Raw genomic sequence first — 115343 nt, 5'->3', positions numbered from 1 at the left:
TGGTGCCGGCACCGTTCGCCCGTTTGGCGATTTTGATGCCTCTTATGGTGGATGGGAACTGGAAGGTGAGCCTTATACGCAAAAAAACAAAACGGAATTCGAGTGGTTCAGGTCGCGGATGCTCGGTGGCAGAACCAACCATTGGGGAAGAATTTCGCTACGCATGGGACCGCAGGATTTTAAACCAACAGACGGTTTAACCGCCGATTGGCCAATTACCTATGATGACGTTAAACCATTTTACGATAAGGTAGACCGCATGATTGGGATATACGGCACCGTTGAAGGTATAGAAAGTGAGCCCGACGGTATCTTTATGAAACCACCAAAGCCTAGGTTAAATGAACTCTTTATTAAAAAAGGTGCTGAGAAAGCTGGCGTTAAAGTTATTACCGGCCGCGGAGCAGTAATGACGGAAGCTATTAAGGGAAATAATGACCGTGCACCTTGTTTTTACTGCGGCCAATGTGGCAGAAGCTGTAAGGTTTATGGTGATTTCTCTGCATCGTCTTGTCTGGTTATTCCGGCCGTAAAAACAGGCAACTTAACGGTAATTACCGATGCCATGGTTCGTGAAGTAATTACAGATAAAGATGGAACGGCGAAAGGCGTTTCTTATGTAAACAGAAAGGATTTACAGGAATATCAGGTAAATGGTAAGCTTGTTATTTTAGGCGCAAGTGCCTGCGAATCGGCTCGTATCCTTTTAAACTCAAAATCTTCGGCGCATCCAGGCGGACTGGCAAACAGTAGTGGTGTTGTAGGTAAATATCTTCACGATTCTACTGGTGCAGGCGTATATGGCTTTCTCCCTCAGTTAATGGATAGGAAACGATATAACGAAGATGGCTTGGGTAGTGTACACATCTATTCGCCATGGTGGCTGGATAATAAAAAATTGAATTTTCCACGCGGTTACCACATCGAGTACGGTGGCGGTATGGGCATGCCTTCTTACGGTTTCGGTGGTGGCGTTGCCTCAATTAACGGCATGGTTCCAGATAAGAACGGGAATAAGAAAGAGGCAGGCGGCTACGGGAAATCATTAAAAGAAGATTACCGACGTTTTTACGGAACAAGTGTTGGAATGGCTGGCCGCGGAACTGCGATTGCAAGAGAAGATAACTATTGCGAAATCGATCCAAATATGGTAGATAAGTACGGCATTCCGGTACTCAGATTTAATTACACCTGGGCAAAGGAAGAAATCCTTCAGGCTAAACACATGCAGGAAACTTTTCTATCAATTATGAAGGAAATGGGTGCGGTGGTAACGTCGGAAATACATGGAGCAGATACCAATTATGGATTGTTGAACCCTGGAAAAATTATTCATGAAGTTGGAACTATCCGTATGGGAGATGATCCAAAAAAATCGGCGCTGAATAAATATTGCCAGGCACACGATTGTAAAAACTTATTTGTGGTTGATGCTGGCCCTTTCGTTCAGCAGGGCGATAAAAATGCAACCTGGACAATACTTGCCTTATCCATGAGAACTGCAGAATACATATTGGCACAAAAGAAAAAACAAAATATTTAACATGAACAGACGAGAATCCATAAAGGCGCTTGGTATAACCGCCCTAAGTACAACAGTACTGGTTGAAGCCTGTAAACAACCTCAAAACACAAGCGATAAACCAATCCCTGAAGAAGTAAAGGCTGAAACTGGCCGTGAGCAATGGGAAATTGACCGAGATAAACAGCTGAAAGCAGAAAAGTTCTTCAACGAGCATGAGATGGCAACCATTACAGTTTTGGCTGATATCATTATTCCAAAGGATGAGGTTTCTGGCAGTGCATCGGATGCGAAAGTGCCTGAATTTATAGAATTTATTGTAAAAGATCTGCCGGAGCATAAAGTACCTATGCGTGGCGGCTTGAAGTGGCTTGATATTTACAGCTTCAATAAGTTTCAGAAACCTTTCGTAGATATTTCGAAAAGTGACCAGTTATCAATTGTTGATGAAATTGCTTATCCTAAAAAAGCACGACCAGAGATGCAGGCGGGCGTAGCCTTTTTTAACAGAATGAGAGACTTAACCGCTTCGGGATTTTACACCACTGAAATTGGTGTAAAAGACATTGGCTATGTTGGAAATTCGCCTAATCAATGGGCCGGCGTGCCTGATGATGTTCTGAAACAATATGGCATGCAAAATGTGAAAATATAAAAAAAGCATTCCAGACCATTTTACTAATGAAGCCATCTTTTTCGAAGAAAGATGGCTTCGTTGTTTCCCGCTACACCAAATTTTGCTTAAAGACTATTCCAAAATTAACAGCAAACCTTTCCCTTTTTCAACTAGAATCGATTTCCCATCTGGATAACTTCCTGCAACCTGAAACTTTTCGATGGATGGAGCGGATATTTTGACGCTTTCGGCATTTAAACCTAATCTTTTCCAGTCGATGGTTAAGTTAACTTTAGTATTTTCCTCGTTCCAACTTGCAAGGGCAATCATTGTTTTGTTTTTCTGTTTATAAACCGTTGCCAAAATGTTCGGATTGTCCGTCCTTACCGCACAATTTTCACTCCAGTAACCAATCATTTCCGAACCTTTAATTCCAAAATCATCCCAGGCTTTCCATAACGGTTTTGGATCACTTTTATCAGACCAGCCCAAACGGCTCGTCATTCCATATATCATACCACGCCATGGGTTTCCATCATCCTGAAGCATTTCGCCCATTAAACCAAATGGAATGCCACTCACTTCGGTTAAAAAGAAGTCAGGATTATTTTTTTGGTAGTCGAAATATTCGCCAAACCATAAACGGTTAAGGTATGGAAAATGTTCCATGTATAAAATGGCGCTGTTGTTAAATCCATCACTTTTGTTAAACTGATTTGCAGAATGTAAATCGATAATTCCAGGATGATTATTTTGTGTTAAAACTCGCTTTATACGCTTCATCGTTACCCTGTCAAACGCAACATCATCCAGATAAACGCCATCAATGCCAACATTGTTAACCAACCAATTCATGCCCTCCACATAGTAATTGTGCCAGCGGTTCATGCCGCTGTTTATAACTGCCGCATCTTTAATTTCGGGCACAAACCATGCTGCTATGTAGTTAGAATCTAAATGTTCTTGCAACCAGCTGAAACCGCCACCCTTTCCAGGCGAGTAAACTTCAGTACCCAAACTCCTAAGTGCCGGCAACTCATACGCATGATTGGAAAGCTCGCGGACTGTATTATAAATTTTAACTTTTAACCCTTTTCCATGAGCCTCATCGATGTACTCCTTCATTTTTTTCGATTCAATAAAAGGATAATTTATCCACGGATTTATAGGCGTAGCATGATGAATATTTACAACTGTTGCACCGGTAGCCTTGATGGAATCCAGGTCACCGTATTTATGATAAAAGCGGTTGTTCCATTGAAAATCAGTATCCAACAAATGGAAAGGCGTAATCAGTAAATTAAAATTGTAATAGAGCACGTCGCCCTCTTTCATTGAATGTGGTCCAGTAAAGTTATCAGCCAACATCGAACTGCCTTTTACATTGATCTGAATTCCCCCTTTATTATCATTTCCCCACGATTTAGGGAGCAATAATGGTTTCTGCAGATAAAAATTGGTATTAAGCGGTCGAACATAATGCTCATCCCGCAAATTGTAATACAGGCCGGCATTTACGTTACCAATCCAAGCTGCATCCTGGTTTTTATTAGCTACGTCCCACTTCCATTTTACGGTATCGGGTCTTATCCCGCCTTTTTGGCCCAAGCCCATTAAGTATTTTGTAGAATTTTTTTCGAAAGGAATGTGAAAATCCACATTTGAAAAATCGACATCTTTTAATGCGGTAACTTTTACAACGTAATGAACATAGCCATCAAATTCCAATGCACCATCAACATCCATTTTGATATTTTCAGATGTATTTGAGGCTGTCCATTGTACCGTTCCATCCTCTATCTTAGTAAACTGGAAATTGCCGCTAACCAGTTTCTCCTGAGTTTTGGGCGTATTGTAAAAATGAAAGTGAATTGGCTCGTATAAAATGCGGTTTGGTTTTTTTGCATAACCGGTCATTTCTGCATTGAAGAACGTTTGAATTTGCTTCGGGAAACCGTCGGCATTAATTTCAAATGTCCTGCCTAACAACGAAATCGTGCTACCATCAACTTTCAGCCCTGTATATGGCTTAATAACTGTATTTGCCTGCGCCATGGTAGAATTAAGCCAGGTTAAGCGTGTTTGGTTAACTGGTGTTCCAACACCGGCATCTGCCAACATTTCTTTTCCAACAGTCAATTTCACATCGATTACCTTAAATTTCCCGTTAGATTTTACGGTGAATTTGCCACTGTACATCCCTGCAGCAGTTGTTTTCGGCACATCTACTGTGATCCACATGGCTTGTACGGTTCCTTTGGCAACATTTATTGTGTTCACCAGCGGCTTATTGTCGTAACTAGTGCCATTTGTATTTAAGCAGTTAATGTATTTTGTAGAAATTGTCTTTCCTGCCGATGATTTTAAGTCGCCAAAAGTAACTTTCAGATCATTCAATTCTTTTAAAGCATAAACACCAAGTTGAAAAGCGTAATGCTCACCTTTTGCAGCTGAGCCAGCGAAAGAACTGGAAATTCCTTTTTCTATCCATCTGTATGGTAAATCATTCTGCATTTTTATCGGGAAACGTCTATCCTCCCGAAAAACGATAAAGTCATCAGTTTTATGCTTCGCCCTAAGCGAGCGGGTTTCCATGGCAGTCGCAATAACTTCCATTGGATAGAAAGAGTTGAAAGCATCGATAGATTGAATTTCCAAAGCACTCGCGTTTGGGGCAACCTTATTTGTCTTTTCTAAAGGAGCACTATTGGCTTTTAAATACACGCCTTTGGGGTAATTGCTTCTCCCCTCATTTTTGTAAGGCAAATAATAAATAAAATATCGTCCTTTTCCTGGCGCTTCAAAATAGATATCGGCACTTTCGCGATTAAAATTTTCTACACCCAAAAGCGCAGCAGACTTTCCATCAGCATCCTGGATGATTAACCTTTTCAGTTCCGGATGTTCATCCCTTCTGCGCCAGTTTACCTTAACATGCGCAACCTTACCTGGCCCATTAAACAGCACAACTACCCGATGGTTACCCAACGAGTCGGGATTCCAGCCGTTTTTGCCGTCGGTATACCTAAGAATTTGAGCATCTGCAGTTAAGTGGAAACATACTGCAAAGAGCAGGAAAAGCTTAAATTTCATTACATTTTATTTTAAGCTAATTTATAGATACGTTGTCGTAAAACTGCTATGTAATGAAAATATGAGGCAAACGTTTGTTATCGTGTTTGCCTGATTGAATATTCTTGGTTAAGAATGGAAAATGATATCGTGAAATTGCCGAATGCTAATTAAAATGGGTGCATAAAAAAAGTCTTGTTCTTTCGAACAAGACTTCTAAATTTTTAATAAGCTTAATCCTCTTACGAAGATTTGGTATCAACTTACTCTCCTTTTGGAGCTTCAGTAGCAGGAGCTTCTTCAGTAGCAACTTCCGGTGCAGTTTCTTCAGCAACTTCTGCTTTCGCTTCTGCAGCTTTTGGAGCAGCAGTAGCTTTACTTCTACCACGACGAGTTGTTTTCTTCTCTTCTTTAGCTTCTACGTCTTTACCGTAAACTGTATTGTAATCTACCAATTCAATTAAAGCCATTTCAGCGTTATCACCTAAACGGTTGTTTAATTTAATGATACGAGTATAACCACCCGGACGATTTGCAACTTTCTCAGCAATTTCGCGGAATAAGATTGTTACTACTTCTTTATCTTGCAAATAAGCAAATACAGTACGACGTGAGTGTGTTGTATCACTTTTAGATTTAGTGATAATTGGCTCAACATAAGTACGTAAAGCTTTTGCTTTAGCTAAAGTTGTTGTAATTCTTTTGTGCAAAATAAGTGATGAAGCCATGTTAGCTAACATCGCCTTTCTGTGGCTTGCGGTTCTACCTAAGTGGTTTACTTTTTTACCGTGTCTCATTGTTTTTTAATTGAGTGCATACCGTCTCGTTGCAATTAAGCTGAGGGAATTATACACTATGAAAAATTAATTTATTTAAAGCATTAAGCTATAAGTTATACGCAATACGCGCAACTTAAAACTTAAACCCTTACTCTTCGTCTAATTTAAATTTAGACAGGTTCATACCAAATGACAAACCTTTTGACTTTACAAGTTCTTGAATCTCCGTTAATGATTTTTTACCGAAGTTTCTGAACTTTAACATATCAGCAACATCATAAGAAACCAAATCAGCTAAAGTGCGGATATCTGCAGCTTTTAAGCAATTTAATGCTCTAACTGATAAATCCATATCTACTAATTCAGTTTTAAGGATTTTACGCATGTGTAAAATTTCCTCATCAACTTCTTTAGTTTCTTCTTTTGCCTGCGATTCTAATACTAAGTTCTCATCAGAGAAAAGCATAAAGTGTTGGATAAGAATTTTAGCCGCTTCTTTTAATGCTTCTTCTGGGTGAATTGAACCATCAGTAGAAATATCTAATACCAATTTCTCATAATCCGTTTTCTGTTCAACACGGAAATTTTCAATTGTGTATTTTACGTTTTTCATTGGCGTGTAGATCGAATCGATAGCGATAACACCTACAACAGCATCAGCAACTTTATTTTCTTCAGCAGGTACATAACCACGTCCTTTATTGATGGTTAACTCCACCTCTAAAGTAACAGATTTATCCATGTTGCAAATAACATGCTCAGGATTTAAAACTGTAAAGTTGTTAGAGAATTTAGTGATATCACCAGCTTTGAACTGATCCTGACCGTTAACAATGATGAATACTTTTTCAGCATCACCAGAATCACCGGTTTTCTTAAAGCGAACTTGTTTTAAGTTTAAGATGATATCAGTTAAATCTTCTACAACACCTTTCATGGTAGAAAACTCATGCGAAACGCCTGAAAAACGAATAGTAGTAATAGCATAACCTTCTAATGAAGAAAGTAAAATTCTTCTTAAGGCATTACCAATTGTTACACCGAAACCGGGTTCTAAAGGACGAAATTCAAATATGCCATCGAAATCTGTTGATTTCTGCATGATCACTTTGTCTGGTTTCTGAAATGCTAAAATTGCCATTTATATTTTTTTAAATTCGTTATTGAATATATAGTAATATGAAAAAAGTTAATTACCCTTTTGAGGTAATTAACTGTATTATTTATTACTTAGAGTATAACTCGATGATTAAGTTTTCCTTAATGTTTTCAGGAATCTCGTCGCGTTGAGGATAAGTTAAAAACTTACCTGTTAACTCGCCAGCATTCCACTCTAACCAGGCAAATTTATTAATTGTTCTGCCTGCAACTGAGTTACTAATTGATTCTAAAGACTTTGACTTCTCACGAACCGCAACAACATCACCAGCCTTTAACTGATATGAAGGGATATTTACAACTTCACCATTCACGGTTACGTGTTTATGGCTAACTAACTGGCGTGCACCAGAACGGGTTGTTGCAATACCTAAACGGTAAACTGTATTATCTAAACGTGCTTCTAATAATTGAAGTAAGTTATCACCTGTGATACCTGCACGTGAAGATGCTTTTTTAAACAAGTTACTGAACTGCTTTTCTAATACACCATAAGTATATTTTACTTTTTGTTTCTCCATTAACTGGATAGCATACTCAGATTGTTTTCCTCTTCTTTTTGATGAGCCATGTTGCCCAGGAGGATAATTTTTTCTGTCTAACACCTTATCAGGACCGAAGATTGGTTCTCTGAATTTACGGGCGATTTTTGATTTTGGGCCTGTATATCTTGCCATTTTTTTTTCTGTTTTAAAGTATCATCCAACCTGTAGCTGGAGATTCTTAGCTTTAAAATTAATTAAACTCTTCTCTTTTTAGGAGGACGACATCCGTTGTGAGGAAGTGGTGTAATATCTTTAATAGATGTTACCTCGATACCTGCTACTTGCAAAGTTCTGATAGCAGATTCACGACCTGAACCCGGACCTTTTACAAATACTTCAACTTTACGTAAACCTAAATCAAACGCAACTTTACCGCAATCTGAAGCCGCTTGACCAGCTGCATAAGGCGTGTTCTTTTTAGAACCTTTAAAGCCCATTTTACCGGCAGAAGACCAAGAAATAGTCTGTCCGTTGTTGTTTGTTAAGGTAACGATAATGTTGTTGAAGGTAGCATTGATATGCGCCTGACCAACAGACTCAATTACAACGATACGTTTTTTTGTTACTTTTTTACTCTTAGCCATTTTCTTATTTATCGATTTTTGATTTACGATTTTAGATTTGGGAACTAACAATCGTAATTCGTAAATCTAACATCTGAAATCTACTTTCTATTTAGTAGCTTTTTTCTTGTTAGCAACTGTTTTTCTCTTACCCTTACGAGTACGTGAGTTGTTTTTTGTACGCTGACCACGAGAAGGTAAACCTTTTCTGTGACGTAAGCCGCGGTAACAACCAATATCCATTAAACGTTTAATGTTTAACTGAACCTCCGAGCGTAAAGCACCTTCTACTTTAATCTCATCATTAATCATTGTACGGATTGCTGATAACTCATCATCAGACCAGTCTTGTACTTTTTTGTTAAGATCGATACCTGCAGTAGTTAAAATACGTTGCGCAGTTGTTTTACCTATACCGTAGATATAAGTTAAACCAATCTCTCCTCTTTTGTTTCTTGGTAAATCAATACCTGAAATCCTTGCCATATTTATTTATGTTTTTGAGTAACTCCGAACGGCGGGCCACCGTTGTACGGTTCATTACAATATTCTTAATTACCCTTGACGTTGCTTGTATTTAGGATTTTTCTTGTTGATAACGTAAAGTTTACCTTTACGGCGAATAATCTTGCAATCAGCGCTACGCTTTTTAATTGATGATCTAACTTTCATTTTATTTGTATCTATAAGTGATGCGACCTTTTGTTAAATCATAGGGCGACATCTCCAGTTTTACTTTGTCACCAGGAAGGATTTTGATGTAGTGCATCCGCATCTTTCCTGAAATATGCGCAATAATCTCATGCCCGTTCTCGAGTTCTACTCTGAACATTGCATTTGATAATGCTTCTCTTATTACGCCGTCTTGTTCAATTGAGGCTTGTTTAGCCATATTTTGTTGATTGTTACTTAATTAGCTGCTTCTAAACAGGGTTGCAAAATTAAATAAAAAATTTTAATTATTTATTTTTTTTGTTGTAAAACTTTTTCTATTAATGAAAAGGTTGATAAAACGTCTGCTTCACCCTTTTTTATCGCCACTGTATGTTCAAAATGTGCTGAAGGTTTATTATCCTTACTCGTCACCGTCCAACCATCACTATGGAAATTTACACCGGCAACGCCTGCATTTATCATTGGCTCAATTGCGATAACCATTCCTTCTTCAAGCTTTGGGCCGCTGCCGCGTTTGCCATAATTCGGAACTTCTGGTTTTTCATGAAGCTTTACACCCACACCATGTCCTACCAATTCTCTTACCACGCCAAACCCGTTTAATTCTGCATACTGTTGAATGGCAAAGCCGATATCGCCAATACGCATTCCTGCAACTGCTTTCTCAATGCCTAAGTCCAGGCATTTTCTGGTAACTTCAACCAACCTTCGCTTTTCGTCATCCACAACGCCTATTGAAAAGGTATATGCAGAATCTCCGAAAAAGTTGTTTTTAATGACACCACAGTCAACAGATATTAAATCGCCTTCTTTAATAACATAATCACTTGGAAAACCATGAACAACCTGCTCGTTTGGCGATATGCATAAAGAGTTTGGAAAACCATTGTAGTTTAAGAATGCCGGGATCGCCCCATTATCACTTATAAACTCGTAAGCCAGTTTATCCAATTGATTTGTTGTAACCCCGGGGCCGATAATTTTAGCAACTTCAGCCAACGTTTCCGACACCAATAGAGAACTTGCTCTTATTAACTCAACCTCTTCGAGAGATTTGTAATAAATCTTAGACATTCGCTTTTAGCTTCGAACGGGTAAATTTAGATGAGTGACCACAATAAAGTAATCACTCATCCTATAATTTAAAATTCAGTAATCTAAAATTACAATGCTGCATTACTACTCGCAGCCGGTACGCCCGTTCTGCCAGTAACACGGCCGGTTTTCATTAATCCATCATAATGACGCATTAACAGATAACTTTCAATTTGCTGAAGTGTATCTAAAACAACACCCACCAAAATCAGTAAAGATGTACCTCCAAAGAAGTGTGCAAATTCTTGCTTAATGCCGAACTTAACAGCTATCGATGGCAAAACAGCAATAATTGCTAAAAATACTGCACCTGGAAAAGTGATTTTTGAAATTACATCATCTATGAAAGTTGATGTAGCTAAACCAGGTTTAACGCCCGGAATGAAACCACCGTTTTTCTTCATATCGTCACTCATTTGAGTTGGATTCACAGTAATTGCTGTATAGAAGAAAGTAAATGCAATAATTAGAAACGCAAAAGTTAAACTGTATGCTAACGATGTTGTATTACTGAACTGAATTAACCATGAACCTTGTAAAGAAGGCACAAATTGAATTAAAGCCCCTGGAATAAACATTAATGCCTGGGCAAAAATGATTGGCATTACACCAGCCGCATTTACCTTCAAAGGAATGTATTGACGTACACCACCGAATTGGCGGTTACCAACAATCTTCTTTGCATATTGAACAGGTACTTTACGTACACCTTGTACAATTAAGATGGTAAACATTACAATCGCGAATAAAGCAACAACCTCAAGTACTAATGCAACCGGACCACCACCTGTACTGGCAGCACCAACTTTATCAGAAAACTCTTGACTAATAGCTTGTGGTAAACGAGCAATAATACCAGTCATGATAATTAAAGACGTACCGTTACCAATACCTTTGTCTGTAATTTTTTCACCAAGCCACATTACGAATAGTGTACCTGCAGTTAATACAAACGTAGATACAACATAAAACATCGTTTGACTCATTACTGGCAGAATTGCCTCCTGCGGAACTTGAGTTTTAACATAGCCAACCGACTGAACAATCGTTATGGCCACCGTTAAATATCTGGTAATCTGGTTCAGTTTTTTTCTACCACTTTCACCTTCTTTCTGCATTTTTTGGAAAGTCGGAACAGCAATACCCAATAATTGCACCACAATTGATGCAGAGATATAAGGCATTACCCCTAAAGCCAAAATGGAAACACGAGAGAAAGAACCTCCGGCAAACATATCAAGCAAGCCTAAGATACCTGACTTTTCGTTAGCCCCCAAAGCGGATGGATCTACACCTGGTAAAACCACGTGAGATACGAAACGGTATACCAAAAGAATCATGACCGTAAATAATATACGCTCTTTTAATTCCTGAATTTTCCAGATATTACTTAAAGTAGTAAATAGCTTCTTCATTTAACAATTACAATTTTACAATTGAACCACCTGCTGCTTCAATAGCTTTTTGTGCGGTTGCAGAAAACGCATGTGCTGTAACTTCTAACTTTGCTTTTACTTCACCACGACCTAAAACTTTTACTAAGTCGTTTTTAGAAGCTAAACCATGCTCTTGTAAAGCAGCGAAATCAATCGTTGTTAAATTGAATTTTTCTGCTAAACCTTGTAAAACATCCAGGTTTACACCAACATATTCTGTACGGTTAATTGGTTTGAAACCAACTTTAGGCACACGACGTTGTAAAGGCATTTGACCACCTTCGAAACCAATTTTAGTAGAGTGACCAGAACGTGAACCAGCACCTTTGTGACCACGTGTTGACGTACCACCACGGCCTGAACCTGTACCACGACCAATTCTCTTACTGTTTTTTGTAGAACCTTTTGCAGGTTTTAATGTATTTAAATTCATTTTTTTGAATTTGTGCTGCCCTTCGCTTTCACTAAACAGGTACAGCGATAAATAAATAACAATTGAATTTTGAATGTTCGAATGTTAGCAATATGCGCATCCGTTCACTCAAAACTCATTTGTTCAATAATTCTCTTAAATTGCTTCGATAGCTACCAAGTGGTTCACTTTGCGAACCATACCGATAATTTGTGGTGTAGCTTCTACCTCAACACTTTGGTTCATTTTCGATAAACCTAAAGCCTGAACGGTTCTTTTTTGGCGCTCGCTTCTGTCGATAACGCTTTTTACTTGTGTTATTTTGATCTTAGCCATGATATTATCCGTTAAAAACTTTGTTTAAATCGATACCACGAGTTTGAGCTACTGTATAAGCATCACGCATTTTTGTTAATGCATCAACAGTTGCTTTCACCACGTTGTGAGGATTTGATGAACCTTTAGATTTTGCTAATACGTTATGAACGCCAGCACTCTCTAATACAGCACGCATTGCACCACCTGCAATTACACCTGTACCTACTGCAGCTGGTTTAATTAAAACAAAACCACCTGAGAATTTACCGATTTGCTCGTGAGGAACAGTACCGTTTAAAATTGGAACTTTAACTAAGTTCTTTTTAGCATCATCCACACCTTTTGCAATCGCTTCAGTTACCTCTTTCGCTTTACCTAAACCGAAACCAACAACACCGTTTTCATCTCCTACAACAACAATTGCTGAGAAGCTGAAAGTACGACCACCTTTGGTTACTTTGGCAACACGTTGTATACTAACCAAACGATCCTTTAATTCGATATCGGTGGTTTTTACTCTTTTTATATTGATAGTTGACATCTTACTTTTTCTTCAGATTAAAATACTAAACCAGCCTCGCGAGCACCTTCTGCTAACGATTTCACACGACCGTGATATAAGTAGCCATTTCTATCGAAAACAACTTCTTTAACACCAGCAGCAATTGCTTTTTCAGCAACTAGTTTACCTACTGCAACTGATTGGTCACTTTTGTTACCTGTTCCAGAAAAATCTTTTGATAAAGATGATGCTGAAGCTATTGTTGTACCGGTTACATCGTTAATTACCTGCGCATAAATCCCTTTATTGCTTCTATATACAGATAACCTTGGACGTTCTTCTGAACCGGTAAGTCTTTTTCTGATCCCTTTTTTAATACGATCTCTTCTTGATAATTTTTTACCTGCCATGATTACTATTTTTTAGATGCTGATTTACCTGCTTTTCTTCTTAACACTTCACCTACAAACTTGATACCTTTACCTTTATATGGCTCTGGTGCACGTAACGAACGGATTTTCGCTGCTACCTGTCCAATCAATTGCTTGTCAATACTTTCGAAAATAATTTTAGGTGTTTGACCTTTTTCTGATGAAGTGGTTACTTTAATCTCTTCTGGTAATTGAAATACGTAATGGTGAGAGTAACCCAAAACTAAATCTAATGTATTACCTGTGTTTGTAGCACGGTAACCAACACCTACTAATTCTTGAGTTAATTTGTAACCTTCTGTTACGCCAATAACCATATTGTTAAGCAATGAACGGTATAAACCATGTAATGCTTTGTGTTTCTTTTGCTCTGAAGGACGTTGAACTGTTAAAGTTCCGTCTTCCTGGCTTACAGTGATATCTGAATCTACTGTTTGTGTTAATTCACCTTTAGGGCCTTTTACAGTTACCACGTTATCTTTCGATACGGTAATTGTAACACCTGCAGGGATTGTAATTGGGGCTTTTCCTATTCTTGACATTGTGCTGTTCTCCTAATAATTAATAAACGTGACACAATACCTCACCACCAATATTTAATTTGGCTGCTTCTTTATCAGTCATTACACCTTTAGAAGTAGATAAGATTGCGATACCTAAACCGTTTAATACTCTTGGCATATTTTCAACACCAGCATAGTTTCTCAAACCTGGTTTACTAATTCGCATCAAAGTACGAATAGCAGGAACTTTAGTAATCGGATTGTATTTCAAAGCAATTTTAATAGTGCCTTGAACTGTAGTATCTTCAAACTTATAGTTCGCGATGTAACCTTTGTCGAAAAGAACTTTAGTAATTTCTTTTTTAAGGTTTGATGCAGGAATTTCTACAACACGGTGGTTGGCCTTAATGGCATTCCTTACTCTTGTTAAATAATCTGCTATTGGATCTGTATTCATTTTTTATTGTTTTTGATAGTGGTTTCCTTCTGCTACCCAGCTGTGGGACCTGCTACCGGTTAAAATTCTTTTAAAGCAAAAAGACTAAAGCACAAAGACCAAAGCGAAATATATCCGCTTTAGACTTTGAGCTTTACGCTTTAAACTATATTACCAAGATGCTTTTTTAATACCTGGTATTTTACCGTCTAGTGCCATTTGGCGGAACGTAACCCTTGAGATACCAAAGGTACGCATGTAACCACGTGGACGACCAGTTAACTTACAACGGTTGTGTAAACGTACCGGAGATGAGTTTTTAGGTAATTTATCTAAACCTTCGAAATCTCCTGCAGCTTTTAAAGCTGCACGTTTTTCAGCGTATCTAGCCACCAATTTTTGGCGCTTAACTTCGCGTGCTTTTACACCTTCTTTTGCCATTATTCTGCTGTTTTTTGATTTTTAAATGGTAATCCGAATTGCTTCAATAACTCTAAAGCTTCAACGTCAGATTTTGCCGAAGTTACGAAAGTTATATCCATACCTAAAATTTTATTGATTTTATCGATATTAATCTCAGGAAAGATGATTTGCTCAGTTACACCTAAAGTGTAGTTTCCTTTACCATCAAAACCTTTATCATTGATACCTTTGAAATCACGAATACGTGGTAACGCAACAGAAATCAAACGATCTAAGAACTCATACATGTTATTATCACGTAAAGTAACACGTACACCAACCGGCATACCTTTACGTAATTTAAAGTTTGAGATATCTTTTTTAGATTGTGCCGGAACCGCCTGCTGACCAGTAATGGTAGTCAACTCAACGATTGTGGTATCCATAATCTTTTTATCTGTTACAGAAAAACGACCAACACCCTGATTGATACAGATTTTTTCCAATTTAGGAACCTGCATTACAGTTTTGTACTGAAATTTTTCTTTAAGTGCACTTACAACTTCTTCTTTGTACTTGCTTTTTAATCTTGGTGTAGTAGCCATTATTTAATCTCCTCTCCTGATATTTTAGCAACTCTAACCAATTTACCATCTGCGTTAAGTTTACGACCTACGCGGCTAGCTTTACCAGATTTTGGATCAACCAACATCAGGTTAGAAATGTGAAGAGCAGCTTCTTTTTTAATAATACCACCGTTAGGATTTGCAGCATTTGGTTTAGTATGTTTCGATACTAAGTTAATGCCTTCTACAATGGCTCTGTTTTTATCTATTTGTACTGAAAGTACTTTTCCTTGCTGGCCTTTTGAATCGCCTGCAATTACTTTAACTAAATCTCCAGTGCGGATTTTAAGTTTTGATGGTGTATTTATTACTTTGTTTCCCATTTTACAATACCTCCGGTGCTAATGACACAATTTTCATGAATTGTTTTTCACGTAGTTCTCTCGCAACCGGGCCAAAGATACGTGTACCTCTTGGCTCATCCTGTGCGTTCAATAATACAGCAGCATTATCGTCAAAACGGATATAAGAACCATCTTTACGACGGATTTCTTTTTTAGTTCTTACAACAACTGCTTTAGAAACTGTACCTTTTTTAATATTACCTGACGGTAAAGCGCTTTTTACAGTAACAACCACTTTATCACCAATTGAAGCATAACGTTTGCCGGTTCCACCTAGCACACGAATTACTAATACTTCTTTAGCGCCACTGTTATCAGCAACGTTTAATCTCGATTCCTGTTGTACCATCTTATTTAGCTCTTTCTAAAATTTGTACCAATCTCCAGTTCTTGTTTTTACTCAACGGACGAGTTTCCATAATCAATACTGTATCTCCGATACCGCATTCGTTTTTCTCGTCGTGAGCCATAAATTTGGTAGTTTTCTTTACGAACTTACCATAAATCGGGTGTTTTACTTTACGTTCCACGCTCACCACAACAGATTTATCCATCTTGTTGCTTACCACTAACCCGGTTCTTGTTTTTCTTAATTGTCTTTCCATTTCGACTCTCAAATTAATTAGTTTCAGTAGCTGACTCAGCGTTTTTCACTTTAGTCAGTTCAGTGTTTAAACGGGCTATGTCTTTCCTTACTTTTGCAATGCGTGAAGGATTTTCGATAGCTGAAATAGTATGAGCGAACTTTAATTTTGACAAGTTCTCTTTTTCTTCCGCAATCTTAGCTACTAATTCTTCTTTTGAAAGCCCTGTGATTTCTGAATTTTTCATTTTTATTTTTCTTTACGGTTGAGTGTAGCGGTTATAATAAACAAGTATTTACAACATTCATCTCAACAACTTTACTATGCTTCTACGTAATCTCTACGTACTACAAATTTTGTTTGGATTGGTAATTTCTGTGCGGCTAAACGTAATGCTTCTTTAGCTACTTCTAAAGGCACACCTTCAGCTTCGAAAATTACACGTCCTGGTCTTACTACTGCAACCCAGTATTCAGGAGCACCCTTACCTTTACCCATACGTACTTCAGCAGGTTTTTTAGTTACCGGTTTATCCGGGAAAATCCTGATCCATACTTGGCCTTCACGTTTCATGAAACGAGTTACGGCGATACGGGCAGCCTCTATCTGGCGACTTGTAATCCAAGTTGCTTCTAAAGATTTGATACCGAAAGATCCGAATGCTAATTCAGCTCCACGTGAAGCTAAACCCTTCATTCTGCCTTTTTGCATCTTCCTGAACTTCGTTCTTTTTGGCTGTAACATTTTATTTTGTTCTAATCGTTAAACGATGTTAATAAATCAATTATTTACGAGGACCTCTGTTAGCGCCTGCGCCACCACCTCTATTTGCACCAGGGCCGCCTTGACCAGGGCCACGGCCACCACCTTGGTTTCCACCACGTCTGTCGTTACCACCACGTCTGTCGTTTCCGCCACGGTTATCTCTTCCACCGAAAGCTGGTTTATCTGACTGGCCTTTTGGACCGTTATTTGTTGCACCAATGTTTGGAGACAAATCACGTTTTCCATAAACCTCACCTTTACAAATCCAAACTTTAACACCTATTTTACCATAAGTTGTTAATGCTTCTGCTAAGGCATAATCAATATCAGCACGGAATGTATGCAAAGGCACTCTTCCTTCTTTGTACTGCTCAGAACGTGCCATCTCAGCACCACCTAAACGACCAGAAGTCATGATTTTAATACCTTCAGCACCCATACGCATTGTTGATGCGATAGAAGATTTCATTGCTCTACGGAATGAGATCCTTGCTTCTAATTGTTTTGCAACACCTTCTGCAACTAATTGTGCATCAAGTTCCGGGCGTTTAATTTCGAAGATGTTAATTTGAATTTCCTTTTTAGTCAATTTCTTTAACTCTTCTTTAATTTTATCAACCTCAGCACCTGCTTTACCGATTACAATACCTGGGCGGGCTGTGTGGATGGTTACCGTGATGCGTTTTAAAGTACGCTCGATAACAACTTTAGCAACACCACCTTTAGCGATACGAGCAGAAAGGTATTTTCTTATTTTCTCATCTTCAACTAATTTATCGGAGTAGTTGTTGCCACCGAACCAGTTAGAATCCCATCCTTTGATGATACCTAACCTGTTTCCTATTGGATTTGCTTTTTGTCCCATTTCCTAAAATTAGTTTTGAGTTGTTTCTGTATTTTTACTATCTACAATCAGCGTTACGTGGTTAGAACGTTTACGAATTCTATATCCACGGCCTTGAGGAGCTGGACGTAAGCGTTTAAGCTGACGGCCACCATCTACCATAATTGTTTTTACAAACAGTTGGTTTTCTTCAGGGCGAGCACCTTCATTTTTAGATTCCCAGTTTTTGATAGCAGATAATAATAATTTCTCAACTCTTATTGCTGCTTCTTTATTGGTAAACTTTAAAATGCTTAATGCTTTCTCTACACGTTCACCTCTGATAAGATCTACAACCAAACGCATCTTACGCGGTGAGGTTGGACAATTGTTTAATTTTGCTATTGCTTCCATTGTCTAATTATTTTTTCTTTTCAGCGTGTCCTCTGAATGTTCTGGTTGGAGCAAATTCTCCCAACTTGTGACCAACCATGTTTTCTGTTACGTACACAGGAATAAATTTATTACCGTTGTGTACTGCAAATGTATGATTAACGAAATCTGGTGAAATCATTGATCTACGAGACCAAGTTTTGATTACAGACTTTTTGCCTGAATCATTCATAGAGTTTACTTTTTTCTCTACGTTATGGTCAATATAAGGTCCTTTTTTTATCGAACGAGCCATTATTTCTTCCTTCTCTCTATGATGTAACGATTAGAATATTTTTTAAGTTCTCTGGTTTTGTAGCCTTTAGCTAAAACGCCATTTCTTGAACGAGGGTGACCACCTGATGATCTACCTTCACCACCACCCATTGGGTGATCGACAGGGTTCATCGCTACCGGTCTAGTTCTCGGACGACGGCCCAACCAACGTTTACGACCTGCTTTACCTAATACTTCGTTTGCGTGATCTGAGTTAGATACAGCACCGATAGTAGCAAGACAAGTAGTCAGGATTAAACGGGTTTCGCCAGAAGGCATTTTTAAAGTAGCATATTTACCATCGCGGGCAGCTAATTGTGCGTAAGCACCTGCACTACGAGCTAATTGTGCTCCTTTTCCAGGGTGAATCTCCACGTTGTGGATAATAGAACCTAATGGAATGTTCGATAATTTTAAAGTGTTACCTACTTCTGGAGCTGCAGTATCGCCCGATAATAATACCGAACCTACTTGCAATCCTTCAGGAGCAATAATGTAACGCTTCTCGCCATCTGCATAGTTTAATAATGCAATGCGGGCAGTACGGTTTGGATCGTATTCTACAGAAGCTACTGTAGCAGGAATATCGAATTTATCGCGTTTGAAGTCGATTAAACGATATGATTTTTTATGACCACCACCCATGTAGCGCATAGTCATTTTACCTGTGTTGTTACGTCCACCAGACTTTTTTGATGATACAACCAATGATTTTTCGGGCTTGGTTGCTGTAATCTCCGTAAAGCTGGCACCAACTCTAAAGCGGGTTCCCGGAGTAACTGGTTTAAATTTTCTTAAGCCCATAGTTATAATTAATAATTAAATTAAAGATTTGCGTAATAATCTATTGTTTCACCGTCTTTTAACGTTACAATTGCTTTTTTGTATTTCGGGCTACGGCCTGAAACAAAACCTGCTTTTGTGTAACGTGATTTAGCTTTACCATCTACAACCATAGTGTTGATTGAAGTAATGGTTACACCATAAAGTTTTTCGATTGCAGATTTGATTTGCAATTTATTTGCTTTGTGGTTTACGCTGAACGTAAAAACGTTTAATTTTTCAGTTAAAGCTGAAGCTTTTTCGGTTAATATTGGTTTTTTTAAAATTTCCATATTACTTGGCAAATGCCTCCTCCAAAGTTTTAACAGAATCTGCAGTTAACACAAGTACACCAGCGTTTAATACATCGTAAGTATTTAAATCTGCCGCAGTAATTACTTTAGTTTTCTCAACGTTTCTGCTTGATAAATAGATATTATTATTTTGTGAAGGTAAAACCAACAAAGTTTTTTGAGTACCTACGTTTAACGCAGCTAATAAACTTGTATAGTTTTTAGTTTTAATTGTATCGAAGTTGAAATCTTCTAAAACGACTACGCTGTTATCTTTCGCTTTATAAGCTAAAGCAGATTTACGTGCTAATGATTTTAATTTCTTGTTCAGTTTAAAACTGTAATCACGTGGTTGAGGACCGAAAACACGACCACCACCGTTAAATAACGGAGATTTAATGCTACCAGCACGTGCACCACCTGTACCTTTTTGTTTGTATAGTTTACGGGTTGAACCTGCAATCTCATTACGTTGTTTAGATTTGTGAGTACCTTGACGTTGGTTAGCCAAATACTGTTTAACATCTAAATAAATCGCGTGGTCGTTAGGCTCGATACCGAATACCGATTCAGGAAGTTGCACCTTGGCACCTGTTTCTTTACCTGAAATGTTTAATACTTTAACTTCCATCTGATTACTTGTCTAAGATTACGTAAGAACCTTTAGCTCCTGGAATGGAACCACTAACTACTAATAGGTTTTGCTCAGCATAAACTTTCAAAACCTGTAAGTTCTGAACTTTTACCCTGTCTCCACCTGTTCTTCCAGCCATGCGCATTCCTTTGAATACACGTGAAGGAAATGATGACGCTCCCAATGAACCCGGGGCACGTAAACGGTTATGCTGACCGTGAGTCTGCATACCAACACCGGCAAATCCGTGGCGTTTTACAACACCTTGAAAACCTTTACCTTTTGAGGTACCTACAACATCAACAAAATCGCCTTCTGCGAAAGAATCAACAGTTACAACATCACCTAAATTAAGTGCAGTTGTAAACGAATCAAATTCTACCAGCTTGCGTTTTGGAGTTGTGTTTGCTTTCGCGAAATGGCCTTTTAACGGTTGAGTTGTGTTTTTCTCTTTTTTCTCATCGTATCCTAACTGAATAGATGAATACCCGTCTTTTTCTTCGGTCTTCACTTGTGTAACTACACAAGGCCCAGCCTCGATTACAGTACATGGAATGTTTTTTCCGTCTGCATCGAAGATACTGGTCATTCCTACTTTTTTTCCAATAATTCCTGACATTTTATCTTTTAATTTAACACCCATCGAAGCAGTAGGGCTTCGTTCAAGGTGGTTGTTCATCCCCCGAAAGGGACGGCAAAGATAGGCAAGAATTATTAATTTTCAAATAGTTAGCTAAATATTTTTTCAAATAATTTGCTGATAGATGGGCAGTTAGCTAAAAAAGATAAACTAATGTGCTAAACCACCATTTAAACTGATGGTTATGATGGTCAATATGATAAAACCAATGAGCACATAGAGGTAATCACGCTCAATTAAAAAGCTGAAAATGGCAAAAACGATTCGGGCAATAGGCGTAAAAATCAACATTAAAATTCCAAACTGTACAATTGCATCTCCGTGGAAAGTTAAAACGCCTTTAAAAATTTCGGCGATTGATGAAAACTTCGCCAGTTCTGGTTTGAAAACTTTGTAATCTGTTGTACCGCCTTTATTGTGGATTAGAAATAGGGCACCGCCGATGAGTACAATGCTCATCGAGATAATTACACCGGCACGGAGCAAAGTTCCAAGTATAACCTGAATGTCTTTGTCGTTTAAATTTTCCTGTTTATTGGTATCCATTATAATCCACTTATACCTTTATAAATCATTTGCAAAGCCAAAAATGTTACCACTATAGCAAATACTATTTTAAGCTTGTCGGTTTTGGTTCTTAATAAAACTTTAGATCCTAGTGATGCGCCTGTTAAAACGCCTATACAAACCGGCATTGCAATACCCGGGTCTATTTGTCCGCGGTGCAAATAAACAACAGCGCTTGCGGCCGCGGTAACCCCCATCATAAAGTTACTGGTGGTTGTAGAAACCTTAAAAGGCAAACGCATTATATTATCCATCGCAATAACTTTCAAAGCGCCGCTGCCAATGCCTAGTAAGCCCGACAAGGTTCCGGCAAAAAGCATCATCAAAAAACCCCCAGGAACATTTCGAACTGCGTATTTGTGCTCTACGCCCTTATCGGGGTATGAACCGTTTAACTTAAAAAATTTTGCCCATCTATCCGAATCGTCCAAAGTGGAATGGTCTACCTTTTTCTTTAATGTCATAATCGCAGAAAAGATAAGTATGCAACCAAAAATTATAGCGATGTAATTTGCGTTTAAGTAAACCGCGACTATCGCACCGCAAACAGCACCGATGGTTGTTGCTATTTCCAGAAACATGCCAATTCGGATGTTTGTAATGCCTTCCTTAACGTACGCTGCAGCAGAGCCTGAAGAAGTTGCAATAACCGAAACGATAGAAGCGCCGATTGCGTAATGGATATCGACACCCAATGCCAGGGTTAATAGTGGGATAATAATTACGCCGCCACCCAAACCTGTTAGCGAACCCAGTAAGCCTGCTAAAAAAGCGCCCAGCAAAACAATAATGGTAAATAATAATACCGACATGCGGCAAATATAAGGCACACGTTTTGGGTAAACGAAGATTAAAAGAATAAAATAAAGTCTATATATTATATGGATGATGTAAATACGGAATGCCATTAATAGCATTTATCTCATCGCTTCTTTCTAATGACTTGGTGGGGCTATCCTTTTTTAACGATGAAATCGTAAAGCCATATTGCACTCGTTAAAAACGAGCGCAAGCTAAGCTTTAAATTTACGCTCAGTAAGCTCGCTCACACTCGTTTCTAACGAGCGGGCAAAAGGAAATCGTTTTTAACGATGAAATCGTAAAGCTACATTGCACTCGTTAAAAACGAGCGCAAGCTAATTTCGCACAAGCTAAGCTTTATATACGCTCGGTATTCATTACTTTCCTAACCTTTTAATCATTTCCGCACTCAAATCTCTGCCATCGTTCAAGCGGTTTGCAAAAAACGATTTTGCTTCCTCAAAATGTGCTTTATATCCCTTCAAATCTCCGTAACCAATTATCGATGCCCACTCGTGAACGGCGGTATGAAATTCCAGATCATCGCCGCGAATTGATTTATCATACAAAGCAGTATGAATAGATTCCTCGAGCATCGCTTCATTTTTGAAAAGGTATTCGGCAATGCCTAATCGCAATTTAAAAGGTGGCGTTTGACAAATTAAATTATCGTAAGGATTAACACCCATTTTATACCAGGCGTAAACCATGCTTAATAAGCTCAGGTGAGAATTCGGCTTCTGTTTGTGTTCAGCATCCGATAAACTAAACTCTTTCATTATATTATCGTCCAGCAGTAGAAGATTTCTGCTTTCATGGAAAACAAAATCGCGGGCAGCATAAATTTTGGACCTAAATTCAGTTTCGTTTTCACAGATCATCAGCTTATACAATTCAGATTCTGCCTGGGCATAATACTTAACTTGTTTCTGTGCGTATGGATTCAAAATTGCCAGACCTGCGTATATGTGCGATTTGTAGCTGAAAATCCGGAGTGTGGTTAAAATTTTAACATTGTCAATTCCCCCTGCATAGGCCGGATTATCCCAAGGAAAAAAGCCTGCATTTTTCCAGGCAGAACCCATGCTTTCAAAACCCATATGTGTCACGGCTTGCGTATCGGCAACTATTCTATCATGTTCCTGGTAATCATCCAACTCGATGATGTTCGACTTGAGCGACTTATACACTTCAAGAGCTTGTTTGTAAACCGCATTAGTTGCACGGTGTCTTACAACAACTAAGGTTTGTCCTTCAGGGCTAAAAGCCGGGCCGTGCAACGAGTGGCAGGTAACAATCTGGGTTTCTTTCGGAAGATATTTTTCAAAGGCAGCAATTTCAGGATGTTTAACAGAGGTTTGGCCGCCAACAATAGCACCGTATTTTGTGGATAATGCAAAAGCAGCAACCACTTTGTCAATCTTCTCGGCTTCAACACAATAAATAATGAAATCTGATTTTCGGGAAACTTCATGACCATCACTTAAAACCTCAATTCCCTTCGGACCGAGTTCATTTTTTAAATCATCGAAACGTAATGGCATATCTGCACCGCACACCGCATAACCTGCATTTGCAAATGATGTGGCGTACAATTTTCCCATATCACCCAAACCAATAATTCCTATTTGCATGAAACAAATGTAATCTATCAGAAATTAATTTATAATAAATTGTATAAAAATGTAGTTTTACATTTTAACATTACATTTAAACTATGCAGAAATTTAAACACATTCTTTTTTGTTTCGTGGCGTTGATAGTTTTGAACGTCACATTTGCTTATGCACAGCAAGACACTTCGAAAAATACTGATCCCTCGTTAAACGGCCAGTATCAGTTCATGTTAAAAAAATCGAAAAGCCTCTATGGTGCCCGCTTAATCAACCCTTCCAGGTTAACTGCAGTTTGGAAAAGTGTAAATGATACTTTACGCAAAGAGCGCAAGCAATTGCAGGAAGCAAAGCAGCAAATTAAATCTCAGGCAGAGAATATTGCAGGTTTAAAAGGGGAAGTTACCGGTAAAGAAAGTTCTTTGGCCAGCGCTACCGCTTCTGTGAATGAAATAAATTTCCTTGGCATTTCTTTTAACAAAGGCACATATAATACAATTGTTTGGGCGATTATCATTATCCTGGCCATTGCTTTAGCCATTGTGATATTACAAACCGGCAAGTTCCGGAAGGAAGCTACCTACCGCACACAACTTTATCAGGAAGTTGCAGACGAATTCCAGGCGCATAAAGTGAAAGCAAAGGATAAAGAAATGAAACTTGCGAGAGAATTACAAGACGAAAGAAATAAATGGGATGATGCCGGAAGGCGTTAACCAGCAAACGAAAAAGCCAGGCAGCAATTCGCTGCCTGGCTTTTTGATATATCAGTTAAATTATTTTTTGTTGAAACTGTATCGAAGCCCTAACTCAAATTCGCCATTGCTATAGTTTTGTAAATCGGAAGTGTTGGAGGTGTACTGCAATAGCAAACCAACTTTACGCTTATAATTTACTCCAAACGCGAGTGTAACGCTATTTGTTGAATGATAAATACCGCTAACCATTAGCTTCTCTTGTAGAAAACCAAGGTTTGCGCCAACGTCCAGTATACCCTTGTAGTTTTCTACCCCTCTAAAAACAACTTTGGGTTCAATAAAATTAAGTGTTTCTCTTTTGATTGCGATTTTGTAAGCTGCAGCGGCGAAGTAAATTGAGCGATCTACTACATTTCTAATCTGATCCCGTTTGAACAATCTTTTCAAATTCGGAAGAGCACCTTGTATGGTCAGCTTCTGGTTTCTGTAAGCGATGCCGAAATCTCCGTCGAGATATAATTTTCTATCACTGAAATTACCTAAAACTTCGTCTCCCAAATCGCCAACGGCTTTCCCTAAATCTATCCACTCGTTCATAACCCCTGCGGCAAGCCCGAAATCCACAAAGCTCGAGTCGCTATTTAGTTTTAAGTGATAAGCATAACTAAAAGTTGCACGTGTTCTGTTAATTAAGCCCGCACTTTCATTGTAAACCAATAGGCCCAGGCCAACCTTTCTACTTTTTACCGGTAAATCGGCTGTTATATATTGAATTCTTGGAGAACCCTTGATGCTTGTCCACTGTGCCTTAAATGCACCGTTTATATTTACAACAGAGTCAATTCCGGCCAAAGCCGGATTAGCTAAATACTGATTTTGGTAGTAAATACTTCCCATTGGATTAAGCTGACTGTATGCCGATGGCCCGGCAAGCACTAACAACAGCCAGATGATGTATATTTTTATCTTTTTCAAAGCTGCTATTTTTTATAAAGTACCGAGATGAAACCTTTTACCGTGCCTGCAGAATCTACATCAATTACAAAATAATAGGTATCCTCAGCAAGTGGTCGTCCATTGTAATAGCCGTCCCAGTTGTTTTGATAATTTGATGCGCTGTACACAACCCTTCCTGCCCTGTCGAAAATGGTTACTTTATTACTGAGGTATTTTTCCAAACCTTTCACCACAAAAAAGTCATTCTTCCCGTCGCCATTTGGTGTTATAAAATTATTTGCGATGACCAAATCGGCAGCATTTTGCGATATAATGATGGGTTGAAGGAAACCCTGTGTTAAACTGAGGCTATTGGTCTGGAACGTTTGCACAAGTACCATTTCACCAACTGCAAAATCATAAAATTCATTATTGATTTTACCGTATGCACTGGCTGCATTTATCACGGATGGCAAGTTGGTTGCAGGCGTTGTTTGAGCCATGGATTTCGAACCCAGGCTAATCATCATAACGCAACTACAAATCGAGTAAATCTTATTCATGATTACGATTATTGAGAAATTTTTACCCAATCCGTTCCATCGCTTTGAACGGTAATTACCTGGTTTAATACAGGTGCAGCAATTGCGGTACCATCGGGGTTTACCACAGCAGTTGCAAAGATTAATCCGCTGCCATTCATAATTACGTAAACCCTTCCCTTTACAGTAGATGCTAAGGGCAGTGTCACCGTTGCTGTTGCGCTTGTAATCCGAACAGTATGATGGCTTTCATTAAGCGTTAAACTTCCGCCAGCGGCATACCGTAAAATATTGGTACCTAAAGAACCATTGATGTTAAGTGTGCTTGCAGCTGGCGCTGATGACACAGAACCAGCCGCCAAAGTGTTATTTACAGTCAGCGTACCGCCATTTGTTGCCATCGAGCCTGAAATTAGTGGCAAGGTGGTAGCAGAATTGGCAATTATCAGCGTGTTGTCTGAGCTACCTAAAGCACCTGCCGCATCTGAACCGATGAAAATATTCCCTGCACCGCTGGTGTTATTTCTGCCCGCATTCTGCCCTATCGCAACATTACCGTTTCCGGTATTTGCCGTTAAGGCGTAGCTTCCAACAGCTGTATTGCCGGTACCTGTAATATTTGCCGACAGTACGCGGGTACCGAAAGCAGTATTATCATTACCAACCGTATTCACAGCCATTGCCATTGAACCGTAGGCGCTGTTATTGTAACCGCTGAAATTCCGGCTTAAAACCATGTGGCCAAATGCACTGTTTTCAAAACCAGAAATGTTTAATGATAATGCTTCCTTTCCAAAAACGCTGTTGAAAAATCCGGAAACGTTAGATAAAAAAGTTCTGTAGCCAAACGACAGGTTGGTATCATTCGAGTTTCCTAAGCGGCCGGCTTTTTGCCCGTTAATCAGAAAGTTAATCGCAACATCGTCTGTATTACCCAGATAGTTATTACTTAAATCGATGTTGCCAGTATTACCTTGCAAAGCCCACGAATTTGCGTTTGCAAAAAGATTTCTGCTGATAAGCTCAGGCACACCAGTTGTAGCGTTGGTAATGTAAACTTTTCCTGCATCGGAAGCACCAGCGGTTGTCAATTTGGCAACACTAACGGAAGCATTCGCAATTTGGAGTGTTCCAACAGCAGAGTCGTCTATATTTACAGTTTTAACTTCTTTATTACCAATTTTTACCGAAGTCACAGCTGCATCGGCAAGCTTGGCTGTAGTAACAGAACCGTCTGCCAGTTTTGGCGTAGTCACTCCACCATCTGCAATTTTAATGGTCGTTACCGCTCCGTTATTAATGTTCACGACAACATCTTTCAGTAAAGCCGTTGTACCGTTTGGCGTAATACTCAAGTCGGTTGATGATAATGCTCTTCCGCCGGCAATGCTGTTTACATCAAGCGTAACGGGTTTCCATTGTATGCCATCAAACAACAGCACCTGGTTGTTGGCCGGTGCCGCTGCATTTAAAGCTTTGCCCTGTAGATTTGCAATGGTAGGATTAGGATAGTTTCCGGTGAGGTCTCCTCCTGCTACGCCTGTAGATGGACCCACCGGACCCTGAACACCCTGAATCCCCGGGTCTCCTTTTGGTCCGGCAGCACCTGCCGGGCCGGTTAAACCCTGCGGACCCTGCGCTCCTGTTAAACCAGTAGGTCCGATTGGCCCTGCAGGACCCGTAGCACCGACGGCGCCCGGCGCACCCGTGGCGCCTGTAGCTCCCGTAGCACCTGTTAACCCAGTTGGGCCTATCGCCCCAGCAGGACCAGTAGCACCTTGAAGGCCTTGTGCACCCGTTGCGCCGGTTGCACCAGTAGCTCCGCTTGCGCCTGTTGCACCCGTAGGGCCGGCAGGACCTGTAGCGCCTTGTGGGCCAGCGGGCCCGGTTGCACCTGTATCGCCTTTTGCGCCAGTTGGCCCATTGGCGGAGTATAAAGCATAAGGTACGCTCAGCAGTTGGGCAGTTCCGGCCAGACTAAAATTAGAGCCGTTATCCGGATCAACTTCAACTTTTATAAATTTTAATCCGGTTCCCCATGTAACACCGGCAATTGTTCCCGAAACGGAAGTTGCACCTGCGCTACCTATTACAACACTATATAAGCCAAATGGGTTGGTTATAACATTTCGCACTTCGGTATATTGTGCTGTTCCGGTAGCGGAAGCATCGAGAATACTAATTTTTAAAGAGATGCTTTTATTTGCAAGGGGCGTTCCATTTGTGTTACGGGCTGCACCTTGATAGTTAAACTGTTGAGGCACTTGAGCCTTTACAGCACAGGCCATGCAAACCAGAAGCATGGCAACGAGTAACATTTTTTTCATTTATCGGGATATGATCGTGTTTGGCTTAAACCAGGCTAGTTATTGCGAGGCTTAACTGTCAAATCTAATAAATAGTATAAGTACAGATCTGCCGTTTACACGAAATCCAAGCCTAAAAATGAAAAAGTGACTTCATTGATAAAAAATCGAACTACTTGAAACTGGTTTTTTACACAAACAGCAGTTTTGGAGCATCTACGCTCCCTTTAATTGAAGCTATCCGCTGTTTTAGGTTTCTGACGGAAAAGATATTCCTTTAATATTTCGATATAGATCGACAGCGTATAAGTCGGTCATTCCAGACACAAAATCCAGTACGCTTTGGGTTCTTGAGTAAATATCAGATAAGTCTGTATGGTATTGTTTAGGAATTAACTTCACCAATTTTTTGTAGTAATGTGTGTCATTATGAATTAGTGCCGGAACAAACTCTTCCAGCAATCCCGCCATGATTTTATAGCCTGCAACTTCCTTCTGTATAACTGAAGAGAAGTTATAAATTCTTTCTACCGAAACTTTTTCTATTGTTCTCCAGGCAGTCAAGTACGGCTCCGGAATTAAGTCTGTAAGGCTTTTATTCAGGTTGCCCTTTAATAAAGCATCTTGCTCGGCATAGAAAATATCAGCACACAACACCGTTAAAGTGTTTATTGCTTTCGCCCGCAACAAGCCTATTTTTGCATCATCATCTTCGTAATCGTTTTGCAGCCTATCCTCGATTGTTTTCGAATTGGCAAAGGGTAACAAATAACTTCGAACTTCTTCATAAGAAAGAATTTTTAAACGATGGGCATCCTCTAAATCAATTATGCTATAACAAATATCATCAGCAGCTTCTACAAGATACACCAAAGGATGACGTTTGTAAACCAAATGTTCATTCTCTTCACGGGCCAGACCAAGCTCATCAGCTATTCTCTTAAAGCTTTCTTCTTCCGATTGAAAAAACCCATACTTTTTTCTGTGTAATATGCCTTTCTGCTTGCCTGCTATTGATGCACATGGATATTTTGCAATAGATGCGAGCGTTGAATAGGTTAAGGCATAGGCGTCGTTGCCTTTTCCTTTGAGCGGGTGCGTTAAAATACGGATGGCGTTCGCGTTACCTTCAAAGTTTATTAAATCGTGCCATTGGGCATCATTCATATCCTTTTGATAAACTTTTCCATCTCCATCAGTAAAGTACCTGGAAATTGCAGCTTCGCCGGAATGCCCGAATGCCGGGTTTCCTAAATCGTGCGCAAGGGCTGCAGCAGCAACAATATTCCCAACTTCATTAATCAAAGGTACCTCTTTAATCAGTCCGGGATTTTTGGTTTCTATTGCGTTAAGAAAGATATTAGCCATCGAACGGGCAACACTCGCAACTTCCAAACTATGAGTTAATCTATTGTGGACAAAAATACTTCCCGGCAATGGAAAAACCTGGGTTTTGTTCTGTAATCGTCTAAACGGCGATGAAAAAATTAGCCTGTCGTAATCGCGTTGAAAATCGGACCGAGCCTTATCTGAGCTCGCACCATATTGTTCCTGACCAAAACGCTTATTCGAAAGTAATTTTTTCCAATCCATCAATTTTTGCTTTTTCCGGAAGCGAAGTTAATCAAAAGCCAAAAACGACGCTCAATTATTTAACACAAAAGCTGAAAACCATTTCTTTTACCATTTGTTCTTAAAGCACTATGAAAACGAACCCGTATAATAATGAAGAACATTTGGAAGGCTACGTTGGTTCCGGAGAGGAATCGCCTTCAAAATCGGACGTGCAAAAAGCCTATGAAAAAGGCAATGAAGGAAACGAGGTAACCAGTTTCGGGCAGGAAACCGATTTAAGAATTAAGGGAAATACTGCCGCACGAGATGGTTTTGATAACTCTGGCACACAGGGAAAGGATTCTTTGAGTGATGATACCTATGGCAATAAAGATGAAAATGCAACTATAGCAAGTGCAGAAAGTAAAAGGGGTAGTTCATCAAAAGATTTTAAGGACAAGCCCAGTTCATCACAACGCAACGAAGATGACGTTCTAAATTCAGGAATATAGCTGATGCGATGAGCTTTCTAAGTAACGTTACGCTTTGACTTGCAAAAGTTTGCGCTTTTAGCTATGCTAAAAAGTAAAGAGCAAATGGTTCGTACAATTATCGTGTCAATGGGGCACTGCGGCTGGAAGTAGTCCAACGTTTAAAAATCGAATTTAGCATCCACAGTTTTACAGTTGCCTTCCACCAATACCTTTTTCCGTATCTCCCGAACTGTCAGATAAATCAGCGCCAGATAAATTAATATTCTTCAGCTGCTCTGACGATTCAACTTTCTCATCCGAAGAGCCGCTTTCGCCGTGATGACCATGTCCTTCCTGTGGCTCATTTTTGCGCTTAAATGCCGAAGCATCAGTGCTGTGACCATAGGTGTCGTTATCTAAATCTGCCTCTTCTCCACTTGCGATATTCAGATTTTTGTTCACCTCTTCATTGGTTTCCTTTTCATTAGAATTTTTACTCAAGCTCATTTCAATTTTCTTTTATAGTTAGATATATAAATCAACAATTAATGGGTTAAAAAAGTTTAAGATCATTTAATAAAAACCTTTTATTAGTTTAAAACGATTTAGTAAAAAAGTTGTGTAACTTACATCTGCTTAACTGCCTGCAACTTTGGCCATTTCTATGCGGCCACGATGATTAAATAATAGCGCTTGTAGAGTACCAAAAACGGCAAATAAATGCTGTGCCGGCAACCAAAGGCACAGTCTGTTAACGATGCTAAATCATAATGCGTATTAATACCTCAATTTGTGGTATAAACACGTGCGTTGAGACATTAAAATATTTCGATATTTGAATTTACCCTTAAATTGTTTACTAGTACTAAGATTGAAAAACGCGACCAAAGTATTACTTGCTGAAGATCACACACTTGTGCGAAATGGTATCATCGCATTGCTCGATGATGAAACCGATATAGAAATTATTGCTGACGTTAAAAATGGTGAGGAGGTTTTAGAATATCTTAAAAATGGTACCGAACCTGATGTTATCCTAACCGATATTAACATGCCCGATATGAACGGCATGGAATTAATATCTACGATTGCGGAAAATTATCCGAAGATAAAATTACTCGTTTTAACAATGCTCGACCATGAAAAATATGTTGTGCAGGCCCTGGAGGCAGGTGCGCATGGTTATTTGTTAAAGAATGTTAACATCCCAGAAATTAAGTTTGCGATAAAACAGATCACATCTGGCTATCAATACATTTGCACGAACATTGCATTGAAATTGCTTTCGCAAAGTAACAGCCGCTACGCAGCTTCGGCTACCCAGTTAAAAACAACTGCAGAAATTTCTAAACGTGAAATAGAGATTCTCAATTTAATTGCCCAGGGATTAACCAATAGTGAAATAGCAGATAAACTATTCACGAGCAAGCGCACGATTGAGGGAAACAGACAAAACCTTTTAGAAAAGACAGGGACAAAAAACACTGCGGCCCTAATAAGTTTTGTCGTGCGAAATAGAATTATCGACTAAGACTGAAACCCGCCAGCAAATTCAGCTTCAGACCTTAAGATTATTTCACGCCGTTTGTTTGATTTGGCCGACTTTCCGGTTGGGTAGTATTTTCATTTTCCGAACCATTTGTGTCTCTACTTTCTGGCGGATGATCCATCCTTGTTTCTTCCAGTTCAGAAAAATCGCCACCCTTTTGGTTTGCAACTTCGCCATGAGATGGCTTTTTGCTGTCCGCTTCCGGCTTTGCAAAATCCTGTCCTTTAACAGCCCCAGATTTATCGTTTTGTTCCTCGGTTCCCATAAATTCCTTTAAAGAATAAACTATCGGTAAAGCCTTTTGTTTTTAAGAATTTAAAAGCAAGTTAGGATAGCCCGCTAAAGTTGAAGTTCGGGATAACAAAAAAGGCCTGAATTTACATCCAGGCCTTTTTATTGCTTTAAAATCTATCACACTTTGATTTCAACTTCAACACCGCTAGGTAATTCAAGTTTCATTAAAGCATCTACCGTTTTAGAGTTAGAGCTGTAAATATCCAAAAGGCGTTTATAAGCGCATAATTGAAATTGCTCTCTAGCTTTTTTGTTTACGTGTGGAGAACGTAATACAGTAAAGATTTTTTTCTCTGTAGGAAGTGGAATTGGTCCACTAACAACTGCACCCGTAGGCTTAACAGTTTTTACGATTTTCTCAGCAGATTTATCTACTAAGTTGTAATCGTAAGATTTTAATTTAATTCTGATTCTTTGGCTCATCTTATTTTAATTATGATTTCCTGTTAGAGCTATTAACAACAGAAATCGGATTTATCTTTTTAGTATTAGTAGCAAGTATTTAGTATCGAGTATCAAGACTCAATGCAGGTCTTGATACTTGATACTTTTATCTTAATACTAATCTTCAGCTTTAATTCTGCCTTTTGATTTAGCAATTACTTCGTCTTGAACGTTTTTAGGCGCTGGTTCGTAGTGATCGAATTCCATTGTAGAAGTTGCACGACCTGAAGTGATGGTACGCAACTGAGTTACATAACCGAACATTTCTGAAAGTGGAACTAATGCTTTGATAACCTGAGATCCATTACGGGTATCCATACCTTGTAACTGACCACGACGACGGTTCATATCACCGATAACATCACCCATGTTTTCTTCAGGGGTTAAGATTTCGATTTTCATGATTGGCTCCATCAAAGTAGGTTTACATTTAGGTAAAGCCTCACGATATGCCATTTTAGCTGCAAGCTCAAATGATAAAGCATCTGAATCGACTGCGTGGAATGAACCATCAATCAAACGTACTTTCATATCAGGAAGCGGATAACCTGCCAATACACCATTAACCATTGCCGCTGCAAAGCCTTTTTCTACTGAAGGAATAAATTCACGTGGAATTGAACCACCTGTAATTTCGTTTACGAATTGTAAACCACCTTTTTCAAAATCAGCATCAATTGGAGAAATAACAACCTGGATATCCGCGAATTTACCACGACCACCCGATTGTTTTTTATACGTTTCACGGTGTTGCGTAGAACCGAAGATTGCCTCTTTGTATGCTACTTGTGGCGCACCCTGGTTAACTTCTACTTTAAATTCACGTTTTAAACGGTCAATTAAGATATCTAAGTGAAGCTCACCCATACCAGAGATTACAGTTTGACCAGTTTCTTGGTCTGTTTGAACTCTGAATGTAGGATCTTCTTCAGCTAATTTAGATAAGCCCATGCCTAATTTATCAACGTCAGCTTGAGTTTTAGGCTCAATTGCTAAACCGATAACCGGCTCAGGGAAATTCATTGATTCAAGGATGATTGGGTTTTTCTCTTCACAAAGTGTATCACCTGTTTTAATATCTTTAAATCCAACTACCGCAGCGATATCTCCGGCAGCCACATTAGGCACAGGATTTTGCTTGTTAGCATGCATTTGGAAGATACGAGAAATACGCTCTTTACTTTCTGAACGAGTGTTATAAACGTAAGAACCGGCTTCCAGGTTACCTGAATAAACACGGATGAAACATAAACGACCTACGAATGGGTCTGTTGCAATTTTAAAAGCTAAAGCTGCAAACGGCTCATTAATGCTTGGTTTTAATAAAACTTCAGCACCAGTATCTGGATTAGTACCAACAACACCTTCAGAATCAAGTGGCGAAGGCAATAACTCCATCACGTAATCTAACATGGTTTGAACACCTTTGTTTTTGAAAGATGAACCACAAACCATAGGTACAATTTTAGCATCTAAAACAGCTGCACGTAAAGCATCTAAAATTTCACGTTCAGTAATCGAGTTTGGATCTTCAAAGAATTTCTCCATTAAAGATTCATCATAATCAGCTACAGATTCTAATAATTTCTCTCTCCACTCCGCAACTTCATCAAGCATATCTTCTGGGATAGGCACTTCAGTAAAGGTCATACCTTTATCATGCTCATTCCAAACAATACCACGGTTGTTAATCAAATCAACCACACCTTTAAATCCGTCTTCAGCACCGATAGGTAATTGCAATGGAACTGCATTACTACCTAACATGTCTTTAACTTGCTTAACAACTTTTAAGAAGTCAGCTCCGGAACGGTCCATTTTGTTAACGAAACCAATACGGGCAACATTATAGTTGTTAGCTAAACGCCAGTTAGTTTCTGATTGAGGCTCAACACCATCAACTGCAGAAAACAAGAATACTAAACCATCTAATACACGTAACGAACGGTTTACCTCAACGGTAAAATCCACGTGTCCGGGTGTATCGATAATGTTCATGTGGTAAGCCTGACCTCTGTATTTCCACTCAACCGTAGTTGCGGCAGAAGTAATTGTGATACCACGCTCTTGCTCTTGCGCCATCCAGTCCATTGTTGCAGCACCTTCGTGCACTTCACCAATTTTATGACTAACACCAGCATAATAAAGGATACGCTCAGTTGTTGTAGTTTTACCTGCATCAATGTGAGCTGCGATTCCGATATTTCTTGTAAATTTTAAATCTCTTGCCATTGTTTATAATTAGCGAATGATTGAATTAGAGAATGTGAGAATGATATTAAAACCACTCGCTCATTCAAAATTCAATCATTCAATCATTTTAATATTTAGAATCTAAAGTGTGAGAACGCTTTGTTAGCCTCAGCCATTTTGTGCGTATCTTCTTTCTTTTTAACAGCAGCACCTTCACCCTTAGCAGCAGCTACAATTTCGCCAGCTAATTTCTCTTTCATGGTTTTTTCGCCACGTTTACGAGCGTATAAAATTAACCATTTCATACCTAAAGCTGTTTTACGTTCTGGTCTAACCTCAGTTGGAACCTGGAAGTTAGCACCACCAACACGACGAGATTTAACCTCTACAGCTGGCATAATGTTAGTTAAAGCACGTTTAAATATCTCTAAACCGTTTTCACCTGCTTTTTTCTCAGCAATTTCAACAGCATCGTAAAAAATAGAGTAAGCGATAGATTTCTTTCCATCGTACATCATATTGTTTACAAAACGAGTTACCTGAACATCATTAAATTTTGGATCAGGAAGAATAATTCTCTTTTTTGGTTTTGACTTTCTCATTTCTTATTTCCTCCCGATTATTTCTTTTTACCTTTTGTTGGCGCCGCAGCTACTTGTCCTGGTTTAGGACGTTTAGTACCATATTTCGAACGACGTTGGTTACGACCAGCTACTCCTGATGTATCTAATGCACCACGGATAATGTGGTAACGTACACCTGGTAAATCTTTAACACGACCACCACGGATCAACACGATTGAGTGCTCCTGTAAGTTGTGACCTTCTCCAGGGATGTATGCATTCACCTCTTTACCGTTCGTTAAACGAACACGGGCTACTTTACGCATTGCTGAGTTTGGTTTTTTAGGGGTAGTGGTGTACACACGTGTACATACACCTCTTCGCTGTGGACAGCTGTCCAACGCTGGAGACTTACTCTTGAACTCCAGTGCTACTCTACCTTTTCTAACTAATTGTTGAATGGTTGGCATTGTGCTTTTTTATGTTTTTTATTTAAAAAATTACCGCTCCCCCGGCATCTTTGCAGATAGCCCATAAAACGGACTGCAAAAGTAGAACAATTCTTTTTAAAAATCAAGGGGTTAGCACAAAAAGTTTGTACGTTTTAAGTTGTTGTGAAATGTTGGGCGTCGAGTTAGGATTTGATTTTGGATTTTAAGAACGAAGTGCTAGTCGCAACTGGCTGAACAGTTGAGAAAATTATCAGTGCAAACATGGCGGCTGTACCTAGTTTTTTGCAGCCCAACTGATGATTTAGAACTCAGTTGTTGTGATAACTTGCCGGCGTTAAAGCTTGAGATAACATGAATTTTGAAAACAAAAAAGCCCCCAAAAAGTGTTTAGCTTTTGGGGGCATTTTTGTTTTGAGACTGCTTTTTTCTATCACTTAAAGCATATCATTACCTATTTAGAAACATTGCTCTTCCTATAATTTTACGTAAGCTTCAAAGTTTGCCAAACAAGGATATGGCGTACCTTCAAGTAAAGTAATTTTAATATACCTGATTGGCGCTGACGGAGAAACCGCAAATTTTTGCTCCGTAGTTGTCGCCGGGTTAAAGTTTCTATTATCGCCAAGCTGCGTAAATATAGTTCCATCGGCGCTGCCGGATACAGAAAATTTAGTAAAACCTTGCTTAGCATCGGTGTGTGCATTTAAACCGATATAACTGAGCAGGCTTGCTTTTTTCATATCTATAATAACCCAATGTGGATAAGGGTGCAACACCTCATAATCGGCTTGCCAGAATGAAGGAATACCGGTGGCTGTAGGGCTTTTGGCAGAAATTACATCGACAACATATGCGGCCAGATTCGTTTCGTCGCCAGGAAAGTTTACTTCGCTCGATGCCGTTGCCGTCCAGCCGGCCTTGTCCAAAGCCACATCAGTAATTGCTACCCGTTCTTGCAGGCCCTTCACACTCAACTCTGCTAAAAACGTAATAGAGCCGGTTTGCGTGGCCGCTTTTTCCAATGCAGTCAATTTTACAAACCGCACATTTCTCGCCGGACTGATTGTAAAAGCTTGTTCGGTGGTTAATGCCGGATTAAAGGTAAACTCGCCAATATTTATGAAAGTAGTTCCATCAACGCTGCCTTCGAGTTTAAATTTTGTAAAGCCTTTAACGCTGTTCTGTCTTGCTGTTAAATTAACCTGGGTAATTACAATCGGCTTTTTCATGTCAACGAGCAACCAATGTGGATAAGCAGTTTGTGCGCCCGCATAATTGCTATGCCAGATGGTATTTATATCGCCGTCTAAAACCGCAGTCGCAAGACCAGTATTTTCGCCGGTTAACTGTTCGCTTGATGCTGTTATGGTCCAGGCAGATCTATCCAGAACGGTTTCTTCAAGGTTAGACGTAAGCTCAGGACTTTTATCTTTTTTGCAGGAACTGACTACACCCAATATCGAGAGTAAAATCAATAAGCCAGAGAATTTTATTGTTGTCATTTTGTTGTCTAATTAGTTGGTAAAGCAGTTAAGTTTACGGATGGTGCAATGCCTGTGGCCGTGCGGGTAAAGTTGGTGTTGTTCGGAACAAAATCGTTAAAGAATGCACCATTTTGAAGGTAAAATTTGCCGTCTTCTACACCACCTTTAAAATCCATGCGTTGCTGTGTTGTTCCGGTTGGGTCGCAGCTAAATCTGGCTGCGCTTATTTCTGCCCAAACACCAGCGGTGTTTCTTACCCACATGTTGTTGTATAAAGCCTTACGTCCGGTATAACCTAAATCGACATTAAAGTTCTCGAGGAAAGAGTTTAAGCCTGCAACATAAGTATTTGTAGCGGGCCTTTTGAAAGTGGCCATAAATTTCCATACGCCAAGTTCGGGCGCAAAAAACCAAGATGAATACAGGGTGTTACCTGCGCCATCTGGCTTTATTTGGGTTAGAAATTTATAGGTATTCCCGGCTTTCCAGTTGTAGACCAAATAGCTTTGTCCACCGGTACCTTCGCCTGCAAAATTACCATTTACAACATCTGCACCTTTGCTGGTCAATAGTGTTTTACCACCAGAATCGGCATCCCATACCGAAAATAACACCCACCGTTCAGTTGCCGACTTAACCTGGATACCAAAATATCCACCATTGAAACCATTCGACATGTAGTAAGACCCGATATTATCCTGGCCTGCCGGCACAGTTAATTCGTTATACATCCATTCGTTATTACCGGCAGGAGCGGTATAGTTTAAATGAACGGATGGCCCTCTTCTTGACCAATAAAACTGATTATCGGCACTAACACTTGCGTATTGCAGATTGCTTGAAGCAGCATTTCCGCCCACCATAATATCTGAAACTTCTGCAAATGTAACACCGTCTTTGCTGACGCCCTGTAAATCAACTTTTACATAGCCTGGAGTTGTAATATCAACGATTCCGGCTGGATATACCGCAGCTGTAGTGCCACTCAAAGTCACCTCAAACGAAGTACCGTTAACAGTTAGTTTAACTACACTTTTACCGCTAATTACAGTTCCTTTAATTGCGAGGTTTAACTTACCGGCCTGGCCAACCTTAAAATAGGTACTAATTACACTGGTGTTATTTTTCCAGTTCGACAGTGTTGAACCGATAGTTTCGGTTGCCCCGGCGACTGATTGCGTTACAAAACTATTTCCCTGAACAGGAATAGCTATACTTGTTTCAATCACGGCGGGGCGAGGCTTAAAGGTGTTCTTTTCGTTTTGTCCGCTTTTTTTGCAGGCTAACATTGCAGTAAAAAAACTTAGGGCGATTAATAGACTAAATATTCTTTTCATAATTTCTCGTATTAAGGATTTTGAGTAAGATTTTTATTATTATCAATCTCATATTGTGGAACATAGAAAATAACCCTTGCATCGGTAGGCAAAATTGTTTGGGTTATATTGGTGTTTGGTGTGTTGTTAAGTGCATGTGTTCCTGGGTAGTTTCTGCTCATTGGTTTGTTATTTCTAAACAAATCGTAAGCCCGCTGCCCTTCGAAAGCAAACTCCAGTCTGCGCTCGTCCAAAACAACATCCAGGATGGTTTTTCCTGCCAAGATAGCCGAAACCGTTAAAACCGGGATGCCGGCACGGGAACGAATGATGTTTACATCATCTAAGGCCAGTTGCACATTTCCTAATTTAGCGTTGGCCTCGGCCTTGTTTAAATACATTTCTGCCAGGCGTAGGTAAACCGGCGAACTTAAATTGGCAATCCCTTCCTGCAGATTGTATTTTGTTACGTAATACATCGGCACATTCGGCGAGATTTTAGTGTTAACCTGCTGTACGCCGTTAATTTTATAAGGTGCAATAAAACTATGCCTTAAATCTGCCGGGTTTTTATCGAGTTCGGTCACATATTGTTGCGAAGCATAAATTTCACCATAACCCGTATTTCCCTGCGCACCCGGCGTAGACAAAGCACCCGGAGTACCGCTATAGTACATTGAACCGATTGCACCAAAATCCTGATCTTCAGTTTTGGTGTAACGAATGGCAAAAATAGTTTCAGCATTTGCTTCAGGTGTTTTGGTGAAATAGCTACCATAATCTGCGCCCTGCAATAATTTATAGCGACCAGAACTGATAACCAAATCAGCGTATTTAATCGCATTAGCATTATCACCCATGTTTAAATAAACTCTGGATAATAGCGCATAAGCAACTTCTTTCGAGGCGAAAATATCTGATTTAGCTACAGACATAAGTTCTGCAGATTTCAACAAATCTGAAAGTGCTGCATCATAAACCTCCTTTACGGTATTTCTTGATGGCGAGGTCGTGTTTGTTCCCTCTTTCAAGATTGGAACGCCCGGATTAGCCCCATTTCCCTGAACATAAGGGCGCCCAAACACACGCACGAGGTTAAATTCCATCATCCCTTTAAGAAATAGGTTTTCTCCCTTTAACTGTTTTAAATCGGCAGTAGCATTATCTGGTATTGCAGCGATAATTTTATTTGCAGCCACAATAACATAGTAGGCCTGTTTCCAAAAATTGGCACCATGTGTTCCTGTCGGGATATGCGTATAACGATAACACCTCGATAAGTCATCAGAAGAAGGCTGGCCCTGAGCGATGTTATCGCCCTGATATTCTGTTAAAAAGTGTGCACTTCTTACATAAGTTGCATTTCTAAGTACTGCGTAAGTACCAATTGTAGCAGTTTCAATATCACCTGGATTTGTTAATGCAGATTGATCGTCAATCGCGGTTGATGGTTTAACCTCCTTTTTACAGCTCCCTAAACCGAAAGCGAAGACAATTGCTATTGTATATATTTTAAATTGAATCTTTTTCATTTTTTGCTCTCCTATAAACCAATGTTTACACCAAATAATACCTTTTTACTTAGTGGATACCTGAAACTAGACACTCCTGAACTTAAATTTACTTCGGGATCTGTGCCCGAAAATTTAGTGCCTGTCCAAAGGTTATCGCCGCTTACAAAAATTCTGGCGCTGCTAATTTTAATCTTACTCAGCCAGTTTTCTGGAATCTGATAGCCCAGCGTAACATTCCGCAAGCGGATGTAGCTTCCATTTTCAAGGTATCTTGTTGATTGTTGGTTTGAATCGTGATTTCCACCCAAAACCGGTTTTGGATGCGTGGCTACATCTCCGATTTTTTCCCATCTGGTCCAACCCGATTTTAATACCATCGCATTATAACTTTCGTACAAGCCATCGTTATCGAAATAAGCACGACTGTTATTATACACTTCGTTGCCGTAAACAAAATTTAGGAATGCACTTAGCGAGAAGCCTTTGTAAGAAAATGTATTGGTAAAACCGCCGGTAAATTTTGGCGAAGCAGAAGTGCCTGTATACTGGCGGGTTGCCTGTGCGTAGGTATTTGTAACGGCGATATGGCTTACACCGTCGGCATCGGTAATTACTTTCTCCCAAAGCGGATCGCCATTATTTGGATCTACACCGGCCCAGATTGGCATCTTCCAGTCGAAAATATCGCGACCAACAGCACTTGGCTGAGAACCCCCTGGATTTATAGCGTCTTTATCATTCGTTAACTTCAAAATTGTATTTCTGTTAAAAGCCATGTTTAAATTGGTTTCCCATTTAAATTCACCCGTAAAGTTTTTTGTTGTCAGGTTAAATTCTAACCCTCTGTTTTTTAAAGCGCCAACATTATCAAAATAGCCTTTATAACCTTCGGTTGAAGGAAGCGGCACAAAGAATAATAATGCATTAGAACGCTTGTCGTACAAATCGACACTTAAATCTATGCGATTCCAGAAACCAATGTCGAGACCAATATTTGCTGTTTTCTGCTTTTCCCAGGTTAAATTCGGGTTTCCCTTTTGAGATGGACTTGCGCCGGGAAGACCTCCATAACTTGCTCCGGTATCAATAGAATAAAGACCTAAAGATGGATAATCACCAATTTCCGCATTACCTGTTGTACCATAACTTGCTCTTAGTTTTAGGAAGCTAATCGCTTTAATAGATTTTAAAAACTGTTCGTTGCTAAGAATCCACGAGGCGCCCAATTGATAGAAATCGCCACCACTTTTGTTTATACCAAAACGTGATGAATTTTCATGCACAAATGATGCGATGGCAAAATATTTTCCAGCATAGTTATAATCTACCTGACTCAGGTATTTGCTGAAATTATACTCATTCGTTCCGCCAGATGGATTGCTAATAATATCGGTTGCGGTGGACATCACCGGACGACCGGCAGGCAAATTTTTTCCGTTTAGGTTGGCTTCATCGTAATATGATTTTTCGGCCTCTCCAACGGCAAGAACAGTTAGGTGGTTTTCGCCAAAACTATTTTCATATTTCAGCCTGTTAGAACTTAGCAACCTATTTTTATAGCTGGTAGAGTTGTACAAAGAACCGTTCGTTGCACCGCCTTCCTTAGTCCGTTTATCGTAGTAATCTACAGCAAATGTGTTGTAAAAAGTTGTTCTGTTATAGCTGGAGAAAGTTAGATTTTTAACAATGTTATAATCGAGATTTACATCGGCACTCAGGTTTAAACTTCTTGCATACGAAAGATTGTATTGTGTAGAATGTAAAAAGTTTTCGACGTCGCGTCCCAGCCAACTTGGGGTAATCCTTGGGTCAATGGGCGTACCATCCATGTTATACGCCGGGTCGAAAGGCAAGTTTAAATAACCATCACCCAAACTATTACTATTTGCATAGTTATCCCTCGTGAAAACTCCGTTTAGCAACAAACTTAGTTTAAGTTTTTTGGTTAACTGGCTGCTCAAGTTTGTGCGTAAGTTGTAAGCATTTTTATCGTTGTTAACCACAGTACCTTGCTCTCTATAGTAATTTCCGGCTACATAATAGCGTGTTTTCTCAGTTCCACCTGATGCCGAAACCGTATAGTTTTGCGTCATACCATCCCGCGTGGCTAAATCCCACCAATTGGTATCGGTATTTAAAACCGCCGGATTAGGATTTGAAAATTTTTTCTGGTAATCGTACAATTGCTGACTGTCCATCAGTTTGAAATTGCCTGTAGATGGTGAGTTAAAACCCACAACAGAATTAAATTCGATTTTGGCCTCGCCAGCTTTACCAGTTTTCGTAGTTACGATGATAACACCGCTACCCGCACGGGATCCATATAACCCTGTTGCCGCAGCATCTTTTAATATCGTGATAGATTCTACATCGTTTGGGCTGTATGTTGCACCCTCTGAGCCGTAAGCACCCAAAATGTTTCCATCAACAACCAATAGCGGTGCTGTACCCCCATTAATGCTACTTATACCACGAATGGTTATGTTGGGTGCTGATGTTGGATCGCCAGAAGCCGACGAAACGACCACTCCGGGGGCCTTACCCTGAATCATAGAAATTACATCGTTGGAAGCAACGCCTTTAAGCTTTTCTGCAGAAATTACAGAGACTGAACTTGATAATTCGCCCTGCTTTTTTGAAGAATAGCCAACAACAACCACATCAGATAGATTGTTGTCTTCTTCCGCCAGGGAAATATTGAAAACAGTTTTGCCCTGAATTGCGATTTCCTGGGTTTTGTAACCCATGGATTTGACAACCAAAATTCCATTAGCTGGAACTTTTATTGTGAAATTACCATCTCCATCGGTAGAAGTACCAATACCAGGGTTGGATTTTAAAGTTACAGTTGCACCCGGAACAGGCCCGGATTTATCTGTTATTTTACCTTTTATCGTTACGTCATCAGCAGGCATTGCTTTCACATAAGCGTGGCCTAGACTGGTTTTGTTACTTATTATAGTTGCTGCCTGACTTTTATTTAGCCATAACAAGCCAACTCCTCCAAGTAGTAGTAAAGATTTAATCTTCATATTGTATTTTTTAGTTAGTTGATAGGTTATTGAATTCACATTTATGGTTTAATTTCATTCATAGGCAGCTAAGGGTTGATAAGAGTTTGTTTTTCGGTTTTAAGACTTATTTGGTTAGTTTATTGCGAGGAATTACAAAACCACTGTTAAATGGTTAATCGCCTCATATAAAAACCTAATTTATAGCATTCGAATAGCACTTTTTTTTAAAATACTACGCAAACGTTTGTCAACAAAGCACATAAAAATCCTACAAGCTACATTTCGCAGATCTGAAGGATTTAGGACGTGCACCAATTTATTCTAATTAAAACCGAAAGTGCTTTTTACCCGGTTTCAAGAAGATTTAAATCGTGAAAAGAGATGAAAGGTGATTAAATAAGGAGGAATTGGCTGAGAAAAATAACGCAATTTCAAAAACAACAAACGTTTGCGTTAAGATTTATCATCCAAATCAGAACCCGAAGCATAATTATGTGCCTGCGGAGTTAAGAAATAGTGCTTTCAATGATGATTGCTGTAATTATGTTTGAATATCTGGCTGTTTTTTGCTTTGACTAAACCAAAGTCTGCGCTTTTGAAAGATAATTAAAATTGAGCGAATTAACGCTTTCACTTAAAAACGGTAGCTTTTGCTATTTGTTGAACGTAGTTAGGTATAGTTCTTCCACTTTTTTTCTGGCCCAATCCATTCTGCGTAAAAACTTTAAACTTGATTTGATACTTTGATTATTGTTAAAACAATCAATTTTAATTAACGAACCCAATTTTTCCCACCCATAATGAAGCTGTAAATCGGTTACTATCTTTTCTAAAGTAATGCCATGCAGGGGATTATTCTTTTGCTGTTCAATCATGTTTGCAAAGTTATATCAAATAATAAATTAAAGCGATTTATATTGAGCCATCCAAACAGTTGCGTTTCCACAGGCGGGATCATCAATTGTATGCGACAAGATGCTGAAATTATGCCTTTCTAACAGCAACTCGTATTCAGCGCTATCTAAAGATGCATGAAATAAATTCACTCCGCCGTTTATACCCCAAGCCTCTCCTTTTTTCGTTCCGGAGGTAAAAAGTAAAATCCCTTTTGGTTTTAAATGCTGTTCAAAAACAGCAAACATTCTTGTTTGATCTGCAGCAGGCAAATGAAAAAAACTATGCCAGGCAACCACAGCATCATATTTTTTTGGTAATGATAACTCCCGCATATCAGCTAAAATAAAAGCTGCCAATGGTAAATTTTTCTTTGCCAGCCCAAGCATTTTCTCACTTGCATCTACACCGGTTACGTTGAAACCTTTATCCTGAAAATAATTTAAAATCGGCAAACCTGTTCCGCAACCAACATCAAGGATGCTTCCATTGGTCGGGATTAAAGCGATGAGTTTATCGAGGTAGCCTTTTTCCATTAAATTTTGAGGACGGTTTTCAGCAAACCAATCTCCAATTTCATTGTAAGCTTCAAATACGTTCTGGCGATCTTCTTCCATAATGCAACCTAACCATTTGCCCCTAAAAAAACAAAAGCCATTCTGCAAACAGAATGGCTTTTGAATAAGAATTGTACCGTTAAAATTATTGAGCTGTCCAGCTATTGTTATCAGGATTTAAATCTGGCAACACTTTATTTGGATCTAAGAATACTGATGTAACTTCTTCATTTGTTGGATAACGTATAGTCCAGCTTGTGTTTTTCATCCAAACATCAACCGGAAGTTTTATGATATCCGTTTTACCACTTTTAGTTTTAACCTGAAGGATAATTGGCATTGGCATTTTTTCCAGATTATTTACCTGAATGGTATAAGCTGTAATGTTTCCGTCGGTTTTAACGGCTTGTACATTACCGATTGCCTGGTCCATTTTCCAGTTGTTTAACCACCAGCTTCTCCAAAACCAAGCTAAATCTTCACCGGCACCATTTTCCATCGAACGAAAGAAATCAAAAGGTGTTGGGTGTTTAAATGCCCAGTTCTTTATATACTGGCGGAAGGCGTAGTCAAATCTGTCTTCGCCCAATACCTGGTCTCTTAAAATATTTAAGCCCCATCCTGGTTTGCTGTAAAGGTTAATACCAATATTTCTTTCTGCCATTCCATCAGGCATAAGCATAATGTTTTCCATTGCTGGGTTACCAATTACTGCTTTACCAATACGGTTCATATCTGTCGGGCGTGGTTTATACTCGCCGTTGTTAAAACTCTGAGCTGAAATACCGTTGATGAAAGTATTAAAACCTTCGTCCATCCAGCCGTATTTACGCTCATTCGAGCCCACAATCATCGGGAACCACGAGTGTCCGAATTCATGGTCGATTACGCCCCATGCACTTGCTTTTTTAGCTTTCCAGCCGCAAAATACTATCCCGGGATATTCCATACCGCCAATATTTGTAGCTACGTTAACGGCCATTGGATAAGGATATTCGAACCATTTGGTAGAATAGTGTTCGATGGTAGATTTTACATATTCAACCCCGCGGCCATATGCATCTACTCCATTACTTTCAATCGGTTGGGCGGAAACGGCAAGGCCTTTTCTTCCACTCGGGAAATTAATACGAGCGGCGTCTAAAACAAATGATTTTGATGATGCCCAGGCAGCATCTCTGGCATTCATAATTTTGAATTTCCAGGTCAGTTTGTCTTTTGCCGGGCGGGATTTTGGATCAGTTACCTCTTCTGCAGCACGGATATGAACAGTTGCATCGCTCGCTTTAGCAGCATTCCATCTTTTTAACTGCTCGGCAGTAAACACTTCCTGCGGGTTTAACAACTCACCAGAGCCCATAACGATGTGTGTTGCAGGAGCGGTAATTGCATAGGTTATATCACCATATTCACAATAGAATTCGCCTCCGCCCCAGTATGGCAAAGTGTTCCAACCCAAAACATCATCATACACACACATACGTGGAAACCATTGTGCAATGGCAAAAATTTCACCATTCTGAGTCGTTAAATGCCCGGTTCTATCCGAACCTTCTTTAGGAACGATGTAAGAATAATCCATTTTAATGGTCACTACATCTCCATTTGCAGCCAAGGGCTGCGCTAAACGAATTTGCATTCTTGTATCTTCAACAATTGATGTGAATTTAACCGCAGCGGTTTTTTGCGAAACGCTAACATTATTAATTTTATATCCGCCATCAAATTTTTCGCCCTGCGCACCGTAACGGCTGCGGGCCGGCGTAACCTGCTGCCCGCGAGAACCCTCTTTAAAAGTATTCTGATCGAGTTGTAACCATAAATACGGTAACTTATCCGGACTATTGTTTTTATAAGTAATGGTAACTGTTCCGTTTACCATGCTTTTAGTTTCATCAAGACTTGCAGTGATGTTATAATCTACGCGATTTTGCCAGTATTTCGCACCTGGAGCACCATTTGCAGAACGAAATTCGTTACCATTTTGGGTATAAAATAGTGGCCCGAATGCTTCGGCAGGGCTATAGTTTGTTGTTGGAGGAGTGGCCGGTGTAGAAGCCTGCTGAGCCGATGCAGAAAACGCAAAAGCCAGGCAAACAAAACACGAAGTGATAAATTTGTTTAGTCTGATAGTCATAATATGTATTTATTTGGCGGCAAATATAAAAAATAAGCACAAAGTGTATTCTTTGTGCTTATAATGTTACTTTACAAGATGTTAAGGCCTGCATTGGCGGCAATTGTATTAACTGATCTTAATTTTTCAATGCTGGCAAATCCTGCATTTTTCTTTCTGCAGGCGATAACTTTAACCAGGCATGATAAGCCTGAACAATGTAGTATGAATATTTAAAAGGGCGTTCCGACTGTACTTTCAATACAGATGGACGGTAAAGAATCATAAAGTTTTTCAAGTCCTGCCCTTCCAGTTTAAGGAGATTGCTGATTGATTTTTCGTTAAAATTCCGGTCTATTTCTGCAAGATACTGCTCCCGCTCCTCAAACTCCGCTTCTTTTCGTTGCTGGCGCCGATATTTATTATAGCCCAGATTCATGCTTAAACCACCAACCTTGTCCGTCATTTTCTTGCGTTCAAGATTGCCACCAGTACCCATTAACGTGTACTTTTCTGCCATTGGATCTGGCGAGAGTATTTCTTTGTTTATTTTGGCTCCCCGAATGTTTACATCGCCCAAATTTGTATTCCGCTCAACCATGTAAATGGTTTTAGGCAACAAATTAGTTAAATATAATGTATCGGTGATGTAGCCCACCAAAGAAAATTCCAGCAAATCGCCTGTATTGGCTGCAATTGTAAACTTGCCCGAGGCGCTTGCGGATGTTATCTTTTTGCTATTCAGGTTTCTGATTGTTACGCCGGGTAATGAGTTGGATTTTTTAGAGAAATCGTAAATTGTACCCGTACTTACACTCGATTGCGCAAATACGCCAAAAGGAATGGCTAGAAATAGAAAGATAATCAGCTTATGCATAGTCAAAAGTATATTAGTTTAAATGCCCGAGTTTTGTTTTAACAAACTTTAACATTAAACAATGGTGTTAGCCAAGTGTTTCCGCATAAGTGTTATCATCAAAAGAAATTAAAATTGCATGACCATCCTTTTCGATAACCGGGCGTTTAATAGCACTGGTATTATGAATTAAATATTGAATTGCTTTTTCTTCGCTATCAATTCCAACCTGCTCTTCTTTAGTAAGCTTTTTCCAGGTTAAGCCTTTCCTGTTCAATACGGTTTCCCATCCAAATACCTTGCACCATTGACTTAATTTTTCTTCACTGATTCCCTTCTTCTTAAAATCATGGAATTCGAAGTCAATTTTATGCGCTTTTAACCAATCCAAAGATTTTTTTACAGTGTTGCAATTTGGTATTCCGTATACGGTCATTATATTCTTTTTTGTTCAAAGATAGGAATTGAATTTCGAATGAAAGGCTTTGTGGCAATTGAATGGATAACCAATGGAGAAAAGCCAGGAAGTTCCTATTCTATCAAATGCAGCTAATTCATCACATTTTTTTAATGTTCCATCACATTTTAAAAAGTTTTTTACGCTTCATTAGTAAAATTGCATCACCAAAAAAAAACAAAATGGATTTTAAAGATTTACGAAAAGTTGAGTTCTGGATATCTAGCGCACTCTATATTTTAGTTGTTATTTTACTTATTTCCGGCGCTGATGCCAGAATACGCAACGAGAATTACTACTATTTCTTAAGCGAGAAGATTACGTATTCTTACTTTTCGAATTACCTGGTACCCGAACTGTTTCGCTTTTCCATTCTTTACCTCACCTTTCTGGCAATAAACTTCCTCATTATGCCCGCATTTTTGAAAAAGCAAAATGTGCTGGCAAACAGTTTATTCCTTGCAGCCTTGTTTTTAATCGGCGGACTGGTTTTTAGCATTTGCAAAACCTATTTCGAAGCCTACACTTTATTTGATTACGATGATTTACAACATGCCTACAACAGAATCTTTTTTCGGGGCTACGTTTACAGCATGTGGTCTATCGTTATCATCTCTGCTTACTCGCTCATTAAAGCTTTCATAAAATACTTATCCGAAACTAAAGGAAAAAACGCTGATGAAGAAACCCAAATGAAGGTAGATATCGGGTTCGGACTTGGGTTTTGGTTTGTTGGCCTGCTCCTTTGGATATCGAGCAACTCTGCAATTGAACTCAGTATCTGTTGGACGCTTGTAATTTTCTCCGCCATAGGCATAGTAATCTATTCTATTTACACGCTGCTCCCTCAAAATTTTGCGAAAGAAAAGCCCTTCAAAGTGTTTTTTTGGCAAGTGTTTTTCATCTCGATTTTACTTGCAGTGCCACTCGGTTTAATTTCAACGCTGTTTATCTGGCGCATAGAAATGTTCTTCATCGTCTTTCTATTCCACATGCCAACGCAATTAATAATCAGCGCACCCTTATCGTGGTTTATTTATAAAAGGCGCCTTGCCAACAGAACAGAAATAACTTCACTAAAAACCGAGCTTGGAAAATCTGATGCAAGTTTAAGTTTTTTACAATCACAGATAAACCCGCATTTTCTTTTTAATGCTTTAAACACCCTGTTTGGAACCGCCTTGCAGGAGAATGCCGAACGCACCGGCGAAGGGATACAAAAACTTGGCGACATGATGCGTTTCATGTTACATGAAAATATGCAGGATAAAATCTCGCTTACCCGTGAGGTAGAATACCTTAATAACTACATGGACCTGCAAAAACTACGCACATCTCGCTCCGCGGATATAAAAATCGAAACCCAAATTGATGAACAGTTTAATAACCTGCAGATTACGCCCATGTTGCTGATTCCATTTGTAGAAAATGCCTTTAAACATGGTATAAGTTTGCAGCAACCATCGCACATAAAAATCACGCTTCAAACAAAAGAAAAAACCCTTTATTTCGATGTGCATAACAGCATACATTTGAAGGCCGATAACGACCCGGAGAAGTTAAAAAGTGGTATTGGTTTAGAAAATGTTAAGCAACGCTTAACCCTTCTATACTACGGCAGACACGAACTGATTATTCGTGAAAGCGCAAAAGAATTTTTTATTCATTTAACTTTACAGCTTGATTAAACCATTTTATACCCTTAATTAATGACTGCCATTGCAATCGATGATGAACCAATAGCGCTGGATATTATCAGGCTACATGCTTCGAAAGTGCCCTTTGTAGAGCTGAAAGCTTCATTTACAAATGCTTTTGAAGCAATAGCATATTTGCAGGCCAATAAAATTGATTTAATTTTCCTCGATATTAAAATGCCGGATATCAGCGGGATAGATTTTCTACGAAGCTTGAGTAACCCACCGATGGTGATTTTTACCACCGCTTATACGGAACATGCGGTGCAGAGTTTTGAACTTGATGCTGTTGATTATTTGTTAAAACCTTTTTCACTATCGCGTTTTTTAAAAGCCTGCAACAAGGCGCAGGAACTCTTTAATCTGCGGAACCAAAAGCGTGAAAGCAAATCTGCCCATATTTTTGTAAAAGATGGTTATGAACAAATTAAGGTTGAATTAGATCAAATCCTGTATGTTGAAGCTTCCGGAAATTACACACAGCTTCAGCTTAACGGCAGATTACTCAGCTCAAGAATAACAATAAATGATCTGGCAGAAATGCTTCCTAAAAGCGATTTTATCCGTTGCCACAGAGCCTTCATTGTAGCCAAAAATAAAATTACAAAGTTCGATCGAAGTCAGATTTGGATAGGCGAAAAAGCAATACCGATTGGCGCAACTTATGGCGGCATACAACTTATTTGATAAACTGACAACTTTTAAACATTAGCTGCTTTTAAATTCCATCCTTAGCCCTATCTTTGCCGCATGTCAAGTCAATTAAAAAATTTATCAGATTTTTCTCACACAACTGTACCTAATGGTGCAAACTATAAATTTGGAATTATCGTTGCCGAATGGAACGCTGAAATTACCGGCGCATTATATAACGGTGCTTTACAAACCTTGCTAAGTAACGGCGTAGCCGCAGAAAACATAACTTCGCTGGCGGTTCCGGGTAGTTTCGAATTAACGGGTGGCGCAGAGATTTTACTGAGCAAAAAAGCAGACTTAGATGCGGTAATCTGTCTTGGCTGTGTAATACAAGGTGATACTAAACACTTCGATTTTATTTGTGATGCAGTAGCGCAAGGCTTAACTAATGTTGGCATAAAATATAGTAAACCTGTTATTTTTGGTGTTTTAACAACAAATAATCTGGAGCAAGCGCAAGATCGTGCAGGCGGTAAGCACGGCAACAAAGGCGATGAGGCAGCAATAACCGCGATTAAAATGGCAGAATTTTCTGCAAATATTTAGCTTGCCTTTAATAAAAAGTTGTAACTTTAAAATTATAAAATCATATCTGATGAAGAAAGTTGCCATCTTATTATTGGCGGTGTTTTGCACCATTACTATTTTAGAATCTTGCTCTTCGAAACTATGCGCTGCATATAGTTCGTATCCTGAAGGTAAACGCAGAAGAAACTAATTTTTCTTTTCTCATTTTTAGGTCATTTGCAGAACTTTATGTTCTGCTACTTGTTAAGCCTATAAATACATACAAAAATCATGACCTGGGTTAACTTAACTTCAATTGATCAGCTTGATGAAATAAAAAACGCAAGCGGTTTCAGCCTTATTTTCAAGCACAGCACACGGTGCTCAATCAGCATGATGGCTAGGAAAAATTTCGAAATGGATTGGGATGTGATTCCTGAAGATACCAAATTGTACTTTCTTGATCTAATTGCCTACCGGGAAATCTCAAACGCAATTGCCGAAGTTTTTCAGGTAGCACATCAATCGCCGCAAATTTTATTAATCAAAGGTGGCGAATGTATTCTGGAATCATCACATAGTGATATTTCTGCGGAAGAAGTTGCAGAGGTTATTGCAGCTTAGTTTTTTCGTTTAAGGGAAAAGGGTCTGCTTTAACAGCAAATCATATAAGCCATATATTTGTAGCCACAGATCAACAGGGTTTTCTTAACTGTTAATCTGTGGCTATTTGATTTAAGCCGTTTCTATTTTCAAAACTTTCGAAGTTCTGGTTCTTGTGGCTTTGCAAAGCGCTGCGTCATCCGCCAAAGCCTTGCCATAAGTTGGTATCATTTCTTTGATTTTAGCCTGCCATTCCGGAGTTGCCAAATCTTCTTTAAAACAACGGTCCAACAAATCGAGCATGATGGAAACTGCGGTTGATGCGCCTGGTGATGCACCCAATAAAGCCGCGATAGAACCGTCGGAGGCGCTTACCACTTCTGTGCCAAATTCTAAAATTCCACCTTGCTTCTCGTCCTTTTTTATAACCTGAACGCGTTGTCCGGCATATTCAAGTTCCCAATCTTTTAACTCTGCTGTAGGCAAATATTCTTTCAAAGCCTCCAGCCTGTCTTCTGGCGATTGCCTTACCTGCTCAATTAAATATTTTGTTAAATCAAGGTTATGTAAGCCCGCCGAGAGCATTGGGCGAATGTTATTGAATTTAATTGATTTTGGTAAATCAAGGAATGACCCGTTTTTTAAAAACTTAGTAGAGAAGCCGGCATAAGGACCAAAAAGTAGTGCCTGTTTGCCATTAATCATCCTTGTATCCAAATGTGGAACCGACATTGGTGGCGCACCTACTGCCGCTTTTCCATAAACTTTAGCATGGTGTTTGGCGATAATTTCTTCGTTTGTGCATTTTAACCATTGGCCGCTAACCGGGAAACCGCCAAAACCTTTTCCTTCAGGAATATCAGATTTTTCGAGCAACGGCAATGAACCACCGCCAGCGCCGATAAAAACGAATCTCGCAACCCGTTTGCGTTTATCTCCGCTTTCTAAATCTTTCACTTTAATGCTCCAGTTATTGTCTTTGTTTTTTTTCAAATCGCGAATCTCGTGGTTGAAAAACAGACTTACATTAGGCTGGCTTTTTAGGTGGTTAAACATGTCGCGGGTTAACGAACCGAAATTTACATCCGTACCAAGATCCATTTTTGTAGCCGCCACTTTTTCACCTTTTTTACGGCCTTCCATAATTAAGGGCGCCCAGTTCTTAACCGTTTCAGTGTCTTCGGTGTACTGCATATCGCTAAACAAATCACATTTCTGTAATGCATCATAGCGTTTTTTAAGGTAATCTACATTTTTTTTGCCCCACACAAAACTCATGTGCGGAATTTTACGGATAAAATTCTCAGGACTGGAAACTAACCCTTTTTCTATAAGATATGCCCAGAACTGCTTGGAAACCTCGAAATGCTCTGCGATTTGAACAGCCTTTTTGGTTTCGACTGTACCATCTTTTTTCTCGGGCGTATAATTCAATTCGCAAAAAGCAGAATGGCCAGTACCGGCATTGTTCCATGCATCAGAACTTTCTGCGGCTGCGATATCAAGTCGCTCGTAAATTTCTATACTTAAATTAGGCTCTAATTCTTTTAATAAAACACCAAGCGTTGCACTCATTATGCCCGCTCCTATTAAAATTACATCTGCGTCAGTTTTACCAACTGTCTTTTTCTTTTTAGTCATCTTATATGAAAGGAATTACAAATTTAGAACATTTTAAATATGTCACGAATTTTTAAGCAATTAATAGTCGAAAAATTGCCGGAATATTAGATTCTGTTAATAAACTTTAACATTAGCACCAAACTTTAACATCAAAAGTATAAATCTGTGATTTTGATTCATTTTATAACTAATGATTTGATGTATTGTTTGTTTTCGATTATATTTAAAAAAATGGTCATAATCAGGAAAGTTTTAGAAAAAGACACAACAGCCTTTGTGGTTTCATCTTTGTAGTTAGGCTGCTTACGACAAGGCAACGGCAAATTGGCAAGTAATTGACTAACGGAGTTTTAGGACTGTTTCAAAATGTTGAATATTTGGAAAATTAACGCGGGTTTAACACCAGTGCATCGAAGTTGTTAGTTTTATGGTAAATTACGTTTAGAATGCGTAAAGGAACAGAAAGTGTTTGAAATTGATTTAAAGCAATATATATGAAGCCAAAGGAGATTTTAGAACTGTGGATTAAAGCATTTAATGCTGCGGATTTAGAAACATTAATTGATTTATACGATGATTCTGCCGTAAACCACCAGGTTGCGAATGAAGCTGTTGAGGGAAAATATGCAATTAAAAAAATGTTTGAAGCGGAATTTGCAAATGCAGAAATGGTTTGTAAGCCGGTAAATATTTTTGAAGATGGTGATTGGGCCATTATGGAATGGCAGGATCCAAAGGGTTTAAGAGGTTGCGGCTTTTTCAAAATTGAGCATGACAAAATTATTTTGCAGCGGGGTTACTGGGATAAACTCTCATTCCATAAACTTTACGATATTCCGCTATGATTTGATTGTTTCTACAGCATTAGCCGCCTAAACCGTATTGCAGCGGCATCCCAACATCTTTTGTTGGGGATATAGCGAAAAGACGGACCGAACCAAACCCAATAGCATTACAGCACCTTTCCAAATTTTGGTTTTAAACGTGTTATACAATATGTCCGTAATTAATGGCAAGATAAAGCTGGTGCATTATTACAACAGCCAAACATTTCAACGTTACAAGATTTCAATCCTAATCCTTAACTTTGTATCATGATTGATTTACCAGTTGTACCTGCTGTTACAGAAGTTAAACGCAAACCAGATTGGTTGCGTGTTAAATTGCCTGTTGGAAAAGAATATGCGCAAGTTCGCAGTTTGGTAGATACACATAAGTTGCATACCATTTGCGAAAGCGGAAATTGCCCTAATATGGGCGAATGCTGGGGCGCTGGTACTGCAACCTTCATGATTTTAGGAAATATCTGCACCCGTAGCTGCTCATTTTGTGCGGTTGCAACTGGCCGGCCGCTTGCTGTGGATGTTGATGAGCCAAATCGGGTTGCCAATTCGGTAAAGCTGATGGGCGTTAAACATTGCGTAATTACGTCGGTAGATCGCGATGATTTAAAAGATGGTGGTTCAATTATCTGGGCCGAAACGCTGCAGGCCATTCGCAAAGAAAGTCCTATTACCACGTTAGAAACCTTAATCCCCGATTTTAAAGGACAATGGGATAATTTATACCGCGTTTTAGAGGAACGCCCGGAAGTGGTTTCGCACAATATGGAAACCGTTAAACGTTTAACCAGACAGGTACGTATCCAGGCGAAATATGACAGAAGTTTGGAAGCCTTAAAAAGAATTTCTGAATTTGGATTGAGAACTAAAACCGGCATTATGCTTGGACTGGGCGAAACAGATGAGGATATCTTTGAAGCGATGGATGATTTAGTGGCAAATGGGGTACACATTTTAACCTTAGGGCAGTACCTGCAGCCAACCCGTAATCACCATCCGGTGGTAGATTGGATTCATCCTGATACTTTCGCAATGTATAAAGAAGTGGGCCTGGCAAAAGGTTTAAAATATGTAGAAAGCGGACCGCTTGTCCGTTCATCTTACCATGCAGAAAAACACTTATTTCCAATTGAAGGGATTGCTTAGCACCTTTGATTTGATTGTTCTTTAAAATACTTTTATAAATCGCATTCTAAACAGGAATAGCTTTATAAAACAATTTTTTGCTTTATGTGTTGAAGATTGTATCTTAGTAAACAAAGTGACTGCATTTAAAAAATTAACCCTAACCGAGCCTGAACTTGTTTTAGCACTGCAATCGAAAGATCCTGTTGTACTAAAAACATTGTACAGTATGTATTCGTCAGCTCTGTATGGCGTTATTTCCCGTATAATTACCCATACCGAATTAGCCGAAGATGTTTTGCAGGAAACGTTTGTTAAAATCTGGCAATCGGCCTCACACTATGACAATACCAAGGGCCGTTTATTCACATGGATGATGAACATAGCCCGTAATCTTTCTATCGATAAGCTTCGTTCTAAGGATTTTAAGAATTCACTCAAAAACCAAGATATAGAAAATAACGTAAGTTTCGTTGATGAACAAAACAAGGTAACTTTTAACCCGGATGTGATGGGTGTAAAGCAACTTGTAGAGAATTTAAAACCTGATTTACAGTCTGTTCTCGATTTAGTTTATTATAAAGGCTTTACACATGTAGAGGCTGCAGAAAAGTTAAATTTGCCTTTAGGAACGGTTAAAACCCGGATCAGACTGGCCATCATAGAATTGAGAAGGAGTTTTAATTGAGCGTGGAAAATTTAAAAGCATATATAGAATCTGGAGTACTTGAGCTGTACGTTTTAGGTGATTTATCACCTGAGGAAACGTTGCAGGTTGAAGAAATGGCATCCCGGCATGTTGAAGTGCGGGATGAAATAGCTGCAATTGAGCAGGCTATGGAACAATATGCATTACAAAATGCCATTCAGCCTCCTGCAGATCTAGAAATTAAGTTATTTGAGAAATTGGGTATAAGTGAGGATGATGAGCTTGAAACGGTTTCCGAAACCCAGTTTGAAGAAGAAGGCCCAAGAATTGTTCGTTTAGATGGTAGCGACGGACGGGTACGCACATTGAGGTATGCTTTAGTTGCCTGTGTTGCTTTGTTGGTAGTTAGTACCGTGGCACTGTTTATTACCTATAATAAACTGAATGATGCGCACGACCAGATTGCCAGCTTAAATTTAGATAAGCAGAAGTTTGCCGGCGTAGTTAAGCAGCTGGAGTTTGATAACAACGGACTAAATAATATGGTTGCCATGAATGACAGTAAAGAATGGGCAACTATTCGCATGGCAGGACAAGCTTTTAGTCCGAAGTCTAAAATGAATGTTTACTGGAATAAGAAAGATAAGTCGGTGTTAATTAACTACGTTGCCATGGATTTGCCCAAAGCAGATGATACACATGAATACCAACTTTGGGCGTTGGTTAACGGCAAACCGGTAAGTTTGGGCGTATTTGGTAAAACTGATTCTACTTCGAATGATGCGCTGAAAAAGATGCAAGCCATACAAGAAGCACAGGCTTTTGCGGTAACCCTGGAACCAATGGGTGGAAGCATTAACCCTACCATGGAAAAGTTAACCGTAATGGGTGGTGTTTAGGCTACTTTTAAAATAAAAAAAAGGCTCGGATTTTAGAAAATCCGAGCCTTTTGCTTTTAAGATTTTTGAACGTATTTTACTTCTTCATAAGGTTGAACCAATACCCAGCCTTCTCCAAAAAATTCCAGCTGAAAGGATTCTCCACTTCCTCTGCCAATAAAAGAACCAAAAGTTAAATTGGTTTTAATATTTGGAGAAAGGTGTTCTGACCAGGCTACCGTTGCATTTGGATCCGTATAAACGGGTTGATTAGCACTTACCTTTAACAGCAAAGGTTCGCCGTGAGTAGTTATCGCAATATAGCCAGTTCCAGATAACCTGACCTGGAAAAGCCCGCCGCTCATCATACCGGCAATGCTTTTCAGCATTTTAATTTCGTTTGTAATTGTGCCTTCTAATGCCAAAACATCATTACCGTTTACAAAAATAGATTCGTTTTGAAGTTTAATGATTTTAACTTTTTTACCTTCATCAGCCAGGTATAATTTGCCTGTTCCGGCGGCATGCATAAGGGATGTGCCTTCACCGGAAATTGCTTTCTTTAGCAAACCACCCAAACCTTTACTTAATAAGCCTTCTCGTTTGAAATCAATATTACCAACGTAGCCAACCATTGAGCCTGCTTTGGCCATTATTTTTTGATTCTTAAGATTTACTTCCAGCATAGCCGGCTTTTCAAGTTCGAAAAAATCATTTTCGCTTGGGTTTTCTGCTGATTCCTGTATCAGTTCGGTTAAAGTGTATTCTCTTTTTGTGTCCATAATTTAGTTTTTATTAGGTTTCCGCTGCCATAAAGATATTGGCTAATTCGATAATACCAAATAAACAAATTGTTAGCTTGGTGATTTGATTGAAAAAGAAAGTTTAAACTCCGGTTCAAGCCGTTTTTGAATTTGCAAGCCGTCTCATTACTAAAGGAATCTGTTTTGCAACCTCCGATGCACTTACCACGACACTTTCTCGGGCAAGCCTATCTCCTGCCCGGCCATGAAGGTTGCATGCTAAAATTGCGGCATTCAGAGCTGTATACTTTTGAGCGAGAAACGCAACGATAACGCCGGTCAGCACATCGCCCATTCCACCTTGGGCCATCGCAGGATTTCCTGTGTCATTAATAAAAACCTGCCCTGTTGGTGAACAAATGAAAGTAAATTGATTTTTTAGTACAATAACAACTTTCATGCTTCTAGCTTTATCCCTTGCCGTTTGCACCCTTAACCACCAGTTAGAATGTTCGCCAAATAATCTGTCGAACTCCTTCATATGAGGAGTTAAAATAGAATTTTCAGGCAGTTTTTTCAACAAATCCCGTCTTTCGGAAAGTATGTTCAGGCCATCGGCATCAATTACTAAAGGTTGTTTAGCAAAAATTAGTTGCTCCAGCAATTTTTCATTCTCTGCGGAAATGCCTAAGCCCGGCCCAATTGCAATAGACTGGTACTTTTCAGTATTTTCAATTCGCGTATGTTCATTTCTGAGCAACGCCATGACTTCGGGCAGCACAGTGTTTAGCGCTGTTAAGCCACTTGCAGGTATGCAAGCAGTGGTTAAACCTGCTCCCGCATGCAGGCAGGCCATGGATGTAAGCAGCGCTGCGCCCATGGTGTTCGTATTGCCAGCGATAATTAGAGCGTGGCCATAAGTTCCTTTATGGGTAAATGATTTTCTTTCCTTAAAAATTAAATTGACATCGCTTTCTTGAAGCAGATAAAAATCCGACACCTGCTTTTGGATAAAATTTTCATCCAAACCGATATCAACAACTTCATATTTTTCGGTAGCTAATACCGATTCTGGAAAAAAGAAGTTAATTTTGGGGCGCTGAAAACTTATCGTTTTGTAGGCTTTTATTCCGTTATATTCAGCAGCTAGCTCGCCTTCAGGAGGGAATCCGGTAGGGACATCAACCGAATAAATCTTTTTATTTAGCTTATTAATGAAATTAACCAAATCAGCGTAATCGCCGGTAAGCGGTTTATTTAAACCAGAACCCAGGATTGCATCTATCACAATATCAGTTTTAATAGATTTCAAATCTGCTGGTTTATCCACAATAACTTTTTTGCACTTCGATTCATCTATCCGCTGTAAATTAATCGTAAAATCAGGACTTTGTTTCTCGCTAAAATTTACAATATAAACTTTTACATTTTCGCATCCATTATTCAAAAGCAAATGAGCAATTGCTAAGCCGTCGCCTCCATTATTTCCCTTTCCACAAAAAACCGCAATGTTTTTTTTAGCATCAAATTCATCTTTCAGAAAACTTTGCACGAAGGCCCGGGCAGCTTTTTCCATTAAATCGATCGAAGCAATTGGCTTGTTGGCAATTGTAAACTCATCCGCCTTGCGCATTTGTACCGAGGTAAGCAGTGTTTGCATTTATCTAATATAAGATTATAAGGAACAATGCAAAAGAGCTGAATTTGTTTGGGTTGCATAGGCTTTATTTCGGGCATATATTTTTTTGTATCTTCCCTGTTCATCCGCGAGTACATATTTATGTAAATAATAATTGAGAACTTAGGCAATTGTTTTCTGTAGCGAATTTTTTCCTGGAGTGAAATTCACCGCAAAACAGGGCTCGAAAATAATTACAAGAACCTGAACTGAATATTTACCTGTCTTGGCGAAATGAAATTTTAAAGCATGGCTAAAAAAATCATAGGCGTAACCGATTGTAGCAAATTCGATATTTACAGCAACTGGATTTTATCATACGATGAAAATATCCAGGTAGTTAAACTTGGCTACAAACTAAATAATTTCGAAGAGATTGAAAAATGCCAGGGAATCTTACTAACAGGCGGCGAAGACGTTCATCCAAAGTTTTACAAAATGCCCGAATACTATTCGTATTGCTACGAAGATGATGTTGATGAGCAAAGGGATGAATTTGAATTCAGGGTTATGGAATACACAGAAAAAAACGGAATTCCACTGTTAGGGATTTGCCGGGGAATGCAGGTTGGAAACGTCTTCTTTGGCGGAACGCTAATTCCCGATATTGCCACTTGGGGAAAATTTGACCATTCGAAAATGCCTGATAAAAGCGACCGGTATCATGAAGTTCTGGTTAACCCAACTTCCTGGTTAAGTACAATTGTAAATACCGACAGAGGCCTGGTAAATAGTAATCATCATCAAAGCACCGATAGAACCGGAAAAGGTTTGGTGGTTAGCGCAATTTCCCCTGATGGCGTTACCGAAGCTATGGAAAGGCTTTATCCAGATGGAAAGGCTTTTCTTTTATTTGTACAATGGCACCCCGAGCGGTTAAAGGACAGGCAAAGTCCGTTTAGCAGGAACTTACATGAGGCATTTATTAACGCGGTAGAATTAAATAACAATGCGAAGATTCCTCGTTGAAACGCAAAGGACTTTAGGAAAGATAAAAATCGAAGGGAAATAAATAATGCAAAGCGATACTGAAAATAACTTAATTGAGGGCGAAATAGCCGATTATCTTTTAACTGACGAAGGTATGTTAATTGCCTACAGCAGGAGTGTTTTACGAACGGTAGAAAGCATAAGCAGAAATGTAGATTTGGTAAAAAGAATTACCAATAATAAGCCTGCTCCACTTTTAATTTACCTGAAAACCTCACCTATACCAGACAAGGAAACCCGCAGAATATCTGCAAAAAAGCTTCCTGAAATTTATACCGCAATGGCAATGGTCTCAAAACCGGGACTCGCCCAGTTCATTATGAGAATACTTTTTAAATTTCAAAACCCACCAATTCCAATGAAATCATTTACAGATGATAAGAAAGCGATGGAATGGTTAAAACGTTTTTTGTAAACACTTCTAAACCTTTTTTTATAAATTGCGGATTAATATTTATTCGGTTCATCCGCAATTATTATTTAATGAAAAAATTACTTCTGATTATTTCGTGCTGCATTTTGGCCGCCAATACTTTTGCCCAAACATTAGTAAATGAAACTGAATCCGGCGATGCCGAAACGACAATTTCGACAGCACAAATTGCGATCATTCCCGAGCCCGTTTCGTTAATGAAAAAAGCAGGGACCTTTACATTGCCTGAAAATGTGATCATTCAGGCATCAAAAAGTGCCGAACTTAAGCAATCAATCAGTTTTCTAGCCCAGAAGATTAGCACCGCGACAGGGAATGCTGTAAGTACAGTGACTAATTCGGCCCACCCAACAATTAAGCTCATTTTAAATACCCAGGAAGATGCCCAGCTCGGCAATGAAGGCTATAAGCTAAACGTTAACCCTACGCAAATTGTAATTACAGCCAACAAGCCGGCAGGCGTATTTTGGGCTGTACAATCATTAGCGCAGCTATTTCCGGTAGAAATTGAAAGCAAAGAGCCGGCAAAAAATATAAAATGGAAATTACCCTGCGTAGATGTTGTAGACTATCCGAAACTTGGTTGGAGAGGCTTGATGTTCGATGTAGCCCGCCATTTCTTTACTAAAGATGAGGTAAAGCAATTTATTGATAATATGGTTCGCTATAAGTTTAACCTTTTGCATTTTCACTTAACTGATGATGAAGGCTGGAGGATTGAAATAAAAGGTTTGCCTAAATTAACGGAAGTTGGCGCCTGGAGCGTAAAAAAAACGGGAACCTTTGGCGATTTTACGCCACCAACTGCCGACGAACCTCGCACCTACGGTGGCTTTTACACACAGGAAGATATCAAGGAACTGGTTGAATATGCCCAAGATCGTTTCGTAAACATAATGCCCGAGATTGATGTTCCAGGCCACAGTTTAGCAGCAATTGCGTCGTATCCGGAGTTATCCTGCACACCAGAGGCGATTAATTATAAAGTACGTTCGGGAGAAAAGATAATGGATTGGAGCCGTGGTGCACCTCCAACTGCATTAGTGGATAATACGCTTTGCCCGGCCAATGAGAAAGTTTATGTTTTTCTGGACTCCGTAATTACACAAGTTGCCAAACTTTTCCCTTTCGAATACATCCACATGGGTGGCGATGAAGCCCCGCATAATTTCTGGGAGAAAAATGAACAGGTTAAAGCGCTGATGCAACGCGAAGGCTTAAAAACAATTCCACAAGTACAGGCTTACTTTGAAAAACGGGTAGAGCAAATTGTGGTTTCAAAAGGTAAAAAATTTATGGGTTGGGATGAGATTTTAGAAGGCGGCGTATCGCCCACTGCTTCTGTAATGAGTTGGAGAGGAATAAAATATGGTATAGATGCATCAAAAGAAAAACATAATGTGGTGATGAGCCCGACTGATTTCGCCTATTTAGATTATATGCAGGCAGACGTAACCACAGAACCACGTGTTTACGCTTCGCTAAGACTCAACAAAGCTTACCAGTTTAACCCAATTCCTGCGGGCGCAGATCCGAAATATATTATAGGCGGACAAGCAAATCTTTGGACGGAACAGATTTTTACCTTCCGCCAGGTGCAGTATATGTTATGGCCGCGAGCTTTTGCAATTTCAGAATCGGTATGGAGTCCAATTGAAAAAAAGAACTGGACGAACTTTATTGAACGGACCGAAAATCAGTTTAAACGTTTAGATCTTGCTGAAATTAAGTATTCACCTGCCATATACGATCCGATTATTTCTGTGAAGCGTTCTCCAGATAAGCAACTGATGGTTGAGTTGACACCGGAAATTGATGGCCTGGATATATATTACAGTTTCGACAACTCTACGCCCGACCGTTTCTATCCGAAATACAATACCGCTTTAGTACCGCCTAAGGATGCCAGCATGTTACGCATTATAACTTATCGTGGAAAACAACCGATTGGCAGGCTAATCAGCATTCCCATTGCAGATTTGCAAAAAAGAACGAGGTAATGCCAAAAGAGATAGAACGTAAATTTTTGTTAAACGCCAGTGAATGGCAAAAATTAAATAAGCCGCCAGGTAAAAAGTTACGGCAGGGCTACATTTTAACCGACCCAAACAAAACGATAAGAATTCGAACCGCAGAAGATAAGGCCTGGATGACAATAAAAGGCATTTCGGTTGGTGCCACCAGGTTGGAATTTGAATACGAAATACCACAGAACGAAGCGACAGAACTTTTGGATAACTTCTCAGAAAATGAACTGGAGAAAACGAGATACGAAATAGTTCACCGGGGCAAGCTGTGGGAAGTAGATGTATTTTCGGGCGATAACGAGGGTTTAATTGTAGCCGAAATTGAGCTGGAAGCCGAGGATGAGCAATTCGAATTTCCAGACTGGATTTCAGATGAAGTGACCCATGAAAAAAAATATTACAACTCAAACCTTTGCAAAAACCCTTTTAAAAACTGGAACTGAGCATTGCTGACAACGCCCGGTTACAGATGTGAATAACTAAAGCAAAAAATTTTTAGTTCGATTACTTGCAATTGTTATATTCGCTTATCAAAAAAATCATCCTTGTTTAATTTTTGAAATTGGATATCCCTAAAAATCCTTTTTCACCATTGCAAAATTTTAAACAATTACATATACAAAAGGATGAAAACAACTAAATTTTTATTGAGTATGGTTATCGTGGCTACGCTATTTTTTGCCGGCTGTAAACCAAAAGACGCAGACATACAAGCCGCGATTCAGGCTAAACAAGCTGCAGGAATTACTGTTGCCGTAACAAAAGGCGAGGTTAATTTAACCGGGGAAGTTGCCGATGAGGCGGCAAAAGCTCAGGCTGAAGTTATTGCGAAGGCAGAAAAAGGCGCTAAGACAGTACTTAACAATTTAACAGTTAAATCAGCAGATGCGCCTGTAGTTATTGCAGAAGATTTAAGCTTAATTAAAAATGTTGCCGATGCGGCGAAAGATTTCCCAACGGTTAAAACCGAAGTAAAAAACGGCATTGTTACCTTAACCGGCGAAATCAAAAAAGCATCGCTAATCACTTTCATGCAACGTTTGAGTGTATTAAAGCCGAAAAAAATCGACAATAAATTAACTATAAAAAATTAAGCTATGTCATTACTAGAAAAATATAAGGCACTAACTGATGCTGCGACTGCGGCAGGAATAACCGATTTGGCAGTACGTGAACAAGAGGGAATTTTATATGTTGATGGAACCGCGGCAGATGGTGCGACTAAAGATCATTTGTGGGAAACTTACAATCTAATTGACCCCAATTTTGCATCGGCTGATTTGGTTTTAAATGTTAATGTAGCTGCTAACGCAGCTGTAACGCATGCCAAGGTAATTACCCAGAGCAGTAATTTAAATATTCGTAAAGGACCTGGAACAGACCAGCCTGTAGTAGGTAAAGCTGCCCACGGTGAAATTATAACACTCGTAAACAGAAGTAATGGTTTATGGTGGCTGGTTAGAACCGCAGATGGCGAAGAAGGCTACTGCTATGCACAGTATTTAGAACCGCAGCCATAGTCTTGTCTCAAATAATCAAAAGCCGCATTAATATTGCGGCTTTTGATGTTTATGCTTTCCTTAAAATCGGGCGGGAAGTTTTTCAACTTGTTTGATATCTCAAATAAAAACCTGTACTGGAACCAAGATTTAATCAGCAATTTGCCTAAGCATCGTTTGCTCACCCTGAAACCTCGCGGTTACAGTCCCATCTCTTTCTTCAGAAACTTGCCTGTTAAACTAATCGGGTTCTGTACCAACCCTTCCGGTGTGCCTTCGAATAAAATTCTGCCACCACCGGCTCCGCCTTCCTCACCTAAATCAATTACCCAGTCGGCAACTTTTACAACATCTAAATTATGTTCAATAACCAGAATAGTATTTCCTTTATCTACTAATTCCTGAAGCACACCTAAGAGTACATTGATGTCTTCGAAATGCAAACCCGTTGTCGGTTCATCCAGAATATAAAAGGTTTTTCCGGTATCTTTTTTAGAAAGTTCGGTTGCGAGTTTAACACGCTGCGCTTCTCCGCCTGATAAAGTTACCGATGATTGCCCTAAAGTGATGTAACCTAAACCAACATCTTTTAAAGTTTTGATTTTGCGATAGATGATGGGAATGTGCTCAAAATAGACACAGGCATCTTCAATACTCATATCCAGCACATCACTAATAGATTTTCCACGATACCGAACCTCAAGTGTTTCCCGGTTGTACCTTTTGCCACCGCATTCTTCGCAAGGCACCTGAACATCAGGAAGAAAATTCATCTCTATAACTTTCATTCCGCCACCCTGACAAGTTTCGCAGCGCCCGCCTTTTACATTGAAAGAAAAACGGCCAGGCTTGTAACCCCTAATTTTCGCCTCCGGTAGTTGTACAAACAGGTTCCTTATGTCTGAGAACACACCGGTATATGTTGATGGATTTGAACGTGGTGTTCTTCCAATAGGCGCCTGGTCAATTTCAATAACTTTATCAATTTCTTTCAGGCCACTAATTTTCTCGTAAGGAAGAGGTGTTTTCTTTGCTCTGAAAAAGTGATGATTTAAAATCGGATATAAAGTTTCGGTGATTAGGCTCGATTTACCACTGCCCGAAACACCCGTTACCGCAATGAATTTTCCCAAAGGAAAATCGACCGAGACTTCTTTCAAATTATGCCCTGTAGCTTTAATAATCGACAATTTGTGTCCGTTACCTTTTCTACGCGTCTTTGGCGTTTCGATACTTTTCTTCCCATTTAAATATGCGGCTGTTAAAGTATTTGATTTCAGAATCTGTTTAGCAGTTCCTTCGGCAACAACCTGTCCACCATGAATACCAGCGCCAGGGCCCACATCAATAACCCAATCGGCCTCTAAAATCATATCCTTATCGTGCTCCACAACCAAAACGGTGTTGCCCAAATCACGCAAATTCTTCAATGCGTTAATTAAGCGTTCGTTGTCCCGCTGGTGTAAACCAATGCTCGGCTCATCAAGAATGTACATTACATTCATTAACTGCGATCCAATTTGCGTTGCCAAACGAATACGCTGAGCCTCACCACCCGATAGTGTCCGGGCCGTTCTATCAAGCGTTAAATATGTTAAACCCACATCAGTTAAAAATCCAATACGGGCTTTAATTTCCTTTAAAATTTCTTTGGCAATAATATTCTGGCGTTCAGATAATCTTTCATCAACGTTTTCAAACCATTTATGCAGGTTATTTATATCCATTGAAGCCAAATCGAAAATATTCATTCCATCAACCTTGAAATGCAGACTTTCTTTCTTTAATCTTGCGCCATTACACTCCGGGCAGGTTTTAAGTTTTCGAAAGGCTTCCATATCATCCACCGCAGCCTCACTTCTTTTCTCATTTTGCTCCTCGAGCATCTTAATTATTCCATCGAAAGTGATGTTATAATTCTGAACGTTCCATTTATTATACTCAACCTCAACTTTTATCAAATCGGGAGAACCATTCAAAATGATATTAATTACTTCATCACTCAATTTCTCAATCGGCGTAGATAGAGAGAAGCTGTATTTCTTCGCCAAAGATTTCAGCACCTGAAACATCCAGGTATCGCGGTATTCTCCAAGTGGGGCCAGGCCTCCGTTTAATATACTCAATTTAGGATTCGGCATTACCGATTCCTTATCAACAACGAAAATATAACCCAAACCATCGCAACGTTCACAGGCACCATAGGGTGAGTTGAACGAAAAACTGTTCGGCTGGGGTTCATCGTAAGAAATCCCGGTTGTAGGGCACATTAAGAACTTGCTAAAGTGCGCAACATTGTTGTCTTTATCGCTAATTTTAATAACACCTTTGCCCATTTTCATGGCAGTTTGTAGCGAATCTAACAGGCGTTTCTTATCTTTTTCATCGATTATCAAACGGTCTATAACCACTTCGATATCGTGAATTTTATACCTGTCGACCTGCATTTTCGCTGTAATGTCTTTTATCTCGCCATCTACGCGAACCTTAACATAACCCTGCTTACGAACCTGTTCGAACAATTCGCGATAATGCCCCTTTCTGCCCTTTACAATCGGCGCCAGGATGTTAACTGCAGCACCATCAAACTTTTTAAAAATATTGTTAAGAATCTGGTCTTCGCTCATGCGTTCCATCTTCTCGCCCGTATTGTAGGAGTATGCATCGGCCACACGGGCGTAAAGCAGGCGCATAAAATCGTAAATCTCGGTAATTGTACCAACAGTAGAGCGGGGATTTTTACTGGTCGTTTTTTGCTCTATGGCAATAACCGGGCTCAAGCCCGAAACTTTATCCACGTCAGGACGTTCCATCCCGCCCATAAACTGGCGACTGTAAGCGCTAAAAGTTTCCATATAGCGGCGCTGGCCTTCGGCATAAATGGTATCAAAAGCCAATGAAGATTTTCCGCTTCCACTCAAACCGGTAATTACAACCAGCTGGTTTCGGGGGAAACTAACATCAATATTTTTTAAATTATGTACCCTTGCTCCGTAAACTTCAACATCTTTTTGCTCACCAAGGTCGATAGATTTATTGCTCATATTTTATTAAAAAATTGGGAGGATTTGGGCTGGAAATGAACCCGAATTCCAATCTGCAAAAATGCTAAAAATTTTATCAAAAAGAAAGTGTAATCCAATCTGTATTAAGGATTAATTGTCATAATGCCTGCTCCTGTTTCTAAGAAAACCAGACGATAAACCAAAGCGCATGTAACCATAATGATCTTTAAAATAAATGTTGTAATTATCCTCGCCATAGTAACCTGCGGCAGCCATTAAAAACACGTTATGCATAAAAGGAAAACTGTAATTAAAGCTGACTTCCGCATTTAAGCGCTTACCCGCATTCCAAATATTTTTCTCGGGAATTTTGTTTACGGCATAGCTTATTTCAGCATTTAAGCGCCAGGTTTCTTTTTCCTCTTTGTGATTATCCTTTACTTTCGATTTTTTTTCGATTTCGTCATATCTCCTAAAAGAAACATTGTACAGTATTCTTGTAAATCCGAAACCATCATCGAGCGCCGGCTCATATCGAAACCATTTATACCATTGAAAACCTACACGATGATTGAGGGAAAAGTAGCTACCATCTGAATTTATCGAACTGAAATTACCAAAGCGGTAGGATAATGTGAGGTTGTTGGCATTGAAATTCCCTGTTTTTGTGTTAATGCTTCCGTCGTCATTTCTCGGTGAAGCATCTTGACCGTTCGAGTGATGTGTAAAAGCCAGCTCTGCATATTTATAATGTTCAGGGCTTGGATTTAACCTGGCATAAAGCGCTCCGCCCAACCGATAACTTGGCGTTCGAACGGCTGCAGAAAATTCATTGCGAACACGAACTGTAAAATCCGGAATTACAGCAAAGGCAACCGGCGATTTATAACTTCCGAAAAGCATGTAAGTAGTTGTTAACCTACCGTTTATAACATATTTTGATGGCGCACCTAATTCGCCACCAGGCGAAGTGTAGGCCAGGTCTGCATTCTCCTTATATAAATGAATGTAAGCTTTATTGGCAATTTCTCGTTTTAATTCAAGCGAATCGCTATCGACAGTCTGGGCAAAAACGGCTAAGCAGGAAAGATTGATTATGATGAACGAGAGGAATTGTTTTTTCATTAACCAATAAACGTTGGTTTATGTCAGTTGGTTTTTGCAATTGTATAGAAATGGTTTTAAAGCAAATTAATAGTTTAACTAAAGTTACTTATTCCTCCACGGTTTCTGAAACGCAGAAAGCGTTCTGTTACCATTCAATCGTCGTTCCGTTTTCGGTAGGGCGGCCTGTACATACTAACACCCGGCCACGCTCCAACTCATCATCTGTAAGCACTTCATTATAATCCATGCGCACGTTGCCTTTGGTACAATTGGCTACGCAAGTGCTGCACACGCCACCGCGGCAACTGTATGGCAACTTTATTTTATGTTCAAGCGCAACATCTAATATCCTTTTAGGCCAGGGGATGTCTAAGTTGTAAGTTTCGCCCTGAAAATTCAGTATTACCGAATAGGTGTTTTTATCTACTATCTTTTCCGAGCTATCATCTTCATCAACTTCATCTTCGGGCAATACAAACGTTTCGCGTTTAATTTGGCTGATATCGAAACCCATACCTAATAAAGTTATGCGGCATAAGTCCATATAAATTACTGGTCCGCAGGAATAAAAGAGTGCTTTTTCTTTGGCGAAAACCAAATGTTCTTTTAAAATCTTCTCAATATAAAACTTGTTCAACCTGGCGGTCATCAGGTTTTTGCTGTTGCTGAAAACAAAAATGATTTTTAAGCGCTCCGGGTATTTTCTTTGCCATTCATTAAGTTCCTCATAAAACAAAGTATCTTCCAGAGAGCGATTACTGTACACCAGCGTAATTTTCGATTTAGTTTCACGCACCAGGGCTGTTTTCATAATGGCAAACAGCGGCGTGATTCCGACTCCGGCAGCAAAAAGAAAAACATCGCGTTCCAGGTTTTCTTCTGGCAAATAGCTGAATAAGCCTTGAGGCCCCTGAGCTAACAGTATGTCACCTTCGGCAGTTTTGTGATGCAACAATCTTGAAATTTCCCCGTTTTCCACTCTTTTTACCGTAATGGAAAGTGGCTCATTAACGTCGGGAGAGCTGTTGAAAGAATATGACCGGCGGATCTCTTTATGTTTTCCTTCAAATATTAAAGATATAAATTGCCCGGCAAGGTATTTTGGATAATCGGCATCAACTGGCTGCAACTGAAGCGTAATATTATCGCCGGGTTGGTTTATAATCTTATCAATTCGCAGTTTGTACATAATGCAAAGAAAGTGATTTTGTTCAAAATTTCGTTAGCGTATTAGCCGTTTGTATCCAATGGCGAACCCCATTTCGACAAAAAACACCAAAAAAAAACGTCCTGAATAGTCAGGACGTTTACCAAATGCTTGTCTTTTATTTGTTATTCGGCATTGTATGCCAGTAATTCTTTCGGTTTATCATAACCATAGCGAACAGGGTGCTCAATAATCTGTTTCATCGAAATTACTTTATAAACGTAACCACCGGTTTCACGGTTAAGTTTCATTTTGTAGTAATTATCCTGATTTTGACTATTGATCTGCTTGCGTAAACGGCCGTCGCCAACATTGTAAGCCGCAGCTACCAATGTCCAGCTTTCTAAACCTTTATACATTTCTTTAATGTATTTACATGCAGCCACAGTAGATTTACGCAGGTTATAGCGTTCATCGGTTCCGCCGCTAACTTTCAATCCGTAGGTGCGGGCGGTACCGGGCATAAATTGCCACACACCTGCTGCGCCTTTCGGAGATACGCCTGCCTGCATACCCGATTCAACTAATGCTAAATACTTGAAATCATCAGGGATGCCGTAAGCGGCCAGAATAGGCTCGATAACAGGAAACCATTCGGCAGCTTTCCGCTGTAAACGATGGGTTTGCGTATTACCATAGGTATGAGCTGCAAGGATTTTTTTCATTTTCCGTTCAACCTTTCTATCGCCAAGAGGCAAGGTTTCGTCGGCAAAATTTAGCTGAGCCATTAGAGATTTTTTCTCTTTTTTGGGTTGTTCAGCGGGTACTATTGTAGTGTTTATCTTTTTTTCTTTTAAAAGACTTTTTTGTGCTAAGGGCATTTGGTAAGCGAACACTTTTGCCAAAATAAATAGTGCTGCCACTATCGCAAATGGTACTATGTGTTTCTTTAACATCTTCCTCCTTTTTTTGGTGAACTTATAAAAAACGTTGACAAAGGTAAAAATTAATAATCAGATTACCAACTAGTTACGAAATTAAGCGCCAAAATCGAGCTTTAAAGTGCTTTAAACGTGGATTTTAAATTTTGATTTTCGGCTACTTTTCAGTATTTTAGAGGCTATTTTTCGACAAAATTTTATCGGCGCTCCTGATTGGTAATTTCAGCTATTTTACATAAATTTGCAGCCCGCATTTCAGGTGCGGCTAAAAGCGTATCATGATAAATAAAAACAACAGGAACAGTCGGGATGACAAGTCCAAACCGGGAAGCCGAAAAACCGAAGGCAGAAGCAGTGCCGGTGGTTCTGACAGAAAAAGATCAGAAGAAAAAGACAGTAAATTCAAAAAATCATCCGATTCAAATACAGGCTTCAGACCTAGAAGCACAGACAGTAAAGATTTCAAATCAAAATCCTTCGGAGACAAAAAAGATTTCAAGCCAAGGGGCGATCGTAATTTTAAATCGAGAGATGAAGAACCTAAAGGTTTCAAATTTGGAGATAGAGAATTTAAATCAAAGGACGCATCATCCAAAGGCAGCGAACGTGATTTTAAACCAAGAGAAGGCGGCTCAAGAGATTACAAACCCAGAACAGGAGACAGAGATTTCAAATCGAAAGATGGCGGCTCGAGAGACTTCAAACCAAGAACAGGAGACAGAGATTTTAAATCAAAAGAAGGTGGCACAAGAGATTATAAACCAAGAACAGGCGAACGGGATTTCAAATCTAAGGATGGAGATTCGAGAAATTTTAAACCGAGAACTGGTGAAAGGGATTTCAAAACAAAAGAAGGCGGCTACAAAGATTTTAAAGCGAGAGGCGGCAGAAATGACGACTTTAAACCAAGTGCAGGAAGCTCGAGAGATGTAAAACCGAGAGAAGGTGCAGACAGCAGACCTTTCAGAAAACGCGAAGAGCTTAAGCCAAGAGATACAGAATTTAACCGTGAGGAAAGAACTGTAATTAAGCAGGGGCGTAAAACTAATGAAGAGAAAGGCTTAATTCGCCTAAACAGATATATTTCAAATGCCGGCATTTGCTCACGCCGTAAGGCCGATGAGTTAATTGCAGCCGGTATTATCACCGTAAACGGCGAGGCAGTAACCGAGCTGGGCCACAAAGTAGACCCGGCAAAAGATATGGTGCGCTACAACGGTGAGTTGCTTAAACGCGAAAAAAAGGTTTATGTTTTATTAAATAAACCGAAAGATTACATCACTACAACAGATGACCCGCAGGAGCGACGTACGGTTATGCAGTTGGTAGATAAAGCCAGTCGCGAGCGTATTTACCCTGTTGGGCGTTTAGACCGCAACACTACGGGCTTACTATTGATGACAAATGACGGTGATTTGGCAGATAAATTATCGCACCCAAAAAACGGCATCTCAAAAATATACAATGTAGAGTTAGATAAATCTTTATCGCAGGCAGATTTAAATAAAATTCAGTTTGGTTTAGAGCTTGAAGATGGTTTGATTAAACCAGATAACATTTCTTACGTTGCCGGCGGAACTAAAAAAGAGATTGGCATTCAAATCCATAGTGGCAAAAATCGGATTGTTCGCCGTATTTTCGAGCATTTAGGCTACAATGTAGAAAAGCTAGACCGCGTAGTGTATGGTAATTTAACCAAAAAAGATTTGCCTCGTGGAAGATGGCGTTATCTTGAGGAACATGAACTCATTCAGATTAAACATCTGATAAAATAAATTTCAAAGGCAATCAACAGATTGCCTTTTTTGTTTTATGAGTATGAACCTAAGCGATAAAACTGCCGCAGTGTTTAATTATAAGTTGATGAGATGAGGAAAGCCGGCAGTAATAATATTTTCTCATATTTGTTATAAATTCAAAATTGATCCTATGAAAAGATTTAGATTACTAATGTTGTTGCTTTCATTTTCCCTAGCCAGCTTAGCACAGCAAAGCAATTACAACCTACTTATCGGCACGTATACAAACACCCCTGCAAAAAGTGAAGGCATTTACACCTACAATTTCAATACCAGCACCGGAAATACAAAATTAAAAAGTGTTGCAAAAAACGTTGCCAATCCAAGTTACATTGCAATTTCACCCGATAAAAAATTCGCTTATTCGGTAAACGAAACAGGGAAAGAGAGTAGTGTGAGCGCTTTTAAGTATAATGCTGTTACAGGTGGATTGACGTTCATCAATAAAGTTTCGAGCGAAGGGGCCGACCCATGTTACATTACCGCAGACAACGATAATGTAATTGTTGCAAACTATAGCGGCGGAAGTTTGGCTGTTTTTAAGCGAAAGACTGATGGTAGTTTAAGTAGCGCGGCACTTGTAATACAACACACCGGAAAAAGCATCGACCCGAAAGGCAGGCAGCAGAGCGCCCATGTGCACATGGTTAAGTTTACACCCGATAAGAAATTCCTCATTTGTAATGATTTAGGTGAGGATAGGATATACATTTATACCTACAACCCAAAAAGCAACAAGCAGGTGCTGGTGTTAAAAAACGTTTTAAGTACTACTGCCGGAACCGGACCAAGGCACATTGCCTTTTCCCCAAACGGAAAGTTCGCTTACCTCGCCCACGAATTTAATGGCAGCATTACAGGCTTCTACTATACCAATGGAAGCTTAAAAAAGATTCAGGAAATTGGTACTACCCCAAAGGGATTTGAAGGACGAATAGATGGAGCAGACATTCATGTTTCTGCCGATGGCAAGTTCCTGTACGAAACAAACCGCGGCGATGCAAATACCATTTCGGTGTTTTCTATTCTTTCTACAGGGATATTGCGGTTAGTAGAAACGGTAAGTACTTTAGGTAAAGGACCAAGAAATTTTTCAATAGACCCAAGTGGCCGTTTTGTACTCGTGGCTCACCAATACACTAATAATGTTGTCATTTTTAAACGCAACAAAGTAACGGGCAAACTTACAGATAGCGGAAAACGTATTGAAGTTGCCGCACCCGTAAACCTCGTGTTTACCAAATAGCTACAGCCACTTCCGGCAAAAAAAAAGACTTGCCAGGTGGCAAGTCTTTTTTTTAAGCTGGCTCAGCAACCTTCGCTACATTGCGGTATGGATAGTCACTGAATATATGTCTGCGGGCGAAACGGCCTGGAGAATCAGCATTTACCAATTTAACATAAATGGCCTTAGGCACGTCAAAATATTCGTACGCACTACCGTCGAAAAACTGGATGTTTAATACCTGTTGTTTGTATTCAAAATCGAGAATGTTCGATTTTGTAATCGTTTCAGTATAAGTTTCGATATTTTGTTCACGGGTTTCCGGCGCAATACTCACTAAAAAATGGTAAGCTTCAATAATATCTTTGCTTCTTGCTTCTGCCTCTAATTTTTCCTCTTCCTGCTGGAATTTATCAGGGTGGCAATCTTTCATCAACGTACGGTATACCGACTTAAGATCCTTTAATTCGGCATTTTTATCTACGCTTAAAAGCTTTCTGTAATCAACAATTTTTTTCATCTAACCTGTTTTCTAATTTGAAATGCGACAATTGAAACGTTTATCAAGGGTTTCAAGGGCGCAAAGGTACAACTTATAATCGTTTGATTTTGAGAAAGTTTTGTTTTAATAAATATATTTTATTGATTTCTTAAAATCGAATCGTTTTCTGAAACACTCATAATTAAATAGTTAGCGCTCAATTGTTGCTTATCTATATTTAATGAGCTTGATAAAAGTCCTTTTTAAGTATTTACCAAAAAGCTAAACCGCAAAAAATCAGGGTTATTTTAAGCAGATAATTTAGTATTTAGGTTGCAGTGAGTTTTCGATTACCTCTTTATAATAATTTACGTATGAAGGTAAAATTTTAATCAAATCGAAATCTTTTGCTCTCGTAAATGCATTCTCTTTAAAACGCTTCAGGGTTTCATCATCCTTAAGTATTTCGATCGCGTGTGCTGCCATAGAATCTACGTCGCCTACTTCACTCATGTAACCGCAAAAACCATTAACGTTTAATTCAGGAATGCCGCCGGCATTTGTTGTAATGATAGGAACTTTACAAGCCATTGCTTCCAATGCAGCCAGACCAAAACTTTCAGATTCGGATGGCATCAGGAAAAGGTCGGATACTGAAAGAATTTCTTCGACAGCATCTTGCTTGCCTAAGAAACGAACATGGTCGCAAATATTCAGCGAGCGGCACAATTGCTCGTCATATACACGCTCGGGTCCATCGCCTACCATTAAAAGTTTGGAGGGAATTACCGCCTGCACTTTTTCAAAAATACGGATAACATCTGCAGTGCGCTTTACTTTTCTAAAGTTACTGGTATGTATTAAAATGCGTTCATTATTTGGGGCAATTGCTTTCTTAAAGTGGTCTTTTGCCTGCAAACTAAAGCGGTTAAAATCAATAAAATTAGGGATTACCTTAATGTCTTTCGTGATTTCGAAATGGTTATAAGTATCGTCTTTTAAATCCTGCGAAACAGTGGTTACGCCATCGCTTTGGTTAATTGAGAATGTTACTACCGGTTTATACGTTGGATCTTTACCAACAAGGGTAATATCGGTACCGTGAAGTGTGGTAACTACAGGAATATGAATGCCATAGCTTGCCAAAATTTGCTTCGCCATAAACGCTGCAGAAGCGTGCGGAATTGCATAATGCACATGTAGAACATCCAGCTGCTCAAAACGAACAACATCTACAAGCTTACTTGCAAGCGCAGATTCGTAAGGGGCATAATCAAACAGCGGATAATCCCTTACCGAAACTTCGTGATAAAACAAGTTTGATGAAAAGAAATCGAGCCTTGCCGGCTGACTATAAGTTATAAAATGAACCTGGTGTCCTTCATTAGCAAGTGCTTTTCCAAGTTCTGTTGCAACTACGCCACTACCGCCAAAAGTAGGGTAGCAAACAATTCCTATCTTCATTATATATGTATTGTTGTTACCGCAAATGTAACCCAATTATATCTAATTTATGTGTAAGGCAATTGCAATAAAAACCCAGACAACTGTTTTGCTAAGCGGCCGCTATTTTAAACTAATATCACTTTTTTAAACTGGAGCAGTTCTGCATTGAAATTGATAATTAAACAGATTGCAGGTTTTGATAAAATCAGTTGATTAAATACATCCAAATCAGTTGATGATAACATAAAAGGGCAAGATTTAATTTCCACAATAATGCCGTCATTTACTAAAAAGTCAGCGTGGAATTTATGGTCGAGTGCCATACCATTATAATTTACGGCGTATTTTTTATCCCTTGTGTAAGGTAAACCATTATGCTGCAATACCGATTCAAATGCATTGCGATATACTAGAGCAGGCGACCCGCTACCCAATTGTTTGTGAATTTCGAATGCAAACTCAACTAATTCTAAGCATTCTTCTTTAAAAGGAAAATCTTTTGGCTTTTGGTTTTGAGTCATAATAAATTAAGCGTGGAATATTTTAGGGCTGAATGGATAATGCTGCCCGGATACATTGTTATGTTGAGCGACAATTATTTATAGAAGAAAATGACTTTAGGCGATTTATAGCCGACTTTCCGTTCCTCCCCCTGAATCTGCGTACGAATATCTTCTACCTTAGCGATTTGTTTATTGAATCGTTCCAAGGCCTTTTCTGCATCATTAGCGTCAGATTTCGCCTTTTTTGCCAGCTTATCCATGGCTTTCAAATCGAACGAACTTCCCGAAGACGTTTGGTCGCTTTGGCTGCTGGTTTTCGCAGCAGATGCCGTTGCATTGCCATTCGCCTCCAGCAACTTCAGGCGCAGTTTCTCCACAGTAGATTCCTCCGCAGATTCTTCGGTTTTTAACTCCAGAATTTTGATGGTTGCTTTTAAAATTTCGATTCTATTGTTGAGTACGCCGAGCGAATCTTTTGATACCCTGGCGCTATAGGTTTGAGCCATTAAAGGAATCGCTGATGTGCTAATCAGAAAAATGAAGACAAAGGTTTTCATAATGGAATGTTTCGAAACATAATCCAATATGCATGCCCGAATGGCAAAAGCCTATAGCACAGCATTTAACAGGCTTTTCAGGCAAGACTCAGAAAAATTTTGTTGAATTTCGAGAAAAAAATTCCCCGCAGGGAAGATTATTTAAGTTTTTTCATCTCGTCTTTTATAACAAGAAGCAGTTCATTTGGTCGCTGGGTACCAATGAAATATTCAAGACCATCCCGGTCGGTTAAAACAACAGCATCTTTACCCGAAGAGTAAAAACGAATTGTACCTTTTGTATGTAAGTTGTAAACAGGATTGTTAAAAAAATAGCGGCTGTAAGTTGCCTTGCGAACGTCCGTTATGCTATTTAAGTCGATTTTAACACGCTTGGTCGTCCAAAGGCCATCCAATATCATGCTCCCTTTATCTACTACGATTTTATACTGAATTAAGAAAAGTAACAACATGGAAACGCCGATAATCCCAAAACCAACCACCAGGAATAAATCCTGCGTATTATCTCTGTCGCGTTCGTAAACATAGGCCGCAAAACAGAATGCCGCCATAATAAGCCTAATGAAAATGCGAACATAATCACGGCCGATATACTGTTTTTCGATGTATGCGAATCTGTTTTCCACTTAGTTAATTTTCGAGCTCGAATATAACAACTTTTTTGGTTGCCTGGGTTAATTTGTAGCGGTTATCCTGTCTCATTCCGGCAATCCAGATAATTTCCCCGTTTCCATTAACCAAAATCGGGATATTTGATTTTAAATGCAAGGGCACCTTCTCATCAATAAAGAAATCGCTTATTTTTTTAAATCCTTTCATGCCCAGCGGGATAAATTTATCGCCATGTTCCCAGTTTCTCATAATCAGCGGAAACTGCAAAGCAGCTTCATCAACAAAAATTTTACTGGTATTTGCTTCGAACTTTAAATCATTAGAAAAACTAAAGCAGAAGTTATAGTTGGCAAATTTAAAAGTTAAATCCTTCGGATGGATTACTTTGTGCCGCTGCAAACCTGATTCAATTTTACTAACAATTAAGTTTTCTCTATCAATTGTGGCCTGATGGCTGCTGCTGTAAAATTTAATTCCACTTTGTTTATCTACAGCATTTATGATTTCTTCAATCACACTTTCGATAAAATTATAGGGTTTCAACAATTCAAAAAGCAAGAGCTTTTGCGGTTCTAAAAGTTTAATTTGATTTAAAGATATATAGACACCATCGGGTTTTGTGGAAATTAACTCAGCAGCAATCTTTTCGACCTGCGATTTCAGAAAAATCTCAATCTCGGCAAAGCGTTCAACGTTCTGCTCAAATGTGCGCTCCAAATTGGGGTTAATAGCCTTTAAGTGTGGAATTACTTCCAGGCGTAATTTATTTCTGGTGTAATTAGCGCTCAGGTTAGAGCTATCCTCAACAAAATCGATATTATTGTTAGCTACAATTTGATTAATTTCTTCACGGTTTAAAAAAAGAAGCGGCCGTATGAGTTTGTCGCGTTTCGGCAAAATGCCATGCATTCCGCTAATTCCGGTTCCCCTTACTAAATTAAGTAAAACCGTTTCAATGGAATCGTTCTGGTGTTGCGCCAGGGCGATAAAATCATAACCGTTTTGCTGCCTTATTTCTTCAAACCAATTGTATCGTAAAGCTCTAGCTGCCATTTGTGTGGAAATTTTATTTTCGGCAGCATATTTTTTTGTGTCAAAATGCGTTACATAGAATGGCAGATTTAAGGATTGTGTAAGCGTTTTAACAAAATGCTCATCGCGTTGCGCTTCATCTGCACGTAAATTAAAATTACAGTGTGCCACACCAATATCAATTTCATATGCTTTAAAAAGATGCAACATTAATATCGAATCTTTCCCTCCGCTAACAGCTAAAAGAATTCTGCTACCTTTTTTAAACAGCGCTTGCTCCGCAATATATTTCTGAAAATCTGACAAAGGTAACATCCACCAAAAATATTTAATTTTAACCGGTTTCCAACGTTCGGAACAAAAAACTAACTTTGTAAAGTGCAAAAAACATTTGTCTTTCTTTTTTTACTGATTTGCCCCGTGTTATTATTCGGTCAGCAGAAAGGTTCTATTATAAAAATTATTTCTTCTACGCGTATAACCGGTGATACAAAAGCAAAAGTAAGTTATTTACGCAACCCGGTTTTTCAGCAAGACAACGCAACCCTAACCTGCGATAGCGCAGTTTTTTACACCGAGCGTAACTATTTCGAAGCTTATAAAAACGTTCACATCCATCAGTTAACAACCGATATTTATTCTGACCAGCTTCAATATGATGGAAATAAGAAACATGCTCATTTAACAAATAATGTGAGAATGGTAGACCCAAAATCTACGCTTACCACGAACATTCTGGATTATGACATGGTTGCAAAAATTGGAACTTACACCAGTGGTGGCAAAATAGAAACTCAGGATGTTGTGCTGACCAGTAAAAACGGTTACTATTTTAATAACAGCAGCGATGCCTATTTTCGCTACAACGTTGTGGTGGTTACGCCGCAAAGCGTTATCAAATCGGATACGATGCGTTACAACGTTGATTCGAAGTGGACTTATTTTTACGGCCCTACAAATATTAAAGGGAAAGACGATAATTTATACACGGAAAACGGCGCTTACAACACATTGAGTGAAGATGCCTACTTCGGCAAAAAAAACCTTTATACACAGGATACAAAATCGCTAAGGGGCGATAGCTTATATTATTACGGAAAAATTGGCTACGGGAAAGCCGTTAAGAACATTGTTTTTACGGATAAAAAAGACGGCACGAAAATGTACGGAGATTTAGGCTTCTACTACAAGGCAGACCAGCGAACTCTGGTTACCAAAAAGGCCTATGTAGATTTAATATCTGGTGATTCTGTTACAGTAAATAATAAAAAACGCCCCGACACGCTTCGCCTCGGCGCAGATACCCTGGAAACCCAAATGGCTTTGCAAAAGACACTGAAACTGATTCCTAAAATTTCCATAAAAGCGGATAATGAGGTTGGGGAGGACGAAGAAGAAACACCAAAAACGGAGAAGAATTCTGGTAAAGAAAAAAATGTGCCTGCCACAAGTAAAAACCAGAAAGTAACTACGCAAAGCGGAAAAGAACCAAAAGGTAAACGCGACGATAAATTAGCTGCTAAAAAGCCCGCTGAAGTTCCGGGTAATGTGCTCGATAGCGTAAAGGCAAAGATTGATACGACTACGCTTAAAGAGAAGTTAAAAGTTGATCCTGTGTTGAAAAATGCTTCGAAAGTTGTTGACACGCTGAAGAAAAAGGCAGGCAGTTTGAATGAAGTTGTGAAAAAAACTCCGAAGGTAAACCCGGATAGTTTACTAAAAAGCATACCAAAAGCTGCAAAAGATAGCCTGAATAAGGTGACTAAAAAACTTAAAGCTGATACTGTTTTTAACCCGGCGGACACTGTTACGACGAGGGTAATCAGGGCTTATCATAACGTTAGGATTTTTAAGAGCAATATTCAGGCAAAAACCGACAGTCTGTTTTATACCAGTGCTGATTCTACGCTTCGTTGTTACGGCAATCCAATTATCTGGTCGGAAGGCTCGCAGGTTGTTGGCGATACGATTTATGTTCAGTTTAAGAAAAATAAACTCAACAATTTACAAGCCTTTAAGAATGCATTCCTGGTAAATACACCGGCAGATTCACTCCGCTTTAACCAGATTAAAGGCCGTTACATGACCGGCTTTTTCGAAGAGGGAAAACTCAAAACCCTGTATGTTGATGGCAATGCAGAGAGTATTTATTATACGCAGGATGACAGCACGAAGGTTTACAAAGAAATGAACCAAACCTTAAGCAGCCGGATAAAATTCAGATTTAAAAATAACGATATCGACGAAATTGTTTATATAAATAGCATTGAAGGTGCGCTAAACCCTGAAAATAAAGTTCCGAAAGATAATGTACTGAAAGGATTTTCCTGGAAACCTAAAGAGAGACCAAAATCTAAAAAGGAAGCGATAGGTTCGTTAGGCATAAAGAAAGCGACACCAAAAACGCCGGCAAAAAACACGGCAACGAAATCGGTTGCAGGCAAAGCACCCGCAACAATAAAACCTGCAACGACAAAACCTGCAGCAACAAAAGCCGTATCGAAAACTGATTCGTTAATAAATTTTGGAATTAAGCCGATTTTACCAAAAAAGGATTCGGTTAAAGTTGCGCCGAGAAGCGCCGTTAAGCAGTAGCTTCGTTTCTCAGAAAAGCAATCATTTTTTGAAGTGCCAAAGCCCGGTGGCTTATTTTATTTTTCTCACTCATTTCCATCTCCGCGAAAGTAATATTGTAGCCGTCTGGCTGAAAAATCGGGTCGTAACCAAAACCTTTAGCGCCTGAAAGTTCCGTTCTTATGCTGCCTGTTATAACACCTTCGAACAAATGGTTCTGGCCGTTTTGCATCAAAGAAATAACAGTTTTAAACCTCGCTTTTCTGTTTTCGACACCATTCATCTTCTGCAAAACAAGATTAATATTTTCCTGGCTATCGCGGCTACAAGAATACCTTGCCGAATAAACGCCAGGCTCATTATTTAATGCTTCAATTTCAAGTCCGCTATCATCGGCAAAACAATCGAGCCTGAAATGCTCCGCAACATAGCTGCTTTTCAAAGTTGCATTGCCCTCAAAAGTAGCGGCAGTTTCAGGAATGTCGACAAAGCAGCCGATGTCTTCAAGGTTTAAAACCTCGTACAGCCCCTCGAGAGCCATCCGTATTTCTTCAGTTTTATGCTGATTATTTGTTGCGAAAACGAGTTGTTTCATCGAAAATATGTTTCTAATTTGAAGAACTTATTTAAGCTTTTGGAGATTTCCCCACAGCGATTTTTTTGCAGATAAGTCACCATCCAGAGCATGAAGATTTGGGGCGAAAATCATTTTTGTTGTTTCGTGAAAAATGAGTTCGCCAGTCCAGCTGAGGTTTAGTTTAAGATGTTCTGCCCCTACCCCAAAGGCCAGCATTACAGCAGGTTTAAAAAACTGGTGTAATTCAACGAAATCGACATTCTGATAATTTGCATAGTTAAGTAAAGCGAAATCAGGCGTAGCCAAATCAATTGCCTTAACTATTTTACGCAACAGTTCACGACCTTGTTCGGTACTTACATCGTTGGCGGTATCATTTACTAAAATCAATACTGCCTTTTTATTTCCACCTAAAAATCTAAAGGTTTTCGGCAGCACCGGTTCATTCGTAATCGCGTGCATTTCTGCCTCTTTAATGCTGTTTTCTAACTTCGGCGAAGCATTTTCATGCACAACTTCTTCAACTTTATCAGTTGAAAGTACAGTTTTGACCTCCACAGCCTCATCACTTAAACCAGGCAGAATAGTACCTGCAGGAGCAACAGAGGCAATATTTACGGATTTATCTTCAACCAAAAAAACATCTTCAGTAAAAAATAATCGTAAAGCATTTGCATTGTTGGTAACCTGACTTTCCATTCGTATTTTTGCGGTATAATAATTTCTGTTAAAATTAGTTAAATATCTTATAATAGCCCCGCTTATTGTTACTTTTATCCTTTAAAATTTATAGAGACTTTTGTGTGAGAAAGGCATCTTGCTTGTTTGTTTTCAGTTTGTTATGGAGTTCATCGTTCGCACAAAACGTAGCCGTAATTAACAGTAAACCTGTTAGCAGCAAGGAGTTTATGTGGGCTTATAAAAAGAGCCATAACGGGAATGCATCTGCAAATTATAACGACTTGCTAAGCTACCTGAATCTTTACATCAATTTTAAATTGAAGGTTTTAGATGCAAAGGAAATGGGTTTAGATAAGAATGCTACTTACCAGGAAGAGGTTAAAACTTACGAAACTGCGCTCGAAATGCACAAAAAAGTCACCAATTCGGGTAAGGACCACGATTACCTTCTGAATGAGTACAAAGAAGGTGTTTTAATGTTCAATGTATCAGAACAAAAAATTTGGAACAAAGCGCAGGAAGACGAGCAGGGAATTGAAGAGTTTTATAATAAGAATAAACAGAATTATAATAAATCATTAAACGATGTAAGGGGTGATGTAATTGCCGATTACCAACAAAAGCTGGAAGAGAACTGGCTTAACAAGCTTAAAAATAAATATTCCGTTAAAGTTAATGAGAACGAGTTGAGAAAGTTAGCTAAACTATAACTTAGACCGGGCTTAATTAATTAATCCATTAGTATTAAATTTGCAAAATATAAATAATAGAATGAAGAAAGTTTTTTTAGTAGTAACTGCTTTAATTAGCTTGTTTTTAAACAGCTATGCCCAAAAGAATAACATCGACAAAGTTGCTGCTGTGGTAGGTAATAATATCATTTTACTATCCGATTTAAATCAACAATACACACAATATCTGTATCAGGGCCGCCCTGCCGATCCAAACATTAAATGCATGTTATTGCAGCAAACGTTAACCCAAAAATTGCTTAAGCAACAAGCCGAAATCGATTCGGTTATGGTTGATGACGCCCAGGTTGATGATGAGGTGAACAGACGTATGCGTTATAGCATGCAACGTGCAGGCGGACAAGAACGTTTAGAACAATTTTTGAATAAATCTATCCTGCAGTATAAAGATGAAATGAGGCCATCAATAAAGGATGAACTTATTGCACAAAAGATGCAATCTAAAATAACTGCAGATATTAATGTTACCCCTCTTGAGGTAGAAAAATATTTCAAAACGCTTGGAGATAGCATTCCTGAATTCGGCACTGAAGTTGAAATTGGCGAAGTGATTTTAAACCCGCAACTTACCAAAGCCGAGAAAGAAAAGTTTCATGATAAAATTGAAGCTTTGCGCTTAAGAATTAAAGGCGGTGAAGATTTTGGTGCTTTGGCGAAGGCTTACTCGGAAGACCCTGGTTCGGTGAGCGACGGTGGTGATTTAGGTTTTTTTGATAGAAGCCAGATGGCAAAAGAGTTTACCGCCTGGGCTTTTAAACTTAAAGCCGGGGAAATGTCGCCTGTATTCGAAACCGAATTTGGCTACCATATTTTACAGGTAATTGAGCGTCGTGGCGAATCCGTTCATGCGAGGCACATTTTGATTATGCCTAAGAGCACCCAAAGCAGCTTAGACCGTACCAAGCTTCATGCAGATAGTATTTACAATAATATTATGGCTAAAAAAATAAGTTTCGCTGCTGCTGCAAACCTATATTCGGATAACAAGGAAACAAAATATAATGGCGGTATGATGCTTAACGCAGAAAATGTTCAAGCCAGAAGTACTTTTATTCCGGTAGAAAAATTAGATCCTGCAGTGTTCCTTGTAATCGATACGATGAAAACTGGTGGGATTTCGAAACCAACATTATTTACTGCAGCAGATGGCAAGCAAGGTTACCGTATTTTATATTTGAAATCGAAAATCCCGCCTCACAAAGCTAATTTAGCTCAGGATTACCCAAAAATTAAAGCTGCTGCTCAGGATGACAAAACAAATCGTACATTGAGCGAGTGGTTTGAGAAACGCCGTGAAAGCACATTCATAAAAATTGATGATGAATTTCAGGATTGCGACCAATTGAAAATCTGGACTAAGAAAAAAGCGGAGACTAAATAATGCCAATGCAGTATAAGAACGAAGTAGAAGCTGTAAATGCCCTTCATCAATCTTTCAACAACATAAAAGCAGAAATAAGCAAAGTTGTAGTTGGGCAGGATGACATCATAAAATCGGTATTAATTGCCATTTTCAGCAACGGACATTGCTTATTGGTTGGCGTACCAGGCTTAGCTAAAACGTTACTTGTACAAACGGTGGCTTCGGTTTTAGATCTTGATTTCAATAGAATTCAATTTACACCCGATTTGATGCCAAGTGATATTATTGGTGCAGAGATACTGGGTGAAGACCGGCATTTTAAATTTATTAAAGGACCTGTGTTTTCAAACATTATCCTTGCTGATGAAATAAACCGTACGCCGCCAAAAACGCAGGCCGCTTTATTGGAAGCCATGCAGGAAAAGTCGGTTACCGCAGCAGGACAAACCCACGCGCTGCCAAAACCGTTCTTTGTTTTAGCAACGCAGAACCCGATAGAGCAAGAAGGTACTTACCCGCTTCCTGAGGCACAGTTAGATCGTTTCATGTTTAACATTCAGTTAAATTATCCTGCTTTTGCAGATGAGCTAACAATTGTAAAAAACACGACAAGCAACAAAACTATTCAACTGCAAAAGATTATTCATGCAGATGATATCCAGTATTTCCAAAAACTAATCCGAGATATTCCGGTAATAGATAATGTTCTGGAATATGCAGTAAAACTTGCGGCAAAAACACGGCCGCAAAGCGAATTTGCTACCGAGGCCATTAACAAATACATCAGCTGGGGCGCCGGACCGCGAGCTTCGCAATTTCTAGTTTTGGGCGCTAAGTGCCATGCCGCAATTTCAGGCAAGTATGCACCAGATATTGAAGATGTACAAGCAGTTGCAGAGCCAATTCTGCGCCACCGTATTGTGCGTAACTATCGTGCAGAAGCCGAAGGTTTATCAATTGAAAAGATAATTAAGGATTTACTCTAAACCCTTCTTAGAAATAAAAGGCAAACCTTTATTTTCTAAACTTTGTTACTATCTTTACCACACAATTACAAAGCATAAATTTTAAATCAAAATATTCGATATGTCAGCTCACGATTCACACGCACCAGTTCAGCAAACATCAGGCATTTGGGCTTTACCATTAACCGCATGGATTATTGTATTAATTCTTTGCGTTGTATTTACCAGACCAATCTTTCATCACGAAGAGGAAGGTACAACGTCTCATGAAAAAACTGAAATGCCAGCACACGAAAAAACAGAAGCTGCTCCGCATCATTAAGAGCACCATATTTAAACAAGAAATGCGCTGGTTTACCAGCGCATTTCTTGTTTAAGGTAGTTTTTATTTAATCTGACCAATAAGGTTTGGATAATCAGTAATTACACCATCTACACCAAGGCTCATTAAATATTTAACTTCTTTTACGGAGTTGATTGTCCACGGAATAATTTTTACGCCCATTTCATGGCAACGATCTACCAAGCCTTTTCCAACCAAAACAGAGTAAGGGCTATAAATTGTCGGCTTAAAACCAAGTTTTTCGATGTAATCCTCAAAAGGTTCCTTCTCATCAATTAATAACGAAGTCTGTATTTTAGGGTATTTCTCGTGCAAGTACTGCAGCGTTCTCATGTCGAAAGATTCGATAATAACCCTTTTCGAAATCTTTTTGGCATTTACAATATCCATTATCAAATCAACAAACTCTGCGGGCTCAGGGTGAAATACATTATCGCCGTTTTTAATTGTCTTCGTTTCTATGCTATAAACAGGTTTTGGAAGCCGTTTTAATTTAACATATTCTTCAACTTCATCAATCGTTTGAGATAGTAAAGGCTTGCTAACTTTAAATTTCATTTGGCCCGGAAAGCGAGAATGTATCTTGCTTCCCACATCGAACTTTTTGATTTCATCATAATCCATTTTATAAATGTTGAAATCCTTTTGGTTTTTTAAAGTAATGGCTTTTCCGTTGGGCTGAAGCGAAATTTCATTATTAAAATATGGCTCCTGAGAAAGCACCACCTGTTTGTCTTTCGAAATTACAGCGTCCATTTCCAGGGTGGTAACACCCAAATCCAAAGCCTTTAACATTCCCTGAATTGTATTCTCGGGCACAATGCCACGAGCGCCTGCCTTTCCCTGCACGTCGAACTTCCTTTTCTGGGCTGATACATTTAACAACTGAAATGTGAGGAATACAGTATATAACAGTAGTTTTTTATTCATTCAATTTATTTTAAGAGTAACGAAATTAAAGCAATTCAGGTATAAAAAAAGGGCTAACTTTTTACGGAGAGCCCTTTAAGCAAATTCACATTAAATATTATCTATCAGCAGGAACAAAGGCCTGAACAATTAAATTCCAGCTTGCATCAGCTGCTTTTTCGTATACAAAAACGTAATTAAAACTTTCTCTTAAATCGGCCTTGTAGTCAATTGTAGCAACACCATATGTGTAAGCCAAATCGCTGCCCAGTGCTTTATCAACGCCTGTTGTTTTCAGGTTTATTTTCCCTATCATCCCATTAAAAAATGAAAGAATTTTTCCTTTACCTTCAATCGCGTCATTGCCCGGGAACAATAAACGGGCGTTGTTGGTTAAGAAACCACCAAAGGCTGCAATTCCATGTGTTTTAAGAAATGTATTTAAGGTTTTCTCTGTTGTAAGAATTACATCTTTACTGGCTTTTTGCTCCTTTTCATTAAAGAACTTAGGAATAAAGCGGTCCTTTGGTTCTTCAAATCTGTTGGGCATTTTGGCAAGCGGCTTATTGCTCTCGGTGCCTAAATCTATTGCCAGTTTCCAGGTTCCGTTTTCTGCTTTCCAGATAGAAAGATACTGACCATATTTTTTTTCAGTGCCTGCAAGCTCGTATGGTCCGGTGGTGAAACCCAAATCTCCGCTGCGAGATACTTTCGCAAAATTCGGCTCCCAGGAAACTTCATTCGAGCCTTTGGTTTGCGAGGCGTAAAAAGTTTTTGCATTTACCGGATTCGGTCTGAACACAAGTGTATTGGCCGAAGAATATTCGATATAGGATTCTTTATCTCCTTTTTTTGCGATAGATTTTGCAAATTCTTTTTCTGCGTTTACCAAAGATTTCGTAGTGCCATCGCTCTTTTGTGCGAAAGCACTTAGCGCTAAAGCAACAGCAAAAGTTGTAGAGATTAATGTTTTCATTCGTTGTTCTGTTAAGGTATGGCGAATATAAAATTTTATTTTACGGCTGGTTCGAAAAGTAATTAACAATTGAACATTCTATTTTTCGCGGTAAATAGTTTCGAGTACAGTTTGGCCGGTTGCCTTCAGGGTATTTTTATCAATGTTGGCTAAATTATCGAGTTGAGTATGCCAGTTAATATAAAAACCACTGTTATCATTATAGTGAATAATATCGACTGACGGAACACCAGCTTTGTTCATCCAAAAATGGTCGTCAACAAGTTTCCCGCTCGGAATGCGCACAAAATAAGAGGAGTAACCAATTTCATTACCAATATCCCAAACCTTATTTACAATTGCCGGGGCTAACTGCCTGGAAATTTCATCTTGTGTAAACTGTGCACTGCCACCGCCAACCATATCAAGGTTTATGCCGAACAAAGCCTTGTAGCCGGTTGCAGCAGCGTTTTTAGCCCAATATTGCGAGCCTAAGCACCAGGTAGTTTCATCGGGTGTTTCATCATTTGCCTTGCCATAATCCTCCAGGTCCCATAAAACGAAGTCGACGCCAACATCGGGTTGTTTCTGATGAATCTGGCGTGCCATTTCCAGAATTACAGCAACGCCACTTCCAGCATCATTTGCTGCATCGAAAGGCTTTGTATGATTTGCAGCGTCAGCATCCTGGTCCGAAAAAGGGCGGGCATCCCAATGTGCTGCTACTAAAATCCGGTTCTTTTTCTCCGGACTAAAACTGGCAAGGATATTTTTTAACTGAAAGCTTTTCCCATCATAAGTTGTCGTTTTGGCGCCCTGCACCTTTACTTCAGCACCAAAAGATTTCAGCTTCGAAACCAGGTAGTCGGCACATTTTTGATGCGCCACGGTACCCGGAATTCTTGGACCAAAATCTACCTGTGCTTTAGTGTAAGCAAAAGCGCTGTCGGCATTAAATTCGGGCGAAACCAACTTAACTTCCTGAGGCGTAGCATTACTTTCCTCAGCAGGTTTTTTATCATTTTTACACGCCTGAAAAGTTATTAAAGCAATTACAGGCAATATTAAAAGTTTTTTATTCATTGTATTAAGCTAAAGGTGAAAGCTATACCTTACTCCAGGTTGTGCCTTCTTTGCTGTCTTTAAGTTGAATTCCTAATTCCTGCAATCCAATTCGAATCTTATCAGATGTTGCATAATCCTTATTTTCTTTGGCTTCTTTGCGCAAATCGATAACCATTTCCAAAACGCTGTTCAACTCCAGGTTGTCAGATTCCTCATCTTTTAGCCCCAAAATATCGAACACAAAATCCTGAATCAGTTGCTTAAGCTTAGCTAACTCGACAGCAGAAATTTTGGCTTTTCCATCGTAAACAGTATTAATAATCCTAACGGCTTCGAAAAGCTCGGCAATTAAAACCGGACTATTAAAATCATCATTCATAGCATTAATGCAGTTGGCTTTTAATGCATCGATATCAAAATCATTTTGCTCCGAAACAGTTAATTTTTCTAACAAATTAACAGCAGCCATTAAACGCTTAAATCCTTTTTCTGAAGCATCAAGTGCGTCGTTAGAAAAATCAAGCGTACTCCGGTAATGTGCCTGCATCATAAAGAATTTCACCGTCATCGGACTATATCCTTTCTTAAGCAAAGGATGGTCGCCGGTAAACAATTGCAAAGGCAGAAAACCATTGCCAGCCGATTTAGACATTCGTGTACCGTTTACGGTAAGCATGTTGGTGTGCATCCAAAAACGTGCAGGTTGGTGGTGGCTGCAAGCTTCTGATTGAGCAATTTCATTGGTATGGTGCGTTGCCGCCAGGTCCATGCCGCCGCCGTGAATATCAAACTCTGCGCCTAAATATTTGGCGCTCATGGCCGAACATTCAATGTGCCAGCCCGGAAAACCCATCCCCCACGGCGATTGCCATTGCATTAATGTTTCTGGCTTAGCCTTAATCCAGAGCGCAAAGTCTAACCGACCGTGTTTCTCATCCTGTCCACCCAATTCGCGGGTGTTGTTCAACATATCTTCCAGGTTACGGTTGGTTAAAATCGTATAGTTATATTCTTTGCTATATTTTTCTACATCAAAATAAACATTACCGCCAATTTCGTAAGCATATCCGTTTTCAATGATAATTTTTATCATTTCAATTTGTTCGATAATATGCCCCGTGGCTGTGGGTTCAATACTTGGCGGCAACGTATTAAACATGCGCATCACATCATGGAAACCCAGCGTGTATTTCTGCACAATTTCCATCGGCTCCAGCTGCTCCAGCTTGGCTCGTTTTGCAAATTTATCGTCACCCTCATCCCTATCGCCTTCCAAATGGCCGGCATCGGTAATGTTGCGAACATACCTAACTTTGTATCCTAAGAATTTCAGGTATCTAAAAATTAAATCGAACGACATAAATGTGCGGCAATTGCCTAAATGCACATCACTGTAAACCGTTGGGCCGCAAACGTACATCCCAACATTGGGCGCATTTAATGGCTGAAAACTTTCTTTTTTACGAGAAAGTGTATTGTAAAGCTGTAAGCCGGTATTCATAGTGCAAATGTAATATTTACCATCGTAAAGTTTCAGAATTGCTAATTGTTTAAAAGCTAAATCAACACTTTGTAAACGAAAGCTTTGTTTTTTTATTTGAAAAGGTACACCTGCATTCCAATTATCGCCTGTTCCTGCTTTACATTGCAAGTCCTCGCTGCGCTCCGGGCTTTACATTACAATCAGGTTTAAGAACCAAAATCGTGCTAAAAACAAAATGCTCAGGTCAAAAATCCAAAATAGATTCTCGCCTGAGCATATATATTTGTGTAATTAAAACTTACTTAAGCTTCGCCTTAAAAACTTTCTCCAACTTTTCCAGTTTCGGTAAAATTACCAATCTGCAATAAGGCGCATCGGCGTTGTTTTTGTAATAATTTTGGTGGTAGCTTTCTGCAACATAAAACGGTTCGGCCGCTTCAATGGCAGTTACAACTTTTTTGCCGTAAGCATTTGTAGCGTTTAATTCGGCTTTATATTTTAGAGCAAGCGCTTTCTGATCTGGCGAATGGTAAAAAATAACAGAACGGTATTGTGTTCCGCTATCGGCACCCTGGCGGTTTAACGTTGTCGGGTCGTGGCTTTTCCAAAAAACCTCCAGCAAATCTTTATAAGTAATCTGCATCGGGTTGTAGGTAATTTCCAAAACCTCTGCATGGCCTGTAAAACCAGTACATACTTCTTCGTAAGTTGGGTTGGCAACTTTACCGCCTTCATAGCCAGATTTTACCGAAACTACGCCTTTCAATTTTTGAAATATCGCTTCAGTACACCAAAAGCATCCCATACCAAAAGTCGCCTTCTCCGTTTTTTTTCCTTGCGCATTGGCCTGGTTTATGGCCAGCACAGCTAATAAGATTAAAATTATTCGTTTCATGTTTTTGTGTGTTGATTTTGTTGCAAGCTGAAATGTACTGCTTTATCATACTATATTACGAAATAAAGTTTTTTAAAGTTTCCATCCTTTTAATAATGGATTTTACATGACAATCATAAAATAGCTGTGATGCAATGGTGATGTGAATAACTTAGTATATTGATAGTTAAATTTTTAAACAGCAAATTATTACTCCTTAAGCACTTATTAACAATTCTTTTTTAAATTCGTACAACATTAAATAATAAAAATATGTCTACACCTTACATTCCATGTTTAGATTTAGGTTCGTATATCAACGGAACTGAAGAAGAGCGCAAAAAGTTTTCTGATGAGCTTGGCAGAGCTTTTAACGATTCGGGCTTCGTTACCATAACCAACCATGGTTTAAGTCAGGAATTAATTGATAAACTTTATGAAAATATCAAAGCTGCCTTCTCGCTGCCTGTAGAAACAAAAAGAAAATACGAAAAACCCGAGTTGGCAGGTCAGCGTGGTTACACAAGCGCAGGTAAAGAAACTGCAAAAGGCGCTAAAACACCAGATTTAAAAGAGTTTTGGCAAATTGGACAGGAAGTTACAGATGGCGACCCTGTTAAAAATGAATACCCGGATAACGAGGTTTTGGAAGAGTTACCCGAATTTAATAAAGTAACCGGTGCCATTTATAAAAAGCTTGAAGAGAATGGCACACACCTTTTGCGTGCGATTGCGACCTATTTAGAATTACCAATAAACTATTTCGACAAACACGTTCATAACGGAAATTCTATTTTGAGGGGTATACATTACTTTCCTATCGAAAACCCGGAAACCATCCCTGATGATGCGGTACGGGCCGGAGCGCATGAAGACATTAACTTAATAACCTTGCTAATTGGTGCAAGTGCCGACGGACTTGAAGTTTTAACGCGTAGTAATGAATGGTTACCGATTAAAGCGCACCATACCGATATTGTAGTAAATGTTGGCGATATGTTGCAGCGGTTAACAAACAATAAACTCAAATCGACTACGCACAGAGTAGTCAATCCGCCCCGCGAATTGATGAAAACGTCGCGTTTTTCGGTGCCTTTTTTCCTGCATCCCCGCAGCGATATGGATTTGACAAGTTTGCCATCAACAATCGATGCCGAACACCCAAAAGCATACAGCGACATGACCGCCGGAGAATATCTTGACGAAAGATTGAGGGAAATCGGATTGAAGAAATAGCTGCAAGTGGAATATCCTTGTTAAAATCCATATTCCAATAATAATATAGAATTAGAAAGCATCGGTAAAAAGCCGATGCTTTTTGGTTAATTTGCATTGATTAAGCAATTGCTTTTTAGCTTTTATATCAAACTAAAATAAACACTTTCATGAAAAAAATTTTTCTAATCACGCTCCTGTTTTCGGTTTGTATCGTTTCGGTTTTTGCCCAGAACCAAAGCATAAAAGATCTATACTGGGATTATACCGTAATAAGAACCACTGAAACCGAAAAACAAAAGGCAATTGAAATTGCCTTGTCGCTGATGAAACGTTCTTCAGAATTAAATGCAAAACAAGTGGCGAACGTAAGTTATCACCTGGGCCGCCTTTATGAGGAAACCAATCAAATGAACCTGGCCATTCCTTACTATGAAAAAAGTATTCAGTTAACGCCGGGTTATTATGTGCCTTATTTGGCTTTAGGAAATCATTATTTTAAAGATTGCCGGGCAATGGTTAAAAAGCTAAACGAGGTTGCAGATGCAAAGAGTGTTGCAATGCATGGTAAAATGACAGAGGATTACAATAAATTTTCGGCAAAAACGGCTGCATATCTTGAAAAAGCTTATGCCTGCGACCCAGATGATTCTACAAAGAAAATGATAAGTTATCTGTATCAATCCTCAAAAAACAACGAAGCCGAAAAAACCTTTGATGTGAGGATAAAAAAGCTCGCAGAAAATTGCGTTACCTTATTAGATGATGAGTAAAATTAGCCTGGAAGGTTTTCAAACCTTCCAGGCTTAAAAATTATTTTTTTGATTCGTCTATCGCCTTGTTTACAACATCCTGAATTCTTCCTCTGATTTTTAAGTTCGAAAGTTTGTCGCTAACTGTTGGGTTTACGCGGTTCGATAGAAAAACGTAAACCAATCCACGTGATGGATCAACCCAAATACAGGTTCCAGTATAGCCGGTATGTCCGTATGTTTGAGGTGAAGCTAAATCTGAAGGGTAATGTTTTGTCGTATCCGGATCCCAGCGATCGAAACCTAAACCACGGCGACTAACAGCCGATTGTTTAGAAGTAAACATATCAACGGTTGCCGGCTTAAAATACACTTCGCCGCCATAAGTACCGCGATTTAACAACATTTGATAAATGATGGCCAAATCGTTTGCACTCGCGAATAAACCTGCGTGGCCGGAAACACCGCCCGCAAGCGCTGCACCCTGATCATGTACATAACCAACAAGTAAAGTTTTCCTGAAAAATTTATCATCCTCTGTCGGAATAATCTGATCTGCTTTGAATCTGTTTCTAGGCAAAAAACCGGCAGTTTGCATGCCTAATGGCTTATAGAAATTTTCGTATGCATATTGGTTTAGCGGCTCTTCGCTAATGTGCTCAACAATATCTTTCATTACATACATGCTAATGTCGCTGTAAACGTATTGCCCGCGGGTCTTTATCGGCGAGTTTAACATTTTTGGCCACATAAAATCTTTAAAGAAGCCTTTTTTAATGTAGTAATTATCGGCAACTTTTGTTGGGTAAGCCGCAGATGAATCTCTACTGTAATCACCGGTTTTCACATAATCGTGAAAAGGAATGTATGGAATGAACCCGGCCTGGTGCAACATCACCTCACGAACCTGGATATTGTTCATGGGCGAAGTTCTTGCCTTCGGGATATAGGCACCTATGTTTGTATCTAATTTCAACTTATCTTCTTCGAAAAGGCGCATTACTGAGGGCGTTGTTGCAGTTACTTTGGTAACGGAAGCTAAATCAAAAATATCGGTTACTTTGTCTGGCAAGTTAGAATCGTAGGTGTGTTTGCCGTAAGCCTTGTTAAAGATAACTTTTCCATCTTTCGCGACCAGAACCACCAGCCCAGGCGTAGCTCGTTGATTAATTGCCTCAGCAGCAATCGCATCTATATCTTTAAAACTGTTCGAATTTAAGCCGGCATCTTCCGGCACGGTATATTTTAATCGTGTAGCGGTAGTTGTAAAGCCCGAGCCAGCAGTGTATTTTGCCGAAAAGGCTGTTGTTAACTTATTGGCTGCCGCAATACCTCCGAAAATATATTGAGGAACAATCGCCGCAGCATCAGCAGAATTCTGACCCGTCCAGATGATTGGTGTTTTTACATTATCAAAGCCTTTTAAGCCGGTACCATTTCCGAAATATGAAATTATTACCGTTTTACTTTTACTGATGCTATTTATAAAACTTACATACTTTGCCTTATTAATATTTTGATCATCAATAGAAATTAGAATGGTGTTGAAGTATTTTAAATCGTCTTCAAGGTCGTTCAGATTAACACTATCTTTAAAAGAATCGGCAGAGAAAGAAGTTATTTTATCATATTTATTGGCAAGACTGTCAAAAACCGAGCTGTAAGCAAAGCTTAAACTAACTGATGCAATATTCTTTTTCGCGAGCGATTTCAATGGAACAATTGTTTCCTGATTGTTCAACAACACCGTTGATTTGGATATACTGTTAGCAACAGAAAGCTTTTTCTCGTTGGCTGTATGCTCTTGTGCGCAAGCCATTAAACATAAAATATTAAAGAAACTAGCCGCTGCCAGAATAATTAATCTACTTCGCTTCATATACTTTTTCTCCGTTCAAATAGGTTTTTAATACTTTGGTTTTTAATATGTTTTGTGGTGATGATTTCAACAAATCTGTATCTAAGATCACAAAATCTGCCATTTTACCTTTTTCAAGACTGCCTTTTTCCTGTTCTTCAAAGTTTGCCTTAGCGGCCCAAATGGTCATTCCCTTTATCGCTTCTTCTGGTGTTAACGCATTTTCTATTTGAAAACCCCCTTTCGGGAAACCTTTGGCATCTTCACGCACTGTTGCAGCATAAAACGTTAATATTGGATTTATGTTTTCAACGGGAAAATCTGTACCTAAGGGAATCCAGCCGTTTTGTTTCAACAATTGTTTGTAGGCGTAGGCATCTTTAAGCCGTTTTACACCCAATCTCTGTCCAGCCCAATACATATCCGAGGTGGCGTGCGTTGGCTGCACGGAAGGAATTATGCTGGCTTTGCCAAATAAATCGAAATCGTCCGAATTAACTACCTGAGCATGCTCAATCCGCCAGCGCCTATCGTTTTTACCTTTTAAAACTTTGTTGTAAATTTTTAGCATTACGCGGTTTGCAGAGTCGCCGATTGCATGGGTACACATTTGAAAATTATGTTCGGCAATTTTTACGGCAACTTCCTCATAATGCTTAATATCACTCAATAAGAAACCCGATTTCTCCGGCATATCGGTGTAGGGTTTCAACAAACAAGCACCCCTTGAACCCAGCGCACCATCAGCATAAACTTTGAAAGCTCTAACATTCAGTCGGTCGGTTTTTATGGCGCCACGTTTAAATAAATAATCGTAATTGGGTTCTGCATCAGAAAGCATTACGTACAAACGCATTTTAAGCTTATTTTCTTTTTGCAATTTCTCAATAAAATCTACTGCTTCAAAGCCCAGGCCGCAATCATCAATAGTTGTTAAACCGGCAGCAAAACAATTTCGCTGGGCATCAGTTAAAATTTTCTCTGCAAGCTTCGCATCAGGCGAAGGGATTTTACTTTCTACCAATCCAACGGCGTTATCAATCAACACGCCTGTAAGCTTACCGTTTTTCGTAAGCATATCTCCTCCGGTTAATTTTTGCTCGCCTTTAATTCCGGCATCATCTAACGCTTTTTGGTTTGCAATAGCGGCATGGCCATCAATACGATTTAAAAAAACAGGCCGGTTTGGGAAAAGTTCAGTAAGTTTTTCATTGGTCGGAAAAGCTTTATCAGCCCAATCATTTTGGTCCCAACCGTTGCCAATTAGCCAGCCATCAGGATGAGTTTCGGCAAAAGCTGTTAATCGCTTAATTACTTCTTCCCATGATTTTGTTTCCCGCAGGTCTGCCGTTTGCAAACTTTGTCCGTAGCCAAAAAAATGTGCATGTGCATCTATAAAGCCGGGATAAACCGCCTTGCCGGCTGCATCAATTTCTTCTGATGAACTGTATTTACTTCTAATTTCCCTGGTTTTCCCAACCGCTAAAATTTTACCGTCTTTAACAGCAAAAGCCTCGGCAATATTAAAATTTTGGTCGACTGTGTAAACCTTGGCGTTATAAACAATTACATCGGCCTTTTCTTTTCCGCAAGATGAAAGAAAAAGCGCAAGAATTATTGCATAAATAAATGATTTCATAACGCTAAAGATAGATAATTGAAATCATATCACTTTGTAATTTGAGTTTTACAAAGGCGTTTTAAAAGCCGCCAGTTCTTTAAAAATCAAAGGCATATTTTATGGTTTTGCCTTAAGGAATGGAATGGCTGGTTGATAAAATAAGTTTCGATTGCCTGCAGCAAGGAAAATATTAATGATAATCAATAGAAAATTAATAACGTATAATGCGATTAACATTATCAAAACAGTTTCTGGCGGCCCAAAACTTCCAATATGAAACATTTTTTGAGCAATTAGCAAGCCATACACTGCTACCAAAGCAATGCACCAGGTCATCTGAAAGTTCAAAAGTCTTTTACCGTCGGCTTCTGTAGATTTCTCTCTCTTCAAAACCCAAATAATCAATGGAACAACAATTCCTAACAAAGGGAAAAAGATAAAACTCAATGCCGATAAATTCAAAACCGGCAGAAAGTATTTGTCCCGCTCAATAGTCTCCACAATCAAATCATTCGGTTTTAAATTAAATACTCCGGTAATTCTAATTAAAGTATCTCCTCTGGGTTCGGTTTCATCCAATTCAACCCGCTGAATAGTTCTTAAGCTTAAGCCGGCCCTCCTGGCCAATTCCTCCTGACTTAAGCCATGCTGATTTCGAAGTTCTTTTAGCTTATCTGAAAGTTTCATATTTATTGAAGCGTTTAAACAAATGTAAGTTTATAGTTCAAATTTGAGTAAGACTTGTTTACGTCATCTTTGCGACAGGCAGTTTTATGCATTTAACGACAGTCATTTACGTGTTGAGTTTTAAACAAAAGGCATTCCTTAAGCTTATTTTGCATAATTTAGCGAATTCACATTGCCTTATTACATGACTGATATTATTCACCTCTTGCCCGATGCTGTTGCCAATCAAATTGCTGCCGGAGAAGTCGTTCAACGACCTGCTTCTGCCGTAAAAGAATTGCTCGAAAATTCTATTGATGCTGGTGCAAATAAAATTCAGCTCGTGATAAAGGATGCGGGTAAGGCTTTGATTCAGATTATTGATAATGGCTGTGGCATGAGCGTTACCGATGCCAGAATGTGCTTTGAGCGCCATGCAACATCAAAGGTTAAAAAGGCCGAAGATTTATTTGCCATTCGTACAATGGGTTTCCGTGGCGAGGCAATGGCGTCAATTGCAGCCATTTCGCAAGTTGAAATGAAAACCCGCAGGCACGAGGATGAAGTTGGTACCTGCATAAGTATAGAAGGTGCTGTGGTTACTGCCCAGGAACCCGTTGCAACTTCCCCGGGAACACAAATTTCGATTAAGAATTTATTTTTTAATACGCCTGCAAGGAGAAACTTTTTGAAAAGTAATCCTGTTGAAATGCGTCATATAATCGATGAATTTACAAGAGTTGCCCTGGCCCACCCTGCCGTTTTTTTTAGCTTACACCATGATGGAACCGAGATTTTTAACTTACCAAAAGGAAATTTAAAGCAACGGATTGTTCATATTTTTGGGAACAACTATAACGAGCGTTTAGTTCCTGTAGAAGAAGATACAACGATTATTAACCTGAAAGGCTATATTGGAAAGCCAGCCTTTGCTAAAAAAACAAGGGGCGAACAGTTTTTTTTCGTTAATAACCGTTTCATAAAAGATCCGTACTTAAACCATGCGGTAAGTTCGGCTTTTGATGATTTGCTGCCCGACGACAGCTATCCGCTTTACGTATTATTTATAGAAATTGACCCGGCAAAAATTGATGTAAATGTTCATCCAACGAAAACGGAAATTAAATACCTGGATGAAAAATCCATTTACGCAATCTTAAAATCTGCCGTAAAGCGCTCAATCGGAAGGTATAATATTTCTCCAACCTTAGATTTTGATCAGGAAACAGGTTTTAGCAATATGATTTCTCCAAAAGCGGTAGAAGACATTGTGCCGCCAACCATCAATTTCAACCCTGATTTTAATCCTTTTGCAACCGAAACCAGTTCCGTTTCGGGATACGCTTCTTCCCCACGAAATTATGAAGCCAAACCAAGTGCAAAAAACTGGGGTTCGCTTTATGAAATCACTCAGGAACCGGTTATTGAACAGGCCTCTTTTTATGCTGATGAAACGATACTTGAAACCAAGCAAAAGCAATATATGCAATTGCATAACCGATACATCGTTTCGCAAATAAAATCGGGTTTAATGGTTATCGACCAGCAAATGGCACATGAGCGCATACTTTACGAACGGTTTCTAATTCATCTCGATGATAGAAAAGGTGCATCGCAGCAAAGTTTGTTTCCGCAAACGATTACCTTAAATGCTAACGATTTCGAATTGGCCAAGAGCTTGCTCGACGACATTAAAAGCTTAGGGTTCGACGTTCGGGAATTTGGTAAAAATACTTTAGTTGTTGAAGGAATTCCGGTAGATTTAGGAAGCGCAAACATTAACGAAACACAATTGTTTGAACAGCTTATTGAAGGTTTTAAAAACACGCAACAAGATTTAAAATTGACCAAACGCGACAGTTTAGCAAGAAGCTTAGCCAAAAACAGCGCCATTAAAGCTGGTACAAATTTAGGTCAGGAAGAAATGAACACATTAATTGATGAACTTTTCGCCTGCAAAACGCCTAACTTTAGCGTAAGTGGGAAACCCATTATCCAAACAATTACCTTAGGTGAGTTGGATAAGAAATTTGAAAAATAACGCAGCCGAGAGCGGGCGTTTAAAGAAACAAAAGATAAATGAACAGAATACATATACCGCCGGTAGTAAAAAATTTGCTGATTATAAATGTTATATTTTTTATCGGCACACTAGTTTTCAGGCCTAATGGCGGCTATCCTTTTGTAGATTGGTTTGCCGTTTATTATTTTGACTCTCCGGATTTTAAAATATGGCAGCCGATTACCTATATGTTCATGCATAGTCCGGTAGATTATTTTCATATAATCTTTAACATGTTCGCCCTCTATAGTTTCGGCAGCTTACTCGAAAGCAGATGGGGCGCTAAAAAATTTATAATCTTTTATTTTATAACTGGCCTGGGGGCGCTGGCGCTGCAATGGGCTGTGCAAGCATATGAAGTTTATTCGGTTGTTGGCCACGTAACTTTCGATGTAACTCAAAACTTATCTGCTCCCCAGGATAAAATAAAAATGATGGGAGAAATCTATTACGGACCGATGCTTGGCGCTTCAGGCGCAATTTTTGGCCTGCTAGTTGCTTTTGGTATGCTGTATCCAAATGCAGAATTGTTAATCATGTTTATTCCTGTTCCGGTAAAAGCGAAATACATTATTCCGGTGTATATAATTATCGAGTTAGTTTTAGGCGTTGGCAAGTTTGCAGGAGATTCCGTTGCGCATTATGCTCATTTGGGTGGCGCTTTAATTGGCTTCATTCTGGTTAAAATATGGAAGGATAAAGACACATTTTATACTTACTATGAATAACAATATTTTTAAAGACTTAAGCTTTAAAGTTTTCCGATCGGGCAATCCTTTGTTTTTTTACATCGGCATAAATACAATTATTTTTATTGTTACCGCTTTGATAGCACTGGTTGCTTTCTTAACGCGGACAAATGTTGACGTTTACGATTTGGTTAGGGAATATTTCGCCCTGCCGGCATCATTTTCAAAACTGCCAGAAAGATTTTACACCGTTTTCACCTACATGTTTTTCCATGATGGCTTTCTTCATCTACTGTTTAACATGCTTGGGTTATTTTGGTTTGGGCAGGTTTTTATGAATTTTTTAAAAAGCCGCCAGTTTCACTTTGTGTTTATCGTAGGCGGTTTAGCGGGGGCTTTGTTATTTATTGCGGGGATAAACCTGTTCCCCGTTTTCGCTGATAGCCTGGCTGGGATAACCGTAATCGGCGCCTCAGGCTGCGTAATGGCCATTATTGTCGCAACAGCTACGCTGGTTCCTAATTACGCTTTTTACCTTATGTTTTTAGGTGAGGTAAAGATAAAATACCTTGCCCTTGCTTATTTTATACTCGATATTCTGAGCCTCGGTTCAACAAACGCTGGTGGAAGTTTGGCGCACATTGGTGGCGCAATTTTAGGTTTTAGCTACATAAAAATGCTTCAGAGTGGGAATGACCTGAGTAAAATTTTCGAAAAAAAACCGAAATTACGCGTGGTAAAAAACGAGCAACCGATAAAAAAGCCTACTTTTAAAGGTGTTTCACAAAACGAAGTAGATGAAATTTTAGATAAGATATCTAAATCCGGTTATGATAACTTAACCGCAACCGAGAAAGAAAAATTGTTTAAAGCCAGTAAAGATTAAATGCCGAAGCCAAAATCTAAATATTCTTTTTTTGACAAAATCTTTTTGCCCTTAACTGTTGTTTCGGTCATCTGCCTGTTGCTTGGAACCATTGCCGGCTACATCGACCCACGCAAAAATTTCCTGATGGCATATTTTGCTTTGGCTTATCCTTACTCGCTTGTCGTTTCTTTTCTGTTTTTTATCTGGTGGAGTTTAAGAAAGCGATGGGTTTTTTCAATTATCATTATCCTTGTAATCGTAATTGGTTTTAGAACATTCCACGCTACTTTTGGCTTCGGAGGTATTGAGGGCGGAGCCGAAAAAGAAGTTGGTTCGATAAGAATGATGACTTATAACGTGCACAGCTTTAAGTTATTTGGAGAGGATAATTCTATTCCGGTAAAAGAAAAAATGCTGCAGGTTGTTAAAGACCAGAATCCTGACGTAATTTGTTTTCAGGAATTTTATACCCGAAAAAAAGGAAAGTTAAATACGATAGACAGCTTGAAAAAGTTGTTAAAAATGGATAATTATTATTTCCGTCCGGCCGGCACCGAAAATGATTTTGATGCATTCGGACTTGCTATTTTCTCCAAATTTCCGATTAAGAATAAAGGCGAAATTGTCTTCGAATCTTCCGGAGACAATATGAGTATTTTTGCCGATCTGGACATCAAAGGAAAAACGATGAGGGTCTTCAACGTTCATTTCCAGTCGATAAGTTTTCAGCCACAAGATTATCAGTTTATCGACCAGCTTACTCAAAAAACCAGAGGGAAACTTTATGCTTCCAAAAGAATTTTAAGGATGTTGAAACGGGCTTTCGTAAAACGAAGTGACCAGGTAGACATTATGAAAAAAGAAATGGCAAAGTGCCAGTGGCCATATTTAATTGCCGGCGATTTTAACGATACTCCGGCATCTTACGCAGTTAATCAGGTTACAAAGGGCCTTAACAATTCTTTTATTAAAAAAGGTTCGGGTTTTGGCAAAACGTATAATGGGAAGTTCCCAAACTTTCAAATCGACTACATTGCAACAAGCAAAGATTTCGAAATTCTCAACTATCAGATTACGAAGGCAAAACTATCTGACCATTTTCCGGTGAGAACTGATATCAGATTCATCGAAACAGTTTCAGCAGATTAATTTTACTTTGTAATTCAATAGCAATTACTTTCTTTCTTACCATACATCAACAAAGGGCCATTATACATTACAGATATTTGTTTCAAAATTGAAATTTAAATATTTGAACAATATGAATTTAATAGAAGCTTTGAACTGGCGATATGCCGTTAAGAAAATGAATGGCGAACCGGTTGAACAGGAAAAAGTAGATCAAATTATAGAGGCAGCACATTTAGCACCAACTTCATCCGGCTTACAGCCTTTTAAAGTTATTGTAGTAACCAATCAGGAGTTAAAAGAAAAAATTGCGCCGATTGCTTATAACCAATCTCAGGTTGTCGATTCGTCACACTTGTTAATTTTTGCGGCTTTTGAAAATTATACAGAAGAAGGAATTGATGCAACTTTTGCCTACATGAATGCTCAGCGTGGCTTGCCAGATTCTGCTACCGATGCTTATAAAGCACAGCTCAAAGGAACAATTTTATCTAAGACAGCCGAAGAAAATTTTAATCATGCTGCTCGTCAGGCCTACATTGGCTTTGGTGCTGCGCTTGCCCAGGCTGCTTTATTAAAAGTGGATTCTACTCCGATGGAAGGCTTTAATGCCCCCGCACTTGATGAACTTTTGGGTTTAAACAAGCAAGGCTTAAAAAGTGTAACCTTATTACCATTGGGTCATCGCGATGAAGCTAACGATTGGTTGGTGAACCTTAAAAAGGTACGTAAACCATTAAGTGAGTTTTTGATCGAGTACAAATAAGAGATTTTCCTGCTTAGGAAGATGAATGCCGGTTTTACTAATAATAAAACCGGCTTTTTTATGTAAAAAAATGTTAAAGCCATGCACAGGTTATGTGCTCTATTTTTAATTGGATATATTTACAACCTAAGTAATTAATTTCCTTTCATGAAGATTTTTAGAATTTTATTAATCGTAGTTTCTTTTTCCTTTGCTATAAACTTCTCCTCATCAGCGCAAACTGATACCGTAAGCATCAACACGATTATCACTAAAACCAATAAAGTTTTGAATGATTATCCTGCCGAAAAAATACACATTCATTTCGATAAACCTTACTACGCCGTTGCCGATACCATCTGGTTTAAAGCTTACGTAACTGAAAATCAAAATTTACTTTCCGGAATAAGCAAAATCGTTTACGTTGACGTTATTAATCAGCGAGATTCGCTCATTCAAACCGTTAAGTTACCGCTCACTGGCGGTATGGCAGAAGGAAATATTCCACTATCAATGGAACATTATCAGCAGGGAAATTATCATTTTAGAGCCTACACCAATTGGATGCTAAACAGTAACGACCCGGCATTTTTTAATAAAACATTCTACATTGGGGAAGCAATTGATAAAGAGCTTAAAACGCACATCAGCTACAAAAATTTATCTACGGATAAACAGGAAAAAATCGATGCCCGCGTACAATTTAAAGACATTAATAACAAGCCCTATGCAAATAAAAATGTGAACTGGCAGGTTGTTACAAGCTACACAACCATCGCCAGAGGAAGAGGAACAACTGATGCGAATGGCTTTTTAACGATAAACATGACCGCTAATCAAAAAGCTGAATATCAACTTCAGAAGGGCGAATTGATAACAAGTATTAACACCACCGAGAAAGAGGTTATAAACAGTACATTTCAATTAAAAAATGCAATAATCAATAAAGATTTTCAGTTTTTCGCAGAGGGCGGAAATCTCGTTTCGGGCATAACCAATAAAGTGGCTTTTAAAGCGGTAAAAAGCGACGGCTTGGGTATCAATTCGAAGGGCATTATAACCGATAACGATGGAAAGCAAGTTGCTACATTTACTTCGCAGCATTTGGGCATGGGTACATTTAACCTCTTGCCAGAAGCTGCCAAAACTTACAAAGCAACCATCACTTATTCGGATGGTTCTACGGAAACGGCGAACCTGCCTAAGGTTGCCCAATCCGGAATTGTTATTACTGCCGATAACGCTGACCCGGAAAGTATAACGCTGAAAATTCTTGCTAACGATGCTTTTTTTCAGGCCAACCAAGGCAAAAAGTTTTATTTGCTGGCGCAAAGCAAAGGCGTACTTTGTTATGGAGCGCAAGCGGTATTGTCAAATAAAGAATATTTGACAACGGTGCTCAAAAGCAAATTCCCGATGGGTATTGCGCAGTTTACTTTGATGGCCGAAAACGGCCAGCCACTAAGTGAGCGATTGGTTTTTGTACAGAATAAAAACACAATGGCTTTGGCGGTAACTAGTGCCGCTGCCAGCTACGGACCAAAGAAAAAGGTAAAAATTAACCTCGCTGCGAAGAAAGATGGCGTACCAGTTGATGGAAATTTCTCTGTTTCGGTTGTTGATGAAACAAAAGTTCCTTTTAACGAAGACGGCGCAAATACCATATTAACCAGTTTGCTGCTAAACAGCGATGTAAAAGGTTACATAGAAAGGCCAAACTACTATTTCACGACACCTGATGCAAAGAAAAATTCAGACCTTGATGTATTGCTTTTAACGCAGGGTTACAGGAGCTATGCCTACACAGACATTATCAGTGGCAAACTACCAAAAATTACCTTTTTACCCGAGCAGGGAATCGAAATTTCGGGTATTTTAAGAATGTCGAACGGTATTCCGGTAAGAAAAGGCGCTCTGCTTTTAACCATTCCCGATAAAAGATTTAATCTTGAAGGTACAACCGACCCGGTTGGAAATTTTAAATTCACAAACCTTAACCTGACTGATTCATCAAAAGTAACCATTACGGCAAAGTATAATGTAAACTATAAAAGCATGGCCATAAGTTTGAATGGCACGCCTGTACCTAGTATAAGCCGTAACTTTGGTGCTGCAGATGAAGTTTTAAATATAGACAGTACCTTAACAACCTATCTGGATAACAGTAAAAAGCAATACGCTTACCTGCATACATTAAAAGATGTGACCATTAAAGCAGCCGCAATTCCGAAGGTTAGTCATAAGGATTACCCTGCCTTAACCGGGCTGCCAGCGATAGCCGACCATGAGATTTCCGGGGATAGATTAACAGGCTGTAACCTGCTGATAAACTGTTTACAAACAATGGCGCTTGGAACTACATATATTGATAACAACTTTTACATTACCAGAGATTACAATCAGGGCAACAAAATCCCAATGGGTATTTTTATAAACGGATTGCTGATGGATGTGAATCAGCTTAACACTGTTGATGTGAAAATGATTGAGTCGGTAGAAGTGTTTTTGAAGGATGAACTTGGTTTGGTTAACAGAACAAACAATATCAACGGAATTATCGTAATCAATCAAAAGAAAATGCCAAAAGGCACCAAGATTTCTAAAAACGAATTGCTTGATATGCTTCCAAAAAATTACGAAGTTACTTTTTCACCACAAGGCTATAATAAAGAAAGGCAGTTTTACATGCCTCGCTATGATGTACCGGCAAACCTTAACAGAAATGATTTAAGAACCACCATTTACTGGAACCCAAAATTAGTTACTGATAAAACAACTGGCTTAACATCTTTCGAATTTTACAACGCCGATGGAAAAGGGCAATATAAAGTTGTTGTTGAGGGTATCGATTCGAGCGGAAATTTAGGTCGTAGTGTATTTAGATACACCGTTAAATAACACCGAAATTTTAGCGTAAATCGCGTTCAGTTGTAGGCGATTTATGCTAAACCTGATGTGGCAACTTTTCTCCCCGTAAACCGGCAATTATATTTTTTGCAACTAAATCTGCCATTGCATTTCTGGTTTCCTGCGTGGCAGAGCCAATATGTGGAAGTACGGCGACGCTTTCCATATTGAGTAAGGGATTATCTACCGACATTGGCTCGGGATTGGTTACATCTAAACCTGCACCCCAGATTAACTTGTTTTGTAACGCGGTAATTAAATCTTCTTCGTTATGAATTCCGCCCCGGGCTGTGTTGATAAAAATAGATCGTGGTTTCATTTTTTTAAAAACCGCCATATCAAATTTGCCTTTCGTTTCGGGCGTTAAGGCGGTATGAACAGAAATTACGTCGCTTTTCTCAATCAGCTCATCAAAAGATACATACTTTGCCCCAAGCACTGCTTCTGCCTGCTCATTTCTGTTCCGGTTGTGGTAAATAACCTTCATTTGATAGGCGCCAATGCACCTTTTTGCCATTTCGAGGCCTATCTTGCCCATACCAAAAATACCCAGAGTTTTACCATGCAGTTCTATCCCGAGTTCAGGCGTCGGCTCATAGTTTTGCCACTGGCCGTTAAGGATTTTTTTATGCAGGTAAAATGCCTTTCTTGACACTGCAAGCATCAGCAAAAAAGCGGTATCAGCGGTAGCGCCACTCAAAACGCCGGGTGTATTTCCAATTGGAATATTCAGGCGCCTGGCTTCCTCAACATCAACATTATCAAACCCTACCGAATGCAAAGCGATAACTTTTAAATGTTTGCACGACTGTAAAAACGAGGCGTCGAGCTTATTCGGGCCAACGCTAACCAAGGCATCAACATCCCGGCAGGCATCGATTAACTCTGATGAAGTGATTTGCCGGGCCTCCTTCCAGTTACTTACAATTATATTATTTTGTGCTAACAACTTTAAACCGCTGTCTGCGATGTTGCCACTTATAAAAACTTTCATACAAACAGTAACATAGAAGTTTTGAGGATGTTTTTGCTTAGTTAGCGTACAGTTAAATTAAGTGATTGAAAGGTATGCGCACTGAAATAACCAAGCGCATTGTTCGAGATATTTGATGTTGGATTTGCCGGTGTTGTACCTTGATTTGGACCGCGATTGGACTGCTCGCTCAGCGCAAACCAGTAATCAAATACATTCGAATCTACACACTCCATCTCTATTTTTACTTTATCACCTGTATTCAATTCATCGCTATCATTATTGTTGTTATTCGATTTGAAGAAAAGCTGAATTTGAAGTGGGTTGCCATTGGTTAGCCTATCGTTTGAAGCGTAGAAACGTTGAGAAAGGTAATCGTTTACGAACAAATCGAAATGATAGAAGTTTGTTTCCTTTATTGGGTCTACTAAATAAGCAACGGCCGTTTTCCTGTCGTTACCAAAAAAAGAATTTAAAACAATACCAATTGAATCCAGCTTAACATTATTCGGCATCCTGGAACTTGCTGTATAGTTTTTGCCTTCGGCAGTAACATCCAGATTGTAGGTAACACCACTGGCGCCACGCATTCTGTTGGTGTAAATTCCCGGCGCAGTTTCCGCAAAGATGTAATTATTGCCACGGTTATCGCTTACCTTAACCGTTGCACCAGAAACAGCCGGAAAATTCAAAGCAGCATCATAATTTATCGTTTTTGATATTTTAATTTGTTGTACTGCCAGTTTATCGGTTATCTTTCCTTCAATTACAATTTGTGGCGGCGCATTATCGGTATCAATAGAAATAATTTTCTTGCATGAAGAAAACATCAGGCTCAAAAAAGAAAAATATATAAGTAGCTTTTTCATATCATTTAAAATTTGAAGTTCCAGGTTACCGAAGGAATTAACCCAAATAACGACGTTTGTTCTGCAATGGTTTTCGTAGCGTTAGTTGGGTCAGTTTTAAATTCAATTGAATATGGGTTTTTTCTGGCAAGTACGTTGTAAATGCCGAAGTTCCAGCTCGATTCATATTTCCCCCGTTTACGCGGCTCCAAAGTTGCACTAACATCCAAACGCATGTTATAGGGCATTCTGCCGGCGTTTCGCTCTGTGTAGTAGTAGGCGGTTTGGCCACCGATAGAATATTTCCCTGCCGGAAAAGTTACCGCATTCCCTGTGCTGTAAATAAAACTTGAAGAGAACGTCCAGCGCCTGTTCATATTGTAAATGCCAACTAAAGATACATCATGTGTTCTGTCTTGCCGTGCCGGAAAATAATTTCCATTATTCAGTTGCGCAAATTTGCGTTCAGTTTTAGATAAGGTATAACCCAGCCAACCGTTCAATTTTCCAAATTTCTTTTTAAAAAACAGCTCCAATCCATATGCCCTGCCCGAACCGTAAATTAATTCTGATTCCACATTTGAGTTTGCCAGAAGCTGAGCTGCATTTTTGTAATCGATTTGATTTTGAAGCCATTTGTAATAAACCTCTGCAGAGAGTTCATAGTTATTTTCCTGGATATTTTTAAAATAACCCAAGGCAACCTGATCTGCGATTTCCGGCTTAATGTTATTGCTGCTCAGCACATACTGATCTGTTGGCGAACTCGAAGTGGCGTTTGTTAGAATATGAATATTTTGCGTATTACGGTTGTATGATGCCTTAACAGAATTTTCATCATTAAAAAGATAACTCACCGAAAACCTGGGCTCTAAATTCAGGTAGTTTTTATAAAACTTGCCGCTTTCTACCGCTTCTGTAGAATTGATGTTGCCGGCAGCATCATAAGTACTGAAATTACCCGGACCAAGTAATGAAAACGCTGCAACCCGCAGCCCGTATAAAAAGTTCAGCTTTTCCGTAGCAGCCCATTCATCAGCCACATAAACAGCACTTTCCAAACCATAACGCTTCTCTTGTGTTAGTGAATTAACCTGCGATTCTTGTGAAGTTGTAATGTCGATTGGCGAAATTCGATGATGCGTAGCATTTAACCCGAACCTGAGAATATGTTTGTTGCTGAAATATTGAAAATCCTGTTTCAGGTTAAAATCCCGTACCAATGATGTAGCCTTAAAGTTGGTAACATCATTGAGCAGGCGAACCGTATAGTTGTAATTATTGTAAATTAATGAAGTGTTTGAGAAAAGCTTATCGCTGAAAATATGGTTCAATCTCAAGGTAGTTGTTACATTTCCCCAGTTATTTTCAAATAAATCTTTAACACCAATGTTATCTTTTCCAAAATAACCTGAAAGGTAAATAGTGTTTCGATCATCGATTTTGTAGTTCGCCTTGGCATTAATGTCATAAAAATTCAAAGTGCTGCCGTTAACTGAAGAATCGGGCGAAGCCCTCAAAAACAAGTCAATATATGTCCTTCTAAAACTAACCATGAAAGAGCCTTTGTCTTTAACAATCGGCCCTTCTGCCTTTATCCTCGAAGCAATAAGGCCGATACCACCCTGAAATTTAAATTCCTTGTTGTTTCCATCGTCCATTTTAACATCTAAAACTGATGATAAACGCCCTCCATATTGTGCAGGCATTCCGCCTTTATATAAGCTAACATCTTTTATGGCATCAGCATTGAAAGTAGAGAAAAAGCCCAGCAAATGTGAGGAGTTATAAACAACAGCCTCATCTAAAATTATTAAATTCTGGTCTGCAGCGCCACCCCGAACATAAAAACCTGTGTTTCCCTCGCCGCCCGATTTAACGCCAGGCAACAATTGAATCGTTTTTAATATATCTTTTTCACCCAGCAATACCGGGATAGAATTCAACGACTTCATATCTATGCGCTCCAAACCCATTTGAGCAGTTTTTACATTTTCATTTTTACGATTTGTTGCACTTACAGTAACTTCCGATAAATCATTAGCTGTTTTGAGCTCTTCGTTAAGTTTTAAATCTTTATTTAATTTGATGGTTTTGACCACAGAAACGTAACCCGCATAGCTAACCACAACAGTGTATTCGCCTTCAGGCTGGGTTAAAGCATAATAGCCATAGTTGTTGGTAGAAGTAGCCAGATTAGTTTTTCCGCTCAGTTTTACGGTTGCGCCGATTAAAGTCTCGCCAGTATTCGCATCCCGAATGGTGCCACTTAAATTATACTTGTTTTGAGCCGAAACAGTTTGCAGTACAAAAAAGAACACAACTAACAATAGGTAAAACTTTACAGGCATATCGGCTAAATCTGATGATCGATTGATTCAAATGTACGAAATACAAGTTCTTTTCTATCAGCTGCCAGGATTTTTAACAACACCAGCAGGCTCTCAACGGCGTTTATTTTGCCGGATAGATGCCAATATGGTGCGAACGCAACATATAAGGACTAACATTTTTATTGCCCGCAGTTTGGAATGAGATTAGCTTCGACGCCTGCATTGGCATATGGCAATCGACACAGTTTGTTTTTAACACACCTTTTTTAAGTGTTTGGCTGCTATGCTTTTGTGTTTGATGACAGCTTATACATCTTTGGGAATAAATGGCCATATTCCCTTTAATGCTTTCGTGCGTATTGTGGCACGATTGGCAAGTCATTTCGCTTTTACGATAGCACATACTTCCCTGGAGCATTGCTGTTTGATTTCCGTGTACATCAGGATTAACACCACCGAAAGACACAAAATCCTGTGCATAATAATCGTTTAAATCATCGCCGGGCTGAAAATTAAACACGGATTGCACGGTGGTAAGCTTGTTACCAGAATGGCAAACACCGCATGCATCCATTTTTTGCTTGCGACTTAACGTTTTGAAGATGGTGATAAACTTTGCCGTTTTTTCGTCCGGGTTTTCGAGGTGAAAAACCGCATGCTGTTTTCCGGGTCCGTGGCAACGCTCGCAGTCAATTCCATAAAGCAAAGAGCCTTTTTCCAGTTCTTCATCCATAGCCAGTGCCGAAACCTGTTTAGTTTCCTTTTTAATGTAAGAGCTGTGGCATTCCAGGCACCTGCTCGGAATTGGCCGGTCGAAATACATGTTATTAATGGGAAAACCCGGACTATTTGCCCAGGTTTTTATTGCTGAAAAATGCGACAGCGGTAATTGATATAACTTTCTTCCTTTCCAATATGCATAGGTAAAGGCTTTTTCGCCCGAGCCGAAAGCAATGTCGAACCTTTGAATTCGGCTTTGTTTGCCATCTATGTAGGCAACCTGATAGATTCCGCTATCCCGCTTTTCAATCTTAACCTTCATGTGCGCATTAAAGGCGAAAGAATTAGAGTCTGTTTGCAGGTAGCTCTCGAGTGTTTTTTTATTGGCCGGCGCAGAGCTTTGAGCATGTGCACTATGAATAAAAGACTGCGCAACTTTCGCATGGCATTTTATACAGGTTGCTGCACCTGTAAAATTTTCACCCCTAACATCGGGCGGAATTTTATCCGCAACATTCATGCACCTTGAAAGGACTACAATGAAAATTATCATTAAACCAAGAACGAAGAATATGCGCTTGTAGCCCTTTAACACAGGAATTTTGTTATTTTATTTTACAAATTGAATATAGCTAAAATTATAACCACCTGTATCTGCAATAATTTTAATTGTCTGTTTGCCCGAGTTTAAAGCAATGTTTTTTACCTCGAAAGCGGCGAACTTTTTAGCAGCACCGGTATTTGGAATGCTGATGTCTTTCGCCAAGATTTTTCCATTTACTACAATTGAGATCTTGCCATCCGTGTTAGATGAAGCTGCGTTAATTTTCAATGTATAATTACCCTTTTTTGCAACCTGAATTGTGTACTGTAACCATTCCCCTTTTTCAATGCTGGTTACAAAATATTTTTCATACTGAGTAGAATCTTTGAATATATCAACCCCGTCATTTCTGTAAATCCGCCCGCGATTTCCGGCAGTTCTCTTGTTGGTAACCGTGTGATAATCGGCGGTATCCAAATCGAAATAAGCCTTACCATTTTTGCCTAAATCATAATCTGCTGCGTCAATAATTGTCCCACTTTTAACCAAATTAGCCTTGAAAGGCTTCGTTTCATCCGAATGTGGCTGCCGGATCATGGCGTCAATAACATCTCTGTGAATGATTGTATTTTCGAGTTTTGTGTAAATTGCCAACTCCATCATGCCACTATATACGTTGCTTTCTTTGGGCTTGTTTCCGCCATTGTTCATGTAATTTACAACCGCATTGTAGTTTGGGTTAGATTTTATCTCCATCGGGTTATTAAAGCCAACTTTCTTTAAAGGCCACCAAGCCCAGCCGATATTGTTTTTCTCAAGCAAGCTGATGGCATCAGTAAACCAGGTATTGGAATTTTCGCCGGTTTCACCCAACCAAACCGGCACATTTTGCTCGTCTCTGGCTTTTATCATGTGGGCGATCGATGCCTGATCATTATAATTCCAATATTTGTGAAAGCTTAGCGCCATATTCTTATCCCAAAGGGGAAAAATGCCATTATAATTGTTACCCCAACCATTGCCTTCGATGATAATGATGTGTTTCTTATCTACCTGCCGAATGGCATTGGTAACTTCCACCATCAACTTTCGTAAAGGCGCATTAACTTTTTCCTTCGTTCCGTTTTTATCTTCTGAAGGGTTAGAAAAACCGTAATTAGGCTCATTAATTATGTCGTAAGCACCAATCCACGGTTCGTTTTTATAGCGATCGGCAAGTTTGGCCCACAATGCAATCATTTTTTGCTGATTTGCTTCACTTTCCCAAAGCATTGGTTTGGATGGATCTCTATCCGCGATATTTGTATCGTTTCCTTGTCCGCCGGGCGTAGCATGTAAATCTAAAATAAGGTACATGTTATTCGCTTTGCACCAGGAAAGCAAGCTATCCGTTAACGCAAAGCCACGATCCAGCCATGTATTCTTCCCTGCCACCGTTTCTTTTTCAACCGGCAATGTGTAAAGGTTATAATGCATTGGTAAGCGGACTGAGTTAAAGCCCCAAGCCTTTAGTGAGTCGATGTCGATTTTGCGGGTATGGTTATTTAGCCATGCGTCGTAAAACTCCTGAGTTTGTTTAGCCCCCATTAAGTCTTCCAAACGCTCACGGATTTTATATTGCTGGCCATCTTTGTTAATTTTTAGCATGTAACCTTCCTGCAACATCCATCCGCCCAGCCCAAAGCCACGCAGCAAAACGTTTTCGCCTTTTTCATTTACTATTTTTTTCCCGTCAGCTTTTAAAAAGCCTTGTGCTGAACCACTTAAACAAATCGAACTTAAGCACAGAAAAACCAGAAAAGATTTTAATTTATTTTGAAACATTGTATTGTAAATTACCAGATGTAAGTACCAACAGCCCCTTTATCAAGCGTTGCCGGCAGAATTTTTCCATTATAACTGATGTTGAAGCTTGCCATTTCCTTGCCCGTATTGGCAACAATTAAAACCTTCTTTCCATCAGGTGTTTTAAAGGCAACATTCGATAAATTTGCGAGTTCATTTGAAGCGATGCGCACAGAACCCGGGCGAACGAATTTCGAAGCATGGGCAACCGAGTAATAAGCGATATTTCTGCTAACATTATCCTTATCGATGGTTACAGCGCCCTGGCAGGTTGGGCAACCACCCCTATCAGTAAATGGTTTGTTTTCCGGGTCTGCCGCCAAATTCCATTCCAAAACAGTTCTGCTCCAGTTGCGTGTTGCGCCTATAATTAACCGCCTAACCGGGCCTGTAATGTTTATATCTGCAGCGCCTGGGCGCTCAACAACCATTTGTTCTGAGAAGTAGATATTCTTATCAGGATGTGCATTATGTACATCTGTTAAGGCTTCAATTTTTCCGCCGTAAAGATGAAATGCGGAACCGTCGATATATTTTCTTGCCTCAGCATCATCCAAAATTGAAATTGGATAATCTGGCCGGTCGGCATTATGATCGTAAATAATAATTTTCGTTTTTAAACCTGCGCTTTGAAATGCAGGGCCAAGATGCTTTTTAACAAATAGGGCCTGATCAGGAGCAACCATTAATAAACTGGGGTTATTACCAGGATGCAATGGTTCATTTTGCACCGTAACTGCGTCAATTACAATGCCTTCCTTTTTCATCTCCTGAATGTATTTAACGAAATATCTGGCGTAAGCATCATAATATTCGGGTTTAAGCATGCCGCCGCGGGCATCGTAAGTTGTTTTCATCCATAAGGGAGGAGACCATGGCGAACCTAATATTTTAAGTTTAGGGTTTATTGCAAGGATCTCCTTCATTACCGGAATGACGTCAACTTTATCCAATCCCAGGTCGAATTTATTTTGCTCCAAATCAGTTTGTCCCTCTGGGAGGTCGTTATAAGAAAATACTTTCTCATTTAAATCTGAAGCGCCAATACTTAAACGGATGTAGCTTACACCAATGTTATTGCCATCAGTAGCGAACAGTTCTTTAAGTAATGCGGCCCGTGCTGGGGCGCTCATCCGAATAATGTGCTGCGCACTTCCCCCGGTTAGCGCATAGCCAAAGCCATCGATAGCCTGATAAGTTTCTTTATCGTTTACAGCAATTGTTTGGTTATTGTTTGAAGAGGGCGAGAACTTTAAAACATCTTGCTGTTTGGCAAATAAAACGGAGCGATCTGCTTTCGTAAGCCAGAGTGTGGCATTGGTTTGGGCCGATGAAGTTAGTCCGAAAGCAAAAATTAAAACAAAGCAATAGCTTATCGCCTGTAATTTCATAAGGGCAAATTTATTATTTGTAGAAGATTAGAAAGCTTTGAAGCACTGGATTTAGCTTCAAATTATGTAAGCAGAACGGGGCGTATAATAAAAGGGGGCAGACAAGAGTCCACCCCCAAAAATATTATTTAGTACCTCCGTATTCTTTATTTTGCAAAATCTTAGTATTGTTTAATTCTGCTTGTGGAATAGGGAAAATTTCGTTTTTATTTGCTGTAAAGCCTTTGTAAGCTAAAACTGTAGCCGCTTTACCCCATCTCACTAAATCCAGAAAACGATGACCTTCGCCTGCAAGTTCCAGTCTTCTTTCTTTCATGATGTTATCTAAAGTAACTGCAACAGGATTTAATCCAACTCTTGCTCTCACGGCGTTAAGCAATTGGTAAGCACGGCTACCAGGGCCAACAGCGCCACCGCTTTGCAAAATCGCTTCTGCTTCCAGCATATAAGTATCAGCCAAACGTATTTCGTAAGCATCCTGAGGGAAGTTTAACTCAGTTTGTCCGGTTGGAGCTTTATCAGAAACGCGGCCAATTGTTTTTTCGATAAAATAACCGGTATTTCCATAACCTTTTTCATAGGTTGCGATACCGTTTTTCTCTAAACTATCCAGGTTAGCAACAGTTGCTTTGTTACGTGGGTCGAAATGGATGAAATCGAAAAATTCTTTTGTAAAAGGCAAGAAGCTATAGCCAGAATAATAATCTGGTGCACCAGCTAAAACCGGTTTGTAGCCACGTGGACCAACAATAATATTCAATAAATTACCTTCTGAAGCACCTGCATCGCCCCAACCGCCGTTAGATGAGTTCGCATGAACAATTTCCAGAACTGATTCTGTATTGAATTTATTGCTCACTTTAAATAAATCGCCAAAATTTGTTAGCAATTTATAACCGTAAGTTGGGTTCGCCTGACCTGGAGTTGGACCATTTACAAGCGCAAACTGCTCTGCCGCCTGCGCATTTTTTCCTTGCCATAAATAAACCTTACCAAGTACAGCCTGTGCAGCGCCTTTTGTTAGCCTGCCACCTTCTGATGCAGCTGGAACGGTGTTTGGTAAACCAGGTATTGCTTCTGTTAAATCCTTTTCGATTAAAGCATAAACATCTGCAGGTGCAACCTGTAATACATCATAAATTTGTTTTGGATCTACTTCTGAAGTTAATAATGGTATATTTTTGAAAAAACGTACCAAATCAAAATAAAATAAAGCCCTTAATGCTTTTGCTTCGCCGGTAAAACGGGCTTTAAGCGTAGCATCCATATTAATCTGACCAATTTTAGAAAGAAATACGTTCGCCCTGAAAATTCCGGCATAACCTTTATTCCACAGGTAGCCTTGCGGACCAGTCGTAGGATTAAGCGTAAAATTATTTACAACCTGTAAGTCGTTAATGTCTGACGGACCACCACCACCGGCAACATGATCATCACTCGCGGCATCCATAATGGCAACTTTGTCATAAAGGCCACCGGTTTGAAATCCAAATCTATCATAAATTGAAACTAATGCTGCATAAGCATCAGCAGGGGTTTTGTAATAGTTATCCAAAAGAACACGCTCTTGTGGATTAATTTCTAAATACTTTTTACAACCTCCTAGTAGTTGCAAACCAATTAGGGTTACAACCAGATAAGTAATTTTTCTTTTCATTTTAATTTTTTAAAAATTAGCATTTAAACCAAATACAAACGAACGAGCTTGTGGATAAACTCCACGGTCAATACTAAAAGCGTTACCACTGTTGTTTGATCCTAACTCAGGATCGTAACCGCTGTAACCTGTTATGGTAAATAAGTTTTCTGATAGCGCATATACGCGGAATTTCTTAAGTCCGATTTTATCCGTTACCGATTTTGGAATTGTATATCCAATCTGGAAAGTTCTCAGT

Annotated in this window: 117 protein-coding genes (2 of these 117 cut by a window edge); 34 read left to right on the top strand and 83 right to left on the bottom strand. The window is 39.2% G+C overall.

Features of this window, described 5'->3' with window-relative positions:
• Together ASG14_RS04240 and ASG14_RS04235 are read left to right on the top strand one after the other, a co-directional pair.
• On the top strand, positions 1–1543 hold the 3' portion of the coding sequence (locus ASG14_RS04240) for a GMC family oxidoreductase (protein WP_056869764.1). 194 nt of this gene lie to the left of the window's left edge; the window shows 1543 of its 1737 coding nt (coding positions 195–1737); the start codon falls outside the window, past its left edge; it ends in the stop codon at positions 1541–1543.
• A 1-nt stretch (position 1544) separates the two neighbouring features.
• Positions 1545–2177, top strand: coding sequence for a gluconate 2-dehydrogenase subunit 3 family protein (locus ASG14_RS04235; RefSeq protein WP_056869763.1), 633 nt, complete (start codon positions 1545–1547; stop codon positions 2175–2177).
• 93 nt (positions 2178–2270) lie between these two features.
• Here the strand turns inward: ASG14_RS04235 and ASG14_RS04230 are convergent, their stop codons facing one another.
• The 33 genes from ASG14_RS04230 to ASG14_RS04075 all read right to left on the bottom strand — a co-directional run bounded on the left by ASG14_RS04230 (position 2271) and on the right by ASG14_RS04075 (position 23706).
• The gene (locus ASG14_RS04230) at positions 2271–5231 is read right to left on the bottom strand and encodes a glycoside hydrolase domain-containing protein (protein WP_056869762.1); all 2961 of its coding nucleotides are present in this window, start codon (positions 5229–5231) and stop codon (positions 2271–2273) included.
• 242 nt (positions 5232–5473) lie between these two features.
• Complete coding sequence (gene rplQ / locus ASG14_RS04225; RefSeq protein WP_056869761.1) at positions 5474–6007, bottom strand: 50S ribosomal protein L17; 534 nt, start codon at positions 6005–6007, stop codon at positions 5474–5476.
• Between the two features lie 130 nt (positions 6008–6137).
• A complete protein-coding gene (locus ASG14_RS04220; RefSeq protein ID WP_056097531.1) occupies positions 6138–7130 on the bottom strand; it encodes a DNA-directed RNA polymerase subunit alpha in 993 nt (330 codons plus the stop codon).
• 85 nt (positions 7131–7215) lie between these two features.
• Positions 7216–7824, bottom strand: coding sequence for a 30S ribosomal protein S4 (gene rpsD, locus ASG14_RS04215; RefSeq protein WP_025145206.1), 609 nt, complete (start codon positions 7822–7824; stop codon positions 7216–7218).
• A gap of 62 nt (positions 7825–7886) precedes the next feature.
• Positions 7887–8276, bottom strand: a complete 390-nt coding sequence (gene rpsK, locus ASG14_RS04210; RefSeq protein WP_025145207.1) for a 30S ribosomal protein S11 — start codon at positions 8274–8276, stop codon at positions 7887–7889.
• A gap of 87 nt (positions 8277–8363) precedes the next feature.
• On the bottom strand, positions 8364–8741 hold the full coding sequence (gene rpsM / locus ASG14_RS04205) for a 30S ribosomal protein S13 (protein ID WP_056869760.1): 378 nt from the start codon (positions 8739–8741) through the stop codon (positions 8364–8366).
• A 69-nt stretch (positions 8742–8810) separates the two neighbouring features.
• Complete coding sequence (rpmJ, locus tag ASG14_RS19985) at positions 8811–8927, bottom strand: 50S ribosomal protein L36 (RefSeq protein WP_010599887.1); 117 nt, start codon at positions 8925–8927, stop codon at positions 8811–8813.
• Position 8928: 1 nt separating this feature from the next.
• Positions 8929–9147 (bottom strand): translation initiation factor IF-1, encoded by a 219-nt coding sequence (infA, locus tag ASG14_RS04200; protein ID WP_010599888.1) that lies wholly within the window; start codon positions 9145–9147, stop codon positions 8929–8931.
• 71 nt (positions 9148–9218) lie between these two features.
• On the bottom strand, positions 9219–10004 hold the full coding sequence (gene map, locus ASG14_RS04195; protein ID WP_056869759.1) for a type I methionyl aminopeptidase: 786 nt from the start codon (positions 10002–10004) through the stop codon (positions 9219–9221).
• An 89-nt stretch (positions 10005–10093) separates the two neighbouring features.
• Complete coding sequence (gene secY / locus ASG14_RS04190; RefSeq protein ID WP_056869758.1) at positions 10094–11440, bottom strand: preprotein translocase subunit SecY; 1347 nt, start codon at positions 11438–11440, stop codon at positions 10094–10096.
• 7 nt (positions 11441–11447) lie between these two features.
• Positions 11448–11894 (bottom strand): 50S ribosomal protein L15, encoded by a 447-nt coding sequence (gene rplO, locus ASG14_RS04185; protein ID WP_056097665.1) that lies wholly within the window; start codon positions 11892–11894, stop codon positions 11448–11450.
• 135 nt (positions 11895–12029) lie between these two features.
• Positions 12030–12209 (bottom strand): 50S ribosomal protein L30, encoded by a 180-nt coding sequence (rpmD, locus tag ASG14_RS04180; RefSeq protein WP_010599892.1) that lies wholly within the window; start codon positions 12207–12209, stop codon positions 12030–12032.
• 4 nt (positions 12210–12213) lie between these two features.
• On the bottom strand, positions 12214–12732 hold the full coding sequence (gene rpsE, locus ASG14_RS04175) for a 30S ribosomal protein S5 (protein ID WP_010599893.1): 519 nt from the start codon (positions 12730–12732) through the stop codon (positions 12214–12216).
• A gap of 17 nt (positions 12733–12749) precedes the next feature.
• Positions 12750–13103 carry a 50S ribosomal protein L18 gene (gene rplR, locus ASG14_RS04170; protein ID WP_025145211.1) on the bottom strand — a complete coding sequence of 118 codons (354 nt, stop codon included), beginning with the start codon at positions 13101–13103 and terminating at the stop codon, positions 12750–12752.
• Between the two features lie 5 nt (positions 13104–13108).
• Positions 13109–13666 (bottom strand): 50S ribosomal protein L6, encoded by a 558-nt coding sequence (gene rplF / locus ASG14_RS04165; protein ID WP_056869757.1) that lies wholly within the window; start codon positions 13664–13666, stop codon positions 13109–13111.
• 19 nt (positions 13667–13685) lie between these two features.
• On the bottom strand, positions 13686–14084 hold the full coding sequence (gene rpsH / locus ASG14_RS04160; protein WP_056869756.1) for a 30S ribosomal protein S8: 399 nt from the start codon (positions 14082–14084) through the stop codon (positions 13686–13688).
• Between the two features lie 150 nt (positions 14085–14234).
• Positions 14235–14504 carry a 30S ribosomal protein S14 gene (gene rpsN / locus ASG14_RS04155; protein ID WP_056869755.1) on the bottom strand — a complete coding sequence of 90 codons (270 nt, stop codon included), beginning with the start codon at positions 14502–14504 and terminating at the stop codon, positions 14235–14237.
• Positions 14504–15070 (bottom strand): 50S ribosomal protein L5, encoded by a 567-nt coding sequence (gene rplE / locus ASG14_RS04150; RefSeq protein WP_056097523.1) that lies wholly within the window; start codon positions 15068–15070, stop codon positions 14504–14506. Before rplE ends, rpsN begins: the two co-directional genes overlap by 1 nt.
• On the bottom strand, positions 15070–15414 hold the full coding sequence (rplX, locus tag ASG14_RS04145) for a 50S ribosomal protein L24 (protein WP_056869754.1): 345 nt from the start codon (positions 15412–15414) through the stop codon (positions 15070–15072). The genes rplE and rplX overlap by 1 nt, the downstream gene beginning before the upstream one ends.
• 1 nt (position 15415) lies before the next feature.
• Positions 15416–15784, bottom strand: coding sequence for a 50S ribosomal protein L14 (rplN, locus tag ASG14_RS04140; protein WP_010599900.1), 369 nt, complete (start codon positions 15782–15784; stop codon positions 15416–15418).
• A gap of 1 nt (position 15785) precedes the next feature.
• The gene (gene rpsQ, locus ASG14_RS04135; protein ID WP_010599901.1) at positions 15786–16040 is read right to left on the bottom strand and encodes a 30S ribosomal protein S17; all 255 of its coding nucleotides are present in this window, start codon (positions 16038–16040) and stop codon (positions 15786–15788) included.
• Between the two features lie 13 nt (positions 16041–16053).
• Complete coding sequence (rpmC, locus tag ASG14_RS04130; protein WP_056097521.1) at positions 16054–16266, bottom strand: 50S ribosomal protein L29; 213 nt, start codon at positions 16264–16266, stop codon at positions 16054–16056.
• 74 nt (positions 16267–16340) lie between these two features.
• Positions 16341–16763, bottom strand: a complete 423-nt coding sequence (rplP, locus tag ASG14_RS04125) for a 50S ribosomal protein L16 (protein WP_010599903.1) — start codon at positions 16761–16763, stop codon at positions 16341–16343.
• A gap of 40 nt (positions 16764–16803) precedes the next feature.
• Entirely contained in the window at positions 16804–17649 is an 846-nt protein-coding gene (rpsC, locus tag ASG14_RS04120; protein ID WP_056869753.1) for a 30S ribosomal protein S3, read from the bottom strand.
• A 9-nt stretch (positions 17650–17658) separates the two neighbouring features.
• The gene (gene rplV, locus ASG14_RS04115; protein ID WP_056097519.1) at positions 17659–18021 is read right to left on the bottom strand and encodes a 50S ribosomal protein L22; all 363 of its coding nucleotides are present in this window, start codon (positions 18019–18021) and stop codon (positions 17659–17661) included.
• A 7-nt stretch (positions 18022–18028) separates the two neighbouring features.
• Positions 18029–18295: a 30S ribosomal protein S19 gene (gene rpsS, locus ASG14_RS04110; RefSeq protein WP_010599906.1), complete on the bottom strand. Its 267-nt coding sequence runs from the start codon at positions 18293–18295 to the stop codon at positions 18029–18031.
• The gene (rplB, locus tag ASG14_RS04105) at positions 18295–19119 is read right to left on the bottom strand and encodes a 50S ribosomal protein L2 (protein WP_056869752.1); all 825 of its coding nucleotides are present in this window, start codon (positions 19117–19119) and stop codon (positions 18295–18297) included. The genes rpsS and rplB overlap by 1 nt, the downstream gene beginning before the upstream one ends.
• Positions 19120–19139: 20 nt before the next feature.
• Positions 19140–19430, bottom strand: coding sequence for a 50S ribosomal protein L23 (rplW, locus tag ASG14_RS04100; RefSeq protein WP_056097517.1), 291 nt, complete (start codon positions 19428–19430; stop codon positions 19140–19142).
• 1 nt (position 19431) lies between these two features.
• Positions 19432–20061, bottom strand: coding sequence for a 50S ribosomal protein L4 (rplD, locus tag ASG14_RS04095; RefSeq protein ID WP_056869751.1), 630 nt, complete (start codon positions 20059–20061; stop codon positions 19432–19434).
• A 4-nt stretch (positions 20062–20065) separates the two neighbouring features.
• The gene (rplC, locus tag ASG14_RS04090; RefSeq protein ID WP_056870236.1) at positions 20066–20683 is read right to left on the bottom strand and encodes a 50S ribosomal protein L3; all 618 of its coding nucleotides are present in this window, start codon (positions 20681–20683) and stop codon (positions 20066–20068) included.
• A 171-nt stretch (positions 20684–20854) separates the two neighbouring features.
• Positions 20855–21250, bottom strand: a complete 396-nt coding sequence (locus ASG14_RS04085; protein WP_056869750.1) for a DUF1634 domain-containing protein — start codon at positions 21248–21250, stop codon at positions 20855–20857.
• On the bottom strand, positions 21250–22083 hold the full coding sequence (locus ASG14_RS04080) for a sulfite exporter TauE/SafE family protein (RefSeq protein ID WP_056869749.1): 834 nt from the start codon (positions 22081–22083) through the stop codon (positions 21250–21252). Before ASG14_RS04080 ends, ASG14_RS04085 begins: the two co-directional genes overlap by 1 nt.
• 366 nt (positions 22084–22449) lie before the next feature.
• On the bottom strand, positions 22450–23706 hold the full coding sequence (locus tag ASG14_RS04075; protein WP_056869748.1) for a prephenate dehydrogenase: 1257 nt from the start codon (positions 23704–23706) through the stop codon (positions 22450–22452).
• Between the two features lie 83 nt (positions 23707–23789).
• Here ASG14_RS04075 and ASG14_RS04070 point away from each other — a divergent pair, with 83 nt between their 5' ends.
• Positions 23790–24401 (top strand): hypothetical protein, encoded by a 612-nt coding sequence (locus ASG14_RS04070; protein WP_056869747.1) that lies wholly within the window; start codon positions 23790–23792, stop codon positions 24399–24401.
• Between the two features lie 60 nt (positions 24402–24461).
• Here ASG14_RS04070 and ASG14_RS04065 read toward each other — a convergent pair whose 3' ends face one another.
• The 4 genes from ASG14_RS04065 to ASG14_RS04050 all read right to left on the bottom strand — a co-directional run bounded on the left by ASG14_RS04065 (position 24462) and on the right by ASG14_RS04050 (position 29760).
• The gene (locus ASG14_RS04065; protein WP_235528507.1) at positions 24462–25358 is read right to left on the bottom strand and encodes a PorP/SprF family type IX secretion system membrane protein; all 897 of its coding nucleotides are present in this window, start codon (positions 25356–25358) and stop codon (positions 24462–24464) included.
• Positions 25359–25363: 5 nt separating this feature from the next.
• Positions 25364–25882, bottom strand: a complete 519-nt coding sequence (locus tag ASG14_RS04060; protein WP_157274825.1) for a gliding motility-associated C-terminal domain-containing protein — start codon at positions 25880–25882, stop codon at positions 25364–25366.
• A gap of 8 nt (positions 25883–25890) precedes the next feature.
• The gene (locus tag ASG14_RS20640) at positions 25891–28188 is read right to left on the bottom strand and encodes a collagen-like protein (protein WP_056869745.1); all 2298 of its coding nucleotides are present in this window, start codon (positions 28186–28188) and stop codon (positions 25891–25893) included.
• A 228-nt stretch (positions 28189–28416) separates the two neighbouring features.
• The gene (locus ASG14_RS04050; RefSeq protein ID WP_200940309.1) at positions 28417–29760 is read right to left on the bottom strand and encodes a deoxyguanosinetriphosphate triphosphohydrolase; all 1344 of its coding nucleotides are present in this window, start codon (positions 29758–29760) and stop codon (positions 28417–28419) included.
• A gap of 110 nt (positions 29761–29870) precedes the next feature.
• Here ASG14_RS04050 and ASG14_RS04045 point away from each other — a divergent pair, with 110 nt between their 5' ends.
• Entirely contained in the window at positions 29871–30233 is a 363-nt protein-coding gene (locus tag ASG14_RS04045; protein ID WP_056869743.1) for a hypothetical protein, read from the top strand.
• 168 nt (positions 30234–30401) lie between these two features.
• On the opposite strand, the gene ASG14_RS04040 is transcribed toward ASG14_RS04045, so the two are convergent.
• The gene (locus tag ASG14_RS04040) at positions 30402–30701 is read right to left on the bottom strand and encodes a hypothetical protein (protein WP_056869742.1); all 300 of its coding nucleotides are present in this window, start codon (positions 30699–30701) and stop codon (positions 30402–30404) included.
• 364 nt (positions 30702–31065) lie between these two features.
• Between ASG14_RS04040 and ASG14_RS04035 the strand changes: the two genes are divergently transcribed.
• Positions 31066–31725, top strand: coding sequence for a response regulator transcription factor (locus ASG14_RS04035; protein ID WP_056869741.1), 660 nt, complete (start codon positions 31066–31068; stop codon positions 31723–31725).
• A gap of 40 nt (positions 31726–31765) precedes the next feature.
• Here ASG14_RS04035 and ASG14_RS04030 read toward each other — a convergent pair whose 3' ends face one another.
• From ASG14_RS04030 to ASG14_RS03965, 14 genes are all read right to left on the bottom strand, one after another.
• On the bottom strand, positions 31766–32008 hold the full coding sequence (locus ASG14_RS04030; protein ID WP_056869740.1) for a hypothetical protein: 243 nt from the start codon (positions 32006–32008) through the stop codon (positions 31766–31768).
• Between the two features lie 146 nt (positions 32009–32154).
• Complete coding sequence (rpsJ, locus tag ASG14_RS04025) at positions 32155–32460, bottom strand: 30S ribosomal protein S10 (RefSeq protein WP_008244591.1); 306 nt, start codon at positions 32458–32460, stop codon at positions 32155–32157.
• A gap of 138 nt (positions 32461–32598) precedes the next feature.
• Complete coding sequence (fusA, locus tag ASG14_RS04020; protein WP_056869739.1) at positions 32599–34713, bottom strand: elongation factor G; 2115 nt, start codon at positions 34711–34713, stop codon at positions 32599–32601.
• Positions 34714–34808: 95 nt separating this feature from the next.
• Positions 34809–35276: a 30S ribosomal protein S7 gene (gene rpsG / locus ASG14_RS04015; protein WP_029278632.1), complete on the bottom strand. Its 468-nt coding sequence runs from the start codon at positions 35274–35276 to the stop codon at positions 34809–34811.
• A 17-nt stretch (positions 35277–35293) separates the two neighbouring features.
• Positions 35294–35707, bottom strand: coding sequence for a 30S ribosomal protein S12 (gene rpsL / locus ASG14_RS04010; RefSeq protein ID WP_008244597.1), 414 nt, complete (start codon positions 35705–35707; stop codon positions 35294–35296).
• Between the two features lie 455 nt (positions 35708–36162).
• Positions 36163–37191 carry a discoidin domain-containing protein gene (locus ASG14_RS04005; RefSeq protein WP_056869738.1) on the bottom strand — a complete coding sequence of 343 codons (1029 nt, stop codon included), beginning with the start codon at positions 37189–37191 and terminating at the stop codon, positions 36163–36165.
• Between the two features lie 8 nt (positions 37192–37199).
• Entirely contained in the window at positions 37200–38510 is a 1311-nt protein-coding gene (locus ASG14_RS04000) for a DUF5077 domain-containing protein (RefSeq protein ID WP_082491327.1), read from the bottom strand.
• Positions 38511–38521: 11 nt separating this feature from the next.
• The gene (locus ASG14_RS03995; RefSeq protein ID WP_056869736.1) at positions 38522–40021 is read right to left on the bottom strand and encodes a RagB/SusD family nutrient uptake outer membrane protein; all 1500 of its coding nucleotides are present in this window, start codon (positions 40019–40021) and stop codon (positions 38522–38524) included.
• An 11-nt stretch (positions 40022–40032) separates the two neighbouring features.
• A complete protein-coding gene (locus ASG14_RS03990) occupies positions 40033–43035 on the bottom strand; it encodes a SusC/RagA family TonB-linked outer membrane protein (RefSeq protein ID WP_056869735.1) in 3003 nt (1000 codons plus the stop codon).
• Between the two features lie 635 nt (positions 43036–43670).
• Positions 43671–43892 (bottom strand): VF530 family DNA-binding protein, encoded by a 222-nt coding sequence (locus tag ASG14_RS03985; RefSeq protein ID WP_056869734.1) that lies wholly within the window; start codon positions 43890–43892, stop codon positions 43671–43673.
• A 27-nt stretch (positions 43893–43919) separates the two neighbouring features.
• The gene (locus ASG14_RS03980; protein WP_235528505.1) at positions 43920–44528 is read right to left on the bottom strand and encodes a trans-aconitate 2-methyltransferase; all 609 of its coding nucleotides are present in this window, start codon (positions 44526–44528) and stop codon (positions 43920–43922) included.
• Positions 44529–44613: 85 nt separating this feature from the next.
• Complete coding sequence (locus ASG14_RS03975) at positions 44614–46605, bottom strand: M1 family metallopeptidase (RefSeq protein WP_056869733.1); 1992 nt, start codon at positions 46603–46605, stop codon at positions 44614–44616.
• A 118-nt stretch (positions 46606–46723) separates the two neighbouring features.
• Complete coding sequence (locus ASG14_RS03970; protein ID WP_056869732.1) at positions 46724–47461, bottom strand: hypothetical protein; 738 nt, start codon at positions 47459–47461, stop codon at positions 46724–46726.
• A gap of 67 nt (positions 47462–47528) precedes the next feature.
• Positions 47529–47876, bottom strand: coding sequence for a Spx/MgsR family RNA polymerase-binding regulatory protein (locus ASG14_RS03965; protein ID WP_056869731.1), 348 nt, complete (start codon positions 47874–47876; stop codon positions 47529–47531).
• Positions 47877–48079: 203 nt separating this feature from the next.
• On the opposite strand from ASG14_RS03965, the gene ASG14_RS03960 reads away from it, so the two are divergent.
• From ASG14_RS03960 to ytxJ, 4 genes are all read left to right on the top strand, one after another.
• Complete coding sequence (locus ASG14_RS03960) at positions 48080–49585, top strand: sensor histidine kinase (RefSeq protein WP_162238701.1); 1506 nt, start codon at positions 48080–48082, stop codon at positions 49583–49585.
• A gap of 21 nt (positions 49586–49606) precedes the next feature.
• Positions 49607–50281 (top strand): LytTR family DNA-binding domain-containing protein, encoded by a 675-nt coding sequence (locus ASG14_RS03955; RefSeq protein ID WP_056869729.1) that lies wholly within the window; start codon positions 49607–49609, stop codon positions 50279–50281.
• Positions 50282–50344: 63 nt separating this feature from the next.
• Entirely contained in the window at positions 50345–50836 is a 492-nt protein-coding gene (gene ribH / locus ASG14_RS03950) for a 6,7-dimethyl-8-ribityllumazine synthase (RefSeq protein WP_056869728.1), read from the top strand.
• A 252-nt stretch (positions 50837–51088) separates the two neighbouring features.
• Entirely contained in the window at positions 51089–51421 is a 333-nt protein-coding gene (gene ytxJ / locus ASG14_RS03945) for a bacillithiol system redox-active protein YtxJ (protein WP_056869727.1), read from the top strand.
• Positions 51422–51532: 111 nt separating this feature from the next.
• Here the strand turns inward: ytxJ and ASG14_RS03940 are convergent, their stop codons facing one another.
• The gene (locus ASG14_RS03940; RefSeq protein WP_056869726.1) at positions 51533–53041 is read right to left on the bottom strand and encodes a malate:quinone oxidoreductase; all 1509 of its coding nucleotides are present in this window, start codon (positions 53039–53041) and stop codon (positions 51533–51535) included.
• 476 nt (positions 53042–53517) lie between these two features.
• Here ASG14_RS03940 and ASG14_RS03935 point away from each other — a divergent pair, with 476 nt between their 5' ends.
• From ASG14_RS03935 to ASG14_RS03920, 4 genes are all read left to right on the top strand, one after another.
• Positions 53518–53868 carry a nuclear transport factor 2 family protein gene (locus tag ASG14_RS03935; protein ID WP_056869725.1) on the top strand — a complete coding sequence of 117 codons (351 nt, stop codon included), beginning with the start codon at positions 53518–53520 and terminating at the stop codon, positions 53866–53868.
• A 249-nt stretch (positions 53869–54117) separates the two neighbouring features.
• Entirely contained in the window at positions 54118–55011 is an 894-nt protein-coding gene (gene lipA / locus ASG14_RS03930; RefSeq protein WP_056869724.1) for a lipoyl synthase, read from the top strand.
• 115 nt (positions 55012–55126) lie between these two features.
• Entirely contained in the window at positions 55127–55678 is a 552-nt protein-coding gene (locus ASG14_RS03925) for an RNA polymerase sigma factor (protein ID WP_056869723.1), read from the top strand.
• A gap of 2 nt (positions 55679–55680) precedes the next feature.
• Positions 55681–56538, top strand: coding sequence for an anti-sigma factor domain-containing protein (locus ASG14_RS03920; protein WP_082491403.1), 858 nt, complete (start codon positions 55681–55683; stop codon positions 56536–56538).
• A gap of 56 nt (positions 56539–56594) precedes the next feature.
• Here the strand turns inward: ASG14_RS03920 and ASG14_RS03915 are convergent, their stop codons facing one another.
• Both ASG14_RS03915 and ASG14_RS03910 read right to left on the bottom strand, forming a co-directional pair.
• On the bottom strand, positions 56595–57299 hold the full coding sequence (locus ASG14_RS03915; RefSeq protein ID WP_056869721.1) for an AIM24 family protein: 705 nt from the start codon (positions 57297–57299) through the stop codon (positions 56595–56597).
• Positions 57300–57414: 115 nt separating this feature from the next.
• Positions 57415–58920 carry an NAD(P)H-hydrate dehydratase gene (locus ASG14_RS03910; protein WP_235528504.1) on the bottom strand — a complete coding sequence of 502 codons (1506 nt, stop codon included), beginning with the start codon at positions 58918–58920 and terminating at the stop codon, positions 57415–57417.
• Between the two features lie 267 nt (positions 58921–59187).
• Here ASG14_RS03910 and ASG14_RS03905 point away from each other — a divergent pair, with 267 nt between their 5' ends.
• From ASG14_RS03905 to ASG14_RS03880, 6 genes are all read left to right on the top strand, one after another.
• Positions 59188–59907, top strand: coding sequence for a gamma-glutamyl-gamma-aminobutyrate hydrolase family protein (locus ASG14_RS03905; RefSeq protein WP_056869720.1), 720 nt, complete (start codon positions 59188–59190; stop codon positions 59905–59907).
• 46 nt (positions 59908–59953) lie between these two features.
• The gene (locus ASG14_RS03900; protein ID WP_056869719.1) at positions 59954–60343 is read left to right on the top strand and encodes an STAS/SEC14 domain-containing protein; all 390 of its coding nucleotides are present in this window, start codon (positions 59954–59956) and stop codon (positions 60341–60343) included.
• Positions 60344–60411: 68 nt separating this feature from the next.
• The gene (locus ASG14_RS03895) at positions 60412–62361 is read left to right on the top strand and encodes a beta-N-acetylhexosaminidase (protein ID WP_056870232.1); all 1950 of its coding nucleotides are present in this window, start codon (positions 60412–60414) and stop codon (positions 62359–62361) included.
• Positions 62361–62831 (top strand): CYTH domain-containing protein, encoded by a 471-nt coding sequence (locus ASG14_RS03890; RefSeq protein WP_056869718.1) that lies wholly within the window; start codon positions 62361–62363, stop codon positions 62829–62831. The genes ASG14_RS03895 and ASG14_RS03890 overlap by 1 nt, the downstream gene beginning before the upstream one ends.
• A gap of 183 nt (positions 62832–63014) precedes the next feature.
• Positions 63015–63482, top strand: a complete 468-nt coding sequence (locus tag ASG14_RS03885; protein ID WP_056869717.1) for a BON domain-containing protein — start codon at positions 63015–63017, stop codon at positions 63480–63482.
• Between the two features lie 3 nt (positions 63483–63485).
• Positions 63486–63908: an SH3 domain-containing protein gene (locus tag ASG14_RS03880; protein ID WP_056869716.1), complete on the top strand. Its 423-nt coding sequence runs from the start codon at positions 63486–63488 to the stop codon at positions 63906–63908.
• Positions 63909–64087: 179 nt separating this feature from the next.
• Here ASG14_RS03880 and uvrA read toward each other — a convergent pair whose 3' ends face one another.
• From uvrA to ASG14_RS03860, 4 genes are all read right to left on the bottom strand, one after another.
• A complete protein-coding gene (gene uvrA, locus ASG14_RS03875; protein WP_056869715.1) occupies positions 64088–66931 on the bottom strand; it encodes an excinuclease ABC subunit UvrA in 2844 nt (947 codons plus the stop codon).
• Positions 66932–67042: 111 nt separating this feature from the next.
• Entirely contained in the window at positions 67043–68017 is a 975-nt protein-coding gene (locus ASG14_RS03870) for a hypothetical protein (protein ID WP_056869714.1), read from the bottom strand.
• Positions 68018–68144: 127 nt separating this feature from the next.
• Positions 68145–69188, bottom strand: coding sequence for a ferredoxin--NADP reductase (locus ASG14_RS03865; RefSeq protein WP_056869713.1), 1044 nt, complete (start codon positions 69186–69188; stop codon positions 68145–68147).
• 143 nt (positions 69189–69331) lie between these two features.
• Positions 69332–70102 (bottom strand): lytic transglycosylase domain-containing protein, encoded by a 771-nt coding sequence (locus tag ASG14_RS03860; RefSeq protein WP_056869712.1) that lies wholly within the window; start codon positions 70100–70102, stop codon positions 69332–69334.
• A gap of 263 nt (positions 70103–70365) precedes the next feature.
• Between ASG14_RS03860 and ASG14_RS03855 the strand changes: the two genes are divergently transcribed.
• Together ASG14_RS03855 and ASG14_RS03850 are read left to right on the top strand one after the other, a co-directional pair.
• On the top strand, positions 70366–71862 hold the full coding sequence (locus ASG14_RS03855; protein WP_056869711.1) for a pseudouridine synthase: 1497 nt from the start codon (positions 70366–70368) through the stop codon (positions 71860–71862).
• A 154-nt stretch (positions 71863–72016) separates the two neighbouring features.
• Positions 72017–73132 (top strand): lactonase family protein, encoded by a 1116-nt coding sequence (locus tag ASG14_RS03850; RefSeq protein ID WP_056869710.1) that lies wholly within the window; start codon positions 72017–72019, stop codon positions 73130–73132.
• 52 nt (positions 73133–73184) lie between these two features.
• On the opposite strand, the gene ASG14_RS03845 is transcribed toward ASG14_RS03850, so the two are convergent.
• From ASG14_RS03845 to tilS, 6 genes are all read right to left on the bottom strand, one after another.
• A complete protein-coding gene (locus ASG14_RS03845) occupies positions 73185–73631 on the bottom strand; it encodes a KTSC domain-containing protein (protein ID WP_056094416.1) in 447 nt (148 codons plus the stop codon).
• A gap of 282 nt (positions 73632–73913) precedes the next feature.
• Positions 73914–75056, bottom strand: coding sequence for an N-acetyl-alpha-D-glucosaminyl L-malate synthase BshA (bshA, locus tag ASG14_RS03840; RefSeq protein WP_056869709.1), 1143 nt, complete (start codon positions 75054–75056; stop codon positions 73914–73916).
• A 107-nt stretch (positions 75057–75163) separates the two neighbouring features.
• Entirely contained in the window at positions 75164–75559 is a 396-nt protein-coding gene (locus ASG14_RS03835; protein ID WP_056869708.1) for a GxxExxY protein, read from the bottom strand.
• Positions 75560–75633: 74 nt separating this feature from the next.
• Positions 75634–76098 carry a hypothetical protein gene (locus ASG14_RS03830; RefSeq protein ID WP_157274824.1) on the bottom strand — a complete coding sequence of 155 codons (465 nt, stop codon included), beginning with the start codon at positions 76096–76098 and terminating at the stop codon, positions 75634–75636.
• A gap of 137 nt (positions 76099–76235) precedes the next feature.
• Positions 76236–76724 carry a hypothetical protein gene (locus tag ASG14_RS03825; RefSeq protein WP_056869706.1) on the bottom strand — a complete coding sequence of 163 codons (489 nt, stop codon included), beginning with the start codon at positions 76722–76724 and terminating at the stop codon, positions 76236–76238.
• A gap of 4 nt (positions 76725–76728) precedes the next feature.
• Complete coding sequence (tilS, locus tag ASG14_RS03820) at positions 76729–78057, bottom strand: tRNA lysidine(34) synthetase TilS (protein ID WP_056869705.1); 1329 nt, start codon at positions 78055–78057, stop codon at positions 76729–76731.
• Positions 78058–78120: 63 nt separating this feature from the next.
• Between tilS and ASG14_RS03815 the strand changes: the two genes are divergently transcribed.
• Complete coding sequence (locus tag ASG14_RS03815) at positions 78121–80337, top strand: OstA-like protein (RefSeq protein WP_056869704.1); 2217 nt, start codon at positions 78121–78123, stop codon at positions 80335–80337.
• Here ASG14_RS03815 and rdgB read toward each other — a convergent pair.
• Positions 80327–80911, bottom strand: coding sequence for an RdgB/HAM1 family non-canonical purine NTP pyrophosphatase (gene rdgB / locus ASG14_RS03810; RefSeq protein ID WP_056869703.1), 585 nt, complete (start codon positions 80909–80911; stop codon positions 80327–80329). The genes ASG14_RS03815 and rdgB overlap by 11 nt on opposite strands.
• A gap of 27 nt (positions 80912–80938) precedes the next feature.
• On the bottom strand, positions 80939–81592 hold the full coding sequence (locus ASG14_RS03805; protein WP_056869702.1) for a hypothetical protein: 654 nt from the start codon (positions 81590–81592) through the stop codon (positions 80939–80941).
• A gap of 104 nt (positions 81593–81696) precedes the next feature.
• Between ASG14_RS03805 and ASG14_RS03800 the strand changes: the two genes are divergently transcribed.
• The 4 genes from ASG14_RS03800 to ASG14_RS03785 all read left to right on the top strand — a co-directional run bounded on the left by ASG14_RS03800 (position 81697) and on the right by ASG14_RS03785 (position 84976).
• Positions 81697–82284, top strand: coding sequence for a hypothetical protein (locus ASG14_RS03800; RefSeq protein WP_056869701.1), 588 nt, complete (start codon positions 81697–81699; stop codon positions 82282–82284).
• Positions 82285–82345: 61 nt separating this feature from the next.
• Positions 82346–83707 carry a peptidylprolyl isomerase gene (locus ASG14_RS03795; RefSeq protein WP_056869700.1) on the top strand — a complete coding sequence of 454 codons (1362 nt, stop codon included), beginning with the start codon at positions 82346–82348 and terminating at the stop codon, positions 83705–83707.
• 5 nt (positions 83708–83712) lie between these two features.
• Positions 83713–84675: a MoxR family ATPase gene (locus ASG14_RS03790; RefSeq protein WP_056870231.1), complete on the top strand. Its 963-nt coding sequence runs from the start codon at positions 83713–83715 to the stop codon at positions 84673–84675.
• A 100-nt stretch (positions 84676–84775) separates the two neighbouring features.
• Complete coding sequence (locus ASG14_RS03785) at positions 84776–84976, top strand: hypothetical protein (protein WP_056869699.1); 201 nt, start codon at positions 84776–84778, stop codon at positions 84974–84976.
• A gap of 63 nt (positions 84977–85039) precedes the next feature.
• Here the strand turns inward: ASG14_RS03785 and ASG14_RS03780 are convergent, their stop codons facing one another.
• From ASG14_RS03780 to msrA, 5 genes are all read right to left on the bottom strand, one after another.
• Positions 85040–85927, bottom strand: a complete 888-nt coding sequence (locus ASG14_RS03780; RefSeq protein WP_056869698.1) for a glycerophosphodiester phosphodiesterase family protein — start codon at positions 85925–85927, stop codon at positions 85040–85042.
• 97 nt (positions 85928–86024) lie between these two features.
• A complete protein-coding gene (locus ASG14_RS03775; protein ID WP_056869697.1) occupies positions 86025–86882 on the bottom strand; it encodes a nuclear transport factor 2 family protein in 858 nt (285 codons plus the stop codon).
• A gap of 78 nt (positions 86883–86960) precedes the next feature.
• On the bottom strand, positions 86961–87944 hold the full coding sequence (locus ASG14_RS03770; protein ID WP_056869696.1) for a M28 family peptidase: 984 nt from the start codon (positions 87942–87944) through the stop codon (positions 86961–86963).
• Positions 87945–87966: 22 nt separating this feature from the next.
• Entirely contained in the window at positions 87967–89427 is a 1461-nt protein-coding gene (gene cysS, locus ASG14_RS03765; protein WP_056870230.1) for a cysteine--tRNA ligase, read from the bottom strand.
• Between the two features lie 280 nt (positions 89428–89707).
• Complete coding sequence (msrA, locus tag ASG14_RS03760; RefSeq protein WP_082491325.1) at positions 89708–90304, bottom strand: peptide-methionine (S)-S-oxide reductase MsrA; 597 nt, start codon at positions 90302–90304, stop codon at positions 89708–89710.
• Positions 90305–90556: 252 nt separating this feature from the next.
• On the opposite strand from msrA, the gene ASG14_RS03755 reads away from it, so the two are divergent.
• Positions 90557–91519 (top strand): isopenicillin N synthase family oxygenase, encoded by a 963-nt coding sequence (locus tag ASG14_RS03755; protein WP_056869695.1) that lies wholly within the window; start codon positions 90557–90559, stop codon positions 91517–91519.
• 149 nt (positions 91520–91668) lie between these two features.
• Positions 91669–92271, top strand: a complete 603-nt coding sequence (locus ASG14_RS03750; protein ID WP_056869694.1) for a lipopolysaccharide assembly protein LapB — start codon at positions 91669–91671, stop codon at positions 92269–92271.
• 40 nt (positions 92272–92311) lie between these two features.
• Here ASG14_RS03750 and ASG14_RS03745 read toward each other — a convergent pair whose 3' ends face one another.
• From ASG14_RS03745 to ASG14_RS03735, 3 genes are all read right to left on the bottom strand, one after another.
• Positions 92312–94129, bottom strand: coding sequence for a serine hydrolase (locus ASG14_RS03745; RefSeq protein WP_056869693.1), 1818 nt, complete (start codon positions 94127–94129; stop codon positions 92312–92314).
• Positions 94116–95747 (bottom strand): amidohydrolase, encoded by a 1632-nt coding sequence (locus tag ASG14_RS03740; RefSeq protein WP_056869692.1) that lies wholly within the window; start codon positions 95745–95747, stop codon positions 94116–94118. Before ASG14_RS03740 ends, ASG14_RS03745 begins: the two co-directional genes overlap by 14 nt.
• Before the next feature lie 99 nt (positions 95748–95846).
• Entirely contained in the window at positions 95847–96416 is a 570-nt protein-coding gene (locus tag ASG14_RS03735) for a helix-turn-helix domain-containing protein (RefSeq protein WP_056869691.1), read from the bottom strand.
• 184 nt (positions 96417–96600) lie between these two features.
• Here ASG14_RS03735 and mutL point away from each other — a divergent pair, with 184 nt between their 5' ends.
• The 6 genes from mutL (at position 96601) to ASG14_RS03705 (ending at position 104785) form a co-directional block, all read left to right on the top strand.
• A complete protein-coding gene (gene mutL / locus ASG14_RS03730; RefSeq protein WP_056869690.1) occupies positions 96601–98436 on the top strand; it encodes a DNA mismatch repair endonuclease MutL in 1836 nt (611 codons plus the stop codon).
• A 38-nt stretch (positions 98437–98474) separates the two neighbouring features.
• The gene (locus ASG14_RS03725; RefSeq protein ID WP_056869689.1) at positions 98475–99185 is read left to right on the top strand and encodes a rhomboid family intramembrane serine protease; all 711 of its coding nucleotides are present in this window, start codon (positions 98475–98477) and stop codon (positions 99183–99185) included.
• Positions 99178–100032 (top strand): rhomboid family intramembrane serine protease, encoded by an 855-nt coding sequence (locus ASG14_RS03720; RefSeq protein ID WP_056869688.1) that lies wholly within the window; start codon positions 99178–99180, stop codon positions 100030–100032. Before ASG14_RS03725 ends, ASG14_RS03720 begins: the two co-directional genes overlap by 8 nt.
• Positions 100033–101163, top strand: a complete 1131-nt coding sequence (locus ASG14_RS03715; protein ID WP_056869687.1) for an endonuclease/exonuclease/phosphatase family protein — start codon at positions 100033–100035, stop codon at positions 101161–101163.
• A gap of 112 nt (positions 101164–101275) precedes the next feature.
• Positions 101276–101908: a nitroreductase family protein gene (locus ASG14_RS03710; RefSeq protein ID WP_056869686.1), complete on the top strand. Its 633-nt coding sequence runs from the start codon at positions 101276–101278 to the stop codon at positions 101906–101908.
• A gap of 147 nt (positions 101909–102055) precedes the next feature.
• Positions 102056–104785, top strand: coding sequence for an Ig-like domain-containing protein (locus ASG14_RS03705; RefSeq protein ID WP_056869685.1), 2730 nt, complete (start codon positions 102056–102058; stop codon positions 104783–104785).
• 46 nt (positions 104786–104831) lie between these two features.
• Here ASG14_RS03705 and ASG14_RS03700 read toward each other — a convergent pair whose 3' ends face one another.
• From ASG14_RS03700 to ASG14_RS03665, 8 genes are all read right to left on the bottom strand, one after another.
• Complete coding sequence (locus ASG14_RS03700; protein ID WP_056869684.1) at positions 104832–105788, bottom strand: D-glycerate dehydrogenase; 957 nt, start codon at positions 105786–105788, stop codon at positions 104832–104834.
• 41 nt (positions 105789–105829) lie between these two features.
• Entirely contained in the window at positions 105830–106636 is an 807-nt protein-coding gene (locus ASG14_RS03695; protein ID WP_056869683.1) for a DUF4249 domain-containing protein, read from the bottom strand.
• Between the two features lie 5 nt (positions 106637–106641).
• The gene (locus ASG14_RS03690; protein WP_056869682.1) at positions 106642–108966 is read right to left on the bottom strand and encodes a TonB-dependent receptor; all 2325 of its coding nucleotides are present in this window, start codon (positions 108964–108966) and stop codon (positions 106642–106644) included.
• A 103-nt stretch (positions 108967–109069) separates the two neighbouring features.
• A complete protein-coding gene (locus ASG14_RS03685) occupies positions 109070–110221 on the bottom strand; it encodes a multiheme c-type cytochrome (protein ID WP_157274823.1) in 1152 nt (383 codons plus the stop codon).
• Positions 110222–110278: 57 nt separating this feature from the next.
• Positions 110279–112036, bottom strand: a complete 1758-nt coding sequence (locus tag ASG14_RS03680; RefSeq protein WP_056869680.1) for a cellulase family glycosylhydrolase — start codon at positions 112034–112036, stop codon at positions 110279–110281.
• Positions 112037–112047: 11 nt separating this feature from the next.
• On the bottom strand, positions 112048–113448 hold the full coding sequence (locus ASG14_RS03675) for a glycoside hydrolase family 30 beta sandwich domain-containing protein (protein ID WP_082491323.1): 1401 nt from the start codon (positions 113446–113448) through the stop codon (positions 112048–112050).
• A 124-nt stretch (positions 113449–113572) separates the two neighbouring features.
• Entirely contained in the window at positions 113573–115105 is a 1533-nt protein-coding gene (locus tag ASG14_RS03670) for a RagB/SusD family nutrient uptake outer membrane protein (RefSeq protein WP_056869679.1), read from the bottom strand.
• 9 nt (positions 115106–115114) lie between these two features.
• A protein-coding gene (locus tag ASG14_RS03665; RefSeq protein WP_056869678.1) for a TonB-dependent receptor crosses the window boundary here: on the bottom strand, positions 115115–115343 show its end. Its footprint extends 2912 nt past the window's final position; the window shows 229 of its 3141 coding nt (coding positions 2913–3141); its start codon lies beyond the right edge, outside the window — the gene reads right to left on this strand; the stop codon is at positions 115115–115117.

The organism is Pedobacter sp. Leaf194, from assembly GCF_001423945.1.
Lineage (GTDB): Bacteria > Bacteroidota > Bacteroidia > Sphingobacteriales > Sphingobacteriaceae > Pedobacter.
This window is presented reverse-complemented; position numbering and strand designations above follow the sequence as displayed.

Bases quoted from the DNA above. Each gene is read 5' to 3' on its own strand.
- map (WP_056869759.1), bottom strand. From the start codon at position 10,004: ATGTCTAAGATTTATTACAAATCTCTCGAAGAGGTTGAGTTAATAAGA.
- rplO (WP_056097665.1), bottom strand. From the start codon at position 11,894: ATGAATTTAAATACATTAAAACCTGCAAAAGGTTCTACAAAAAACAGT.
- ASG14_RS03680 (WP_056869680.1), bottom strand. From the start codon at position 112,036: ATGTTTCAAAATAAATTAAAATCTTTTCTGGTTTTTCTGTGCTTAAGT.
- ASG14_RS03860 (WP_056869712.1), bottom strand. From the start codon at position 70,102: ATGTTAAAGAAACACATAGTACCATTTGCGATAGTGGCAGCACTATTT.
- rplN (WP_010599900.1), bottom strand. From the start codon at position 15,784: ATGGTACAACAGGAATCGAGATTAAACGTTGCTGATAACAGTGGCGCT.
- ASG14_RS04050 (WP_200940309.1), bottom strand. From the start codon at position 29,760: ATGGATTGGAAAAAATTACTTTCGAATAAGCGTTTTGGTCAGGAACAA.
- rplQ (WP_056869761.1), bottom strand. From the start codon at position 6,007: ATGAGACACGGTAAAAAAGTAAACCACTTAGGTAGAACCGCAAGCCAC.
- ASG14_RS03740 (WP_056869692.1), bottom strand. From the start codon at position 95,747: ATGAAATCATTTATTTATGCAATAATTCTTGCGCTTTTTCTTTCATCT.
- ASG14_RS03980 (WP_235528505.1), bottom strand. From the start codon at position 44,528: ATGGAAGAAGATCGCCAGAACGTATTTGAAGCTTACAATGAAATTGGA.
- ASG14_RS03990 (WP_056869735.1), bottom strand. From the start codon at position 43,035: ATGAAGATTAAATCTTTACTACTACTTGGAGGAGTTGGCTTGTTATGG.
- rplF (WP_056869757.1), bottom strand. From the start codon at position 13,666: ATGTCAAGAATAGGAAAAGCCCCAATTACAATCCCTGCAGGTGTTACA.
- cysS (WP_056870230.1), bottom strand. From the start codon at position 89,427: ATGAATACCGGCTTACAGCTTTACAATACACTTTCTCGTAAAAAAGAA.
- ASG14_RS03965 (WP_056869731.1), bottom strand. From the start codon at position 47,876: ATGACCGTATACGGAATACCAAATTGCAACACTGTAAAAAAATCTTTG.
- ASG14_RS03690 (WP_056869682.1), bottom strand. From the start codon at position 108,966: ATGCCTGTAAAGTTTTACCTATTGTTAGTTGTGTTCTTTTTTGTACTG.
- ASG14_RS03845 (WP_056094416.1), bottom strand. From the start codon at position 73,631: ATGAAAAAAATTGTTGATTACAGAAAGCTTTTAAGCGTAGATAAAAAT.
- ASG14_RS03750 (WP_056869694.1), top strand. From the start codon at position 91,669: ATGAAAAAAATTTTTCTAATCACGCTCCTGTTTTCGGTTTGTATCGTT.
- ASG14_RS03900 (WP_056869719.1), top strand. From the start codon at position 59,954: ATGCAAAGCGATACTGAAAATAACTTAATTGAGGGCGAAATAGCCGAT.
- bshA (WP_056869709.1), bottom strand. From the start codon at position 75,056: ATGAAGATAGGAATTGTTTGCTACCCTACTTTTGGCGGTAGTGGCGTA.
- uvrA (WP_056869715.1), bottom strand. From the start codon at position 66,931: ATGAGCAATAAATCTATCGACCTTGGTGAGCAAAAAGATGTTGAAGTT.
- ASG14_RS03795 (WP_056869700.1), top strand. From the start codon at position 82,346: ATGAAGAAAGTTTTTTTAGTAGTAACTGCTTTAATTAGCTTGTTTTTA.
- ASG14_RS03715 (WP_056869687.1), top strand. From the start codon at position 100,033: ATGCCGAAGCCAAAATCTAAATATTCTTTTTTTGACAAAATCTTTTTG.
- ASG14_RS03885 (WP_056869717.1), top strand. From the start codon at position 63,015: ATGAAAACAACTAAATTTTTATTGAGTATGGTTATCGTGGCTACGCTA.
- ASG14_RS04060 (WP_157274825.1), bottom strand. From the start codon at position 25,882: ATGAATAAGATTTACTCGATTTGTAGTTGCGTTATGATGATTAGCCTG.
- ASG14_RS03870 (WP_056869714.1), bottom strand. From the start codon at position 68,017: ATGAAAAAACAATTCCTCTCGTTCATCATAATCAATCTTTCCTGCTTA.
- rplR (WP_025145211.1), bottom strand. From the start codon at position 13,103: ATGGCAGGTAAAAAATTATCAAGAAGAGATCGTATTAAAAAAGGGATC.
- ASG14_RS03855 (WP_056869711.1), top strand. From the start codon at position 70,366: ATGATAAATAAAAACAACAGGAACAGTCGGGATGACAAGTCCAAACCG.
- rpmC (WP_056097521.1), bottom strand. From the start codon at position 16,266: ATGAAAAATTCAGAAATCACAGGGCTTTCAAAAGAAGAATTAGTAGCT.
- ASG14_RS04030 (WP_056869740.1), bottom strand. From the start codon at position 32,008: ATGGGAACCGAGGAACAAAACGATAAATCTGGGGCTGTTAAAGGACAG.
- ASG14_RS20640 (WP_056869745.1), bottom strand. From the start codon at position 28,188: ATGAAAAAAATGTTACTCGTTGCCATGCTTCTGGTTTGCATGGCCTGT.
- rplP (WP_010599903.1), bottom strand. From the start codon at position 16,763: ATGTTACAGCCAAAAAGAACGAAGTTCAGGAAGATGCAAAAAGGCAGA.
- ASG14_RS03670 (WP_056869679.1), bottom strand. From the start codon at position 115,105: ATGAAAAGAAAAATTACTTATCTGGTTGTAACCCTAATTGGTTTGCAA.
- ASG14_RS04220 (WP_056097531.1), bottom strand. From the start codon at position 7,130: ATGGCAATTTTAGCATTTCAGAAACCAGACAAAGTGATCATGCAGAAA.
- ASG14_RS03775 (WP_056869697.1), bottom strand. From the start codon at position 86,882: ATGAAAACATTAATCTCTACAACTTTTGCTGTTGCTTTAGCGCTAAGT.
- rplC (WP_056870236.1), bottom strand. From the start codon at position 20,683: ATGTCAGGAATTATTGGAAAAAAAGTAGGAATGACCAGTATCTTCGAT.
- ASG14_RS04085 (WP_056869750.1), bottom strand. From the start codon at position 21,250: ATGGATACCAATAAACAGGAAAATTTAAACGACAAAGACATTCAGGTT.
- ASG14_RS03700 (WP_056869684.1), bottom strand. From the start codon at position 105,788: ATGAAAGTTTTTATAAGTGGCAACATCGCAGACAGCGGTTTAAAGTTG.
- ASG14_RS03880 (WP_056869716.1), top strand. From the start codon at position 63,486: ATGTCATTACTAGAAAAATATAAGGCACTAACTGATGCTGCGACTGCG.
- ASG14_RS03915 (WP_056869721.1), bottom strand. From the start codon at position 57,299: ATGGACACAAAAAGAGAATACACTTTAACCGAACTGATACAGGAATCA.
- rdgB (WP_056869703.1), bottom strand. From the start codon at position 80,911: ATGAAACAACTCGTTTTCGCAACAAATAATCAGCATAAAACTGAAGAA.
- ASG14_RS03895 (WP_056870232.1), top strand. From the start codon at position 60,412: ATGAAAAAATTACTTCTGATTATTTCGTGCTGCATTTTGGCCGCCAAT.
- fusA (WP_056869739.1), bottom strand. From the start codon at position 34,713: ATGGCAAGAGATTTAAAATTTACAAGAAATATCGGAATCGCAGCTCAC.
- ASG14_RS03835 (WP_056869708.1), bottom strand. From the start codon at position 75,559: ATGACTCAAAACCAAAAGCCAAAAGATTTTCCTTTTAAAGAAGAATGC.
- ASG14_RS04070 (WP_056869747.1), top strand. From the start codon at position 23,790: ATGCAGAAATTTAAACACATTCTTTTTTGTTTCGTGGCGTTGATAGTT.
- rpsM (WP_056869760.1), bottom strand. From the start codon at position 8,741: ATGGCAAGGATTTCAGGTATTGATTTACCAAGAAACAAAAGAGGAGAG.
- rpsN (WP_056869755.1), bottom strand. From the start codon at position 14,504: ATGGCAAAAGAAGGTGTAAAAGCACGCGAAGTTAAGCGCCAAAAATTG.
- ASG14_RS03935 (WP_056869725.1), top strand. From the start codon at position 53,518: ATGAAGCCAAAGGAGATTTTAGAACTGTGGATTAAAGCATTTAATGCT.
- rplV (WP_056097519.1), bottom strand. From the start codon at position 18,021: ATGGAAGCAATAGCAAAATTAAACAATTGTCCAACCTCACCGCGTAAG.
- ASG14_RS03975 (WP_056869733.1), bottom strand. From the start codon at position 46,605: ATGACTATCAGACTAAACAAATTTATCACTTCGTGTTTTGTTTGCCTG.
- rplB (WP_056869752.1), bottom strand. From the start codon at position 19,119: ATGGGCTTAAGAAAATTTAAACCAGTTACTCCGGGAACCCGCTTTAGA.
- rpsC (WP_056869753.1), bottom strand. From the start codon at position 17,649: ATGGGACAAAAAGCAAATCCAATAGGAAACAGGTTAGGTATCATCAAA.
- rpsG (WP_029278632.1), bottom strand. From the start codon at position 35,276: ATGAGAAAGTCAAAACCAAAAAAGAGAATTATTCTTCCTGATCCAAAA.
- ASG14_RS03850 (WP_056869710.1), top strand. From the start codon at position 72,017: ATGAAAAGATTTAGATTACTAATGTTGTTGCTTTCATTTTCCCTAGCC.
- ribH (WP_056869728.1), top strand. From the start codon at position 50,345: ATGTCAAGTCAATTAAAAAATTTATCAGATTTTTCTCACACAACTGTA.
- rplX (WP_056869754.1), bottom strand. From the start codon at position 15,414: ATGGGAAACAAAGTAATAAATACACCATCAAAACTTAAAATCCGCACT.
- rpsE (WP_010599893.1), bottom strand. From the start codon at position 12,732: ATGTCAACTATCAATATAAAAAGAGTAAAAACCACCGATATCGAATTA.
- rpmJ (WP_010599887.1), bottom strand. From the start codon at position 8,927: ATGAAAGTTAGATCATCAATTAAAAAGCGTAGCGCTGATTGCAAGATT.
- rpmD (WP_010599892.1), bottom strand. From the start codon at position 12,209: ATGGCTAAGATCAAAATAACACAAGTAAAAAGCGTTATCGACAGAAGC.
- ASG14_RS03970 (WP_056869732.1), bottom strand. From the start codon at position 47,461: ATGCATAAGCTGATTATCTTTCTATTTCTAGCCATTCCTTTTGGCGTA.
- rpsD (WP_025145206.1), bottom strand. From the start codon at position 7,824: ATGGCAAGATATACAGGCCCAAAATCAAAAATCGCCCGTAAATTCAGA.
- ASG14_RS03705 (WP_056869685.1), top strand. From the start codon at position 102,056: ATGAAGATTTTTAGAATTTTATTAATCGTAGTTTCTTTTTCCTTTGCT.
- rplW (WP_056097517.1), bottom strand. From the start codon at position 19,430: ATGGAAATTTTAAAAAAACCAATATTAACCGAAAAAGCTTCAGCTTTA.
- lipA (WP_056869724.1), top strand. From the start codon at position 54,118: ATGATTGATTTACCAGTTGTACCTGCTGTTACAGAAGTTAAACGCAAA.
- ASG14_RS03865 (WP_056869713.1), bottom strand. From the start codon at position 69,188: ATGTACAAACTGCGAATTGATAAGATTATAAACCAACCCGGCGATAAT.
- ASG14_RS03790 (WP_056870231.1), top strand. From the start codon at position 83,713: ATGCAGTATAAGAACGAAGTAGAAGCTGTAAATGCCCTTCATCAATCT.
- rpsH (WP_056869756.1), bottom strand. From the start codon at position 14,084: ATGAATACAGATCCAATAGCAGATTATTTAACAAGAGTAAGGAATGCC.
- ASG14_RS04235 (WP_056869763.1), top strand. From the start codon at position 1,545: ATGAACAGACGAGAATCCATAAAGGCGCTTGGTATAACCGCCCTAAGT.
- ASG14_RS03785 (WP_056869699.1), top strand. From the start codon at position 84,776: ATGTCAGCTCACGATTCACACGCACCAGTTCAGCAAACATCAGGCATT.
- rplE (WP_056097523.1), bottom strand. From the start codon at position 15,070: ATGGCTACTACACCAAGATTAAAAAGCAAGTACAAAGAAGAAGTTGTA.
- ASG14_RS03910 (WP_235528504.1), bottom strand. From the start codon at position 58,920: ATGCAAACACTGCTTACCTCGGTACAAATGCGCAAGGCGGATGAGTTT.
- ASG14_RS04045 (WP_056869743.1), top strand. From the start codon at position 29,871: ATGAAAACGAACCCGTATAATAATGAAGAACATTTGGAAGGCTACGTT.
- ASG14_RS03940 (WP_056869726.1), bottom strand. From the start codon at position 53,041: ATGACTAAAAAGAAAAAGACAGTTGGTAAAACTGACGCAGATGTAATT.
- ASG14_RS03955 (WP_056869729.1), top strand. From the start codon at position 49,607: ATGACTGCCATTGCAATCGATGATGAACCAATAGCGCTGGATATTATC.
- ASG14_RS03755 (WP_056869695.1), top strand. From the start codon at position 90,557: ATGTCTACACCTTACATTCCATGTTTAGATTTAGGTTCGTATATCAAC.
- ASG14_RS03985 (WP_056869734.1), bottom strand. From the start codon at position 43,892: ATGATTGAACAGCAAAAGAATAATCCCCTGCATGGCATTACTTTAGAA.
- ASG14_RS03805 (WP_056869702.1), bottom strand. From the start codon at position 81,592: ATGGAAAGTCAGGTTACCAACAATGCAAATGCTTTACGATTATTTTTT.
- ytxJ (WP_056869727.1), top strand. From the start codon at position 51,089: ATGACCTGGGTTAACTTAACTTCAATTGATCAGCTTGATGAAATAAAA.
- ASG14_RS03735 (WP_056869691.1), bottom strand. From the start codon at position 96,416: ATGAAACTTTCAGATAAGCTAAAAGAACTTCGAAATCAGCATGGCTTA.
- tilS (WP_056869705.1), bottom strand. From the start codon at position 78,057: ATGTTACCTTTGTCAGATTTTCAGAAATATATTGCGGAGCAAGCGCTG.
- ASG14_RS03720 (WP_056869688.1), top strand. From the start codon at position 99,178: ATGAATAACAATATTTTTAAAGACTTAAGCTTTAAAGTTTTCCGATCG.
- ASG14_RS04005 (WP_056869738.1), bottom strand. From the start codon at position 37,191: ATGACAACAATAAAATTCTCTGGCTTATTGATTTTACTCTCGATATTG.
- ASG14_RS03905 (WP_056869720.1), top strand. From the start codon at position 59,188: ATGGCTAAAAAAATCATAGGCGTAACCGATTGTAGCAAATTCGATATT.
- ASG14_RS04040 (WP_056869742.1), bottom strand. From the start codon at position 30,701: ATGAGCTTGAGTAAAAATTCTAATGAAAAGGAAACCAATGAAGAGGTG.
- ASG14_RS03685 (WP_157274823.1), bottom strand. From the start codon at position 110,221: ATGATAATTTTCATTGTAGTCCTTTCAAGGTGCATGAATGTTGCGGAT.
- ASG14_RS03695 (WP_056869683.1), bottom strand. From the start codon at position 106,636: ATGAAAAAGCTACTTATATATTTTTCTTTTTTGAGCCTGATGTTTTCT.
- ASG14_RS03780 (WP_056869698.1), bottom strand. From the start codon at position 85,927: ATGAATAAAAAACTACTGTTATATACTGTATTCCTCACATTTCAGTTG.
- mutL (WP_056869690.1), top strand. From the start codon at position 96,601: ATGACTGATATTATTCACCTCTTGCCCGATGCTGTTGCCAATCAAATT.
- ASG14_RS04000 (WP_082491327.1), bottom strand. From the start codon at position 38,510: ATGAAAAGAATATTTAGTCTATTAATCGCCCTAAGTTTTTTTACTGCA.
- rpsK (WP_025145207.1), bottom strand. From the start codon at position 8,276: ATGGCTAAGAGTAAAAAAGTAACAAAAAAACGTATCGTTGTAATTGAG.
- ASG14_RS03725 (WP_056869689.1), top strand. From the start codon at position 98,475: ATGAACAGAATACATATACCGCCGGTAGTAAAAAATTTGCTGATTATA.
- infA (WP_010599888.1), bottom strand. From the start codon at position 9,147: ATGGCTAAACAAGCCTCAATTGAACAAGACGGCGTAATAAGAGAAGCA.
- ASG14_RS03675 (WP_082491323.1), bottom strand. From the start codon at position 113,448: ATGAAATTACAGGCGATAAGCTATTGCTTTGTTTTAATTTTTGCTTTC.
- rpsS (WP_010599906.1), bottom strand. From the start codon at position 18,295: ATGGCTCGTTCGATAAAAAAAGGACCTTATATTGACCATAACGTAGAG.
- ASG14_RS03830 (WP_157274824.1), bottom strand. From the start codon at position 76,098: ATGAAAACCTTTGTCTTCATTTTTCTGATTAGCACATCAGCGATTCCT.
- ASG14_RS04080 (WP_056869749.1), bottom strand. From the start codon at position 22,083: ATGTCGGTATTATTATTTACCATTATTGTTTTGCTGGGCGCTTTTTTA.
- ASG14_RS03745 (WP_056869693.1), bottom strand. From the start codon at position 94,129: ATGAAGCGAAGTAGATTAATTATTCTGGCAGCGGCTAGTTTCTTTAAT.
- msrA (WP_082491325.1), bottom strand. From the start codon at position 90,304: ATGAAACGAATAATTTTAATCTTATTAGCTGTGCTGGCCATAAACCAG.
- rpsL (WP_008244597.1), bottom strand. From the start codon at position 35,707: ATGCCAACCATTCAACAATTAGTTAGAAAAGGTAGAGTAGCACTGGAG.
- rpsJ (WP_008244591.1), bottom strand. From the start codon at position 32,460: ATGAGCCAAAGAATCAGAATTAAATTAAAATCTTACGATTACAACTTA.
- ASG14_RS04075 (WP_056869748.1), bottom strand. From the start codon at position 23,706: ATGCAAATAGGAATTATTGGTTTGGGTGATATGGGAAAATTGTACGCC.
- secY (WP_056869758.1), bottom strand. From the start codon at position 11,440: ATGAAGAAGCTATTTACTACTTTAAGTAATATCTGGAAAATTCAGGAA.
- ASG14_RS04230 (WP_056869762.1), bottom strand. From the start codon at position 5,231: ATGAAATTTAAGCTTTTCCTGCTCTTTGCAGTATGTTTCCACTTAACT.
- ASG14_RS03890 (WP_056869718.1), top strand. From the start codon at position 62,361: ATGCCAAAAGAGATAGAACGTAAATTTTTGTTAAACGCCAGTGAATGG.
- ASG14_RS03995 (WP_056869736.1), bottom strand. From the start codon at position 40,021: ATGAAAAAGATTCAATTTAAAATATATACAATAGCAATTGTCTTCGCT.
- rpsQ (WP_010599901.1), bottom strand. From the start codon at position 16,040: ATGGAAAGACAATTAAGAAAAACAAGAACCGGGTTAGTGGTAAGCAAC.
- ASG14_RS03960 (WP_162238701.1), top strand. From the start codon at position 48,080: ATGGATTTTAAAGATTTACGAAAAGTTGAGTTCTGGATATCTAGCGCA.
- ASG14_RS03770 (WP_056869696.1), bottom strand. From the start codon at position 87,944: ATGAATAAAAAACTTTTAATATTGCCTGTAATTGCTTTAATAACTTTT.
- ASG14_RS03710 (WP_056869686.1), top strand. From the start codon at position 101,276: ATGAATTTAATAGAAGCTTTGAACTGGCGATATGCCGTTAAGAAAATG.
- rplD (WP_056869751.1), bottom strand. From the start codon at position 20,061: ATGGAAGTTAAAGTATTAAACATTTCAGGTAAAGAAACAGGTGCCAAG.